Raw genomic sequence first — 115,343 nt, 5'->3', positions numbered from 1 at the left:
TCTGCCATTTTTTTTCTCATTTCTTCCTTTGTGGGGTGATTTTTTGTGCCGTAAACCCACATGAAAAATCTATCTAACTCATTAACCTCTTGCTCTGTAAAGCCATGTGATAATAACTCATAATACCTAGATAGCATCATTACAATCCATACTCTGGCAGTATTAACTATTATTAAGAGCTTCTTTTACTACCTATGCGCTGGTTGGATTCAATAGGAGTAATAGATCCATGGACATTATTCCATCGATCTTAATTGCTGCCAGAGTCCATCCTTTTGTTTTAGACAATATCGTCCTACATGATAGAAAAAGACTCAAAAGAAGCATGAACTTCTCTTAAGTCTTTTTTCTGATACTATTCTTTTAATTCCTTGCCCATTCCCTTTAGGAAGTGGACGCCAAAGCCGATTGCCCGGTTTATGTCTGGATCATTTAACGTTTTCATTAAATCCAAAACGCCGATTTTTTTATCGGCCTGAAGGAATTTGTTTCCTTCATCGATTCCTGCCAGTGCACTGTTAAGCAGTTTCGTGGATTGTGCGGCATCGGCATTCATCAAGGCTCCTGTTGCCCCCATAAGGGTATTGATCAGGTTTGTTACAGGTTGTCTAGTGACTTGGTGAAGTGCGATTTTGGCAATTTGTTCTTTTCCTTGAAGCATGGAGGTCGCAGCTTCGAATACTCCGGAGTCATTCAGTTCATTGACAATTTTAAACATATTGTTTAATGCATCTTCATTGTTGGTGATCAGCGTTTTCAGTTCTTCTAGTTTTTGAAGTTTTATTTCTTCCTCAGTAATGGGATTATGGATTTCCGTAATGGGAGCTGCCATGATCTTCACCCTCCTCGTTTATTTATCCGTTAAGTGAACATACCCTGGACGAGCCCACTTAAGTTCAACCTCGACACCGTTTTGAGGATGACGTTTTTTATTCCGTGGGTTGGTACCCGGTAATGGGATATCTCCGCTTGCACTTAATACTTCCATGCGGACCATCGTCTGTTTGTAAGCGGGCGTGCTTGTGCGTTGATCATAGATGGGACCAGTCAGGAAGTTAATGGCTGAGTCTTTATCAACTGAGTTCATCGGTAAAAATAGCTCATTATTTTTTACACGGTCTGTGATCAGGACTTTTAATTTAACGGCACCGAATGGCGACACTAAGCGAACGAGTCCGCCATCACTGACTTTACGTTCTTTAGCAAGTTCTGGTGAAACCTCAACGAAAATATCAGGTACTTTCGATTGGATGCCATTGGATTTGTTCGTCATATTTCCTTCATGGAAATGCTCGAGCATGCGTCCATTATTGATATGAAGGTCATATTCTTCTGGAAATTTATGCGGTTCCACCCAGTCAGCCAGTGCAAAGCGTGCTTTCTTATCAGGGAAATTGAAGCCATCCACATAAAGAAGCGGCGTGTTTGATCCATCATGGCTTCCCCATAGGAAGCTGTTCCATCCTTCCAGCACCTCGTAATTGGCTTGGCTGAATATTGGTGACAGGCTTGCCATTTCATCATAGATTTCACTGGGGTGGGTGTAGTCCCAATTCGCACCTAAGCGGTTGGCGATCTCTTGAGTGATCTCCCAGTCCGCTTTAGAATCTCCCAAAGTTGGAAGGGCTTTATATAAACGCTGTACACGGCGCTCCGTATTGGTGAACGTTCCGTCTTTTTCAAGAGATGGAGCTCCGGGTAATACCACGTCAGCATATTGGGCTGTCCTTGAAAGGAAAATATCCTGGACAACAAAGAAATCCAATCCGGATAACACTTTATCGACATGGTTTGCATCCGCATCAACGAGTGCCATATCTTCGCCTACAAGATACATGGCTTTCATGTCGCCTTTATCAATCGCTTCGAGCATTTCGATATTGTTCATGCCTGGTTTGCTGTCGATTTTAACCCCATAAGTTTTTTCGAATTTAGCGCGTGCCGCATCATCGGTAACATGCTGATATCCTGGAAGCCATGTTGGAAGGGTGCCCATATCGCAAGCGCCCTGTACATTGTTGTGGCCGCGAAGCGGATAAGCTCCCGCTCCTGGGCGACGGTAGTTACCTGTAGCTAAAAGCAGGTTGGAAATTGCAGCCGACGTATCGGAAGCACCAGTGTTTTGTGTTACGCCCATTCCCCAGAGAATGCATGTACCATCTGCATCGCGAATGCTTTCAGCTATTTGGGTCAATGTTTTTTTTGAAATACCTGTGTTCAGTTCTGCATATTCCAGGGTATATTTCTCAAGTACTTCTTTATAATCATCGAAGAAGTTAACATTTTCATTGATGAATTCTTGATCATGCCAGCCTTGATCGATCATATATTTTGTAACGGCCATCAGCCAAACTTGGTCTGTTCCTTGTTTTGGACTGATATGGATGTCAGAACGCTCGGCCATTTCATTTTTACGAATGTCCGCAACGATCAGTTTCTGTCCGTGAAGCTTTTGGGCCCGTTTAACGCGAGTCGCCAGAACCGGATGTCCTTCTGCGGGGTTAGCCCCAACGATGATGACGAGACCTGCGGCGGCGATATCTTTAATCGTACCAGCATCTCCACCCATGCCGACTGTACGGAACAATCCGTCTGTTGCCGGGGATTGGCAATAACGAGAGCAATTGTCGACGTTATTCGTTTCGAACATTTGCCGTGCGAGTTTTTGAATTACATAGTTTTCTTCATTCGTGATCTTGGATGAGGAAATGAAGCCTACTGAATTTCCGCCGTATTGCTGTTTGATCGAACCGAGTCTGGATGCAACCAAATCAAGTGCTTCATCCCAGCTTGATTCAACGAATCTTCCATTTTTACGAATCAGGGGCTTGGTCAAACGTTTTTCCGAGTTTACGAAGTCCCAACCGAATTTCCCTTTAACACAAGTGGAAATCGCATTAACGGGGCCTTCATGAGTAGGTTCGACTTTAAGGATTTTACGGCCTTTGGTCCAGACTTCGAATGTACATCCTACCCCACAGAACGTACAGACCGTTTTTGTCTTCTTCGTCCGTGTTTCACGCATAGCCGCTTCAATTTCCGAAATGGCAAAAATCCCGCTGTATCCAGGTTCCACTTCTTTAACAAGGTCAATCATTGGTTCAAGCATATCGTTTTTCAAACCTGACATGAAACCAGCCTCACCAAGCATCGATTTTTCCATTAAAGCATTACAAGGACAAATGGTTACACACTGTCCGCAGCCTACACAAGATGAGTTATTGATTTCCGTTCCTTCATCCCAGATTACCCGAGGGCGTTCTGCTTCCCAGTCGATGGACAGAGTCTCATTGACCTGAAGGTTTTGGCAGACTTCAACACACTGCCCGCATGCGATGCATTGATTGGCATCATAGCGGTAAAATGGATGGGACATATCGACGGCACCCAATTCCACTTTCGGTGTGTAAGGATATTTTTGGTGCTCAATTTCCATTAATTCTGCTGTGTTATGCAGTTTACAATTTCCGTTATTATTATCACATACAGTACAGTATAAAGAATGATTTTCCAGGATACGGTCCATGGCTTCGGTTTGGACTTCTTTTGCCTTGTTTGAGTCCAAGGCAATATCCATGCCGTTCATTGCCGTTGTCGAACATGATCGGACGAGTTTCCCGTTAACCTCGACGATGCATGTGTCGCATGTTTGGATCGGATCCACTTCAGGTACATAACAAATCTGTGGATGGGCTATCTCGTTTTGATTGATGACTTCCAGTATTGTCGCACCGTTTTTAGCGGTATAATCCATCCCATTGATTTTGATGGTGATGTTTGAATCGCTCATTATATATCCCCCTTTTATAGCCAAAAACACGCAAAAAACCACCATGATCACACCTCCGGCTCTGAACGGAAGTGTAGGTCATGGTGGAATAGTTTAATAGCAATGCTTGCCAATATACCAATCCATACCATAATGGATAATTTTAAAAAAGATGGGGACACAACAGTACACTATTATACTCCCAACTTTCCTCTTTGATATTATAACTTTAATTTTAAGGAGAAACAATCCTTGATGGAGGTTATCATTCCCAAATGCCTTTCGTTTTTCTTCGCGTTGTTTTATGATAAAACAATTGAGAACTTAATTTCCTTGAATTGGAGTGACGTAAGGGTGTCAAAAGTTATCCATGAATTTAATGATATGATTCGTAAGCTGCGCAAGGAACTCTTCGGTAAAGGACCAGACCGCATACACACGGTTTTCGTCGATAATATGGCCGTTACTACACTATATGGGAATTTGACTCCTACGGAAATGTTCATATCAAGATCAGAGGAAGGAAGGGACATGGTCCATTCAGCACGAACCAAAATGATACAGGATGTGTATTCAGAGAGTCCTCCTGATGGAATGGAAGAACTGGTTGGAGCAAAACTGGTCCATTTGTTTTCAGACATCAAAATCAAAGAGAACATAGCGATTTCCGTATTTGTATTTGATAAGAATATTGCTGACAAACTCAACGGGCATTGACCATGTTCCTTACATATTGGTCAATTGGCTCCTGGATATTAAAAGGAGTGGGAACATGAAAGCGATTGAAATGAAGAGGGGCATCATCCGGATAACCAAAGGTAACATGGAGCGAACGGAAGATACGGTCGTAACGGAGTTTCCCGTTACTGTGAAAATAAATGGCCAGGAATTTGTCACGATGGTTTGTACACCTGAATACATCGAAGATATGGTGATTGGTTATTTGGCTTCGGAAGGCATCATCAAAAAATATGAAGAGATAAAAGAAATCTGGGTCCAGGAAAAAGAAGGCTTTGTCCATGTGAAGACTGATAAAGTGAACCCTTACTACCAGGACTTTCAAAATAAGCGGTATATCACATCTTGCTGCGGGATGAGCAGACAGGGATTCGTCTTTGTGAATGATGCGTTGACTGCCAAGAAAATGGATCATGTTTCGGTAAAATTGACTCCTGATGACTGCTTCCGCTTGATGAAGGATTTACAAAATTCTGCTGTCACCTTCCAGAATACAGGCGGAGTTCACAATGCCGCATTATGTGATGTCGATGGCCTCGTATTAAGCAGGATGGACATTGGAAGGCATAACGCCTTGGACAAAATATACGGCCATTGCTTGAAAAATGGTATTTCGATAGAAGGGAAAGCCATCGTGTTCAGCGGCCGGATTTCATCGGAAATTCTTTTGAAAGTGGCGAAGATCGGCTGTGAACTGATACTCTCGAAATCCGCTCCAACCGAATTGGCTTTGGAGTTGGCTGAAGGATTGGGGATCACCACGGTCGGGTTCATTCGTAATGATTCACTGAATATCTATACCTGCCCTGAAAGAATTCAATTGAATGACTGATCATCCTTTGCTGAAAGATGCAGCTCCTAAGGCGGGTTGGGGAATGCGCTTTAAGGGAAAGTCCTTGCCGGCATGGCTTGGGCTTTTTTGTCTTTGTAAAAGGATATATCCATCAGGCCTTTTATGGCATGTAATACTGGAATACATAAAATAAAACAAAAGTGTTACAAAATATAAGTCTTAGGATATTTTATAACACTGTCTACAATATTTATTTTGTTAAGTATTAAGTAAGAGCATTACCTTACTATAAAATATTATGAAATATACCATGTATTAAATTCGAATAAATATCTAAATTGTAAAGTAGGAAATAAAAAAGCATTATATGTGTAGAAAGGGTAAGGAGGCTGAGTGGTATTTGGTTGAAATATATTACCATTAGGAATCCAAACTAGGTAGGTTGTAAAGGGTCCTGTAATAGATTGGCCTACAATAATAATTGACCATTTATCTGTATAATTATAAAGTACAAGAGGATTTGGTAAAGTACGGAAATCTTGATAATAACCAGGATTCCCTCCTTGGTTTTGGTACTCATTTACCACTCTTTGCATCTCACTTTTATTATTGTTTAAATAGTCAACATAATCGATTTGTTGTTGTGTTGGCTGAGGCAGTGGGTGCTGTCGAAATTCCGTAAATTCATTATCCATATTTAACTCCCCTTTGTTTTTATTCCATTTTTAATACGTATGATTTTGTTTGAAATTATTGCCTGTCCTCACAGTAAATCTAAAAATAATTTTCACATAGATTTTAACTTTGATAAATTTCTAGATTGAAATAACCAGCATCAGGTATTTGACCAAGTGTAGCTAAGTAATTTAGCTTTAAATTCATGTTATTTCATTTATTTGGCAAAGTTTGATGGTTATTTTAAAGAAATTTTATTTGTATCACGTAAATCTGGAACACATTGTGTTTAATAATTCTATCATTTGATTATTCTGAAGTATCACAAAAGTAAGTTGTTAATTAGAATTATATGGTATTATTTACATAGAATATAACTTAATTCATTTATACTACCATTTGTAATAATAAGGGTTTTAAAGCAGCCTGTAGGAGGATATAAATATGGAAAAAAGTCCAAGGAGAGAGCCATATCTTTATATTTTTGAAGAACATTTGGGTGATGGTGGCTTTGGTGATGTATATAAAGGCAATCACATATTTGATGAGAATGAATTAATAGCAATAAAAGTTCTGAAACCGGAGCAACTAAATCAAGAAGCTATTGATAGATTCAATAGAGAAATAAGAATACATTCCAAGTTAAAACATAAAAATATAGTTTCAATCATTGACTTTTCATTAGATGACAGTATCGTTGGGGATAAAGAAAAAGGAGTAGCGTACTATACAATGCCCCTAGGTAAATCTAATTTTAGAGCTTTTATGAATGAATACAGACAAAATAACGTTGGGAAAATGGATGATGAAACAGCGGTATTTTATTTTAACCAGATATTGGACGGAATAGAATATGCTCATGAGAGGGAAATAATTCATCGTGATTTAAAACCGGAAAATATTTTGGTATACAATGAAGATGGACATGATATTCTTAAAATTTCAGATTTTGGACTCGGTAAATTTTTAAATGGAAAAACCAATTTAACTAGGACTCAGGTTGGACTTGGCTCTGACGTTTATGCGGCACCAGAACAATATGCAGATTCACGAGAAGTGGATGAAAGGGCAGACATTTTCTCTCTAGGAAAGATTCTGTATGAATTAATTTCATATGATTTACCTGTTACAATTGATCTTGATAAAATAAACAATTCAAAACTAAAATTTATTGTAAGGAAAGCTACTTATAGCAATAAGGATAAAAGATTTAGATCCATTCAAGAAATGAAAGATCGAATTAATATGATAATGGGGTTAAACGACTCTTTAAAAACTTCTACAAGTCAATTTAGTATAATTTATGAAAAATATAATAACTCATTAGAGCATATATATTTAAAAGAGATAGCCGATTTATTGAATAAATATCATAATGATTATATTCTTTATACAGAAAATTTTATGAATATGGATGAGTATGACTTTGCAATGTTGCTTACTTTTTATGAAGAAGAATTTTTTGAAGTTGTTGAAAATTATTTGTCATTAATACAAGGAGATCACGAATTTAATTTTACAGACAAAATTGCAAATTTTGTTTTTTATGATTTAATAAAACAAATAGAGGGTAATTTGGATTTGTACGAAAAGGCTATTGAGAGTGTTTTAATATTAGCACATAGACATAACCGATTTTATATTGCAAGAATCTTTGGAGAAGAAATTTCTAAAGTAACAAATAATAATCATATAATGATTATTGGTGAAGTAATATCCAATAATACTCGTGCTAGTCGTTGGGCGAAACAATATTTTTCAGACCATCAGTTTTGTGACTTTATAAGGTTTAATTTAGAAGAAGTATGAAAGCTCAGTTTAGTTTAACTCATTTTTATATGGAAAACTATTTTAAGAAAATCATATTTTCAAACCGATAAATATTTTAAATGTGACTCATCATTTATTAGGTGGGTCTTTTTGATTTTTATGTAAATTTTTTCTTGGTTTTTATATACTTAACATAATCTATTAATAGATAAGGAGATTCAGTAAATGAGTAAAGAATTAATTGCAGCTTTAATTGGAGGTTCTTTTGCATTATTAGGCATAACTATCAATCAAGTATTAGAACATATAAGGTGGAAAGAAAATCTAAAAAGAAAAGGAGAAGATGCATACTTAGAAAAAAAATTGGAAAGCTTGCATGATACTATAGTAAAACTTGAAGAACTTACATTAAAATTAAGCGATTTAAGATTTTCAATTGAATTATATAATTCTTATGATGAAGAAGAATTATTAGAAAGTCTAGAATCATCAAGACAGTTTTTTAACCAAACAGTAAATATGGTAGCTCCTTACATACCCGCAAATAGATATAAATTAATAGGAGAAGTAAGAAGACACTTTAAAGCTATGAATAATCATTACATAGGACATAACGATATAGATACCATACTAGACAATTTAAAAGAATTATTAATTTTGACTGAAAAAGTAAACATAATATTAAAAGATGAGATTACAAAATATGAGCAACATTTTAAGCAAACCAATTGGAAATTTATTGTTGTATCATTTCTATTTCTAATTAATTTAATATATACATTCTTTTATTTATTTCGTTCTTAAAAAACTCACTATTTATTAGTGAGCTTTTTTTATACTTTTTTCAAGTTTGGTTTACGTTTTTAAATGAACTACCTACAATGTGAATGTATTTCAAAAAAACAAAAAAATAAATGGAGCGTGATTGAAGATGGCAAGAAAAACGAAAGCAATGTTGGAGCAAGAGGTATTAGTATTAGAAAGTAAAGTAAAAGAATTAGATGATGAAATTCGTAAGCTGAATATTGATAAAGATTATTGGTTTATTAAATCTGAAGGTTATCGTATTCAAACCCCTGGCCTCTTTGTTAGTACAGCTACAATTTTAAAATTTGAAGATATGGAGAGGAATATAACAAATATTATTGAAGGTGAAAAAAGATATGAAATGGAACAAAAATTAAATGACTATTATTATGGTATAAGTTACTTACATCACTCGGTTTAAATAGCGAGTCTAATCTCTAAATATATCGATCATTATATTTTTAATGTGGACTCACTAATAGTGGGTCTTTTATTTATTGTTCTTTTTTTAAAAAAGTATTACTTTTTTGGTTTACAAAATGAATACTAGTCGACATATATATTGAAGGTATTACTAGTTTTTTATAAACGGAGGATATAAAATGAATGATTTTCCAGTGTTCTCAATTGATGTTGCTAATTGGCTTATGGCAAAAGGATTTAAGATGAAAAGAGTAAAGCCGAACGCCAAAACACCGGGTTATCTAATGTTCTACTTTGAACATAATAAGTCTATTGAAACTGCGGTTTTGGCTTTAAAAAAAGAATCATATAAATAATAATATTTTACAAAGGGGATTTACAAATTATGTTACTTACAAAAAAACAATTAAAGGATATGGAGTTTAACAAGTTCTATGCAATTTATCGTGAGCCAGGTGCAGGTAAAACTTATACAGCAAGGAATTTAATCTTGCCATACTGCAAGGAACAAGGTTGGAAGGTTTTATTCTTAACACATAGAAATACTTTGAAGGCTCAGATAAAGTACGATTTAGAGGATTTTATAAAAGAAAATCCAGATACAATTACAGTAATGAACTATCAAGCGATTGAAAGTCTTGTTAGAAAACTAGATGTAGAAGCAGTAAAAAAATATCTTAACTATCAATTTATTATTTGTGATGAAGCTCATTACTTTGTTTCAGATGCTTGGAATAAACAAAGTCATTTGTCTATTTCATTTTTACGTTATAGCAGCGCTATAAAACTTTTTTTAACAGGTACTCCAAAACCATTAGAAAATCTGAATAAAATGTTAGATATTGGTATTTTTGATACACCAAACAGGGCCATTCATAACTTGGACGAGCTTTTATTCTTCAAGAACATTGAAACTTTTGACAAACATTTTGATTCTTTATTGAAAAGTAAAAATAATAAAGCATTATTTTTTTACGGGAATGGTAACCATGCTTGGAACGATGTTGAAAACAAATATAAAAATAGTGCTTTTATTTGCTCTGAAACTCATGAATTAGGGGAACACAGAAATAAGGAGGAATTAAATCATATAGTAGAAAATACGAAATTTAACTCTAAAGTTCTTTGTACCACTTCCACTCTTGAAGCAGGAATAAATATTGAGGATGATAATGTGAAGTTAGTTGCATCAATAAGACCGTACAGCGTTCATGGAATTGTCCAACAGTTCGCTCGTATTCGTAATAGTAAAATTATTGGAGCAGTTGTGGAGCCGCATTACCAAGCTATTACAAGTTGGAAAGCAGACGCAGAAAAAGAATTAGAGCTCATTAATCATATTAAAAATAGTTGTGGTGTTTCTGAATATATGAAAATAAACAGGTTGAATTTTAACTCAGAAAATTGCCCAGCTTGGATAACTGCGAAGATCGATTTTAATGAAGCTTTCGTAACTTTCTCTTTTGAAATTAATGAGCTTTATATTATGAAGTTAAAAGATACAATTTGGCAGTGTGAATTCATTATAGAACATGGTTATCTAAAACTATTAAGCCAGTATTACAAAGGTGTAAAAGTTGTTGATGTGGACAAGCAATTAACAAACACAAAATTAATAGAATATTTAGAATGTTTATCTGGTGTGAAAATGTTTGATGAGGAGCAAAAACATTTCATTGTTACTTTAATGGAAGACTATAAATTTAGGTCAAAAGATAAAAGAAAAAAGTTAGGTCTTAAACGTATTAATGATATTTTGAATGACAAAGACATCCGATTTAAAATTGAAAATCCACGGACTAGGATTAATGGAAAACAAACACGTTACTGGAGTGTGACAAAAAACAACACCGTTGTATATATACAACCATGTGCTAATTTGTCACAGAATGAAACGGCAATGGAAAATAGCAAAAAAGAAAATTTATTAGTTAAAGAGGAAACAAAAAATAAAATGCCATTTAAAGAATTAATTAAAGCTCATGAATTTATGAAAGTCCAAGAAGTTACAGAAAGTAATGAGGAAGAGGATGAAGAAGTGGAATTACAAATTGTTAAAGATCCATTTACTGGACGATTGGAAGTGTTCAATGAAAAAACACAACAGTGGGAAAAATATGTTGAAGCTGAATGGGCTAATGGTGTAAAGGTTGAACCCAAAATTTATATTGTTCCAAATTCACCACTATTAAAAAGAAGTAGTAAAAGCTCGGCGTTAGAAGCAATGTTGGGTTCAGTTATCTAAAATTATCTAAAAATAGTATTGTTATTTGGGTTTACAAATCGCCTTCTAGTACACATATATTTTGTAAAGGTATTACCTTTAAAAATATAAACTGGGGGTAAGAATATTATGAATGAAAAAGTTATAACTGAAAAACAAAAAGAGGTAGCTTTAAAAAAGCAAATAATTTTTGAACTTAAAAGTGCAGGTTATACTCATGAGCAAACTTGGGTTCAATTAAATGAAAAACTTAAGGTACTTGGTATTAAATCCGTTTCTGTATCTTATGTTTACAAATACTGGAATATGATGAAGAATCAAATTTAATCAGGCACTATCATAATCCGATAGTGCTATTTTATTTTCATGAAGCAAAGGAGAGAGTGTGTAGTGAAACATCTTTATTATAGAGAAGCATTAAGAAATTTAATTATGATTTTATCTTTATGTTTATGGTGGTATTAAATATTTTACACTTACCACTATCCACGAATGTTCAAGATTTGGAAAAGAAGAATTGAATTTAACTTTATGTAATTCTACGGTTCATTATAAATTCAGTGATAAAAATAAGTCATTGTCATCAATATACCAAGGAAGAGATGAATTTAAATGGGAGCAGACTAAATTGTGCTGCTCTTTTTGTTTTGGTTAAAGAAAAGGAAAAGGATAAGAAAATGGAGAAATTGAACTTTAAATACTTAAAAGGGACAGAAAATAGAATTGCAGAGATTGAAGATATTATTACTGATAAACATTTTACCGATAAATTTTACAGTGCAAATGAAATGAAGGCTAATAAGGATTCTAGAACCACTAAAGAGATTTATCAGTATTTAAAGCAATCAGCTACTTATATTCTTCAAGCCGAGAATATTACAACAAAGAAAACTGAGTATAATATTTTAGATGAAAAAAGATTAAAAGATGTTGAATTAAATGAACAAGCATTACCAAGCTATTCATATGATAATGAAGAAACAAGTGCAGAAGGCGAACTTACAAGTGCGCTGATAAATAATGAACGTCTTCTTAAATATGAAGATACAGTTTATCAGTTGCTAAAAGGCGATTATGAGTTAATAAATGAAGGAGCAGCAATAGAAGATATGTGGTTCTATCAAACGTTACCAAATGAGGGTGCTAGAAGGCCCGTAGAGGACTGTTTTAATTTAATTAAATATTATTTATCGGAAATGAAAAATACACGTTCTGTAAAAGGAATCAAGGTGACTAGACGCAAAATTAAGGAATTGTTGTTTGGTGATATTTCCTCAATTGTTCGTTCATATACAAAACTTGAGCCATTTCAAAAAAGAAGTGGTGTAAAGGCAAATAAAAACCAAGTATTAGAATTTTCGGAGGATATTGCAACAAATAAACACCATCAAATTTTTAAATTACTTGTTACTGATAAAGGCTCAATAACTAATCCAACTGAAATAATTATGATCGTTGACGTTGAACAAGCTATTGAAAAAGGTATAAAGAATGGAGATTTAAATAATGGTGATATCCAAATAATTGAGTTATTGAAGAACTATTATCATGGGGATCTGATTGCTTGTTTAAAGGCTGACAACAACTATAAAACCAATCGCAGACGCTTTGAAAAAATGGTAAATAAACTAGAAAAATTAATTTAAAACTGTCCACGATTAGGATATTATTCTCCAATATATTATGTAACGATATTACGGAAATAATATTATTACGTTTTCAATTAGTGCTTTTAATTCTTCATTAACGGTTAACTCCTTTTCCGTTACTACTTTGTGCTCCATTAAACTATTCAGAGTTTGATGGAGCATTATTTTTTTAGACTAAATTAATTACTTACATAAAATTAAACAACAGATAGAAGGTGGTGCAATAACATTGGTTATTGATGAGTTAATAGATGTAATAAATAAACGATTGAGTAACATAGATGAATTAATACTAATGAATGCTAATAACACATTAAAGTTAATTGATTTACAGAACCAATCACTCAATGAGTTGGAAGAACAGACAGAGGATGCACAAGTGTTGAAACAATTAGAGCAACAGATACAACAGTTAAAGAATAATAGAATAATGTTTGTGCTGATGAACAAGTATATAGTGAGCAACAAGTTAGATGATAGAGAAAAAAATATTTTATTAAATATATTGAAGAGATTTTAGCTAATATACGCCCGTCTATTCTTAGAAAAAAGGATGGAACGTTACAGTATAACTTATGCACCGTCGCTCTCTCTAGGCTTATCTTTTGGGCTAGTAGTTTTAGTATTTTGTAGAGGAGGTCTGAAAATTGTCAAGAAAACATATGCCCGTTCATTTAAGAAAAGGAAATAAAACAAGTTTAACACAAGAAGAAAAGCAAAAAGCTAAAGACCAAGAAATTGTGATGGCAAAATGTAAAGACGCTCTTGATAATCCATCAGTATTGTACAAAATGGATGCTAAGACAAAGCAATATTATTACTTCATTTTGCAATGGTTAAAAGATGCAGGTTTATATTCTATTCTATCAAGTATCGACACTATTTCTTTGTACCAAATGGCAAAGGCTCTATATATGACTGATGAATGTGATAAAGAAATTAAGAAATACGGAATGTTTATTGATACTGCTGTAGGTTCTGCAAAAAAACCAAATCCTGCATTAAATGAGCGAAGACAATCACTTAAAACATTTTATTCGATCGCTACTGAATTTGGATTGACTCCATCTAGTAGAGCAGCGCTAGCACAAAATGCTAGTGAATCAGTTTTTATTGAAGGCATTAATCTAAATGGATTAACAGACGGATTAGATAAACTTTTTGAATCGGCAAATGAGGAGGGACTAAATTGAGAACAATGCTTAACTTCAGTGAGAACGGCAAAGAATATGGGATTGATAACATGTTTGTTTGGATGATTTTCGGTGGTTTGGATAATTTAGTTCAAGGTGATAAACGATTCTTTGCTGATAAGGAAGAACTTCAAAACAATGTGAAGTACATTGGTGATTATCTCAACGAGTATGGCAAGGATGCCGTATTCCAAAATAGATGGACCAAACCTGATGCAAAAAAATACTTAGCAATATTATCTAAAATATCAAAGTAGGAGGTGTAAGGTTAAAAATGGGACTTTTTGAATTATTCAACAAGAAAAATGAAGTTGAAGAACGATCCATTTATAGAAGTAATGGACAGGGTTTAGCCATTATTTCATTGCTAGGCGGTTCAAATATAACAGAGGAACAAGCCATGAAAATTCCTTCGTTAGTTGCTTGTTTAAATTTGATTGAGGGAACAATTTCTCAACTTCCAATCTATTTGTATCAAGAAAATGGACAAGATGTTGTGAAGGTACCTGATAAAAGGACAAGGTTTTTAAATGGCGAAGCAAACTATTTCACTGATAGTCAAAACTTTAAAAGGCAAATTGTTAAGGACTACTTATTTTATGGTAAGTCCATTATTTATGTGGAGCGGAAAGGTAACAAAATTCTTTCACTCAACGCACTGAAAACTAAAGACATTCAATTCAAACAGTACACAACAAATGGAATTACTCTTTCAAATATCGAAGTAATTTACAACGGTTTTGCAGGAGACGTTCCAATTAACTACGAAGATATCATAATCATTGATTCAGGTAATGAAGGTATCTTGAAACATGGTGTAGATATTTTAGAATTAGCGCTTGAACAAAATGCTTATTCTAAGAATCTATTAAAGAATGGTGCTTTACCAATTGGTGTTATCCAATCTATGAATCGGCTATCAGAAGCTGCTATCAAAAGATTGCGTGAAGGATGGGAAAGTTTATATGGTGGTGCAAAGAATGCTGGAAAAACTGTCATTCTAGAAGAAGGTATAGAGTATAAACCAATTGCATTAAATCCAGAACAATTACAATTAGCAAACTCAAGAAAAGTTACTAATTCCGATATTTGTAAGCTGTTCGGTATTGACGAGTCATTAATTAATGCAGAGTTCAATAAGTACAGTGCAAACTCTCAACAAAATTTAGCTTACTTACAATACACTTTATCACCGATCATTACTTCAATTGAATCGGCCTTGGATAAATCATTGTTATTAGAAAATGAAAAGGATAATGGGTATTACTTCCGCTTCGATACTTCTGAAATCTTACGGTCCACTGAAAAGGAACGAGTTGAAACAGTAGGTCTTGCAGTTGAAAAAGGATTGTATAGCGTTAACGAAGGTCGAGCAATTCTTGATAAAAATAAGATTCAAAAAGATTATTTTATGTGGTCTCTAGGACACGTACTTTATGACGCTAAAAAAAATGAAATTATAGTGCCTAATATGCTAGGTAAGGTAGGTGATATGAATAATGAAAATGGAACTTAGGTTCAACAAAACTGATATTCAAACGAATGAAGATGGTTCAATGACTGTCAGAGGATATGTAAATAAAACTGAAACTAAGAGCAAAATGCTTGGTCGAAACCAAAAGTTTAAAGAAGTAATTAAACGTGGTGCATGGCAAAAAGCTATAGAAAATGCAAAAGAGATTCATTTTTTAGCAGAGCATGATAATTCAAAAATTCTTGCTTCTACAAGGAATGATTCACTGAAACTTTCTGAAGATGACCAAGGTTTACACATGACTGCAACAATCTCTCCAACATCTTATGGTAAAGACTATTATCAACTAATTAAAGATGGCATTCTACAAAACATGTCATTTGGATTTCGTTCAGTCAAGGATTCTTGGCGTAATATGGGAACGCACTTTGAACGTACTGTTAATGAACTTGATTTATTCGAGGTTTCAGTTGTTCGAGATCCAGCTTATTCAAGCTCTACAATATCTGCTCGAGGAATTGATTTAGTTGAAGATATTGAAATACCAAATATTCAAGAAGTAAAAGAGGTAAAAGATATGAATAAAAAGGCACTCATTGAAAAGAAAAATGATTTGCTTAGCGAGTTAGAAGGAATTGCTGAAACCATTGAAGTTGAAGCACGAGGTCTAACAAATGATGAAGAAACTCGGACTTCAAAATTAAAGTTTGATATTGAAATTCTAAATAAAAAAATTGATGGAAAAGAGGAAATAAATATGATTGAAGTATTAGGTGCAAGTGACACAACTGTAGAAAAACGTGGTTTTGAAGCATTTTTAAAATCACATTTTAATTCTGAAGAAGTTCGTGCAATTACAACAAGTGCAGTTCCAGGACAACTAGTAGTTCCAACAAGTATTGCTGATGAAATTGTAAAGAAGTTAGAAGAAGTTGCTCCATTGTTTAGCCTATCTAAAAAATTCCCATCAGTAAGCGGACGACTTGATGTGTTAAAAGAGACAGATATTGGTGGAGCTCAATGGCTAGATGAAATGGAGAACGCTACAGTTCAAGATTTCGCAATGGAAAAAGTAACATTAGAACAAAAGCGTCTAACTGCTGCTGTTGAACTATCACAGAATATGATTAACGATGCCGGATTTGATATTGTTGCTTATGTTGTAGATTTAGTTGCTCGACGTATTGCTAATGCACTTAACCGTGCAATTATAAATGGTAATGGTGTAAAACAACCACAAGGTTTCTTAACAGCAACATTACCATCTGACTCATATGTTACAACTGCTGCTGTTGGTGCGATTGGCACTGATGATATTTTAGGATTGTTTAACTCTATGAATCCACAGCTAATAGAAGGTGCAGCATTTATTATGAATCGTAGCACTTTTAGTACTGTATCTAAATTGAAAGATGGTAATAACAACTATTACTTGGTAGATATGAAGAATGGTAATGGATACAAGTACTACACTGTTCTTGGATTACCAGTACAAATTTCCGATGCTATGCCTGATATCGCAGGTGGAAATAAAGCAATTGCTCTAGTTAACTTGGGTCGAGCATATGGAACTCTTGTTAAGAAAGGCATTGAAGTAAAACATATTAGTGGAGATACTCAACAAGCACTTCGTGGTTCTCAATTGATCGTTGCTGATATGTATCTTGATGGTAATGTCATCAATGAACAAGCTATTCGACTATTAAAAATTAAATAAGCATAATAATAAATAAAAACTAGAATAAGCCATAAGCCATCATATTAAAATGATGGCTTATTCCATAACATTCTACATTTATTTAAGAATTAAAGTTTTATCCTTATTCGAATCAGGGGTTTGTTCAGTTTTCTTTAAATGGTAATAAACTGTTACTAAAGTTTCATTTCCGCAATATCTAAAATATCTCTTATATTTCTCATGAAAAGAATACCAAAAAATTATATTTATTATTATCAGGAATATAGGGATCTTCAATAAATTAGAATAATCATTTAATAAATCTTTTAGAAAGAAATCTAGAAAAAATAATACTACTATCAAAAATATTTGTAAAAAAGAGATAAAAGATAACGAGCGATAAAAAGTATATTTAGCTAAAAAAGTATCATTCAAACATTTTATATTTTCAGAATAAATTATTATTTTTGACAATTTTTCAAAGAATAACCAATCATCTTTAGGGAAATCAGTATTGTATCTTTTTTTAATAATCATTTTTGATTCATCTAATAAAACTTTATTAGCACCTCTATAATTATCAACGCCAAATTCAAATATTTCTTTAATAAATTTATTCCAAAAATTATTATCTTTTTCAGAATGAACTAAATCAGGTTCTTTTCTTTTTTGCTTCTTTTTCCACCATTCAGTAAATTTCCTGTTTAGAAATTTATCAAAAATTATTTCAAAAATTTCATAATATAATTTTGATAAAACCTTTATAACAATACCCACTAAATAAGCATTAAACAGAAAAAAAACAACGAAAAACAACATATTTTTAGTTAACTCTTTACTTGTTTTTATTAAAATATCAATAAAGAAGATTTCATTAAAATTCATATTAAGGTCTCCAGATATTAAAAATAAAGAAGTAAAAGTAATTCCTGAAAGAAATATAATTCCAGGTATTAGTATTCCGATGATATCAAAAAAATAAAGCTCAATTTTATCCCACATTTTCCCTCCCATGGCACTCCTCCTGTAAAAAAAATCTTTTTGTATGTCAAATCACCATTGATTGTAAAAAATAACAATAAAGTTAATTCTGATGTACCAGTCAGTTAGTCTTACTATTTTATTTGTTATCATAAAATTCCAATTTTATTTAGTGAATTTAAATAACTTACATTATGGGGAAGCAGAGTAATACCAGCATTTGAGTACCTAATTTTGATGTTATCACCATCCCAATCAAAAGGTATTTCCTTTAAGATGTCATGTTCGAGCTTTGTAACAGTAGCAGTCCATAAATACCGTATTAATAAGTCTTTAATAAATTCTATGCTTAGTGTTTTATTCATTGCTTTTTTCTCACAGATCTCGTGGATATATTTACCTTTAGGAATTATATGTTCGTATTCTAGTTCTAATCCTTTAAGTGGATTATTTCTTATTTTTTCTAAGGCGGAAGGGGTAATAAAGTCTGTAGAGTAGAGTTTGTTCTTTTTTGGTAGCTTTCTTGTGGCTAAAAAGATATGAGAGTTTGTTAAAAACTTCCTTTTACCTTCGCTGATTCCTTTCATATAAAGTTCGTCATCGAAGGGTAATTTCATTAAAAAGTCATAATAGCTTTTGGCCAATTCCTCCATAATTTTTTCCCTGTTTTGTTCCATTTTTAAAACCTCCTAATTATTCTTAAATACTCATGTATTCAATATTCCATAAAAAGTAAATTCATCCCTTTATAATTTCCTGCTTTTTTTAAATATTTTTCATCGGAGGTTACAGTTTGAAAACTTCTATATATAATATTTTAAAATCGCGCGATGAAAAAAAGTGAAATTGAGGTAAGGAATATGAAATCTTATTTTGGAATAATAAATGAAGATGTGAAATTACTTAGTCGTGAAGTTTTAGAAATTGGATTAGTACGAACCGAATTTAAATTTGGAAAGCTTACGGTAACAGGAACTAGTAATGTACCTACAGATAGTGCAATTTATAGATTAGCAGATGGAATGAATGCAATTGCGGAGAAGAATATTTCTTCTACATTAAATAATGAAGTATTACAATTTCAATAATAATAAATTTATAATAATATAATAATTCCATGTAAATATTTTCCATATTTTGTTATAATAAATATATATTACATGACAAATGGGGTTGGCACGTAATGGATATAAACATTAAAGAAGTAGCGATATATTTAAGAAAATCAAGAGACGAAACTGATGGTAAAGAGGATGTTCTTGCAAAACATGAATCATTGTTATTGGAGTACATATCCAAAAACAACCTAAAGTATAAAATATATAAAGAGATAGGAAGCTCTGAACACATTGATTCGAGGCCTGAAATGCTTCGATTATTAAAAGATGTGGAACAAGACCTTTATGATGCTGTTTTGGTTGTTGATTTGGATCGTTTGATACGTGGAGACCTCGAAGATATGGGGCGGTTAAGCAGGATTTTCCGAGAGTCAAATACAGTAGTAATTACACCAACCAACAAAGTATATAATTTCAATGATGATGACCAGTCTTTAATTAATAACTTTGAAATGGTCTTTGCAAACCATGAGTATAAGATGATAAAAAAGAGAATGCTTCGTGGTAAAAAGCAAGGAGCAAAAGCAGGTAAATGGACTAACGGATCTCCACCATATCCATACGTGTATAATCGTATAACAAGAGAACTTGATATTGACTCCAAAAAAGCAAAAGTCTATAACCTTATGAAAAAGATGTTTATTGAAGATATGAAGCCTGCACATGAAATTGCATGGGAATTAAATAAACTAGGTATTAAGACAAGTAAGAATGCTGATTGGCATGAAAATTCTATTCGTAGAGTATTAACCAGCGAAGTTCATTTAGGATTAATTATATATGGAAAAACAACAGGTAATAGTCGCAAGACCAAACCAAACGCTCGAGGGGTTCAAGTTAAAGAACGCACAGAGTGGATTGTTGCAAATGGTACTCATCAATCATTAAAAACCGAAGAAGAACATCAAAGAATCTTGACAATTATTGAATCGAGGAGAATTCTTCCAAAAGGTTCAAGGAAAAATATTCAAGTGTTATCGAAATTGCTTTATTGTGGTAAATGCAAAAGGACAAGGTCATTTATAAGTAAACCAAACGGAAAAACTTATGTTCAGACTTGTTTGACGACCGATCGTGTGGGGAACCGTTGTAAAAATAGAGGTATGACCGTTGAAATTATATATGCCCAATTAATGTTTGACCTTGAAGAGTATGAACAGCAATTACTAAATAGTGAATTCCAAAGTAAACAAAGTGATAATTCTACCTTTCAACTAGCACTAAAGAGTAAACAAGAAGAGTTAAACCAAATGGAAACAGGTTTGGAACGAGTAAAGGATTTATATATTGAGGGTTTACTTGATAAAAATCAATTAAAAGCAAAGACGGATAAACTACAATCTCGAATTCAAGATAAAATGGATGAAATACGTTCTATTGAACGATCAATTGCGTTGGCTGATAATGAACGAACTGACGAAGACCGTCTTCAGGCAATTAAACAATTTAAGGAAGCGTGGAACACAGATGATATTAGTAGGAAAGAATTGAACACGCTTGCTAAGGAAATTATTGACAGAATTGAATTAATTCGTGACGGAGATAGCGTACAAATTAATATTGAATTTCATTGACCCGCATTAGTTGTGTGGGTTTTTTTGTCTTCCTCAAATTAAAAATTAAGTAAAAATATGTAATGTTTTGTTTTATAATATAGATATATTTTAAAGAAAGAAGGTAGCAAATTGAGCGTAATATACTGTCCAACATTAATTGAAGAAGGAAATATGTCACTAGATAAATGGCTTGGTTTAATGAAAACTCCTAAAAGAGCAAAATTGTTTCCTAACAACTGCTTTCCATCTGAAGAATATTTGAATGAATACATAAATCGAATACAAGAATTTAGTGATGATGAATTTAAAGATTTATTAAGAATGTTAATTGTTGTCACACAAAGTTACGGTACAGATGAACTGAATAGGAAAATGATGATTGCTGATAAAGGCAACTTGAAAAAATACAGGAGTGAATATTATCGCCGACTTCTCAGGGCTCCATTTGCTTTTGAAGGTTTAACATGGGTTTTAGATCTTCTCGAGCACTCACCAGATAGGGCGTTAGATGTGTTGGATGCATATTATATAGCCAATTTTCTTTATTTACCGGACAACGCTATAACAGGGTTGCTTGATGCTCAAGTTTTAATTAGAGCGCGGTATTTTAAAAATGATTATAGTGTAGATACATTGTTGACACTAAAACCTCGTGAGTTTGAATGTTTAATAGCTAAACTATACAAAAAATTGGGCTATAATGTTACCCTAACTCCTCCTTCAATAGATGGCGGTAAAGATGTTATAGCAGTAAGCAATGTGATAAGTAAAAAGGAGACTTTATATATTGAGTGTAAGAGATATAAAGATAATGTTGAGGTAGATCATCCAAGGAATTTGTTAGGGACAATTACAAGTGCAAAAGTAACAAAGGGAGTATTAATTGGTGCAAAGGGGTTTACTCAAGGGTCAATTAAATTTGTTGATGAAAATTTAAGTCTTGAATTAATAGGTGGAAACGACTTATTAAAATTGCTTGATGAAACGTTAGGCAGAAACTGGTTTGATTTTATTCCAAAGTATATTAGTGAATTTGAGCTTTAATGGTACAACCACTTTTATTAAGGGTAATATAAAAATATTCTCCTTAATAAAAGTGGTTTATAACTATGAATCACCGTGAACTTGAACTGTAACTAAAGACAGACCTAATGAAAGTATAATTGTTTAGCATATGAAAAATTTCCATTCGTTCAACAAGATAAAACTAGAACTGAACTGTTCGCCTTGGAGTCCTTCCAAAAGCCAAAAGGAAGGGGGAAAGGTGGCTTTTTTGTACATAGGCTATTCTTAGGTGGAAGGTATCGTAAAATTACATGCCATTTGTGATACAGTTTGGATAAAGCATTCAAGGAAAAGCGTATCGGGGGAAGGGTTATGAACGAAAGGGATTGGCATATTTTAAAGATGTTGCATGAACACAAGAATATTACTAAAACGGCGCAAAGTTTATATATCTCGCAACCCTCTCTAACGAAACGAATTCAACAAATAGAGAAGGAATTCAATTTAAAGATTGTGGAGCGGGGAACAAGAGGAGTGCAGTTCACCCCTCAAGGGGAGTATCTGGCCATCTGTGCAGATGAGATGCTGATCAGGCTCCGTCAGATAAAAGAGACAGCGTTCAATATGGGTCAGGAGATCAGTGGGACATTACGGCTGGGTGTTTCCAACTATATTACGCTGCATAAATTGCCTGGCCTGTTAAAAATATTCCGTGAGCGATATCCTAAGGTGGATTTCCAGGTGACTACCGGATGGAGTAAAGAAGTACTGAACCTCATTTATAAGGAAGAAGTGCATGTGGGGATCGTTCGGGGGGACTATCAATGGTCCGGGTCAAGGCACCATCTTTTTGAGGAAACGATTTGTATTGCTTCTAAGGAGAAAATAGAGGTCCGGGACCTGCCTTCATTGCCGAGGATCGATTATGGGACCGATGCCCTTTTAAAAACAATGATTGATAATTGGTGGAGAGATAATTTTTCAGGACCTCCTTTGGTGGGGATGGAAGTGGACAAAGGGGATACATGCAAAGAAATGGTCAGGAATGGGTTGGGGTATGGGATTCTTCCTAGCGTTTTATTGGAGAAAGACCAAAATCTTCGTCAATGGGACCTTTTGGATAAGCAAGGTAATCCCCTTATTAGGAATACGTGGATGTTATATCATGAAAAGTCGCTGGAATTAAAACTGGTCAAAGAGTTTGTCCAATTTGTCAAAGGTGTCGATTTCATGAGGGATATTTAAATGAAGCGCAGAAACTTCTGTGCTTTTTCATCATTCCATTTTTGAATGGTTAACGATAATTTATTGGTATTTTAATTATGGTTTTCCCGGCATTATGATAGATGGGAGATATAAATCATCAGGAACTTGCCTATGGAATGGAGAGGAAGTCAAATGAGTGTCCTATTTCTAATCGTATTGAATGTCATTGTGCCGGTCTTTTTCCTTATAGGGGCGGGGTCAATCCTTCATCGTAAATTCAAACTGGATATGAATACGCTGTCTAAATTGAATCACTTCCTGCTCATGCCGGCCATTAGCTTTGTCAATATCTATCAAAGCAATATGGGCGGGGGGATGATCGTCCAGATATTCAGCTTCCTTGCTCTTCAAGCATTAAGCCTAATCATCGTGAGTACAGTGATTGCTAAACTTGCCCGGTTTGATCAAAGTCTTTCTGCCACGTTTAAAAATAGTGTGGTCCTGAATAACTCAGCCAATTTCGGTTTACCCGTCAGCCAGATGGTTTTTCATGGCAATCCTCTTGGCCTGTCGATCCAAGTCATCGTGATCATTTTTCAAAACCTGTTGACCTATACCTATGGATTGATGAATTCCGTTTCCGTCCATACAAAAAGTGCAAAGGGTGCCATTCGTGAGTTTTTGAAGAATCCAGTCATTTATGCTCTATTACTCGGTTTTCTTTTACAGGCCACTTCTTTCGATATTCCTCTGTTCTTATGGACCCCCATCGATAATATCGCGAGTGCTTTCATAGCGATTGCCCTGATTACATTGGGTGCTCAGAGTGCCTACTTGAAAATTACGCATTTCCCGCTTCCGCTTATCCTTAGCTTGATTGGACGATTAATACTCTCACCATCCATCGCATACCTTATCATTCTCATGCTGGGATTGGAAGGGACTGTCGCTCAGGGATTATTCATCGCAAGCTCATTTCCAACATCAAGAAACAGCGCATTATTCGCTTTGGAATATGATAACCATCCGGAATATGCGGCACAGGCGGTCTTGATGTCGACGTTATTCAGCAGTATAACGGTAACGATGGTCGTATATCTATCAAAAATACTATTTTAGCAGGGCTGCCCTCATGGGCAGTCTTTTCCCAATGTCTCCCCATAAAACTTTATGAACAATATGGAGATTATGGAATTTATGTATTTTAGGTGGATAATTAAAGATGTGGAAGATATTTTTGTAGAATTAAGAAAACGCTTTCAAAGGAGGATTCATATGTTTTCTCGTAAAAAGATTTCTGCAGTCATATTGGCAGGTTCGTTAGCTTTAAGTTTAGGTGCATGCAGCAGTGCGGATACATCGGGAGAAAAGAAAGAAAGTACAGGTTATCCGAAAAAGGCCATAACGATCGTTGCTCCGTCGGGTGCAGGCGGGGGATGGGATTTAACCGCCCGTTCATTTACAAAGGTCTTGGGTGAGACAAAACTGGTGGACCAGCCATTAACCGTCGAAAACAAACCCGGTGGCGGGGGTGCTGTCTTCATGGCGGATTATGCAACACAGCAAGCGGATAATAATGACATGCTGTTCGTGAATTCACCGCCTGTCATCATCAATAACCTTAAAAAAGAGGGTAACAGTCCTTATGGATATAAAAATACGACTCCTTTGGCGCAGCTGACAAAGGATTATGGAGCGATAGTGGTAAAGGCGGATTCTGAATTCAAGGATTTGAAATCAGTGCTGGAAGTGGTGAAGAAAGATCCGCGTAAGTTAACTTTTGCAGGAGGATCGGCTCCGGGATCCATGGATCATTTGATTTCCATTCTTCCAGCCTATGAATATGGTTTGAATCCAACAGAACTTAAGTACGTCTCGTACGACGGTGGCGGGGAAGCGATTACGGCATTGCTTGGTGGAAATGCGGATGTAATCGGAACGGATGCATCAAGTGTCAGGGAATTTTTAAAGGCAGGAAAGATTAGAGTGTTGGCCGTAACCTCGACTGAACGTTTGGGTGGAGATCTAAAAGACATACCGACTGCAAAGGAACAGGGTGTTGATGCGGAATTCACGATTTGGAGAGGCGTTTTTGGACCTCAGAATATGTCCGAGGAAGCGAAAACCTTTTGGGACGGATCCATTGCAAAGTTAGTAGAAACTTCTGAATGGAAAAAGGAAGTGGAAGTTCAAGGATGGGAACAAGAATATAAAAATAGTGAGGAATTCAGCAAGTTTTTAGAAGAACAGGAGAAACAGGTGCAGCAATTATTGGAAGCTTTAGGCATGGAAAAATAATGGAGAAGAAGGAGGTGCTTTCACCTTCTTCTTATTTTCTGAAATGGAGGGATAAGGATGGACGTGAAATTTGATCGCTTTGCATCTGTAGCCTTTCTGGCTGTCGGAGTGCTGTTTATGATTGGAAGCAGGAAACTGGCCAGTTCTTCTTATGGAAGTTCGGTAGGACCGGACATTTTCCCTTTTGTACTGGGACTCGTCCTTGCTGCTTTAAGCATTCGCCTGTTCTATGAGTCATATCGGGGCAAGAGGCAGGAATCGAGTAAGGAAAAGTTTGAATATAAGCCCTTTATCATCATTGTACTCTCCACATTGATTTATATTTTGACATTGGAAACGATAGGATATGTCATTACGACCTTCCTCTTTTTGTTTGTTTGCTTTCAAACGATGGAACGGAATAAGTGGGTGACATCGCTCATCATATCCGCAGGGTTTTCCGGAATCATCTATTTTTTATTCGTGAATGTTTTAAAGGGAACACTGCCGGGTTGGCCAATCTGGTTTTCATAAAAGGAAGGGGGATGGCAAGTGGGCACTTTTGATTATTTAATTCAAGGATTTGAAACGGCACTTACTTGGTATAATATACTTTTTGCATTTGTCGGAGTATTGATTGGAACGGCAGTCGGCGTCTTGCCGGGAATCGGGCCGATGAGCGGTGTGGCTCTTTTAATTCCGGTAACTGCTTCCATTACAGGTGGACTTCCACCAGAGCAAGCGGCGACAAGCGCCATCATTTTACTTGCTGGTGTTTATTATGGAGCGATGTATGGAGGGTCGACAACTTCGATCTTATTGAATACACCGGGCGAATCTTCTTCTGTCGTCACCACATTGGATGGCTACCAAATGGCGAAGAAGGGCAGAGCGGGGAGTGCTTTATCCATTTCGGCCATCGGTTCTTTCGTTGGAGGGATCGTCACCCTTATCGCCATGATTGCCTTAGCTCAGCCATTATCGACGATTGCCATCAAATTCGGTCCGGCTGAGTATTTTTCGCTCATGCTTCTAGGGCTGGCGGCTGTCAGTGGTCTCGCGGGAAAATCCGTAACCAAGGCACTGATCATGACAGTTTGTGGTTTGTTGATCGCGACGATCGGCATTGATAATGTATCAGGTATCGCCCGTTTTACATTCGATATACCATGGCTATATCAAGGGGTCGAATTCCTGACGATTGCAGTGGGACTATTCGCCCTTGGAGAAGTATTCAAGACAATCTTGGAAAAAGAAGAGGAAGATGGGGAAATCGCGAAGATCAATAATTTGATTCCTTCCAAAGAAGAATTCAAGGAATCTGCGGGTCCCATTGCCCGGGGATCGCTCTTGGGTTTCTTTGTAGGAATCCTGCCTGGTGCAGGGGCCACTCTTGCTTCTTTCTTCTCATACCTTATGGAAAAACGGATCTCAAAAAAACCTGGGAAATTTGGTACGGGGACGATCGCTGGAGTGGCTGGACCTGAAACGGCCAATAACGCGGCATCCGGGGGGGCGATGATCCCATTATTGACGCTGGGAATTCCAGGTTCCGGTACAACGGCCATTTTAATGGGGGCGCTCATGATGTACAATGTCCAGCCTGGTCCATTATTATTCGAGGATCATCCTCAGGTGGCCTGGGGTCTCATCGCCAGTATGTTCATTGGGAATTTGATGCTCCTCATCCTTAATCTCCCGCTCGTTAAGGTTTTTGCGAAAATCATTGAAACGCCAAAGAAATATTTGATTCCGATCATTATCGCGATTTCCATTTTTGGCGTTTATGCGGTACAAGTATCGACTTATGATTTATTGCTATTATTAGGATGCGGGGTCTTGGGATATTTCTTAAGTAAAAATGATTATCCAATCGCCCCATTGGTATTAGGGCTGGTTTTAGGACCGATGATAGAAAATAATATGCGCAGGGCATTGACGATATCCGATGGGGATTACAGCTTGTTTTTCACTCGGCCGCTTTCCCTGACCTTCCTGATTGTAACGGCATTATGGTTGCTCATTCCGGTTTTACTTAAGAAGAGAGGGAAGGATGTTGTCATCAATATTGAAGGTTAATGCATATTTTCTGAATGTTATGAAAAAAACCCCTTTTTTGAAGGGGGTTTTTTTTATATGATGTAGAAGAGGTGATTGAATGCGTTTACACACAAAGTTGATGCTGGGCATCTGTACGTTAATCATCTTAATGGGTGGAATCTTTGAAGTTCTTTTTATAAATATCTTAGAAAATAACCTGAAACAGGAAACAGGGGAAAAAGCATTGTCGGTTGCCCAGACCATTTCTTTGCTGCCTGAAATTAAACAAGCTTTTCGAAATGATAATCCTTCAGTAATCATTCAGCCCATTGCGGAAAAGATTCGCAGGCAGATCGATGCGGAATTTATAGTAATAGGAGATGAGAATGAAAAACGGCTGTCCCATCCAGATCCTAATTTGATCGGGAAGAAAATGGTAGGGGGAGATAATGGCGAGGTTTGGAATGGGAAATCCATCATCACGGAGTCAACTGGGACATTGGGTCCTTCCATAAGGGGGAAATCCCCGATAATGGCAAATGGAAAAGTCATTGGAGTAGTCTCTGTTGGCTACCTTCAGGATGATATTGAAAAAGAAGTGTCCAGAATACAAAGAAAGATAGTATGGACCATCTCTTTTATCTTAATCGGAGGTCTATTGATAGCCTTTTTCATTTCATTCAATATAAAAAAGGCGATATTGGGACTGGAGCCAAAAGAGATTGCCTGGATGTTTCAAGAGAAGCATGCCATTTTGGAATCGATTCATGAAGGTATCATTGCCATTGATGTTCATGGGAGAATCACCGTCGTCAATGAAACGGCGCATAAAATCCTACATATCCCTAAAGACATCATGCTTCGCGGGCAAAAAATTGAAGAAGTCATAACGCATACACATTTGCTTGATGTAGTCAGCACAGCACAGGCCGAGTATGATCAGGAATTCATGATTGACGGTGAAGTTTTTTTGGCTAGCCGGATTCCCATTTTGAATGGACAGGGTAAAGTCATCGGTGCGGTTGCAAGTTTGAGGAATAAATCTGAACTATCCAATCTCCTTCAAGAACTATCACATGTAAAGGCTTATGCAGAAGGGCTGAGGGCCCAGACACATGAATATTCCAATCGGCTTTATACTTTACTAGGTTTGATTCAACTGGGTTCCCATAAAGAAGCGATGGATTTCATATCGAAGGAAGTCGATGTTACCCAAGGCTTCATTCACTTTCTGATGAAGGAAGTTCCTGATCCGATTATTGCTGGGTTCATCCTAGGGAAGGTAAGTTTAGCCAGCGAGCTGAAAATTGATTTTACAATTGATAGAGAGAGCAGTTTTAAGGATATTCCGTCCGAAATAGATCGGGATTTATTAGTTACGATCATCGGCAACCTTATCAATAATGCCTTCGAAGCTGTACGGGAAAACGAAAGGGAGGAAAAAAGGGTTTCGTTATTCGTCACGGACTTGGGTAAAGAGCTGATCATCGAAGTTGAAGATAATGGAAGAGGAATGAATTCTGATGTTACCGAACGGATTTTCCAGAACGGTTTTACGACGAAAAATCATCAAACCAATTCAGGTATAGGGTTGAGCCTAGTTCAGGAAGCAATTGATGGATTAGGGGGATCTATTACTTTTTCGACGAAAGAAGGGGAATATACGATCTTTACCGTAGCCATACCAAAAAACAGAGGGGTGATTAAATGAAGGCACATCGCGATATAGAAGTTTTGATCGTAGAAGATGACTTACGGATTGCCGAGATACAAAAGCTATTCATCAAAAAAATCGAGGGGTTTCAAACGGTCGGGATCGCATCAAGTTATGTCGAGGCTAAAAGCTTCATTGAAATCATGCAGCCGGATCTATTACTGCTCGATATGTACTTTCCGGATATGAATGGGCTCGATATCTTGAAAGAGATCAAGCAGCAAAGCAAACAAATGGATGTCATTATGATAACGGCAGCTAAAGAAATCGAAAAAGTCCAGGAAGCCATCAAAATCGGCATATTTGATTATATTATCAAGCCTGTCGCATTTGAGCGTTTCAAGCAGTCCTTGTGCCGATATCAAGAGTATTATATAAAATTGTCTGAAATGGAAAAGGGCAATTTCCCCGTAACGCAGCAACAGGTTGATAAGCTTTTACGGAAGGAAATGAATGAAAAGGAAAGGGAAATGACTTCACTGCCAAAAGGGATCGATCGGATGACCTTGGAGAAGGTGATGGTTGTGTTGGGGAAAGCCTCCCCTGGGTTAACTGCCGAGATAGTGGCAAAGGAAATCGGGGTGAGTAGGACAACGGCAAGACGTTATCTTGAACACTTGATATCCGAGGATAAAATTGATGCCGATTTAACCTATGGCACGGTAGGCCGGCCTGAACGGGTTTACGCCATCAGGTTTTGAATGGGTTCGCCAGGTGGCGGATCTTTTTTTGTGTTTAATCGAATAAATATTTGGCTCGGTATTGGGATATTGGAATTTGAATAAACGTGGTTTGGTTGATGGGATTTTTGTTTCTTGAGGGGTAAAAATGATGAAAAAGGAAAAAATACGTGTGAAAAGTGATGAAGTAGACAAGTATATGACATTTGTCATGCCAGCAAATTGACGTTTATGACTATAGAAGATCGGTTATTAATCCTATACTTAAGGAACAAATGCTGCCAAGGCATAACTAAAGTTTGCGAAATATGCAAGCTAACCAATCAATTAAAACACTCCAAGTTCTATATAAAATATATGAGGAGGAAATCATGAGTAATCATAAACAATTGAGAAAAGATATTGCCCCTTTTGAAAAATCCAATACTAAATCAAGTGTGAAACAGCTTATAAATACATTTCCGCCATTTTTCCTGTTATGGTTTTTAGCTTATCAAAGCTTAACCATTTCATACTGGCTGACCCTTGCATTGGCCGTCCTGGCTTCAGGATTCGTAGTCAGGATTTTCATCATTTTCCATGATTGCTGTCATCAATCGTTTTTCAAAAGCAGGAAAGCGAATAGCATCCTGGGTACAATCAGTGGAATCGTTACATTATTTCCTTATGAGCAATGGAAGCATAGCCATTCCATACATCATGCCACAAGCAGTAATTTAAACAAACGCGGTACAGGAGATATTTGGATCATGACCGTTGATGAATATATAGCCGCTTCATTCTGGGGGCGTCTGGCTTACCGTTTATATAGAAATCCGATCGTCATGTTTGGATTAGGTCCATTTTATCTATTTCTTGTATCGAATCGTCTGAATAAAAAAGGCGCTAAAAAGAAGGAACGGATGAATACGTATTTGACAAATGCCGCAATCGTGGCAATTTATGGTCTTTTATGCTTGGCTATCGGATGGCAGGCATTCCTGATGATCCAGGTACCGATGCTTTTTGTAACGGGATCACTGGGCATCTGGTTGTTTTATGTACAGCATCAGTTCGAAGATTCTTATTTCGAAGAGGAATCGGAATGGGATTACGTGAAGGCTGCCATTGATGGAAGTTCTTATTATAAGCTTCCAAAGGTTTTGCAATGGGTAACCGGTAATATCGGTTTCCACCACGTGCATCATCTTAGTCCAAGGGTGCCGAACTATAATCTGGAAAAAGTCCATGATTCCACCCTGCCTTTGCAGCAGGCAACGACAATCACCCTTAGTTCAAGTTTAAGATCGCTTCGCTTCCGCCTTTATGATGGAGAAAACAAGACGTTTGTAAGTTTTAAAGAGATTAAGGAACGTCTAAATGAAACAAAATCAAAGGTGGAAATCAATAATAAACGTCCAAGTCTTCAAGAAAAATAAATAGTTCATCAAAAAACCATTCAATTTCCATTGGGTGGTTTTTTGATGAAACTCCTTAGTATATACTAGGGTAAAAAGAAATAGAGGCGGCGCCATGCAAAGTTGGTATCATATCTTTCCCAAGAACACAGGGCTGAGCCCTTATGTCTGGATCATTTTTTGTATCTTACCTTTTTATTTCATTTTCAAATCTTCTTCGATGTTGGAGATTGTCTTTGGAATCGTCATGATCATTTTGTTTTTCATATCATATGGTCTCTCATTCGTTTCGAAGGGATGGCCCGTATACGTATGGACGGCGATACAAATAGTCATATCCATATCCATGACCATATTTTTCAGCTACATTTACTTTTCGCTTTTCTTAGCATTCTTTATTGGGAATGTTCAAAATAAGGTCGGATTTTTCGTATTGTATTCGATTCAGCTATTAGCTACCATCGTGTCTGTCAATATTGGATTCATCATGAAGGATCCTACCTTCTTTTCGCAATTTCCCTTTATGCTCATTTGTGTAGTGGGCGTGATCCTTCTCCCATTCAACACATATAATCGGAATAAACGGGATAGGCTTGAAGAACAATTGGAAGATGCTAATAAAAGAATATCCGAGCTTGGCAAAATGGAAGAACGTCAGCGGATTGCCCGTGACTTACATGATACACTTGGACAAAAACTTTCTTTGATTGGCTTGAAAAGTGACCTTGCAGGGAAATTGATTGATTTAAATCCGGATTCGGCTAAGAAGGAAATCAAGGATATCCGTCAAACGGCGAGGACGGCACTCAAGGAAGTGCGGGAAATGGTGTCGGAAATGCGTGGGGCCAAATTAAGTGATGAAATCATCCGGGTCAAGCAAATATTGAAAGCGGCAGAGATAGATTTCAATTTGGAAGGCACTGCGGAATTGCAAGATACCCCATTGCTTGTTGAAACGGTTTTAAGCATGTGCTTGAAAGAAGCTGTGACCAATATCGTCAAACATAGCCGGGCCGACTCCTGTAATATTGTCATCGAGGAATTACAGACTGGAGTGACGATCAAAGTCCAGGATAATGGAGTGGGGCTTTCACATAAATCAGAGTTTTATAAAGGCAATGGACTTCAAGGTATGAAAGAAAGGCTTGAATTCGTTAATGGCAGCCTGGATATTAAATCAACTGAGGGAACTACACTTTATATAAGGGTTCCGAATGCTATAAAAAATAATGGATAGGTGGGGGATTAACATTGATTCGAATCGTAATCGCTGAAGATCAGCGGATGCTGCTTGGTGCGCTAGGTTCTATCCTTGATTTGGAAGAGGATATGGAAGTTGTCGGAAAAGCGAGCAATGGGGAAGAAGCAATGAATCTTGTCAATCGTTTAAAGCCGGATATCTGCATTACGGATATTGAAATGCCAGTCAAAACCGGGCTCGATGTAGCGGAAGAGATCAAGGATCAGGGCCACCAATGCAAAGTCATCATTTTAACCACTTTTGCACGCCCTGGGTATTTTGAAAGAGCTAGAAAGGCCGAGGTAGGTGGATATCTGCTGAAGGATAGTCCAAGTGAGGAACTCGCAAACTCGATTCGTGTCATCATGGATGGTCGGCGAATTTATGCTCCTGAGCTGGTGGATATGGCTTTTGAAGAAGAAAACCCTTTGACTGAACGAGAGAGCCAAGTGCTTGAATTGATTGCAGATGGCAAGACAACAAAGGAAATCGCCAGCCAGCTTTATCTGACCAATGGAACGGTTCGTAATTATATTTCGGTCATTCTTGATAAATTGGAGGTAAGCAATCGCGTTGAAGCTATTGTAAGATTCAAGGAAAAGGGCTGGTCGAAAGATTAATCCAAGGTGATCCCGTTTGGCGCGAATGGTGTATCGACTTCGCAAATCAAAAAAACACAGTGTTGGGATCAGGATATGGTATATTAATTTTTATTACATATAGGAAGGAGATGACCATTATGCAAAAAGCTACATTTGCTGGAGGCTGTTTTTGGTGCATGGTGACACCATTTGAAGAACAACCAGGGATTGGGGGAATCGTATCCGGTTATACAGGAGGACAGGTCGAAAACCCGACTTACGAGGAAGTGAAGACGGGCACTACGGGACATTATGAAGTCGTTGAAATCACTTTCGACCCTCTGTTATTTCCTTATGAAAGACTGCTGGAACTATATTGGCAGCAAATCGATCCAACCGACGATGGTGGTCAATTCCATGACAGGGGAAGCCAGTATCGAACAGCCATCTTCTATCATGATGAAGTTCAAGAGAAACTGGCTCTTGAGGCAAAAGAAAAGGTAGCAGCCAGCGGGAAGTTCCAGAAACCCATCGTAACGGAAATCCTTCCGGCCCAAACTTTTTATCCTGCCGAAGAATACCATCAAGGCTACCATAAAAAAAACAAAGAAGATTATAAAGCGGACCGTGCGAAATCAGGACGCGATGAATTCATTGATCAACATTGGATTGCTGAATAATCATTATTAAACGATCCAGTTGTTTTCAGAAATCCGCTTCCTTTCCGCCGTTTTTCTGCCAAGCCACATCAAAGCAAGCGTCTGTGGGGTATCGGCTAGCCAGTTATTCGGCAGGAGTGTCGCAAATTTCTTCAAACTAGTGAGAGGTTCATCCCATATAAAGCAAAACATTGACTATGGAAATATTCCATAGTCTTTTTATTATGGTTAACCATTGATATATAGGCATTTATTATTTAGCTATACGGAAATTCTTACGATTATGACGAACCTATCGGACTTTACTTTTCACATCCGCTTCTTTTTGGTCTTTTATAGGCCTTGATTCCCTTAGTCCGGATATTTTAAATAAAGTCGTTTTTTCATGGGGTTTTTTTGCGGACGGCTCAATTTCTCATGATATTTTCATTTTTCTTCAGTACACTAAGGGGTAGGTGGTGGTAAACATGAATAAAAGGATTTTAATAATAGAAGATGAAGAAAAAATCGCGAGGGTCCTCCAGCTGGAACTTAATCATGAGGGTTATCTAACCGAATCGGCTTTTACCGGAAAGACAGGTCTGGAAAGGGCAGAAGCCGAAGAGTGGGATTTAATCTTATTGGATGTGATGCTGCCCGAGTTGAATGGCATAGAAGTACTTAGGCGTTACCGGAAAAAGAATGGTTCAACCCCAGTCATCCTTCTAACTGCAAGGGATGCTGTGCCAGACAAGGTGAATGGGCTGGACCATGGTGCGAATGATTATGTAACGAAACCGTTTGAAATCGAAGAGCTGCTGGCACGGATCCGTGCTTGTTTTCGTACGAGTGTAGGGGAAAGCCAATCAGAAGGGGAAGCGGATGAACTAAAGGTCCATGATCTTCAATTGAACCTTGGTACAAGGGACATTCACAGGCAAGGCAAAATGATTGAGCTGACTTCCCGCGAGTTCGATTTGCTGGTTTATCTTTTGCAAAATAAGAATCAAGTGCTTTCAAGGGATCAAATCCTGACACATGTTTGGGGATATGACTTTGCAGGGGATACGAATGTGGTTGATGTGTATATCCGTTATTTACGTAAAAAAATAGATTACCCCTTTGATTTGCAGCTCATACATACTTACCGCGGGGTAGGTTACAGCTTGAAGGAGCCTGTATGAAGATTCGGACGAAAATCCAATCGTATTCCAGCCTTTTTTTAAGCGTCATGCTTATATTGTTGAGTATCATCGTTTTACTCGCCTTTCTTTGGATATCGGTTGAAAGGGAACGGGACCTGCTTGAAGATCAAGCTTCATTAATTGCAGAAAATATCCTGTCGAAAGATTTGATTTCAGGTGATTCCGATTTAATGGAGCCGTATACCCCAGACGATGGAATGGTGCGGATATTTGGCACTGATGGGAGATTGGTAAAATCGTTTACTGATGAAGAGGACCTTCAGGGGATGGCGGTTAAAGCCATTACCGAGAAAGGATTCGATTTCACCAAAGCTGACGGGGATTATGTATTGACCTACCGTTACCCTTATCCCGAAGAAGGGAAGAAGTTAGGGATGATCGAGGTCACACAGCCGCAGGATACCCTCCTTGATAATTTATCGACTCTTGCCCTCGTTTTAGGCGGGGCGTCCCTTTTTGTCATTCTTTTATCCATTCTTGCCGGTAAGTGGCTAGCCAATCTAATACTCAAACCCATATCGATCATGAGCGGAACAATGAAGGATATTGAGACAAGTGGAGAATTCAAACGGATACCACTATCAGACCAATCAAAGGACGAGCTTCAGGTTATGGGGGTGTCATTCAACAGGATGATAGATAGGCTGGAGCGGAATTATAACCAACAGCAGCAATTCCTTTCAGATGCTTCACATGAATTGAAAACACCGATTACGGTCATTGAAAGCTACTCTTCTCTATTGAAACGCTGGGGAATGAAGGACGAGGCGATTCAGGAAGAGGCGGTGGAGGCAATCCATCATGAAGCCATCCGGATGAAACAGCTGACGGAACATCTGCTCCAGTCGGCTTCCCAAACGGAACCCTCAGTGGATATGGAAGGAAAGATCGAACTTATTTCGTTTTGTGAACAGATTGCCCAAACATTTAGAAGGACAGGGAATCGAGAAATAAAGATACAATCCGAGTTTAAGGAAATATATGCAACGACCTTTTCCAGCAAGCTTGAACAGGTGCTTGTCATCCTATTGGACAATGCCATGAAATACAGTGAATCGGGTATACAGATCATCATAACACGGGAGGCTAATGAAATTTTCATTGGTGTGAAAGATCAAGGCGCAGGGATATCATCAGAACATCTCCCGCATGTATTTGAACGTTTTTACCGCGTGGATTCATCGAGGGCACGGAAAACGGGAGGCAATGGACTCGGGCTTTCCATCGCCCGGACTCTTGTTGAGTCATTAGGCGGTAAATTGGAAATCCAAAGCGAAGTGGGAGAGGGGACTTTGGTTACTATCACTCTTTCTCATCAAATTCTAATCTAGCGTTCATGTTCCTTTCATGAAGGATGGTTATTCTTAAGGTAACAAATTAAAGGAGGAATTCATTCATGAAAAAGCAGTGGAGTACGATAAAAGAAGGTATCATCCAAAGGAAAAAGGTAATCATGACGGTTTCCGTAGCCTCAGTATTGCTTTTTGGCGGTGCTGCTGGAACGGCGGTATATGCGGTCAATAAGGGTGCACTATCCGAGGACGAGGCTGTAAAAATGATTTCAGAAAAACTAGGCGGGGAAGTTACTCAATTTGAAAAGGATTGGGACCAGCCGATGACCTATGAGATGACCGTTAAAACGAAAGAAGGTTATCAAGACGTAGACGTAGATGCTGAAAAAGGAGAGATTCTTTCTCAGGAGATGGAAAACGATGACGATGAGGATATGAGCACACAACAAGCGGTGGAAACTGCAAAAATCAGCATGGATCAAGCTGAAAAGATTGCCTTGAAAGAGGTGGATGGTCAAGTGACTGATGCAGAGCTGGATTCGGAGAATGGCATCCTAGTGTACGAGTTGGAGATAAGCCAAGGACAAAAGGAATATGATGTAGTGGTAGATGCCACCACGGGAAAAGTATTGAAAAACCAGTTGGATGATTAATCAATATCTTGAACTGAAAGGTATGAAAGGATTTGCCAAGTGGCAGATCCTTTTTTTTATTGCCAAGACAGTTAGGGAGTGAAGCTTCCTCATCCTTAATAATCATGCATAAACTATTTGAAATTCCGCCCATTAAAAAGGAATTAAAAAGAGGAATCGCGAATAGGGGGAATTAGGAATCTTTTTCAATGGAGGAATGGCAATGGATAGTTTAGAAATGGCACTGTCATTAAGAGGCAAGAAAGAATTTGAAAAATCCAATCAATTATTGATGGATCTGGCAAAGCAAAATCCCGGGGATGCAGTCATACAGTATCAGTGTGCCTGGAGTTTGGATATTCTTGGACTAGAGGTAAAGGCGGTGTCCCATTATGAAGCTGCCCTCAAATTAGGTTTGCCGGAGGAGGACGCAAAAGGGGCATATCTGGGGCTGGGGAGCACTTACCGTACCATTGGGGAATATGAAAAATCAAGACGGACATTTGAATCCGGACTGGCTAAGTTTCCGGAGGATAAGGCTTTATTGGTATTCAGGGCCATGGCATTTTATAATTTGGGCCAACATGATCTTGCAATGGAGTCCTTATTGAAAATAATTGCTGAAACCTCCAACGATCGAGAAATACAATCTTATGCGAAGGCCATAGAATTCTATAGTGATAAACTGGATACAGTATTTACGTAATAGTGATCATTCATCCCCAAACTATCCACAAAGGGTGCATAAAAAAGTCATTTTTACATATCCGAAATGAATTAATCAACAAGATTCTATAAAAATAAGGACAATTTTTATCGATGACTTGCTTTTAGTCATTTTATCGGATAAAAGAATGTGGATAACCTTGGATTGTGGATAACTTTTCGTTGTTATTCACCTCTTTTCCACAGGTAATCCACATATTCACCTTTATATGATAAAAAAACACTAAAATGGCGATTAAGCATTCAGGAATTTTTTATTGTAATGACTTAAGGCCAAAAGGGGATAAAGATAGCGATAGCTATGATAATGGATATACAAAAAATCTGCCATTCCCTGGCCTGCAGGATAATCATTTGTCCAGTTTTCTTGTTGACCTGCGCGGATGAGGAAGGCAATGCCCTTTTCAATTTCGGCTGTCGGCTTTTCGGTTGCCGATATCAACGCATCCACAGCCCAAGCTGTATGTGTCAAGGTACTTTCTCCAAGGGGGATATACCGCTGCTTGATATCACTGTAACAAGATTCACCCCAGCCACCATCTTTATTTTGAATTTTCTTCAACCAGGTTAGGGCTTTTTGGATGGATGGGTGTTCAGTGGATTGTCCTGCGGCCTTCATGCCAGTCAGTGCAGACCATGTGCCATATAGATAGCAGATGCCCCAGCGCCCATACCAGGATCCATCACGTTTCTGGTCCTCCAATAGCCAATCCACCGCTCTTTTACTGACTTCTTCCTGCTTCTTCATATTTGTATAGTTCCCTAGGAATTCCAGCGTTCTCCCTGTTAAATCCGCGGTAGAAGGGTCGGTCAGGAGATATTTGGAACCCTCTATAGGAAGAAGGTGCAGCCATTTATGGTCGTTATTCCGTTCGAATGCAGGAAATCCACCATCATCATTTTGCATGGATATCGTGAAGGAGACACCGCGCTGCCAGCTGTCCCGATTATCGGGTTTTGCTTGAAGTTGCTTAGCCAGCGCCCGCAGTGAGGCAGTCGTATCATCCACATCAGGATTCATGGTATTCAAATCCGAGAACCCCCAGCCGCCTGGAATCGCGTTAGGATTATGGATCAGCCAATCTCCATACATATAATGCTGGCGGGACAGTAAGTACTGATTAGCGGCCTTGACAGTTAGGTCTTTGGAAGATATGCCCGCTTCTTGAAGGGCGTAACTTATTAAGGAGGTATTCCAAACATGGGGCGTTGTGAACTGGATATGTGTGTGGCCTTCAACGGAGCAAGCCATCCCCTTCAGACCGGCAACGGCCTTTTGAATCACCGGATCCTTTTTCGAATAACCAATTGAAAGGAGCGCAAAGATCATAAAAAAGGTAGAACCGAAATAATTGTACAGTGTCCCGTCCGGTTCCAGCCTGTCTAGCATAAACCTTTTCGTTGAATCCAAGGCTAAGGAATGCAAATAATCCGGATACCCAATTAACGTTTTGACACCTGTTTGAAGTTTGGAGAAGAAGGAACGATATTCTTCGGTACGATACTCCTCCCACACATGTTCTTCGGAACGATCCTCCCTTGTGTGATATAAATCTTTTAGACTGGGAGTTTCCGGGGTCTTGATCTGAAATCTTTTATGGCCAAGTAAAAGCAATGGAATCATGTTGACCCGCCCATATACCGAAAGATCATATATGCTGACGAAAAAGGTCGGAGGCAGTAAGACGACTTCGAGAGGAATGGGGAATAGGCGTGGCCATTGATATTGTCCTGTGACTGTAAGCATCATTTTCGTTAACATTTTGGCCTGTTTGATTCCACCCTTGGAAAGAATGAATTGTTTGGCTTTCCTCATTTGGGGATCGTGCTTATTTCGGAGTCCACTAAAAAGAAGACCATAGTAAGCCTCGATCGTAACCGTAACATTGCCGTCCTTCTCGTCGTGGAATAGTTTCCATGACCCGTTTTCCGTTTGCTTGCTTTCGATTCTATTTACTAAAGCCTCTATAAGAGGAGCATCTTCCATATCTAAAATTTTCAATAATATAATCATATAGGCATCTGCCGTTATCCCAGTGTCAAAGGGATAATTCCACGAACCATCAGCGGATTGGTCTTGTTTCAAGCGATGAACAAGGCGATTGATTTCCAATTGTACATGTTGGTTCAATGACGTTCCTCCTTTAAAAACACATTTTCCGTTTATATGTATATTCAAAACTTGTGGCTGCATTCAAGAAATCATTTCAGGTGCCTCGTCCCAGCATGAATAAAGGAGGATGGAAACTAAAAACGCTTTGGCGATGAAAGCTGCCAAAGCGTCATTTAGATAAAATGCATTATTTAGTGGGTAAGCGTGTTGGTTGCATATAACGGTAAATCGGGAGTTCTTTCCCTTTGTCTGCAGGAATGAAATTGAATGTCACATAGCTATCCATGCCTTCAGGTTCGAGGGCAAGGGAGATGAAGTTGGCATCAGGCTGGGCCATGTCGAATACATAGCTTCCTTTGGGGAAATCCTGTTTTTTGCTAGTTACAGTTGTCGTGACTTCCCTTGTGGAATGTCCGCTTTCCAGTTCATCTGAAACTTTTAAATCTTTGACCCGATAGCTTTCGACAGCTACTTTCATAGGTTTTTTTAATTTTTTCACTTCTACTCCCAATACCTGAAGTTTCTTGGCGATGTCTTTATATTCTGGTGGAAGGATATAAGCTGTCGGACGATTTCTAACCAGGGTAGGGTAGGCGTCAGTAGAATCCAGCCAATCGATGGAGGCATTGACCATTTTAGCTTTCGCTAAATCGACTACTGTCAATTTTTGATTCTTAACCAATTTATTTTCGCTGGTGATGACAATTTTATCGTTATCATTTGCTTTTCGCCCTTTTTGCACGACTTCAGTTTCTGCCTGTTTAACGGCCTTTTTAACTTTACTGGCCTGTTCGGCTGCCGTTTGGATGAATGCTGCCTGTGCTGTAGCTTGTGCAAAAACACGTCGTTTAAAATCTGTACGGCCGATATTGATTCCCCTTGTTTCAATTAAATAGGTCATTGTATTTTTTAAACCGAGGGCGTTTCGGCCGATCCGGGCTTCTGTGCTTCCTTCTGTGGCGGTAAGGACTCCATCATCAGATGTAGCCAGTGTATAGTAATCGTGATAGGAAAGCTTTTCTTTTTCCAATGTTTTAAAAACGTTAGGTAAAAGCAGTTCATCGGAAGCTTTTCGAAGCTGTTCGGGAATATTTAAATTCTTGGCCGAGGAGATAAGTAAATCATAGGAAGCGATTGATCCATTTGTTCCCACCTTTTTAAGGGGGGCGGGATTCACTGTATATTCATGTACATCAAGAATGACCTCAGGTTCATACTCATCGATTGTCTGATGAATCGTCTGGACTTCAGGATACTCCACTTTTAAATAGTCCCTATTCGCATCCATGTCATTGGAGGTATATCGTTTGAAATAATAAGAACCATCAGGATTCACGCGTGGAACGATGGCAACATTCACTTTATCGAGGACATCACCAAGCTTGCCCTCAGCCAGCCATTGTGCAAGGACTAATGCTGATTCACCTGAAGCTGGTTCATTGCCATGGATCTGACCTTGAATCCAAATCAATGGTTTATGGGAATCCTTATTCAGTTTTTTTGAATCCTTGCTGAAAAGAAGCATCGGGATGTCGCGTCCTTCTGTGGATTTACCTATCGTCTTGACTTGGATGTTCTTGTTTCTATGGGAGAGGGACTTGATATGACCAATCATTTCTTCTTGGCTCGTAAAGGCGATCTTGTCATTTTTAAAGGCTGGTGTGTTGAAAGAAACATTAGGTTCAGGGAAAAGGTGGGAGAGGTTATCAGGTTGAATATAGCTTGGACCATTTCCGTAATAAGGGGTGAATTCTTCTGCCCCGGCGATGTGGCTCTGGCCAGGGAATCCAGTGACAAGACCTAGTGTGACGACTGATACGATGGCAGGAATGATTTTTTTCACGGACGTCCTCCTATCTATCTTTTTCCATAAATTATCATATATTAAGCTATTTTTACAGTATAATGGTAGGAAATAGTGAAAAACAGGAAGGATCTACTAGATTATTGAAAAAATCACATGGCTTCTGCCCAGTAATTCACACTAAGAATTAACATGATTGTAGTGTTGAAATCGCTAAAAAAACCCCTCTCTGCAAAAAAGAGCGGGGATATATAGTAGAACGCTTATGTATCCAATTTCAAGAAACCTTATCCGGGCTTATTTATTAAAGGGAAGTTGGAGCAAAAAATGATGAAGTTTGTGATTCCTTTTAATAGATGTTCATCACCTGTATTCTGTATAATTACAGGTGGATAGTTGAAATGATACGGATCAAACAAATTTGCCTGGCCCGTATCATTTCAATTCATCATTCAACTGATTTAAAAGTTCCTGTGAATCCTTGCCACTCATGATCTGGCCGTTCACTTTCGCATAGGGGGTTTTCTGACAAAGTTTACATTCACTTAAACATTCATATTCCTTATATTGAACCCTTGGATTCGCTAAGAACTTACCATAATCAGCAACTGTTTGTTCATTAAGGAAGCGGTCAAGATTATTTTGGCAAAATTCAATCTGGATTTTCGCTTTTTTTGAGAACACTTTGGATAGCAAGTTTTTCATCATATCGCTACTTTCATTAGAAGAGTAAATATTTGTTATTTTGATTTTATCATTTCCTGGAGCGAAATGCATGATTGGTTCATCCAAATTCATTACAATATGACTATCCGAAGTTTATCAAAGTAATTCCCTTGTATATATTGACACATGTCAAAGAAATGGTAGAATAAGAAAGACTGATAATGATAATGAATCTCATTATCACGAATGGAAGAAGCTTGTAACTATTGTATCTCCATGAATCCCATTTCAATAGGAGATATACAATAGTCTTTATTCATATATTTTTAATTAAAAATATTATCGCTGTATTTAATGAGATAGGAAGAGTAGGAAATGTAGATGAAGATAAGATATTTAGTCATGGCGTTAATTGTATTATCATTTACGTCATTATTCATTGGTGTAAAAGATATTACCCCCCTGGATTTATTGGATCTAAGTGATGATAAAGTGCAAATCATGCTGCAAAGCCGTTTCCCCAGAATGATGGCCATAGTCATTGCCGGTGTTGTGATGAGTATAAGCGGTCTGATCATGCAGCAATTGAGCCGAAACAAATTTGTATCCCCGACGACTGCCGGTACCATGGATTCTGCAAGGCTTGGACTTCTTCTTGCCATCATCATTTTCCCTTCGGCAGCACTTATAGAGAAAATGGCATTCGCTTTCATATTCGCTTTGGCAGGTACGTTCTTGTTCATGAAAATTCTTGATCAAGTGAAATATAAGGATACGATATTCATTCCACTGGTCGGTTTGATGTTTGGTAATATCGTCGGATCCATCTCGACTTTCTTTGCTTATAAATATGATTTGATTCAAAGCCTTAACACATGGATGAATGGGGATTTCTCGATGATCATGTCGGGAAGGTACGAACTTATATATGTAAGTATCCCTCTAGTCATTCTCGCATACTTCTTTGCCAATAAATTCACTGTGGCAGGGATGGGTGAGGAGTTTGCTATCAATCTAGGACTCAATTATAAACTTATAGTCAATTTTGGGTTGATCATCGTGGCATTATCCTCCACTGTCGTCCTGTTAACGGTGGGAACGATTCCTTTCATAGGATTGATCGTACCAAATATTGTATCCCTTTACCTTGGTGATAATTTGAAAAAGAGTCTTTCTCATACAGCATTGCTAGGGGCAGTATTCCTATTGATCTGCGATATTCTGGGCAGGATCATCATATATCCATTTGAAATCCCGATCGGACTCGTGGTTGGTGTGATAGGAAGCGCCGTATTCATCTATCTGATTATGAGGAGAAAGGCATATGAATAATAAAAGTAGGATCATAATATTAGCTGTTCTAGCGGCAGCTTTAACGGCAGGTTACATATTTTGGGACCTTGGCCCGAATTGGGATTATGCACTGCCGAGAAGGGTTATAAAAATCATCGCCATCATCGTGGTAGGTTGTGCGATAGCCTTTTCAACAGTTATTTTCCAGACGGTTACGAATAATAAAATCCTGACACCAAGCATTTTGGGGTTGGACTCCATGTATATGCTGATTCAAACGGGAGTGATTTTCCTCTTCGGTTCAACGCATATCATGATTATGAATAAAAATCTCAATTTCCTGGTTACCCTTACGGCCATGCTTATTTTTTCCAGCCTGCTGTTCAAGTTCATGTTCAAGAAAAACCGAAATATTTACTTCCTATTGCTGATTGGGATCATCTTCGGGACCTTATTCGGCAGCATGTCTTCATTCATGCAGGTATTGATTGACCCGAATGAATTTCAAATCATTCAAAATAAAATGTTTGCCAGCTTCAATAATGTAAACACCGACCTGTTAACATTGGCGATTATCCTCATGATAGCGGCAATCATATATTTCATGAGATTTTTGAAGTATTTGGATGTCATGTCCCTAGGGAGGGACCAAGCCATTAACCTGGGTGTGGATTATGATTTTGTCACAAAGCGGGTTTTAATCGTCGTCACGATTTTAATCTCCATTTCAACTGCCCTGATTGGTCCAATCACGTTCCTTGGATTACTTGTTGCAAATGTGGCTTATCAATTCATTAAGTCCTATCAGCATAAACATATCATCCCTGGTGCAATGCTGATCAGTGTAATTGCCTTGGTCGGCGGCCAATTCATTGTAGAGAGGATCTTTACGTTCTCAACCACTTTGAGTGTCATTATCAACTTTGTTGGCGGGGTCTATTTCATCTATCTTCTATTAAAGGAGAATAAATCATGGTAGAAGTGAAAAATTTATTCAAAAAATATAATAGTAAAACGGTTGTCGAGGATGTTTCCATTGAAATAACGAAAGGGAAAATCACATCCTTCATCGGTCCTAATGGTGCGGGGAAAAGTACAGTCCTTTCGATGATCAGCCGGCTCATTACCCGGGATTCGGGAGAAGTCCTGATCGAGGGTAAGGATATGGGGAAATTCAATAGCAATGAACTAGCGAAAAAGATTGCCATCTTAAAGCAGGCCAACCACATCAATATCCGTTTAACGATTCGTGAACTCGTCGCCTTTGGCCGCTTTCCTTATTCACAAGGTAAACTGACTAAAGAGGATTGGGAATATGTCGATGAGGCGATTGAATATATGGAACTTGGCGAAATGCAGGATAAATTTCTTGACCAGCTTAGCGGCGGGCAACAGCAGCGGGCATTCATTGCCATGGTTATCGCTCAGAACACGGAGTATGTCCTTCTTGATGAGCCCCTGAACAATCTTGATATGAAGCATTCCGTCCAAATCATGAAGGTATTGAGGAGATTGGCCGATGAATTAGGTAAAACGGTCATCATCGTCATTCATGACATTAATTTCGCTTCCTGTTATTCCGACTATATTGTCGCATTGAAGGATGGCAAGGTCGTTCATAATGGACCTACCGAACAAGTCATCAATTCCAATGTATTAAAGGAAATCTATGATATGGATATTGAAATCCAAAATATCAATGACAATAAGATCTGTGTGTACTTCACTTAAGTCAATGCCATTTGGTTTTAAATTACTTCAGTATTCGTAGCCGATCCAGAATCACTTCGTACGCTCATTAGGCTGTTAAAAGTTGGCGGGCGCCCAAGACTTTAGCCGCCTCCTGTTTATATGGCAGGGAAAAGTGATCAGGTGAATTCTGTGAAGGTGAGGATTCAATATGTAATTTTAAATAAAAAAATACTTTTCGAGGTGACCATAATGATAAAGAAATTATCTTTACTGCTATTAGTTGCAATGCTGGCTGTAGTGGCTGCAGCTTGTGGAGCAGATAAGGAAAAAGAAGAATCCAGTGCGGAAAAAGAAAGTGCAAAAAGCGAAGAATTTACGGTTAAGCACCAGCTAGGCGAAACGAAAGTGAAAACAAACCCTGAAAAAGTTGTTGTATTCGATATGGGTGCTCTTGATACACTTGATAAATTAGGTGTGGAAGTAGCAGCTGTTCCTCATGATGGCCTTCCAAAATACCTTTCTAAATATGAAGGTACAACTGAAAATGCTGGCGGATTAAAAGAACCTGACTTCGAAAAAATCAATGAGATGGCTCCTGACTTGATCCTTATTTCTGGCCGTCAATCTGAAGCATATAAAGAATTAAGCAAAATTGCCCCTACTGTTTTTGTAGGTGTAGATACTGCAAAGTATATGGAATCATTTAAAGAAAACGTAACACTTTTGGGTAAAATCTTCGATAAAAAAGACAAAGCTGCTAAGGAATTGGCAAGTGTTGAAGAAAACATCAATGCTTTGAAAGAAAAAGCTCCAACGGATAAAACTGGTTTAATCGTTCTTGCTAGCGGTGGAAAAGTAAGTGCTTACGGACCGGATTCAAGATTTGGAATTATCCATGATGTATTCGGAGTACCTGCTGTAGATGATAAATTGGAAGTATCGACACATGGTCAAAGTATTTCTTTCGAATACATTGCTGAAAAGAATCCTGACTACCTATTCGTTGTAGACAGAGATGCGGTTGCCGGTGATGGAGCTAGAGCAAAAGAAACTGTTGAAAATGACATTGTGAAAAATACAAAGGCTTTTAAAGAAGGCAACATCATTTATCTTGACCCTAACTACTGGTACTTATCAGGCGGCGGTTTAGAATCTGTTGATGCAATGGTTAAAGAAGTTTCAAAAGGCCTTAAGTAGTATAAAGGAAATCCTGCCCTCGATTGGGGGCAGGATTTTTTTATTTTCTAATAATAAAGCTGACTGAAAAATATATACTAACAAGAGGGGAACCAGGGAAATCTCGTAACAACTGCTTATAAGCTCCTCACAACCAAATAAGGTGAATAAATAGGATAAGGGCCCTTACACGCCAGTTTCAGCTGTCAGGGATTTATATGGGCAGTTATAGAAAGAAAATAACTTTTCAGTCAATCAAATAACAATGAGAAAATTAAGTTTCTTCCTATTATAATGTCATTTGCCTGGATACTTGATGCACTTTCAGGTTCCGGTGTGGTTTTTAAATTGTAATTTAAGTTAATTTTGGTAAATTGGACCTTTCATGGGGTGAAAAAACAATCTAATAATTAACATTCATTTAAACCAGGAAATGATCGAATTCATCATACAATACTTCAGGGAATTTGGCGTCATTTACTATCAAGAAAAATAATTTAATAAAAGTTGATCAAACGAAGTCAAGAAGGGAATGATGTCGATTTACGCGAAATGCGTTTATTAAACAGGCTTCAAAACCATTTGTTATTTTATGGAATTTTGGAATGGTATGACGCAGGAGATAGACGGGTGAAACTTATGCTGGCTTTGGTTCTGAAAGGGATACGAAAAGTGCGGTGGAGCCATACATCAAGGTAATCGTCAATCAATTTTCAACTGTCGAATTATCGGGAAAGATATCCTGGAAATATCAATAGTTATAAATGTTTGAAGATTTATATCTTTACATATTTTGTAATGTGCTGGTGTTTTTATTAAGAGTCGTTTATAATGGTAAAAGCCTGAAGGACGTGAAATTTATATAGTGACTGTCATCCGCAGTCACCCCAAAAAGTTACGGTGATATTTATTGGATTAAGACATGGAGTTCCTATATATTTGTTATAGGTGTTCTGAACATTCGAGAAGGGCAAAACTCTGTAATTTTTTAAAAGGCTTGTTCATAAGCTAAGGAAGTGTTCTGGATATAAGGATTATGGATGTGACAAAAGGTGGTTTTCACAATCTTGACTATCCGAGTGAAAGAATGCTATCATAAGGTTTCCGATTTTCCGTCTTTTGTAAGTATGTAAAAATTTATATAAATAAACCACTAGATTAATAGAGGTGAAAGCATGAATAAATTTCTTAAAAAAAGCCAGCATTTATTTGCAGATAACATACTAGGCTTTTTCTTTATTGCGGTAGTCTTGTTTTGGATAAAAACTTATATTGGATATCGAATTGAATTTAACTTAGGTCTTGAAAATGGCCTGCAACAGTTCTTACTGTTCATAAACCCGATTAGTTCAGCCATTTTATTCTTTGGCCTTGCACTATTGGCTAGAGGCAAAAAATCGTTCAAATGGATCATCAGGTTGAACCTATTGATGTCCTTATGGTTATTCTTCAATATTGTATACTACCGTTCATTTACCGATTTCATTACATTACCAACCTTGACGCAAGTGCAAAATGCCGGGGATTTAGGACCGAGTATTTTAGAATTATTTAAAACCCATGATGTATTTTATTTCCTTGATACGGTTCTTTTGATCGTATTGTACAGATTCAAAGACTTTAAAGTGGAAGACTTCAAAGTCAAACGCCGTACAGTTGGAATGGTTTACCTAGCGGGTCTTGCAATTTTCGCTATCAATTTAGGACTTGCTGAAAAGGATCGCCCGCAATTATTATCAAGAACATTTGACCGGAACTATATCGTCAAATATTTGGGCATGTTCAACTATACGGTATATGATGCCGTTCAGAATACAAAAACATATGCTCAGCGTGCGACTGCAAATAGCACGGATATCGCAGAAGTGGTCAACTATACGAAGGCAACAAGCGCTGAACCGAACCCTAAGTATTTTGGGGCAGCTAAAGGTAAGAATGTCATATACTTGCATTTGGAATCCATGCAGAATTTCCTGATCGATTATGAGTTGAATGGAGAAGAAGTTACTCCATTTTTAAACTCACTTGCAGCAGATAAGTCAGATTTCATGCACTTTGATAATTTCTTCCATCAAGTAGGCCAAGGTAAAACGGCGGATGCTGAATTCATGCTCGAAAATTCCCTGTTCGGTTTACCACAGGGTGCAGCATTCACAAACCGATCCCAAAATACCTATCAAGCAGCACCAGCGATTTTAGGACAACAAGGATACACATCTGCTGTGTTCCATGGTAACTACAAATCTTTCTGGAACCGGGATAATATGTATAAGTCTCTTGGTTTTAATCAGTTCTTCGATGCAAACCATTATAATATGGAAAATAAAGAGGAAGTTCTAAGTTATGGATTAATGGATAAGCCTTTCTTTAAAGAATCGATTCCTATGTTAGAAACGCTTAAACAGCCTTTCTATACAAAATTCATAACGGTATCTCATCATTTCCCATATGCCATGGACCAGGAAAAAGCAACAATCGGTAAGCATACGACAGGCGATGCTTCCGTTGATAGTTACTTCCAAACTGCACGCTATGCCGATGAGGCGCTTAAAGAGTTTTTCGATTATCTGAAGGAATCCGGTCTTTATGATAACTCGGTAATCGTTATGTATGGTGATCACTATGGTATTTCCGAAAACCATAAAGAAGCCATGTCAAAAGTGCTTGGCAAGGATGTTGACGCATTTGAGAATGCCCAATTGCAACGTGTACCATTATTGATTCATGTTCCAGGTGTCGAAGGCGGGGAAATGCACCAATACGGAGGACAAATTGACCTTCTCCCGACTTTATTGCATCTGTTAGGAATTGAATCTAAAGATTATGTACAATTCGGTTCGGATTTATTATCAAAAGATCATAATGAAGTGGTACCTTTCAGGAATGGTGATTTTGTAACACCGGATGTCACTTCCATTAAAGGGAAATACTACGATACGGATACAGGGGAAATGGTCGAGGAAAATGATGACATCCTCAATTACAAGACGAGAGTTGAAACGATGCTCAATTTATCCGACCAAGTCGTGAACGGTGACTTACTCCGTTTCTATACTCCAAATGGCTTTAAACCGATTGACCCTGCTAATTATGATTACACATATGAAGAAGAAGGCTCAAAGGAAGACGGGACCGATAAAGATAAATAAGCTTAATGAAAAGAACAGGCAGGAAGCCATTGCTTCCTGCCTGTTTTTTATATGCAAAAGGAATATTATGCTTTGTTGGTCATCATGGCGATATACTTTCTTATTTCATCAGGCTTGCCTGCATATTTTTCTGCACGCCGTTCATCCTTTAAGATTTTATCTTTTGCTTTGTTCAGGATTTCTTCACCCATGGCTTGTGGCACGACCACGACTCCATCTATGTCCCCTATGATAATGTCCTCTGGAAATACGGTGACACCTCCACAGGAAATGGGGATATTGGTTTGTCCTACACCAGCCTTGCCGCTTGAGGCAACCGTCGTCCCTTTACTGAATACAGGGAAATTCAGATCTTTAACCGCTTTAAGATCACGAATGACACCATCAACTACGAGGGCGCCAATTTCCATTGTCTGCATCATGCCGACAACAAAGTCTCCTGCAATAGCCCGGTATGTATCGCCTTTGCTGTCAACGACTATTATATCCCCAGGACTTGCTTCACCGATTGCTTTTAAAACCGCTGAATTATCACCGACGGGCATCTGTACGGTTAAAGCACGTCCGGCAAAATGATATTCTTCTTTTAAGGGTTTAATCGCTGATTCCAGATTGTTCAATCCTTCCATTGCATCTGAAATGGCCGTTGTAGGCAAATTCATGAACTGTTGAATGAGAGTATCCATGATATGATTCCTCCTTGAGTGTTAATGAATATAGCCTAATTATACACAAATTTTGTAATTTTCTAATAGTTTCGCGTTTGATAAAATGGTAAATCTGGTGTAATCATTAAATGAAGGGGGAGGGAAGTTCTGCTTATAGAAGGAGTTCAAGACAAATCCATGTTTAATCAATCGTTTGATTAAACTTTATAGACAGGAATGTATAAGGAAATCCCCTTCGGCAGCAAGTGTAATATCCATGGATGGACGTGGTCACTTAACCTGTTTTATTAAAGGGGATTATACTTCCGATATTAAAAATGTGCCTATGGGTTTCAATCGTGGTGAAGGTTTTGAATAAGGAGGTCATATCGAAATATCGTATTTTCATATTTTTGCGTTTTGCCTTCTTGTCCCGTATGTACTTTTTAATGTTTACTTCATTCGCCTATTGTCACCAAGAGGGAAATGTCAGTATGTCCCCTCGTTTTCTTGTTTCGAATGCAGGGGTATTGAAGCGGTCCTTAGTGGAACCAGTATGCGGGAGGTCGCTAAAGAGGTTTTCAACAATCTTCAAAGCAGGAGCAAAATCAAGACGGACGTAGCCAATGTAAGCCAAATGGGGCTTAAAACTTCTGGATGAATGATTAAAAAAATGATTCCTGCGATTGTGGCAGCCTGCTGTATGGTCATATTTCTAATGAAGTGTACACCAGCTTTAAAACAGGCTTTAAGTAGAGGCATGTGATTCATTTTCATTCCTCCTTTTTCTTTCAATAATATGACCAGGCATAAAAGAAAATACATGGGGATTCGTTTTTTGCTCAAGTATTATGGGTATAGTAAAGGTAAAATAAAAGGAGGAATCATAGGTGGTTATTGTATATATTAGTCTTGCCCTCTTTATCGGATCGATTATCTATTTAGCCTTTTTCGCTTTCAAAACATTTAAGGATTCCAAACCGACAATTGAAAATGTGAATAAAACTGTTACACGCATTCAGGCAAAAACGGAGCAGATTAAATCTGAGACGGACCAACTCGCCATGACACAGCAAGGAATCACTGATGATGTTCAATATAAAAAAGAGGCCGTACAATATACGGTTGATGCTGCTAAACAAACACCGGAGCCCTTCAAAAATATTTGGTTTTCAATAAAAGGTGACAAGTGGAAGCTTAGAAACAGAGCATAAGCGTTTCGATTTGGAGTATATGATATAGTCTTGAAATAATAAGTTTCTAGGTTTCCTCGGTTGAATTTTACCGGTAGGGTCCAAGAGAAAGCGGAGGATTCTGCGTAAACGGAGGGAAAAAAGACCGGGAGGTTATGATACATGACCTTTCGGGCTTTTTCTGTAATTGGAGGGAAAAAGGGCTTTGGTTCAAATCGTGATTGAATGATTATTTGAAGTGCAATGGCCAACGAATAAAAAAATGAAAAGGGTTTTACGAAAATTATTACCTCTTTCATAACGGAAACGAGCAATCACTTAAGTGTCAGTTATTCTTTATAACCTTATTCATTTATACATAAGTAGTGATGATGGACTTCGAAAGATCATTTTCCCCGCACATTTGACCACTTCAAAAAGTTAAACAGTTGGTTTATAATCTACTTCTACTTTATCTTTTTCTTGGTAAGGAGAAAGCATAAAGGCAGCTTTAAAGTCTGTATTCCCTTTATTTATTAAATAATGAACTTTTTTTGGTTCAACATGGATAAAATCTCCCTTTTTACATGTGGAAACTTCATTATCAATATGTATTTCTAATTCTCCTTCGAGGATAAAGAAGTTTTCTTCCATGATATTATGATAATGGGCAGGGAAATCTTGTCCAGGCTTTAAAACAACAATTCCAAAATTCATTCTTGGTCCTTTTAAAAGATATTTTGGACCGCTATCTCCAAATCTATATTCTCTTTCATTCTCGTTAACAATTGACATTGTAATCACTCCATATCATTTATTTTGGCTCTTTTCGTAGAGTTTGTTGTTTTTGCAAGTAACAAATTCGAGCTGATGTTGATTGTAACGGATATGCGAGACTCCTGCGGAAGAAGCGTGTTGAGGGAGAACCCCGCAAGTGCAAAGCACTGAGGAGGCTCCTGAGACCGCCCGCGGAAAGCGAGTACCTTAAAACGGAAATCAACCCTTGATCATCGTGTAAATATCATTTAAAAGCAACAAAGTATGCGAAACAGCCTTTATTTTAATCCAGGTGCTATCCACATATGTTCTGTTAAATCGTTGTCTGCTAATTCTAGTAGTTTTTTGTAAATATCTTTCCACTTTTTATATAAATCTTCATATACTACGTTATTCTCGTGATTTGGATAATACGTTTTTTCGAATTTAATTACTTTTGAAATCGCATCATCGAAATCGTTATAAACTTTTGCACCTACTCCGGCACAAATAGCAGCACCAAGAGCAGTTGATTCTCTAACTACGGGGACTCTTAATGGTTTGTTAAGTACATCGGAAACAATTTGACACCATAAATCGCTTTTTGATGCACCACCAGCAAAAATAATGGACTCAGGTGATGTATTTGTTATTTCATTAACCAATTCAATATTTCCTTTTGTTACAAAGGCGGCATTTTCCATAATAGATCTGTAAAAGCTTGCCTTATTAAATTTCTCTGAGTCCAGTTTGTAATTGATAAAGCTTGGGGCTGCATGTTTCCAAGACTTATAGTTCATTATATTGGAAAATGTACATAGCATACCGTAGCTGCCAGCTGGTATGTTACGTGCTCGTTTTTCCATTTGTGAATAAATACTTTCTCCTGTTTCATTTTGAAGATACCTTTCAAGCTCACAGAAACCATCTCTAAACCATCTCATTACTAAACCGGGGAAGAATGCAATTGCTTCATACTGCCAAGTATTGGGTACAGCATGGCAATTAATTCTTACTCTACATTCGTCATCGGTTTCAACATTATTCGTGGTATATTCGTATTGCCAAAAACTCCCCCCAAAAACGGCTGCATCTCCTTCGTTGACAACTCCAACACCAATGCATCCTAACTGGGCATCTCCACCACCCGCTACAACTAAAGTTTCTGGACTTAAACCTGTAAGCGTTGCCATTTTTTTGGTGACATTGCCAATAACTGTTCCACTTTCATGAACAATTGGAAAAATGTCCTCCCTAAGATTTACTTTGTTAGCTAATTCAGAGTCCCAAACTCTTTCTTTAATATCAAATAGCCCGGTTGTACAGCCGTTTGAAGGTTCTACTGAAATGACATCTGATAAACGATAGGTAATCCAGTCATTGAGCATGGTGACATACTTCATTTTTTTATAAGTCTCTGGCAGATTATTTTTTATCCAAAGGATCCTTGGAATAGCTCCTAAGGAAAATGTTTGACCTGATACCTTATAAAGATCAGATTCTATTGAATCGCTTATGCTATAAAGATTATAAACTTCATCATTTGACCGCGAATCTACGTTTGCACAAGCCCATAATTCTTTTCCTTCTTCGTCATATAAGACAATCGCTTCTCTCATACTTGTGGTTGATATAGAGATAATATCTTTTGGAGCTACTTTGCTTTTTGTAATGGTTTCCTTTATTTGTTCAGTAATGATTTTGATATTTTGATTAATATCAAAATCCATTGATCCTGGATATCTCTTATCCTCTTTATGCGTCCATTCAGATTGAGTGACACACAATTCCTGGCCTAATGTATTAAATAAGATTACTCTAACACTGCCGGTTCCAGCATCTATAGCCATTAGGTATTTTTCCATAATTACCTTCCTTTCAATGATTTACTGAATCATTTAAGTTCTCCTTAAACCAAACTTTGAGCTACCAATTCATCAGTAATTAGTACATCTATGTATCCCCCCTTAAGCGCACCTATTATTGCATCCTTTTTATCAAGGCCTCCTGCAACTGCTACAACATGATTAAGTGATTTTAATACATCAATTTCAGTACTAATCAGCTTTTTATGAAAATCTAAATCTAGAACATGACCATTTATGTCGTAAAACTGGCTTAGTAAATCGCCAACAGCGCCCTTTGTTTTTAAAATTTCAAAATCATTCGCATTTAGGTATCCTTCTTTAACTAAAGTCGCACGATCATTAAGAGCACCAATTCCTATTACAGTAATATTAGAATAAGGAATCATTTCTAATATTTTTTTTACCGGTTTTTCCTCTAGCAAATGATCTGCAATATCTTTTGAAGATACGAGTAGGGGAGTAGGAACAATGTAGTGATTATAATTTGGATTCGTATAGTAATCGGATCTTGTATCTATTGCTGTGGGCATGTAGAACTTTACGCCGCCAGACAAAGATACAAAAGTAATTTTATATTTAGTAGATATTTGTAAGTGTCCCAGGGTTTTCGATACTGCTTCTCCGTAACCTATACTTATCATTGTGTCGCTTGTAATTCGATCTTCAATGTATTGAGCAGCAGCGATTGTAAGGCTGTCAACTGTATTGTCATGGGTGGTTGGGACAATATAAATATCCTTCAAATTGTATTTTTCTTTAATCTTATTTTGGATCGTCAGATTATCCAATTTTTCTAAGTTAATTTTGAATTGTATAACATTGTTTGTTTTGGCTTTTTCGAGGTATTTAATCACCCTCATTCTAGATAGGTTTAGAGATTTAGAGATTTCATTTTGAGTCAATCCTTCAATATAATACTGCCAAGCAATTTTTACGATTAAGTCATTCTCATATGTCATTTTTCATCACTCTTTTATCATTATTTGGATTTAAACAAAATATTCATCTATAAATATTTGTTTTGAAAAATTAAAAATAATAACAAGATAAATATAAAATGTTAACGATTTTGTCATAGCGGGAGAATAAGAATAAACGTATATTTTAAGCCGTTTTTATGTATATTCAGTTTTGAAATTTATTATCACTAAATAAATTAATCGCATTTTTTGAATAATCAAAATAATTAAAATGTGAATAAAGTGATGCTTACTTAATAAAATGTATTGAATTATAACTGAAGTATCCTTAAGAAAACGGTTACAAATCAGAGTTGTTTAAACTACATACATAGACATATTTTGAGAAAGTATGGAGGGTCTTTTATGGAAGTATTAAGACAGCTAGTGAAATTTGAAAATATCCAGAAGTCATTTAATCAAAATAAAGTGTTAAAGGGTGTTTCTCTAGAAATCAGCGAGTCAGAAGTGATTTCGATTATAGGTGGTAATGGAGCTGGAAAGAGTACATTGATGAAGATCCTTACGGGAGTTTATAAAGCGGATGAAGGAAGTATAGAAATTAATGGGGAAAAGGTCGTTCATTTTAATCCTTCGATCGCCCATAGTAAAGGAATTTATTTGGTTCCACAAGAACCGTTGCTATTTCCAAATATGACTGTCGAGCAAAATCTAACGATTGGATTTAGTAAGAATAAAGTTGAAGTAAGAGAGCGAGCAAGAAGGTTAATTGAACAATTAGGTTGGAATCTAGATTTAAATAGATTTGCCATTTCCTTATCAATAGCAGAGCAGCAACAAGTGGAGATTATTAAGGGACTCCTAAGAGATGCGAAGGTTCTCATATTGGATGAACCAACTTCTTCATTAACGTTTGCTGAAACGGAGTCTTTGTTTAAGTTAATCGAACAATTAAAATCCTCTGGTATAGGAATATTTTATATAACTCATAGATTAGATGAAGTTTTTCAAATTTCAACACATGCTGTTATATTGCGAGATGGAAAAGTAACTCTTAAAGGAAAGATAAATGATTTTACAAAGGAAATGTTAATCAAGGGATTATTACCTTTGGATAGCGAACGGAGTGGAAACGAAACATTTAAAAAGGAATTTTTGGATCGTAAAGAAGAACCCGTTCTTAAGGTACAAAAATTAGGTGGAGACGGCTTCAAAGATATTAGCTTTGATGTATATAAGGGAGAAGTAGTTGGTTTAGCTGGTCTTGTTGGAGCTGGAAGAACAGAGATTGCAGAGGCCATTTATGGAATGAATAAAGTCCAAAGCGGAAAAATCTACTTGAATGGAAAAGATATCACAGATTTCTCTGCTAGTGAAACAATTGAAAGCGGTTTAGCTTATATACCTGAAGACAGATTTTTGAACGGGATTTTTTCTATAAGTTCTATAAGTAGTAATGTTACAGCACAAGTAATAAAAAAACGCCGATTTTTCATTGATAAAAAATTTGAAAAAGATATCACGGATGAGTATGTTAACAAATTGAGTATTAAAATCAGCAGCCAGGATGATGAGGTTAAATCCTTATCTGGAGGAAATCAGCAAAAGGTTGTTATAGCAAGAATTTTATCAACAAATCCACAAATCATCATCATGGATGAACCAACAAGAGGAATTGACGCAGCTGCCAGAAGTGATATTTATTCCATCATTACTCAATTAAAAGAACAGGGATACTCCATATTACTCATTTCATCAGATTTGGAGGAAATTGAAAGAATTAGTGACCGAATATATGCCATTTATCGGGGAACCTGTAATGTTTGTTTAGGATTTGATGAGATAAATGCAACTAATGTGATGAGCGCGGCTTTTGGCACTTATAAAGGAAGTGAAAGACATGTCTAAAGTCAAAAGTATGACAAAGCATCGAGAATTTAGAAAGCTAGTATTCTTAGTTTTGCTGTTTGCGATTGTAGGTTTAGTTAACTCTGATTTTATTTCTTCAGGAAACATACACAATGCGGCAAAGAATAGTTTGCTTTATATCGTGCTTGCAGTAGGGATGACATTTGTTTTATTGACTGGCGATATCGATATCTCTATCGGTGCAGTATTAGGTCTAAGTGCTTCAGTTAGTGGAGTTATTCTTAGAGATGGCGGGAGTATTTTCCTGGCTGTAATAATAGCGATCACAATAGGTGCTGTTATTGGATTAATCAATGGATTAGGAGTGACTAAATTAAAAATCTCTTCATTTATTATGACCCTTGGTATGCTTGAAATTGTCAGGGTAACCCAAGTGATTTTTACAAATGGAAAGTGGGTTGAGAATCTTCCAGACAGCTTCAAACACATATCACAGATGAATGTGTTCGGAATAAATATATTAACGATCATTATCATTTTAGCAGTTATTCTCGTTCACTTTTACTTATCTAATAGTAAAAAAGGAAGGTACTTCGCTGCGATTGGTGATAATGAGGATGGTGCCGTATTAATTGGAATACCTGTTAACCGATACAAAGTTATTGCTTTTGTCATTTCCGGTGTTTCAGCTTCCATTGCTGGGCTAATATTTGCCAGCCAAATTGGCTTTATTTCAACGACTGCTGGATTGGGGATCGAAATGATTGTAATCGCTGCAGCAGTTCTTGGGGGAGTATCCTTAAGCGGAGGTATTGGGTCCGTTATAGGGGCATCAATTGGAGCGATTATCATGAGTTCCATCAACTCTGCTTTAGTATTCTTGAAGGTCCCTGCATTCTGGAATTCCGCTATTTCAGGTTCTTTATTAATTATCATTGTTGTTGCTGATGTCCTAATTGCACGCCGAGCTAACAATAGAACAAGAAAGGTTAGATTAAATGCAAGGATTCTAAACTACAAGGAGGAGGTGTGAGATTAGGATGTTAAAAAAAATACCCAAATGGAACTTAGTCTTATTAACTACTTTACTTGCAGAAATCATGATCTTTGGTCTGATTAACCCGAGATTTTGGAATATAAAAATTCTATTATATAGCTTTAACGATTTTGTAGGGATCGCAATCATTGCCTTCTTCGTTACTTTTGTCATCATTACTGGAGGTATCGATATATCTGGTGGATCCATTATCGGATTAACATCTGTGGTAACGGGTCTTCTGTCTCAAGTTTACGGAATGAATATGTGGGGTGCAGCTCTTCTTGCAGTATTAGCTGGTGGATTATGTGGTTTACTGAATGGCGTTCTAATTGCTTATGCAAGGGTTCAAGCGATGGTCATAACGCTTGGCGGGATGCTTTTATATAGCGGTATTGCTTTAGTTTTGGTTGGAATGTCTGGAGCAAGTACTTATGAAGGGATTTCCGGATTTTCACAAGGGTTTATCAACCTAGCAAATGGGGAATTATGGGGCGTCCCACATTCAGTTATCATTTTTGTTGTCATGCTGCTAATTGCTTACGTGCTACTTCATTGGACGCGATATGGAAGATACATTTATTTAACTGGAATTAACCAAAATTCTGCAGAGTACTCTGGAATCAATACGAGGAAAATAATTACTAGTACATATGTATTATCAGGGCTAAGTGCAGGAATAGCAGGGATTATTTTAACTTCATATTTGGGTAGTTCTAGAGCAGATTTTGGCGCTGAATATTTAATGCCAATCTTAACTGCTGTTGTATTAGGAGGAACATTAATAACAGGTGGTAAAGGGGGTGTTGTCGGGACTGCTCTTGCAAGTATAATTATTGGTTTCTTAAAACTAGGATTGCAAATGGGAGGGGTCCAAACACAATATATAGGACTAGCAACAGGGATGCTCTTGATTATTTCAGTAGCATTTATGGGAGGTCAAAAATTTAAGTTGAATGTTAGAAGGTTACTAAATTTAGAAAGATAGAGAGGTAATCTGAATGCGTAAATCAAAATTTTTCAAAGTATGCACTGGTCTGGCAATTTCAACAATGTTATTAGCAGCCTGTAATAGCGAGGATGCTGGAAGCAGTACTGATGGAGAAAAGGGAGAAAAAGATGCGAGTGATATTGAAGTAGTCTTTATCCCAAAAATGACAGGGAATGCTTTCTTTGAATCTGGGAATGACGGTGCACAGGAAATGGCTGAAAAAATTGGTTTTAATGTTAAGTATGATGGTGCCCCTGAAGGAACAGTTGCAAATCAAGTGCAAATTATTAATAGTGCTGTTAATAGTGGTGCTGATGCAATAGCTATTTCGTCTGTTTCTTCAGATGGATTAAATCAAGCATTACAAAAAGCATTAGATGCTGGAATTAAAGTTGTCACGTGGGATTCAGATGTTGATCCAAAATATAGATCAGCCTATATAAATCAAGGAACACCTGACATTTTGGGTGCTATGCTTGTTGACATGGCTGCAGAACAACTTGAAAATCCTGATGAGCCACAACAAGTTGCTTGGTTCTACTCAAGTCCAACTGTTCCAGACCAAAATTCATGGGTTGATTATGCTGAAAAGTATATTGCTGAAAAATATCCAAATTGGGAAATTGTAACAAAACAATTCGGAGAAGGAAACGAACAGTTATCTCTACAAAAGGGAGAAAGTATCTTAGATACCTATCCTGATATTGATGTAATCATCTGTCCTGATTCAACTGCTCTTCCTGCTATGGCGCAAGCAGCACAAAATAAAGGTTTAAACAAGGAAGATGTGGTTATTACTGGATTTGCTTCTCCTAATTCAATGAGACAATATATTGAAAATGAAACAATTGAAAATCATGGTTTATGGGATGTTAAAGATCAAGGTGCACTTGCCGTTTACATTGCGTATCATTTAGCACAAGGAAATGAATTAAAAGTTGGAGGTACTATTGATGCCCCTGAGCTTGGAAAAGTAAAAGTAGAGCCTAACACAGTTCAAGGCTATGATTACGAAGCAGAAGACTCTGGTATCATCATATTGCCTGAAAGAATAGTATTCACAAAAGAAAATACAAACGACTACGATTTTTAATAATTATTATTAGAATATAGTAAAGAAAGGAAGATCAGAATGGCGGATAATATAGGAAACAAAGCGGCGAAAGACTTTTCAGAGAAGATAGCATTTGCCAATAATGGTAATTTTCATGTAAAGGGTGCTGCTAATTATGATTGGGGAATGAAGGATAGATTATCAAGAATTTTCAACCCAGTAACTGGGAAAACAGTAATGCTGGCATTTGATCATGGTTACTTCATGGGACCAGCATCTGGGCTAGAAAGATTAGATATTCTAATTCCTAAGTTAGCCAATTATGCTGATTGTCTGATGGGAACTAGAGGTGCAATTAGAAGTAGTGTACCACCGACATTTAATAAGTCAATTGCATTAAGAGCATCATCAGGTTCGAGCATTTTGCAAGATGATTTAAGTCACGAATCGATGGTTGTAGATATAGATGATGCAATTAAGATGAATGCAAGCGCAATAGCTATTCAAACTTTTATTGGTGCTGATGGACAAAAAGAAACAATTGAAGAATTAAATAAAGCGATTAACCTAGGTTCAAAATATTCTATTCCTACAATGGGTGTTGTAGCTGTAGGAAAGGAAATGGAACGGACTCCTCAATTTTTCTTGTTGGCTACAAGAATGCTAGCTGAATTTGGAGTTCAAATTGTTAAAACATATTATTGTGATGATTTTGAAAAAGTAGCCGCAGCTTGTCCAGTACCACTAGTAGTTGCTGGTGGTAAAAAAATTCATGAGAAAGATGCACTAGCTTTAGCATATAACTCCATTCAAGGTGGCGCTGCAGGAGTTGATATGGGAAGAAATATTTTCCAATCTGCGTATCCAGAAGAAATGATTCAAGCTGTTGCTAAAGTCGTGCATGAAGGATACTCAGATAATGAGGCTTATGAATTTTTCCTACATCTAACGAATGTTTAGCGCGGAAGTTTATTTATAAAAAGAGAGTTCAGTCTAAAGGTTCATATTAAGCTTCTACTATATATATAGGGTAGAGGCTTTCTTTTCTGAAAATTTTATCTCTTGGAGGTTATGAAAATGGCAAAAGTAGCTTTTCTACTAGCATCAGATTTCGAGGATTCCGAAATGAAAAACCCTTATGAAGAAATTAAGAAAGCGGGTCATGAAACTGTAATTATCGGTAATGCAAGAGGTGTTGTATGCAAAGGGAAGAAAAATACAGTCTCTTATCAAACTGAATTAGCAGCTGGTGAAGCTGACGCAAATGACTTTGATGCTGTTATAATACCTGGTGGCAGTGCACCAGAAGAATTAAGAGTTAATCAGGATACAGTTGATTTCGTTAAGGGTCTGCATAACAAATCGAAAGTGATAGCTGGAATCTGTCACGGCCCACAAGTCATGATAAGTGCGGATATCCTTAACGGTAAAGAAATTACCTGTTATAAAGGTATTCGTGATGACGTAATAAATAGTGGAGCAAAATACCTTGATGAAGAAGTTGTCGTAAGTCAACACATAATTACTTCAAGGACTCCGAATGATGAGCCAGCTTTTATTAGAGAAATTTTAGCTAAGCTGAATTAAGAATGAATAGAAACAAGGTATAGTAGTAGAATGTGGTTTTTTTGGTAGTTATTAAATTAATATTAAGTCTGGTTATTAGTTGTTCTGTATGTTATGTCAAATAAAAATACATTGATGCTGAAGTTTATTCATATGAACCTCTAAAAGCAAACATTCACTTAATTGAGGTGAAAAAATGGAATTAGTTACAGTGAAAGAAATGCTAATCAAGGCTTTAAAGGAAGGTTATGCAGTAGGACATTTCGACATACATAACCTTGAATGGGCGCAAGCTGTTTTAGGAGGTGCTGAAGAAGAAAAATCACCCGTCATTCTGGGGGTAACGGAAGGAGCAGTTCGTTATTTAGGTGGTTGTTCCGTAGCTGTAGCAATGGTAAAAGCACTTATGAATGAAATGAATATAACTGTTCCAGTAGCACTCCACTTGGACCACGGTTCTAGTGTAGAAAATTGTAAAGCTGCCATTGATGCTGGGTTTACTTCGGTTATGATAGACGCATCCCGTTTACCATTTGCAGAAAATGTGAAGTTAACCGAGCAGGTAGTTGAATACGCTCATGAACGTGGAGTATCGGTTGAAGCTGAGGTAGGAAGTATAGGTGGGAAAGAAGATGATGTAGTCTCAGAAGGTTCTATCTATGCAGATCCAAAGGATTGTGAGATGTTAGTTAAACTCACTGGTATTGACCTTTAAGCTCCAGCACTTGGATCTGTTCATGGCCCTTACAAAGGAGAACCAAAACTAGGTTTTGAAGAAATGAAAGAGATTAGTCAAACAATTGGTATACCCTTAGTTTTACACGGTGCTTCAGGCCTTCCTACTGAACAAATAAAAAAATCAATTTCGTTAGGAACTGCAAAAATTAATGTGAATGCAGATAATCATCTTGCGTTTACAAAAACTGTTAGAGACATATTAAATCAAGATTCTGAAGTATACGATGCTAGCAAATATGTAAGTCTTGGTCGTGAAGCGGTGAAAGAAACTGTTATTGGCAAAATACGCTTATTTGGTTCTTCAGGTAAAGCTTTTTAAAGAGAGTGCCACTGTCACCACCCGAATAATCTTGTTTCACAATAATGTTTCATAGAGCTTTGTTTAGGGAAAAGAAACAGCCTTGGCCATTAGCCTAGCGATGCGTTTGGTATTCGTCGGTTTTATTTTGGTTGGAACTATCGGCTTGAAGGTCACTTCTTCTGAATAATTTATCGTCTCCTCGCAAATATTAATATTAAATTATTTTAGAGGAGTGAAGAAAATGAATTATAAAGCGATGGTATCAAGTGCGATGATGGCTTTAGTGATTACAGGTTGTTCACCTAATGATAAAGAAGATGCCAGTGAAAATCTTGGCCTGAATCGTACCAATCAGGATAATTTGGATAATCCGATGAATGTAAGCGATACAAGGCAAAATACAAATAATAATAATAATAATGAAAATGATAATGGTGTAAACGATATGAGGGTTTCCGAAGATATCGCAAATCGTGTCGAAGCTTTGAAGGAAGTGAAGAACGCCAGTGTCATCGTGACTGAAAATAATGCATATGTAGGGGCAGTATTAAAAGACGGCGGGGATAAGGATATCCCGAATGACCTTAAAGAAAGGGTTGCTGATGCAGTAAGGGGAGCCGATCCGTCGGTGGACCAAGTTTATGTGTCGGCGAACCCTGACTTTGTTCAAAGAATAGAAGAGTATGCGAATGATGTCGAGAATGGAAAACCCGTTGCGGGATTCGCTGACGAGTTCCGTGAAATGGTAACACGCATTTTTCCAACCCAAAGGTAAGTGGTAATAGTTAATTGAATGAAAACTCTAAGACTTATCCGTTGATTTCGTGCTTTCTGAAGGCGTGGAATTTGGATAGGTCTTTTCCTGTTTTAAGAAAAAAATCACCTTTGAATGTGTTTTAAGGATATCGGTGAATTATGACTAACTTTATAGAGGGTGGTTACACTAAAAAAACTAAGTACAAGTAATAGGGGGGTGGAATAGTGAGGTTTTTTAAGGACAGGAAGGATAAGGATGCAGCAACCTTTCAGGTTTCTTCCAAGGATTTTCAGGAACTTCTTAAAAAGTTTGAAGCATCTAATGATTTTCTTACCTTCCAATACCCGAATGAAGACGACTTTACCATCTCCTATTTCAATTCACTGGTTAGTGAACAACAGCTCCATGAACATGTACTGACTGCCATTTCGAATCAACCTAAGAAGGATCTTAAGCAATTAAAAGGCGAAATTCCGATGGAAGATATGAAATTGACGGCTGATATAAATGACATTCAAAGGTTGGTTTTGGCCGGATCGGTCATGATTCAATACAAGAAAGATGATGAAATGTGTTTGTTGGTTCCATGTGTTCATAGTGTGAAAAGGCAAATTTCCACACCCGAGTCGGAGTATACGGTCGTTGGGTCCAAGGAGGCTTTTGTTGAATCGATTGATTCGAATTTTAATCTGATTCGTAACCGTTTGCCCACTCCTGAATTGCAGTCCAAGGAATTTCGGGTCGGGAGCATCTCGCAAACAAGGTTAGCCGTTCTCTACATAGATGGGATAGTAAATCAACAGATCATTAATACAGTCATGCAGAGAATAGAAGATATAGAATATGATACGATCGTCGATATTTCGTTTGTAAGCCAGATGATCACGGATAATCGGAATTCGATGTTTCCGCAACTGATTGATACGGAGCGGCCCGATCATCTGGCCAGTGTATTATCGGAAGGGAAAATAGGGATCATGCTGGATGGATCTCCTCATGTATTAGTTGGTCCCAATACCATCATTTCGTTCTTTTCGTCATTTGAAGATTATTTTCAAATTTGGAATCTCGGTACTTCATTCCGTTTGATTCGGCTTTTCGCAGTGCTGTTTTCCGTTTTGTCATCACCTCTGTATGTTGCCGTTTTAACGTATCATTATCAGGTGATTCCAACGGATTTGCTGCCCATCTTAATATCATCCAGGGGCGTGATCCCTTTTCCGCCGATTTTGGAAGCGATCGTGCTGGAAGGGACGATCGAATTGCTCAGGGAAGCAGCGGTCAGGCTGCCAGCTAAGGTTGGCTCCACCATCGGTATTGTTGGCGGAATAGTCATCGGTACAGCTGCTGTGGAAGCGGGATTTGTCAGTAATGTCTTGTTGATGCTTGTCGCTTTGGCTGCCTTGGCTTCATTTACGGTGCCGATTTACCAAATCAGTAATACGATTCGCCTTATCCGCTTTCCTTTTCTAATTGCAGCCCAGTTATACGGACTGTTTGGAATAGCTTTATGCAGTGCATTCATTTTAAGTCATTTATTGAAATTGACTTCGCTTGGCAGTCCATATTTAGATCCTCTTTACCCGTTAAGGATTCATGACTTTAAAGATAGTCTGATTCGCCTCCCTTTTTCAAAGCAGAAAAAACGCCCGCAATTTCTGCGGACGGAAAACCCACTAAGGATGAGGAAGAAGGCGGAAACTCAAAAATCCCAAAGTGATATTGATGAATAAGGTGTAGAAAGCGGTGAGAAGGTATGGAAGTCAAACCAAATGAAACTAAACAAATATCCCCATTCTTTGTTTTTTTCCTTATGCCCGGCATGCAGATTGGCGTAGGGGTATTGGGGTTTGAACGGGTCATAGCGAAAGAGGCTGGCCAAGACGCATGGATATCAATCATAATTTCAGGGTTAATCATAAATGTTCTGCTTTGGATGTGTTTCAAGCTTTTAGGCAGGGGCCCCAAAACACTCGATTTGGTTGCCATCCATAAAGATTTGTTTGGTAAATGGGTAGGAAATGCTTTCAATATTTTATTCATCCTCTACTTCATAATGATCTCCATCATACTTATCAGGACTTATTTAGAGGTCATTCAGGTTTGGATGTTCCCTGGTGTTAATGTCCTGATGCTATTAACCTTCATTCTTATTCTCCTGTATAGTTTTGTGACAGGAGGGTTCAGGGTCATAACTGGTTTTTGTATAATCGGGCTTATTATTGGATCACCATTATTCCTTTTGAATTATTTTCCATTTAAGCACGCCCACTTTGAAAATTTGGGTCCTTTTCTTGATCATTCCTTTTTGGAAATCATGAAGGCCTGTAAGAAAATGACCCTGAATTACCTTGGTTTTGAATTACTCCTGATTTATTACCCATTCATTAAAAAGCGTGAACACTCTCAAAAGTGGGCACACTTAGGGGTGTTGTTTACTATGTCTATATATTTAATGTTTATTATTGTTTCATTAGCCTACTATCATCAAGATCAGCTGAAAGATGTAATATGGGCAACTTTGACGTTATGGAAAATTGTAGACCTTCCATTCATTGAAAGGTTCGAATACATAGGGATTTCCGTTTGGCTGTTCATGGTGCTGCCGAATGTTTGTTTAGGGGTTTGGGCAGCAAGCAGAACAGCGAAAAGAGCATTTGGATTCAGACAGAAAAAGATGTTGGTTTTCATCCTGCTTATCATTTTAGCTTCCTGCCTTTTTTTGGATAACCGCTATAAAATCGATAGGTTTAACACGATCAGTTCACAAATAGGCTTTTATATCATTTATTTGTATCTTCCTCTCTTATTCATATGGCAGTCGATCGTCTATAAAGTTAGGGGGGATAAATCATGAAAATCAAACTCCTCATGATTACATTAGCTTGTTTCTTGATGACGGCGTGCGGTGTGGAAAAGCAAATATTAGAAGATATTTTAATTGCTGAAGTCGTAGGTTATGATGATGCCGGAGACAATAAAATCAAAGGTACGGTCGTTGTCAGCGTTCCTCAGCCTGGTGAGGAAGCGGATCTAGGTAATGAAGTATATGAATCGATTTCCCATGATATAAAGGCAGCCCGCCAGCAAGAAAATGCAAAGACACCATTCCCGATTGTCGGCGGGAGGCTGACAGTCATTCTCTATGGTGAAGAATTGGCGGGTGAGGGGTTGAATGATTACGTCGATACATATCGGCGTGACCCGATGGTGGGACGGGATTTGTATTTAGCGATCGTTCATGGTAAAGCTGAGGATGTAGTTAAAATGGAGCCGAAGTTGATTAAAACTCCAGGGGTTCAAGTAAAAGAACTGATCGAACAGAATATCCGAACTAATTTGCCTGATGTAGATTTGCACAGGTATTTATATGCAGTTCATGGTAAAGGGATCGATCCGGTCCTGCCCTTATTGGAAACTGAAGAAGACCAAATACAGGTAAAAGGGATCGCCCTGTTTAAAAGTGATAGGTATATTGGTAAATATATCCCTTATGAGGATGGGTTTTTATTCAAAGTCCTTAGTGAAAACTTTAAGCTGGGGAATTATGAAATTAAATGGAAGGAAAATGACTATACAGATATCAATAACGTGGAGTCACGTGTCCATTATGATTTCTCGAATGTAAATCAAGACCCCAAAGTCAGGATTGAAGTGAAACTAAAAGCAAGTTTGCTAGAGGTCCAAGGTTATGACTTGGGCAAAGGGGTCGACCTGAATAAAATAGAGGCCAGGGCTGAACATGTCATTGGTAATAAATTAAATGAGATGGTAACCATGTTTCAGGAAAACAATATAGATCCGATTGCACTCGGTGATCACGCTAAAAGTAAAACAAGAAATTTCGACCAAAAACATTGGGAGGAGGCATATCCCCATATTCCCATCGAGGTGGATTTGGACATTGAAATGATTCAAACCGGAATTGCGGAATAAAAGAAGAATATTCTGAAGTTTCTCCCTTTATAATAGGGTATTGGTGTAATGATTATGTCAATGCGTTTAAAGAGGGGAGGAAAGGCATGGACAAAGCATGGTGGAAAGAGGCAGTTGTGTATCAAGTGTATCCAAGGAGTTTTATGGATAGTGATGGAGATGGGATAGGGGATTTAAACGGGATCTTGATGAAACTCGATTATTTACAAGAGCTGGGTGTGAACGTGATATGGCTATCCCCCATTTATCAATCTCCCAATGATGACAATGGGTACGATATCAGTGATTATCGATCAATCATGACTGAATTCGGGACAATGGCTGATTTTGATAGGTTGCTGAAGGCGGTGCATGAACGTGGGATGAAGATCATGATGGATCTGGTGGTCAACCATTCTTCAGATGAACATTCGTGGTTCATTGAATCCCGATCCTCAAAAGATAATCCAAAGCGTGATTATTATATTTGGAAACCTGGAAGGAATGGGGAAGAGCCAAATAATTGGGAGTCCATTTTTAAAGGTTCGGCATGGGAATATGATGAAGGAACGGATGAATATTATTTACATTTATTCAGCAAGAAACAACCTGATTTAAACTGGGAGAACCCTAAGCTCCGTGAAGAAATCTACAGCATGATGACTTGGTGGCTGGATAAGGGTGTCGATGGATTTCGGATGGATGTCATCAACTTCCTTTCAAAAGATCAGAGCTATTCAGATGGATCCGTTCATCATGAGAAGCAGTATGGTGATGGAAGCCCCTTTTTCCTGAATGGACCGCGCATACATGAGTTTTTACAGGAAATCAATCAACGGGCACTTTCTCGATATGACGTGATTACCGTTGGGGAGATGCCAGGCGTCACACCGGAGGAAGCACAATTGTTCACAGGTAAAGATCGTGGTGAGCTACATATGGTCTTTCAATTCGAACATATGGATTTGGGGTGTGGACCAGAAGGGAAATGGAGTAACGATAAGTGGAAGCTAAGCGATTTAAAGCGAATTCTTTCCAAGTGGCAGACTGGTTTGGAGGGGGATGGCTGGAACAGTTTATACTGGAACAATCATGATCAGCCCCGGGTTGTCTCAAGGTTTGGAAATGATGGAAAGTATCGTGTTGAAAGCGCAAAGATGCTTGCCGCTTGTCTTCATATGCTTCAGGGGACACCTTATATATATCAAGGGGAAGAGTTGGGCATGACCAATGTTGCATTTGAAAGTATCGATGAATACCGGGATATTGAAACGTTGAATTCATATGACGAACTCGTCAATTCGCGTGGCTGGTCAAAAGAGCGGATGATGTCAGCCATTCACGGCCGCAGCAGGGATAATGCGAGGACACCGATTCAGTGGAATGACTCCCGGAACGCAGGATTCACAAATGGGAGTCCATGGATTAAGGTTAATCCCAATTTTCCCGAGATCAATGCGGAAAAAGCCTACAATGATCCGAATTCCATTTTTCATTTTTATAAAAGGCTTATCCAAATACGCAAGAATCATGAAATCGTCGTTTATGGCCGTTTTGAACTGCTCTGTCCAGATGATGAACGAATATTTGCCTATACGAGAACGTTTGAAGAAGAAAAGCTGTTAGTGCTATGCAACTTTAAAGAGGAGCCGGCCTCCTATTCTTTGCCTGAAGAGCTGCATGCATATTCTGCTACAAGGCTGATCGGTAATTATGATCAGGAAGAAGAAGGAATCTCCACCAAACCTCTGCGTCCATATGAATGTCGTGTTTATCATTTGAAATGAAAAAAGGACCTGTTCTTCCCCGTTTAGAGAAGAGCAGGTCCTTTTACGTATTATTTGGATTTAAGGTCACATTCCTCAAGGGGAATTATTTTCGTTTTATGCTTAATTTTATAGCCGAACCATAGGACGAAAAATAGAATCAAGCCAATGTAGGAAACGAACATTGAATTCCAATCGATCCCATTGCTGCTGAAGGCTTGATAGCCTTGTCCAATGATAATGATGATACAAAGGACAAGTGCGAATATAGGTCCGAATGGGAAGCCTTTGGCCCGGTATGGTAAAGCATTCATATCAAGGCCTTGAGCCACGTAGGCTTTGCGGAACCGATAATGGGCAATCGCAATCCCGACCCAGGTGACGAATCCGGCCATGCCTGAAGCATTCAATAACCAGATATAAACAACACCATCTCCGAAAAATGAAGCTAAGAATGCAACGCAGCCAACTAAAGAAGTCACGATAAGTGCATTCACTGGTACTCCTCTTTTATCTAACTTGCCAAGGAATTTCGGTGCTTTCCCATCACGTGCCAAGTCCCATAGCATACGGGTTGAAGCGTACATGCCAGAGTTACCGGCAGAGAGTACGGATGATAAAATGATCGCGTTCATGATGGATGCAGCAAATGCAAGGCCCGCACGTTCAAATACAAGCGTGAATGGACTTACGGCAACATCTTCACTCAATAAACGTGAATCCGTAAACGGTATGATCATTCCAATTACAAAAATTGCAAGGATATAGAATAAGATGATGCGCCAGAAAACGGATCTGATCGCTTTAGGGATATTTTTTTCCGGATCCTCACTTTCACCAGCCGTCACTCCAAGCAATTCCGTTCCTTGGAAAGAAAAGCCAGCTGCCATGAATACGCCTAGAATCGTGAAGAACCCCCCGTTAAAGGGACCTTCGCCCATTGTGAAATTGGAAAAACCAATTGGGTCTTTCCCACCCATGATTCCGAGGATGATCAAAACACCAGTGATCAAGAATATGACGACCGTCACGACTTTGATCATGGCAAACCAGAATTCTGTTTCCCCAAAACCTTTAACGGACATGTAATTGATAAGAAACATTGTGATTAACGCAATGGCACTCCAGATAAAGGAAGGACTATCCGGGAACCAGAACTTCATAATTAAGACAACGGCTGCTAATTCAGCGGCAATGGTGATTGCCCAGTTATACCAGTAGTTCCATCCAATTGCAAAACCGAAAGACGGATCGACGAATTTGGATGCATAGACACGGAACGAACCGGCCACTGGCATGAACGCTGCCATTTCTGCAAGACTTGTCATTAAGTAATAAACCATGATGCCGATAATCGCGTATGCCACCAAGGCACCGCCGGGTCCGGCTGAATGAATGGCACCGCCACTTGCTAAAAATAAACCTGTTCCAATCGTTCCACCTAATGAAATCATCATCAAGTGCCGCGCTTTCAGGCTCCTTTTCAATTCAGTAGGGCTTGATGCTTGTTGTGAATTTGCCAATTGATGTTACACTCCTTTTTATTGGAAGGGAACGAAATATAAAAAAACAGCAGTCGAAAAAGATCGACGGCTGTTTATAATAAACCCGTTTATCCTTCCGAAGATAGCTCCCCACGCTTTTAGAAAAAACGTGACAGTGATGTTCCTGTTCGGAAACACCGCCAGCCAAGGTATACATGGAATATACCCAAACTTCGGCAACTTATCCTTTCAAACGGAGTCTTTAATTTTCCAGAATCTCGTCCGTTTTACTTTTATAAGCTGCAGCCTCTAACTCATCGGTAAATGAGGAAGTATTCAATTTTCTTAAATCGTTGCGCCATCTTGTAATTGACGACGGACGATTATACTCATGAAATTCATGCAATAGCTAATAGATTGCTAGTAATTGAGTAAACTTTACTATATCAAAATTATAAAATAATCTCATGGATATCGCAATGATTATTTTATGTGGTTATTTTTTCCTAGTTCAAGAAAGTCTGGAAGATTTGATGATACAAAAGTAAAGCTATTCTTAGCGTTATTAAACGCTCCTTCTTTTTATAAGGGCGTATTCCAGTTTTACATGTTTGACCACTTCGGGATTCTCGAATAGATCCACTGCCATTTTCCCAATCCATTCCAGCGGTAAGGAAATGGTCGTGATTTCGAGCATTTCACTCAGGCTATCATTATTGAAGCCGAGAATGGCCACATCTTCAGGTACCCTCAAGCCAGATTTCTTAGCTGTTAGAATGAAGCCTGCCGCCGTGTCATCATTAGTGATGATGATGGCCTCAGGTTTATTCATCATCGAATTCCAATCCTGAAACAATTGTTCACCGTCTTTGATGTGATAACTGCCTTCAAACAGCCAATCTTTATTGTTTATAAGTTGATGTTTACTCATGATATCGTTAAAAGCCTTTGTACGGAGAGAACTGTTTCTGCTCTTTTTACGGCCAAGACTGTATCCGATTTTCTGATAACCTTTAGCAATCACGTATTCAAGGGCACAGGAGAAAGCTGCATAATGATCAACGCTGATGGATGAGAATTCAGCCTGGGCTGTATCTTCACATAAGATAATCGGTCCATATTTTTGATACTCCAAGAGGATTTTCATTTCCGAAATTCTTGAACAAACGATAATGCCATCGAGTTGCTTCATTTGCAGCATATTCAAAGCCTGGATTTCTTTCTCTCTTTCGTAATGGGTCTGAAAGATGACTAGATGACAGCCGATTGCATTCGCCTGTTTAGAAATTCCGTTAACGATTGCCCCGTAATATGGGTGATTGGTGAAGGGGATGATGATGCCGATAAGATTTGTTTTGCCTTTAGAAAGATGGATGGCGTTGATGTTTCTTGAATAATTCAAACGGTCAATGGCTTGTAAAACGCTCGCTCTTTTTTCAGGGCTTACATAAGGATGGTCATTCAATACACGGGACACTGTTGAGACAGATACACCAGCACTTTGAGCAATTTCTTTAATATTTGTCATGGGATCACCGTATTTTCTTTTTTTATATTGTACAGTATGAAACCCATTTCATAGCAAGAGAACACAGTGGGGCTGCTGAAGATTTCTTCAAATAAGGTCTTGTTCTGGTATGGGTTTCATCCTTTAAGATTGGTTTAAGTCTTAGCGGAGGAGGAGATCATGATGGTCCAAACTTTAATTACCCTGTTTGTACTTTGCGGAATCGAATTGGGATTGGCGTACCTGGCAATTTCATTGAAGTCGGAAAAATGAGTGGCAGCGCACATGGAATGACGGGATGCCCGTCGGGAATTACGCGATTTACTCTGTATTCCACGGCATTAGGCGTGAAATTCGCCATTTTCCTAGTGAATAATAAGGAATTACTCGTGAATTCCGCATTTACTCGTGAATTTTGGCACTTTACTCGTGAAATCCGCGCTTTTACTCGTGAATTTTGACACTTTACTCGTGAAACCCATGCATTTACTCGTGAATTTCACGTTTTCCCGCCATAAACAATCGAAATACCCCTCTAGTTTATTTTCACCATTAAAACTCCACAATATAAATATAACTTCATCGTTTACGTTTCATGGTTATGGAAGGGAGAACTCTTCTTCATAGAAATGACTGACTGTCCGGAAGGTCCACGTGATTTTCCGGACAGTTTTTTGCTGTTTGTAAAATCATTCGGTGAACTCAGATCCCGAAGTTATTTTGGGGATTTTTAATAAATGATTAATCTGCTTTATGAAAAAATTGTTGCACTTTTTTCGTATACTTGTGTATAGTATAAAATAAGTTGTGTAGAGGAAACTTTTTAGCGTTTGCGACAATGTAAAAAAAATTTACGCTTGATTTTGCGCATGGCAAACATTTTTAGAAAGATGAAAAAGGGAGGGAATATGGATGGGTTTTCTAAAATCTATTGGGGGCGTGCTTGCTGCATTGCTGATTTTAACGGGGTGCGGCAATGACGCGGCCGAAAGGGATAAAGGCAATAGCAAGTTGAATGTCGTTGCAACAACGGGAATGATTGGGGACTTGGTTGAGAATATCGGCGGTAAACATGTAGAGGTCACAAGTTTAATGGGACCGGGAGTCGACCCCCATCTATATAAAGCGACACAGGGTGATGTGAAGACACTGGATTCGGCTGATATGATTTTTTATAACGGTGTGCATCTTGAGGGGAAAATGACGGATATATTTGAAATGATGAGCAAGGATAAACCGACGATTGCCGTAACGGAGGATTTCAAGGAGGACCAACTTCGAAAAGTTAGTGCGACGGAACATGATCCCCACGTATGGTTTGATGTAAAGCTTTGGATAGTAGCGGCGGAAGCAGTTAAGAAAGAGTTGATTGCTACTGATCCGGACCATGAATCAAGTTATCGTGAAAATTATGAAGAGTACGTACTGCAGTTGGAGGAACTTGATAAATATGTTCAAGAAGAAATAAATGAAATACCAGAAGATCAACGGGTGCTCGTTACAGCACATGATGCTTTTGGATACTTCGGCCAGTCATATGGTCTGGACGTAAGAGGGCTTCAAGGGATCAATACATTATCGGAATATGGATCAAAAGATGTGACTGATATGCGGAATTATCTTGTAGAGAACAAAATAAAAGCGATTTTCATTGAGTCTAGCGTGCCAAGGAAGGCTATCGAGGCTGTGATTCAAGGTGCCGGGAAGCAGGGCCACAAAGTGGAAATTGGCGGTGAATTATTCTCGGATGCAATGGGTGAAAGAGGGACGGAAGAAGGAACGTATATCGGAATGGTCCGTCATAATACCGACACCATCGTCCGTGCTTTGAAATAAGGGGGAGAAAAAATGTATCAATCAGCTTTGAAGGTCGAGAATTTAACGATTGCTTATCATAAGAAACCGGTTGTTGAAGATGTCTCATTTGAGGTGCCTGAAGGGAATTTAATTGGTATCATTGGCCCCAATGGAGCAGGGAAATCCACCTTGATAAAGGGGATACTCGAATTGATTCCAAAAATTTCGGGAGAAATCACAATAAAGGGATCTACTTATAAATCGATGAGGAAGAGTATCGGCTATGTACCGCAGCGGGAGTCAGTGGATTGGGATTTTCCGACCAACGCACTCGATGTCGTGATGATGGGCAGATATGGTCATCTCGGATGGCTGAAGCGACCAGGGAAGGCCGAAAAGCAGAAGGGGATGGAGTGCCTTGATAAGGTGGGGATGGCTGAATACGCTAACCGCCAAATCAGCCAGCTATCAGGCGGGCAGCAGCAAAGAATATTCCTGGCCCGTGCATTGGCACAGGAAGCGGATATTTATTTTATGGATGAACCGTTCGTAGGGGTGGATGCCGCAACAGAGAAAGCAATCATACAATTGCTGATGGAATTGAAGGAAAAAGGCAAAACCGTTCTGGTTGTGCACCATGATCTTTCCACCGTGAAGGAATATTTCGACTGGACGATGTTATTGAATAAAAAGGTGATGAAAATAGGACCGACAGAAGAAGTGTTCATTCCCGAATACTTGCAGGCAACATATGGAGGCCGCTTAGCGATACTATCAGACACAAAGTCCGGCCTGTTATTAAAATGAGGTGTACACGATGAATATACTGGATGTTATTACTGATCCAAATACAAGGTGGATTTTGCTTGGCACGATGTTCCTAGGATTAAGCAGTGGGGTCATCGGCAGTTTTGCCTACCTCAGAAAGCAGTCTTTGCTTGGCGACACACTAGCACATGCAGCGTTACCAGGTATCTGTGTCGCCTTTATGTTAACTGGAGTGAAATCCACTTCCTATTTTCTTATAGGAGCTGCCCTGGCTGGCTTAGTGGCTGTTTTCTTGATCAGTGTGCTAACGCGATACAGTAAGATCAAGCAGGATGCGGCCTTGGGAATCGTCTTATCTTCCTTCTTTGGCTTCGGAATTGTCATGCTTACACAGATTCAGCAGAGCGAGTATGGAAACCAGAGTGGATTGGATACCTTTTTATTCGGGCAGACGGCTTCAATGGTCATGTCCGATGTATATATGATGATGACGGTTTCCTTTATACTCATTTTCACTTGTACCGTGTTTTTTAAAGAATTCAAATTACTATCCTTTGACCCTGGGTTTGCTAAGGGGATGGGATTGCCGGTTGTTTTTCTGGATTATTTCATCATGATGCTGATCGTGGCAGCTGTAGTGATCGGTATCCAAGCTGTAGGCGTCGTATTGATGGCATCTTTACTAATCACGCCAGCCGTTTCTGCGAGGTATTGGACGGAGCGGCTGCATATCATGGTCATCCTGTCCGGTGTATTCGGAATGTTGAGCGGTGTGTCTGGAACGTTGATCAGTACATCAGTGAATGATTTGCCAACAGGACCTTTAATTGTCTTATCCGCGACGGTATGGTTTTTCTTTTCCATGCTTTTTGCACCTAAACGCGGAGTGCTTTCATCTGTATGGAGAAGGGTATCGACAAAAAAGAAATATTCTCTCGAACAGGATAGAAGGAAAAGGAGCCACTCATCATGAATGATTTTTGGATTATTTTAGTCGGAGCATTGGTGGCGAGTTCTTGCAGTGTGTTAGGATGCTTTTTGATAGTCAGGAAAATGACGTTGATAGGGGATGCCATCAGTCATTCCGTTTTGCCGGGAATCGTATTGGCATTTTTAATAACCGGGACTCGTGACTCGGTTCCAATGCTGATCGGGGCAGCTGCTCTAGGTTTACTTACAGTATTCTTAATCCAGCTGTTCCAATCGTCGGGCGTTCAATCTGACGCAGCGATCGGGATTGTATTCACTTCCCTTTTTGCAATGGGGATCGTACTCGTGAGCTTGTATACGCAACAAATAGATTTTGACCTGGAACATGTCCTTTATGGCGAAATAGCCTATACCCCCTGGAACACGATGACCATCGCGGGAATCGAGGCTGGACCAAAAGCTGTTTGGATCGTCGGCGGTTGCTTCATCCTGAACCTCATCCTGATTTTCCTTTTCTTCAAACAGTTTAAACTCGTATCCTTTGATCCATCACTTGCGGCTGCAATGGGAATTCCTGTACTGTTCTTTCATTACTTATTGATGAGCCTCATTTCACTGACAACTGTAGCTTCTTTTGATAGTGTAGGTTCCATTTTAGTAGTTGGAATGCTCATCATACCTGCGGCAACGGCTTATCTGCTGTCAGACCGTTTAAGCCGTATGATATTGGTCAGTATCGGGGTCGGGGTGCTAAGTTCCATCATCGGTTACTATTCAGCTACCATTATGGATGCTTCGATATCCGGTTGCATGGTGGGATCGGCCGCCATATTATTCGGATTGGCCTTTCTCTTTTCCCCAAGCCATGGATTGGTCAGCAGATTGCTGAAACGGAGAAAATCAAAGGAATCACATGTATAACTCCCCCTGCCTACAGGCTTCATGGAAATAACTCCGTGAAGCCTGTAAACTATTCTTCTATATAGTTGTGATTTTATTTGTTTAAAGTATAATGAATAAGTGTATTTATAGTTGTATCGCAGGAGCCTTTTTAAGGGAGAGTTAAGCATGGAAGAACAAAATAAATTTTCATCACGAATAGATTTTTCTTTGGTCACAATATTGCTGTTATTATGCGTTGGAAGTTGCTTAGCAATCTATAGTGCCCAAACGACTGGACAGTACGCTGAAAACTTCTTAATTAAACAAATTTTTTGGTATATAGTGGGGATCGGAATCGTATTAGGGTTCATCACCCTGGATTCGGATCAGCTGAAAAAAATCTCTTGGTATGCCTATGGCTTCGGATTATTTTTGCTTTTTTTGCTGATCATTATGCCAGATTCCATCGTTCCTGTCCGGAATGGTGCGAAAAGTTGGTTCATCATTCCGGGAATCGGTTCGATTCAGCCATCGGAATTCATGAAGGTTTTCCTGATCCTGGCTTTAGCGAATGTCATCTCGAACCATCATCTCAAAAACACGTTGAAAACAATTCAAACCGATATTTGGCTACTTATTAAAATCGGTCTTGTGACTGGTGCCCCCTTATTGTTAATCATGCAACAGCCGGATTTGGGTACCTCGCTTGTCATCATGTCAATCATGCTCGGAATGATTTTCATATCAGGGGTATCATGGAAGATCCTGCTGCCGATCGTTTCGGGAGGTATTGTCGTCGCTTCAGTGGTCCTATACTTCGTCCTTTGGAAGCCGGAAATCCTGGAAAAATACCTAGGGGTAAAATCATATCAATTCGGCCGTATCTATTCTTGGCTGGATCCATATAATTATGCCAGCTCCGAAGGATATCACTTAACCAAATCATTACTGGCTATCGGCTCCGGCCAGACCACAGGCAAGGGAATCGGTTCGAGGGAAGTGTATTTGCCTGAGAGTCATTCGGATTTCATTTTCAGTATCATCGGTGAAGAATTCGGCTTCATCGGATCAAGTATCATTATTTCCTTGTTTTTCCTATTGATTTACCATATAACAAAAACGGGAATGGACACGAAAAATAACTTCTATACATATATCTGTGTTGGCGTTATAAGCATGTTGACGTTTCATGTTTTTCAGAATATCGGCATGACTGTAGGCCTTTTACCGATTACGGGGATTCCGCTTCCATTTGTCAGTTATGGAGGAAGCTCGCTAATGGGGAACATGATGGCCATGGGCTTAATATTCAGCATTCGGTATCACTATAAGAAGTATATGTTTTCAACGGATATCTAAATGGAAAGCCGGCCCACCATGGGCCGGCTTTATTTGTAGCAAAAAAACAAAAGGAGCAGAATCCGCCCCCTGAATGTTTACTTATTGAAGGTTCGATCCAGAAGGAAATTGATTTTTATATCCGGAAAATTGTTGGTACGATTGGCCTAAGCTGGTAGCTTGCGCCTTTTCTAAACTATACCAGCCTTTTTCAAACATAAGGTTATAGAGCTCACGCTGCATCTCCTGATTTTCTTTTGATACGGAGAAAATGTCTTGGAATAATGCTTGGTTACTCATTTCATGCAAGGCAACGGAAAAGGAGTTACAAAAGTACTTTTCAGTTGTAAGCATATCATTTATAAAATCCCTGTCATTCATTTGCGGTGTCTTGGCTACAGGAGATTCTGGATTTTGGACTTTGTTTTCATTGGGCATCAAGAACCCTCCTTTACTGGTATTGTTGTTGACCCTGAATTTGGTCCGGATTCAAATGTTTCAAAATGGTATCGTAATGGCGTTGATGCATGAGACCGCACCGATTTAATGCATCAATGATTTGCGGGTCCTTGCATTGTGTGGCAAAAAAATGTGCTTTTTTAATCGCATTCAGATTCCATGCAAGCATATCGGTTAAGTATAAGCTATCTTTCACCGAAACCATTTCCGGCGGCTGCTTCATAAAGCCGGTGGACTGCTGTTGGCTGTTAAACGAATTTTGCTGTTCCATCATTCTACCTCCTTAAGTGTTCTTTAAACGAGCTTAATTTTCCCTTAATGAAATTTATTTATTCTTGATTCTAAATATCTGAAAAATGAATTAAATGGTAAAATAATCTTGTGCATCTATTTTCCAAAATGATTTGGAGGGGAATGCAGATGGAAGGAATATTGAAAAATCTATTTCTTTTTTTATCAAAGAACAAAAGCATGACAAAGGCAGCGAAAAAATACGGGCTGCGGTTTGGTGCATCTCGTTTCGTGGCAGGAGAATCATTGAATATGGCATCTGGTGTGATTGCAGATCTAAATCGGAAAGGGCTTGCTGTTACCCTTGATTATTTAGGTGAATTCATTGAAGATGAACATGAAGCAGGGAAGATGGCAGATGAGTGTATCGAAGCGATTCGCATGATTGGCAGGAATCAACTGGATTCACAGTTATCCCTGAAGTTGACCTCGATGGGCTTGGATGTGTCCGAACGAGTCGTAATGAATAACATGCGGAGGATTTTGGATGAAGCTAAAGCCCATCAGGTTTTCGTGACGCTTGATATGGAGGATTTTCCGCGCTGTCAGCCAACTTTGGATGTATTCAAAAACCTAAAGTCTGAATATAATGAATTGGGGACCGTAATCCAAGCTTATCTGTTTCGGACTGAGAAGGATATTGAGGAGCTGGATGCATACCATCCGAATCTAAGACTTGTTAAAGGAGCATATAAAGAACCAAGGGAAGTGGCTTTTCCCGAGAAAAAAGATGTGGATGAGAATTTCAAGAAAATTATCAAGCAGCATATGCTGAATGGCAATTATACAGCCGTTGCCACACATGATGATAAAATCATCGATTTTACGAGGGACTTGGTCAAAGATCAGGGAATTCCCCGGGATCGATTTGAATTTCAAATGTTATATGGCATACGCAATGAAAAGCAGCTTGAGCTTGCTGAAGAAGGATATAAGGTAAGGGTGTATGTTCCTTATGGTACGGATTGGTATGGATATTTCATGCGCCGCCTTGCGGAGAGACCGGCCAATATTGCTTTCGTTTTAAAAGGCCTATTCAAGAAATAGGAAGCGAGAGCCGCCCCGGATAAGGGACGGCTGCTCAAATTAAGAAGGATTTATTTTTTAAACTGATTGTTCTGGCTGTTCACTTTATTGATTCCATGTTGACGTTCAGCGCCAGGGCCGGCATTGCCTTTAACGCTTGCTGCACTTACGGCTGCTTTAGAAGGATTATCTTTACGCTTCATTTTATAAGTCACCTCCTGCACGGTTATTTTTTACTGAACGGAGGAGAAATAACCAAAGGAATTTGGAGAAAAAAATATTTTTTTTCCTGTTTAATCATTGCGGAATTTCCAAATATATTCTATATTAGTAATAAGAAAAAATATTCAAAAAATTTTTGAGTTAAAAATGAATGAGCATTCATTCAATACATTGCGTAAGGGGGATATGAACTTGGTTCGACAAATACGAAAGGCTGCTGTTCTAGGGTCAGGAGTTATGGGATCAGGGATTGCTGCACACCTTGCTAACATCGGCATTCCGACTTTATTATTGGATATTGTACCTCGTGAGCTCACTGAGGATGAAAAGAAAAAGGGTCTTACATTAGATAATAAACAAGTGCGTAACCGCATTAGCCAAACTGCGATTACTAAACTTTTAAAACAGAAACCAGCTCCGCTTTCGGCTAAGGGAAATATTGCGTTGATCGAGGCGGGAAACCTGGAAGATGATATAAGCCGTTTAAAGGATGTCGATTGGGTCATCGAAGTGGTCGTTGAGAAACTTGAGGTTAAGCAAAGTGTTTTTGCCCAGGTTGATCAGCATCGTAAACCAGGAAGCATCATTTCATCGAATACATCCGGAATTTCAATCGAAGCGATGGCAGAAGGCCGTTCGGAGGATTTTCAAAAGCACTTCCTGGGAACCCACTTCTTCAATCCGCCGCGTTATCTTAAATTGTTGGAAATCATCCCTACTGAAGCAACTTCACCAGAAGTGCTCGAATACATGAAACGATTTGGCGAAGATGTACTGGGGAAAGGTGTCGTCCAAGCCAAGGACACGCCAAACTTCATCGCAAACCGCATTGGCACTTATGGTTTATTGGTCACTCTCCGGGAAATGCAAAAAGGCGGATATAGTGTCGGTGAAGTCGATTCGGTTACAGGACCGTTGATCGGAAGGGCAACCAGCGCGACTTTCCGGACACTTGATGTAGTTGGATTGGATACCTTTGCACATGTTGCCAAAAACGTATATGACCAGGTGGATGGAGAAGAAAAAGAAGTTTTCAAAATACCTGATTTCATGAATGAAATGCTTAAGAATGGGTGGCTTGGAAGCAAGTCAGGACAAGGGTTTTTCTTGAAAAAGGACAAAGTAATCCTTGAATTGAATCCCGAAACGCTTGAATATGATGCACGAAAAAAATTAAAAGCGCCGTCCATTGAAATGGCTAAACAGGCCAAGGGCTTGCCAAATAAAATGAAAGCGCTTGTTTATAGCGAAGACCGTGCTGGCCAATTGCTTTGGAATGTGCTGAATCCGGCGCTTGTGTATTCTGCCCAACTGCTTGGGGACATTGCGGATGACATCGTGGCAATCGACCAAGCGATGAAATGGGGATTCGGATGGTCCACTGGTCCATTTGAAACCTGGGATGCGATAGGTGTAGAGAAATCGGTAGCCCGTCTGGAAGCGGAAGGCATCACCGTTCCGCAATGGGTAAAGGATATGCTCGCCAAGGGAATCACTTCTTTCTATAAAGAAGAAAATGGCATAGTCCACTATTACGATAATGGTGAATATAAAGAAATTGTCGAAAATCCTAAGGTGATCAATCTTAAAGCAATCAAGAAGCAAAAAGGCGTAATCAAGAAAAACAGTGGTGCAAGCTTGATAGATATCGGCGATGGAGTGGCCCTTCTTGAATTCACTTCGCCGAATAATGCAATCGGTCTGGATATCATGCAAATGATCAATGCGGCGGTCGACGAAGCGGAAGCGAATTTTAAAGGCCTTGTTATTGGAAACCAAGGCAAGAATTTCTGTGTAGGCGCCAATATTGCAATGATGTTGATGGAAGCGCAAGATGACAATATTTTTGAACTCGATATGGTCATCAGCCAATTCCAAAAGGCGATGCTGAAAATTAAGTACAGTGCAGTTCCTGTAGTGGTTGCCCCGTTTAATATGACACTTGGCGGGGGTGCTGAAGTATCCCTTCCGGCTGCGCACATCCAGGCAACGACTGAAACATATATGGGACTGGTGGAAGCTGGTGTAGGTTTGATCCCTGGCGGCGGCGGGACTAAAGAACTTTATGTGAAGACATTGAGGAATATGCCGAAGGGTGTCGACTTTGATTTACAGAAAGTGGCCAACCAAGTATTTGAAACGGTCGCCATGGCAAAGGTTTCGACCTCTGCTGAGGAAGCACGAGGGAATAATTTCCTTAATTCATATGATGGAATAAGTGTGAATGCGGATCATCAACTATATGATGCGAAGCAGGCTGTCATTTCCATGTATGAACAAGGTTATACCGCTCCTGCCCGCACAAAGATTCCTGTCGTTGGTGAAACGGGATATGCCGCACTTCTCTTAGGGGCGGAATCCATGCGCCTTTCTGGATTCTTATCCGATCATGACCTTGTCATAGCCAAAGAGCTTGCATACGTCCTGTCAGGGGGGAAACTCCCGTTTGGCACGGAAGTAGATGAACAGTATATCTTGAACCTGGAAAAACAAGCGTTCCTAAAACTGATTTCGATGCCGAAATCTCAAGCAAGGATGCAGCACATGCTCGTTAAAGGGAAACCACTCCGTAATTGATGTTTAGATGAAGATATGGCCAAACCGATAAGGAAGATTAATAGATCGATAGCTTAAAAATGAGTAAGGGGGATCCTCATGAAAGAAGCGGTAATAGTAGCTGGAGCAAGGACTCCGGTAGGAAGAGCGAAAAAAGGTTCTCTAGCTAATGTACGTCCTGATGATTTAGGGGCACTTGTTGTAAAGGAAACGTTAAAGCGTGCAGGGAATTATGAAGGAACCATCGATGACCTGATTATCGGTTGTGCAATGCCTGAGGCGGAGCAAGGATTGAACATGGCGCGTAACATTGGAGCGTTGGCAGGGTTGCCTTATACAGTACCAGCCATAACCATAAATCGTTATTGTTCAAGCGGGTTGCAAAGTATCGCTTATGGAGCGGAAAGAATCATGCTCGGCCAAAGTGATACAGTCATTGCAGGAGGAGCGGAATCCATGAGCCTTTTACCAATGATGGGTCATGTAACGCGTCCGAACGCGAAACTTGCGGAAACAGCCCCGGAATATTATATGGGTATGGGTCACACTGCTGAAGCCGTTGCAAAAAAATACGGGATTTCCCGTGATGATCAAGATGCATTTTCTGTACGAAGTCATCAAAAGGCGGCTAAGGCCATTGCAGAAGGAAAGTTTTCGGATGAAATCGTATCGGTTGACGTGACCCTTCGCTCAGTGGGTCCAGATCTTAAATTAAAGGAAAAATCATTCACATTCTCACAGGATGAGGGCGTTCGTCCAGGTACGACTGTTGAAGTGCTGAAAAAACTAAGACCTGCATTCGCTGTTACAGGATCCGTAACAGCAGGGAATTCATCACAAACGAGTGATGGAGCAGCCGCAGTCATGGTCATGGATGGGGAAAAGGCCTCGTCATTGGGGATGAAAGCGATTGGTAAGTTCCGCTCCTTTGCTGTAGCGGGGGTACCGCCTGAAATTATGGGGATCGGACCGATTGCAGCCATTCCTAAAGCTTTGAAACTAGCAGGCCTTGAGTTATCCGATATTGGTTTATTTGAATTGAATGAAGCCTTCGCTTCCCAATCCATTCAAATCATTCGTGAGCTGGGGCTGAATGAAGAGATTGTCAATGTAAATGGCGGAGCCATTGCCTTAGGCCATCCACTGGGATGTTCAGGAGCAAAATTGACATTAAGCCTGCTTCATGAAATGAAGCGCAGAAACCAACAATTCGGAGTTGTGACAATGTGTATCGGCGGCGGAATGGGCGCTGCTGGAGTATTTGAATTATTAGCGTAATTCCATCCCTTCCGGAAGCTGGCAACATGCTTCCGGTAGGTTTACTTTCATTAATCACTTAGGAGGAAAAAACATGTCCAATCAAACAACAGATAACCTCATTAAAGGCGGAGCCTTTTTAGTAGAAGATATTACGTATGATCAAGTGTTTACACCGGAAGATTATTCCGAAGAGCATAAAATGATTGCCAAAACTTCAGAGGATTTCGTGGTGAATGAAATTCTGCCGCAGGTTGAACATTTAGAAAACCATGAATTCGACCGTTCTGTAAAATTACTGAAGCATGCAGGTGAAATCGGTTTACTTGGTGCAGACGTTCCTGAGGAATACAGCGGATTGGGTCTTGATAAAATCAGTTCGGCATTAATTACAGAAAAAATGGCACTTGCAGGCGGCTTCGGAATTACGCATGGTGCACACGTAGGTATCGGATCTTTGCCGATCGTATTATTCGGGAATGAAGAACAAAAGAAAAAATATCTCCCTTTACTGGCAACGGGTGAGAAAATTGCTGCGTATGCCTTAACGGAACCCAGCTCAGGTTCAGATGCTTTGGGGGCAAAAACGACGGCGAAATTGAATGCTGAAGGAACACACTATATTTTAAATGGTGAAAAACAATGGATTACAAATGCAGGTTTTGCAGATGTCTTCTGTGTATACGCCAAAATCGACGGCGAACAATTCTCTGCTTTCATTGTAGAGCGTGATTATGAAGGTGTATCGACTGGTGCTGAAGAGAAGAAAATGGGCATCAAAAGCTCATCTACACGTACATTAATCCTCGAAGATGTTCATGTACCTGTCGAAAACCTTTTGGGTGTAGCCGGAAAAGGGCATGTCATTGCTTTCAATATCCTGAATATTGGCCGTTATAAATTAGGCGTGGGTGCTGTCGGCGGATCTAAACGTGCCCTTGAGATTACAGCTGCTTATACGAATCAACGCCAACAGTTCAAAACGAAAATTTCCGATTTTAACTTGACGAAAGAAAAACTTGCCACAATGGCGTCTAAAATTTATGCAGCAGAAAGCTCTGTATACCGTACTGTTGGCCTTTATGATCAAAGGCAAAGCAAATTGACGGATGAGCAAGTAAAAGATGGTAAATCAATGGCAGCTGCAATCGCTGAATATGCAATTGAGTGTTCATTGAATAAATTCTTCGCTTCCGAAGTATTGGATTATGTTACGGACGAAGGCGTACAGCTTCATGGCGGTTATGGTTTCATGCAGGAGTATGAAATTGAAAAAGCATATCGTGATTCCCGTATTAACCGGATTTTTGAAGGTACAAATGAAATCAACCGATTGCTTGTACCGGGAACTTTCCTGAAGAAAGCACTTAAAGGGGAATTGCCGCTTCTTCAAAAGGCTCAAGGCCTGCAAGAGGAATTAATGATGATGATGCCGGAAGAGCCTGGCGATGAGCCATTGGCACAAGAAAAAATGCTTGTTAGAAACGCTAAGAAAATCGGTATTTTGGCAGCTGGCCTTGCTGCACAGAAATACGGCAATAAGCTTGATCAAGAACAAGAAATCCTCTCCAATATTGCTGATATAGCATCCCTTGCATATGCAGCTGAATCCGTGGTATTACGTACGGAAAAAGCAATTGCGGCTACAGGGCTGGAGAAGAACAAACAAAAAGTGCTTTACACGGAAATTTTCGTTCAGGAAGCTTTCAATGAAATAGAACAGCATGCAAAGGAAACGTTAATTGCGGTGGAAACAGGCGATACCCTTCGCATCATGCTTTCTTCACTTCGCAAGCTGACAAGACACAATCCAATCAATGTCATTGCGAAAAAACGTGAAGCTTCCGTTAAGGTAATCGAAACGGAAAAATATGCACTTTAAGCAATGAATCAGAATCTGTAAAGGGAATGCCCGTAAAGGCATTCCCTTTATTTCCTTTGATGAAATAGCAATGGAAATTCAAAAGACATTTCGTTGTATTGCGTGGTGAAAACGGGTATTCTATTGATAGGTGGTGAAATGATGGGCTTAACATTATATTGGTACCCAAAATGCGGCACATGCCGTAATGCGAAGAAGTGGCTGGATAATCATGAACTGCAATATGAAGCGATTCATATAGCGGAAAATCCGCCTTCGCGAACTGAAATAGAACAACTATATAAAATCAGCAATTTGGAATTGAAGAAGTTTTTCAATACTAGCGGTCAAAAATATCGGGAGCTAGGCTTAAAGGATAGGCTGAAAGAAGCTTCTGAAGCAGAGATGCTTGATATATTGTCCACAGATGGCATGCTTCTGAAAAGGCCGATTGTTACGGATGGTACCAAAGTGACGGTAGGTTTCAAAGAAGAGCAATTCGAACAGGTTTGGAACTGAAATTTTACAAAATATTTGGTTAATTCCTTACTTAAACAATAAATCTACCTTATAATGGAATAGATAAAATAAGATGTACATATGGAGGGTTTATAATGACAACAACACCAAAAGAACTTCGTTACACTAAAGAACATGAATGGGTCAAAACCGAAGATGGAACAGTGCGCATTGGAATTACAGCTTTTGCCCAGTCCGAGCTTGGGGACATCGTCTTCGTTGAGCTTCCAGAAATCGGGGATGAACTGAAAGCGAACGAACCATTTGGAAGTGTTGAATCCGTTAAGACCGTTTCTGAGCTGTATGCTCCTATCAGTGGCAAGGTTGTGGAAGTAAACGAAGACTTAAGTGACAACCCTGAATATGTAAATGAATCTCCTTTTGAAAAAGCATGGATGATCGTGCTGGAACCATCAAATAGCAGTGATATTGAAAACCTGATGAGCGCTGAAGAATATGAGAGTTTGATTAACGGTTAAAAACGAAGGAGAGGGGGGACTGAAAAGGCCTGCTCTCTTTTTCATTTTGTACAATCGCAGTTGCGCACATAATTCGTGAGATGGAGTGATGACATGGAATGGGGCGAATTCGATAAAGTGATCATTGTAGAAGGCAGTTCCGATAGAAGAAAAGTTGCCTCCGTTTTAAATGAAGATGTGGAAATTAGATGTACGAATGGGACCATATCATTAACTAAGCTTGATGAATTGGTGGATGAATTGATGGACCGTGATGTTTATCTCCTTTTTGACGCAGATGAATCAGGAGAAAAGCTCCGGAAGCAATTCCGAAGGGAAATGCCGGAAGCGAACCACCTGTATATTAATAAAATGTACAAAGAAGTGGAGAGCTCACCTGAACATCATATCGCAACTGTGCTTTTATCTGCCAATATGAATGTTAAAATGAAATTTTTAAGTCAAAGGGTGAACGACTAATTGATTCAGGAATGGAAAGAAGAAGAGTGTAAGCTTGCCGTTGAACAAGGGGAAACATTTTGCTTATATTTATATACGCCATTATGCGGCACCTGTCAGGTGGCTTCCAAGATGCTGACGATATCCATGGAACTTTTCCCGGAACTGAAGGCAGGTAAAATGAATATGAATTATGTTCAAGCTATTGCCGAATCATATGAAATTGAAAGTGTCCCGTGTTTATTGTTTTTCAAAAAAGGGCAGCTGCACAGAAAAATATATGCCTTTCAATCCGTTCCTTATTTATATGGATTGCTTAAGGAAATCAGCTGAAAAACCAATCAGAAACGGATTGGTTTTTTTAGTTGTGGACAAGTGGCGGTCAAATTGGAATTGAACAAAGAATATTCTAACAATTCATTGACTGATTCATTCTAAAATGTTATATTTTGTATTAAGAAAGCATCCTGAATTTAATAGTTCTTATCAAGAGTGGCGGAGGGACTGGCCCGACGAAGCCCGGCAACCGGTATAAATTTATATACGGTGCTAATTCCAGCAGAGTGTTAGCTCTGAAAAGATGAGGTGCGTTTTTAAAACCTCTTCTTGTGGAAGTGGTTTTTTTGTTTTGAAAGGCCCGGTTTCAATATAATTCCTACTAAATCCATAGAGAAAGAGGAGAAATAGTATATGTCAGAGAAAAAGTTGCGTTTCGAAACATTGAGTGTTCATGGCGGTCTGCAAGCTGATGAAACAGGTGCACGTGCAGTCCCTATCTACCAAAGCAATGCATACTTGTTCAAAGACACTGACCATGCAGCGAATTTATTTGGCTTAAAGGAGAATGGCTATATATATACACGACTACATAATCCCACGGTCAGCGTTTTTGAGGAAAGAATGGCCTTATTGGAAGGCGGTATCGGCGGATTGGCAACAGCAAGCGGAATGGCTGCCATCTCACTGTCAATCCTGAATATTGCCGGTGCAGGGGATGAGATCGTTTCAGCCTCCACTTTATATGGCGGTACGTATAATCTTTTTGAAAACACTCTTCCGAAATATGGGATTAAAGTGAAGTTCGTTTCTCCTGATGACCCTGAAAATTTCAAAAGGGCGATAACGCCAAGAACTAAAGCCATATTTGCCGAAACAATCGGAAATCCAAGTTTGAGGGTCCTTGATATCGAAGCGGTAGCTGACATTGCCCACAATGCCGGGATACCTTTAATCATTGATAATACCTTCGCTACACCGTATCTATGCAGACCAATTGATTTTGGAGCGGATATTGTCATCCATTCCGCTACAAAATGGCTTCTGGGAAATGGAACCACTTTAGGCGGTGTCATCGTGGATGGAGGGAAGTTCGATTGGAACTCGCCAAACTACCCTGGCTTTACGGAGCCTGATCCAAGTTACGACGGTCTGGTATACGCCGAGGCAGTTGGACCAGCCGCTTTTATAACGAAAGCCCGAGTGCAGTTACTTCGTGATTTAGGCCCTGCGCTAAGTGCCCAAAGCGCATTCCAGTTTACGCTTGGACTTGAAACGCTGCATGTAAGGATGAAAGAGCATCTTTCGAACACGAAGTCTGTACTTCAATATTTGAAAAATCACCTGGCCGTGACTTGGGTTTCGCATCCTTCTAATGAGGATCATCCCGATAAAGCCCTTGCGGATAAATATTTGCCCAAGGGAGCAGGATCCGTTGTGACTTTTGGAATTAAGGGAGACCGCGAAGCCGGGGCGAAACTTATCAATTCGGTGGAATTATGGTCCCATGTAGCGAATGTAGGGGATGCGAAGAGTTTGATCATCCACCCTGCCAGTACGACCCATCAGCAATTGAATGATGCAGGTCTGGCGAAAGCGGGTGTGCGTGCTGATCAAGTCCGTTTATCCATTGGGATTGAAAATGTAGAGGATTTAATAGAAGATTTGGAGCAGGCAATTGAAAAAGCGACGAATATCGTCTCCTTGACTTCTAAAACGGTTTAAGCAAAAAGTCCTGGGCATTCTTAAACTAGAAATATTATACATTGCGCTCCTTTTTTATCTATGATAAAATTTCAACATACTAAAGAACTTAATGATGTACAAATATTCTATATATTAGCTCTTATCAAGAGAGGTGGAGGGATGTGCCCGATGAAACCCGGCAACCGACAAGGAGATTTCCTTGGAAAGGTGCCAATTCACACAAAGTTTAATCACTTTGGAAGATGAGAGGAAGGCCTGTTTCTTCACCTGCCTTTCTGCTCATGCAGAAAGGTTTTTTCTATTTCAGTAGGAAAAACCTTTGCATGAACTGCAAAATTGGTAGGGGAAACAGATAATAATGTAGAGAAATTAACTAAGTTCATAGGTTTTATTGGATAAAAGAGGTGAGGATTAATGATTACATTGACAAAAGTCAGTAAGCTGTTCCGAACAGGAAAAGGAAGCAGTGAGACGATCAAGGCTGTAAATAATGTGAATGTTGAAATAAATAAAGGCGAGATTTTCGGTATTATTGGTTATAGTGGAGCGGGGAAAAGTACTTTGATCAGGATGCTCAATGGATTGGAAACACCGACAGAAGGATCCGTTGTGGTGGCTGAGAAGGAAATTTCAAAAATTAAAGGTGCTCAGCTTCGTAAGGCCCGTCAAGAAATCAGCATGATTTTCCAACATTTCAATCTATTATGGTCCAGGACCGTTCAGGAAAATATATCCTTCCCGTTGGAAATTGCAGGAGTTTCAAAATTTGAACGCACCAAACGTGTGAACGAATTGATCAAGTTAGTCGGACTGGAAGGCAGAGAAAAGGCCTATCCTTCGCAATTAAGCGGAGGGCAAAAGCAACGGGTGGGAATAGCCAGGGCTCTAGCGAATGATCCTAAAGTGCTGCTGTGTGATGAAGCGACTTCTGCCTTGGATCCACAGACTACCGACTCTATACTCGAATTGCTTGTTGACATCAATCAGCGTCTTGGGTTGACGATTGTCTTGATAACACATGAAATGCATGTAATACGTAAAATCTGTCATCGTGTGGCTGTGATGGAAAGCGGGCAAGTTGTTGAACAGGGACCTGTCCTGGATGTTTTCAAGAATCCTAAAGAACAAATGACGAAGCGTTTCGTGCAACAGGTGACGGAACCAGAAGAAACGAAAGAAACGATGGACCATCTGCTCGAACGCTTTCCTGCAGGCAAAGTGATTCAATTGACTTTTGTAGGTGATCATGCAGAAAGCCCGTTGATCACTAAGCTCGTACGTAACTTCGAGTTGGATGTCAATATCGTTCAAGGTAAAATATCGCAAACCAGAAGCGGTTCATATGGAACGTTGTTTATCCATCTTGATGGCAAAGAGGATGAAATGCTCCGCGCAATCGAATTCATTAAAGCACAGCAGGTAGGCGTGGAGGTGATTACTCATGCTTGAAGAATTATTGCCGAATGTTGATTGGGAAGACATTATTGAAGCAACGAAAGAAACGCTTTATATGACAAGTATCTCTGTAGTGGCAACCTTTTTTATAGGCATATTATTAGGATTAATCCTGTTCTTGACAGGGAAGGGGAATATGTGGGAAAACCGGGCAATCAACGCGGTCATCAGTGCTGTGGTTAATATATTCCGATCCATTCCATTTCTTATTTTGATCGTGCTGCTCATTCCTTTCACTAAAGCGCTTGTCGGTTCCATGATTGGAGAGAACGCTGCACTGCCGGCACTTATTATCGGTGCGGCACCATTTTATGCACGTATGGTTGAAATCGGCCTCCGTGAAATCGATAAAGGTGTAATTGAAGCCGCTAAATCGATGGGGGCAAAAACGAGCACGATCATTTGGAAGGTCCTTCTTCCGGAGTCGATGCCTGCCCTTATTTCCGGGATTACGGTAACATCGATTGCATTGGTTGGATATACCGCAATGGCCGGGGTCATTGGCGCAGGCGGACTTGGTAATCTTGCCTATCTGGAGGGCTATCAAAGAAATCAAAATGACGTTACGCTTGTAGCGACTATCGTTATTCTAATTATCGTCTTCATAATTCAAATTATTGGAGATGTGATTACATCTAAATTGGATAAAAGATAAAGGGAGATGAAAAGGATGAAAAAGTTTTTAGGATTTGCATTGATTTTAGTGTTATCCATCGCTTTAGCTGCTTGTGGAAGTGAAAAGGATAAAGGCGGCAGTGAAACGGAAAAAGAATCGAAGAAATTAGTTGTAGGGGCATCCAATGTTCCGCATGCTGAAATCCTTGAGGAAGCTAAGCCGCTTCTTGAAGAAAAAGGAATCGAATTGGAAATCGAAACATTCCAGGACTATGTGTTACCAAATAAGGCTTTAAACGATAAGGAATTGGATGCTAACTATTTTCAGCACATTCCTTATTTAGAATCACAAATTAAAGAAAACGGATATGATTTCGTTAATGCAGGCGGAATCCATATCGAGCCAATAGCTCTATACTCACAAAAATATAAAACCATCGAAAAACTTCCTGATGGGGCAACGATCATTTTAAGCAGCTCTGTCGCTGATCATGGGCGTGCTTTATCCCTTTTGGAAAAGAATGGCCTGATCACTTTGAAAGAGGGAATCGATAAAACGACAGCTACAACTAAAGACATCGTTGAAAATAAGAAAAACCTTAAATTCGATTCTGATTATGAAGCGGCTCTGCTTCCTAAAATTTATGAGAGCGGCGAAGGCGATGCTGTTTTGATCAACTCCAACTATGCGATCGATGCAGGTTTGAATCCGATTGAAGATTCAATCGCCATTGAAGATTCTGAATCACCATACGTGAATGTCATCGCTGTAAACAAAGGTGACGAAAACAAAGAAGCAATCAAAGCGCTTGTAGAAGTATTGCATTCTAAAGAAATTCAAGATTTCATCCTTAAAGAATACAAAGGTGCAGTTGTACCGGCGGATAAATAATTCAACAATGACGACCTGATGTAATTCAGGTCGTTTTTTCATGTTTATATATGATAGTAAAAGGGTAGAGAATGATTGAAGGTAATAAAATGATACACAAATTTGAAAGGATGGTTCACTATCAATACTCTGGATTTAAATGTAACAAGCGAAATGGAAAAGGCGATGCAGTCTTCACATGGGATTGGCTACAGTGAGTACAGTAGAAACTTAGACCTCCGTATCGAGGTTGAGAAAGAACGAGATAGGGAACATGAAAAGTGCAACAAAATGGTCCTGGACCTGCAACGCAAAATTCACGGCTAAGTATATAAAAGAGTTCTTTAAAAGATCGGTCTGTAGAGGTAAAATGGTAAGTGGTCCAGAAAATAAGGGTTTCCTTATTGGATGAACTTACATAATGCCTTACAGCCCGATTTTTTTATTTTCAAAGCGGAACGTTCATACCATCCGATAAACTCTTTCGGACATATATTAATAAGAACGAAGGTTTGCCGAATAATAAGATAATTTTAACAAAAGCTAAAATAAGGCTTAATATGCTGTAAATAGGCTATATCTGTTAGTATGGTAAGAATAGGACAGGTTTTTAACATGTAAGAAGTGGAAACACCTTTCTATATTAGTTGATTCCAAATTGGATTTGTTATAAAATTGGAATGAGAATAAAATGAGAATGGTTTTACGTAAATTTATAGTCGAGAAAGTAATCTTTACTTTCTGGTAATAAAATAGGAATTAGTTCACGGAGGTATTATTATGTCAGCTTCTACATTAACGGTTAAAGATCTTCACGTATCAATTGAAGGCAAAGAGATTTTAAAAGGGGTAAACCTTGAAGTTAAAGGTGGGGAAATCCATGCGATCATGGGACCAAATGGAACTGGTAAATCCACTTTATCATCAGCGATCATGGGTCACCCTAAATATGAAGTAACAAGCGGAAGCATCACATTCGATGGTGAAGACGTATTGGAAATGGAAGTCGACGAGCGCGCTCGTGCAGGCCTATTCCTAGCTATGCAATATCCAAGTGAAATCAGTGGTGTTACAAACGCTGACTTCCTACGTTCTTCCATTAATGCACGCCGTGAAGAAGGCGATGAAATTTCATTGATGAAGTTCATCCGTCAAATGGATCAAAAAATGGAATTCCTTGAAATGGATGAAGATATGGCGCAACGCTATCTGAATGAAGGTTTCTCCGGCGGAGAGAAAAAACGTAACGAGATCCTTCAATTAATGATGATCCAACCTAAAATTGCAATTTTGGATGAGATTGATTCAGGTCTTGATATCGATGCACTTAAAGTCGTTTCAAAAGGAATCAACGAAATGCGCGGAGAAGACTTTGGATGCTTGATCATCACTCACTACCAACGTCTATTAAATTACATCACTCCTGATTATGTACATGTAATGATGCAAGGACGTGTCGTTAAATCAGGCGGTCCTGAACTTGCTGCCCGCTTGGAAGCGGAAGGTTATGATTGGATCAAACAAGAATTGGGCATTGAAGACGAAACTGTTGGCGAAGAAGCGTAAGTAGGAGGATTTGCAATGACTACAGAAACGAAATTACCGTTTGAACAAGAGGATATAAGCTCCTATTCAACTAAAAATAATGAGCCAGCTTGGCTTTCCGAGCTTCGGATTCAAGCGTTTTCTGAATTTGAAAAGCTCCCGATGCCAAAGCCGGATAAAACGAAAATCGACAAATGGAATTTTACTTCCTTCAAAACCCACGCGGTTGAAAGTGAAGCTTTTGCCTCTTTAGAGGAGCTTCCGGAAGAAATCAAATCCATCATTGAAGAAAATGGGAACTTATACATTCAACGCAACAATACGCCGGCATATATCAATCTGTCAGCTAATGTTAAAGAACAAGGCGTCATCTTTACGGATATTTTCACAGCAGCCCGTGACCATTCTGAGCTCGTGCAAAAATATTTCATGAAAGACGGCGTTAAAATAGATGAACATCGTTTAACAGCGTTGCATGCTGCATTAGTCAATGGGGGAGCATTCCTGTATGTTCCGAAAAATGTAGAAATCAAAGAACCGCTTCAATCGGTATTCCTGTTGGATAATCCAGATACTACACTTTTCAACCATGTATTGATCGTAGCGGAAGATAACAGCTCGGTAACGTATGTGGAGAACTATTTCTCAAACGTTGAATCTAGCGAAGGTATCGCCAATATCGTAACCGAAGTAATTGCGAATGCAAACGCAAAAGTGGAATACGGAGCGGTCGACACCCTTTCAAAAGGATTTACGACATATGTTAACCGCCGTGGAGTGGCAGGCCGTGACGCACATATCGAATGGGCGCTAGGTCTTATGAATGACGGTAATACGATTTCGGATAACACAACATATTTAATGGGCGATGGCTCACATGGGGATACTAAATCCGTTGTAGTTGGCCGCGGGGAGCAAAAGCAAAACTTCACGACTGCCATCATTCATTATGGTAAGCGTTCTGAGGGGTATATCCTTAAGCATGGTGTTGTGAAGGAAAGTGCATCCACGATTTTCAATGGAATTGGAAAAATAGAGTATGGTGCGACAAAATCCAATGCCGAACAAGAATCACGCGTACTGATGTTAAGTGAAAAAGCACGCGGAGATGCCAATCCAATCCTTTTAATTGATGAAGATGATGTAACGGCTGGTCATGCCGCTTCTGTCGGACGTGTTGACCCGCTTCAACTTTATTATTTAATGAGCCGTGGTATAACAAAGCAAGAAGCGGAAAGACTTGTCATTCACGGATTCTTGGCCCCTGTTGTTAACCAACTTCCTATTGAGGGAGTAAAAAAACAATTAGTAGCGGTCATTGAAAGGAAAGTACAGTAATGAACCCATACGAAATTCGTAAGCTTTTTCCAATATTAGATCAAGAAGTCAATGGTCAGCCATTAGTTTATTTAGATAGTGCTGCAACCTCTCAAAAACCGGCTGCAGTGATTGAAGCGATTGAGCAATATTACCGCGGATACAACTCGAATGTTCACCGCGGGGTGCATACACTAGGAACAAAAGCTACGGATGCGTATGAAGGTGCACGTGAAAAGGTGCGTAAATTCATTAATGCTTCTTCTACTGAAGAGATCATCTTTACCAGAGGTACGACTACTTCTTTGAATACAGTAGCAAAAAGTTACGGTGGAGCAAATGTTAAAGAGGGTGACGAAATCGTCATCTCTTACATGGAGCATCATAGTAATATCATTCCGTGGCAACAGCTTGCCAAAGAAAAAGGCGCGGTACTGAAGTACATTCCACTTCAAGAGGATGGAACGATTTCCCTTGATGATGTGAGGGCTACAATTACGGATGCAACGAAAATCGTTTCCATCATGCAGGTTTCGAATGTACTTGGTGTTATCAATCCTGTGAAGGAAATCGCGAAAATTGCCCATGATCACGATGCTGTAATGGTAGTCGACGGGGCACAAAGTACACCTCATTTAAAAGTGGATGTCCGCGATTTGGATTGTGACTTCTTTGCCTTCTCAGGTCATAAAATGGTCGGTCCGACTGGTATCGGCGTATTATATGGTAAAAAAGAATTACTGGAAAAAATGGAGCCGATTGAATTTGGCGGGGAAATGATTGATTTTGTAGGTTTGTATGAGTCTACATGGAAAGAACTCCCGTGGAAATTCGAAGGCGGAACCCCTATCATTGCTGGTGCGATCGGCATGGGGGCTGCGATCGATTTCTTGGAAGAAATCGGCTTGGATAATATTGAGCGGCATGAACATAAACTCGCTGCTTATGCAATGGAAAAAATGTCTGCAGTTGAAGGACTTACCATATACGGTCCAAAAGATGCAGAAAAACGTGCGGGCGTAGTAACCTTTAATATTAATGACGTACATCCACATGATGTCGCTACCGTACTTGATGCAGATGGAATTGCTGTCCGTGCCGGTCATCACTGCGCACAGCCATTAATGAAATGGCTTGACGTGTCATCGACAGCAAGAGCAAGTTTCTATCTCTATAACACGGAAGAAGATATTGATAAGCTTGTGTCCGGGCTTGTTAAAACGAAGGAGTATTTCAGCAATGTCTTTTGATAACTTAGATACACTTTACCGTCAGGTCATTATGGATCATTATAAGAAACCACGTAATAAGGGTATGCTTGAGGATGGCAGCATGACAATTGATATGAACAATCCAACTTGCGGCGATCGGATTCGTTTAACGATGAAGATTGAAGATGGAAAAGTCAGCGATGTTAAATTCGATGGTGACGGTTGTTCGATATCCATGAGTTCAGCTTCCATGATGACTCAAGCCATAAAGGGCAAAGACGTAGATACTGCTTTAGCGATGTCCGAGACTTTTTCCTTAATGATTCAAGGAAAAGAATACGATGATGAGATGGACCTTGGGGATATTGAAGCCCTTCAAGGTGTTTCTAAATTCCCTGCCCGAATCAAGTGTGCGACGCTGGCTTGGAAGGCCATGGAAAAGGGATTGAAGGAATAATTAAATTAAAATGAGCTGTTGTAATTCAGCCATTTGAAATGGAGGAATACGAGCTATGGCAAAGAAAATGCCTGATATAGGCGATTATAAATATGGCTTTGCGGATAAAGATGTTTCCATCTTCCGTTCAAAGCGTGGTCTGACAAAAGAAATCGTGGAAGAAATTTCTCGAATGAAGGATGAACCGCAATGGATGCTTGATTTCCGTTTGAAATCATTGGAGCATTTCTACAACATGCCAATGCCTCAATGGGGCGGCGACATGCAAAGCTTGAACTTTGATGAAATCACATACTATGTTAAACCATCAGAGAAATCAGAGAAATCCTGGGATGAAGTTCCTGATGAAATCAAACAGACTTTTGATAAATTGGGAATTCCTGAAGCTGAACAAAAATACCTTGCAGGCGTATCTGCTCAATATGAATCAGAAGTGGTTTACCATAGCATGAAAGTGGAATTGGAAGATATGGGTATCGTGTTTAAAGATACGGACTCAGCACTTCGTGAAAATGAAGATATCTTCCGTGAGCATTTTGGAAAAACGATTCCGCCGACTGACAATAAATTCTCGGCATTGAATTCAGCAGTTTGGTCAGGTGGATCTTTCATCTATGTACCAAAAGGCGTTAAAGTGGATACTCCGCTTCAAGCTTATTTCCGAATCAACTCTGAAAACATGGGTCAATTCGAACGTACGCTTATTATTGTTGATGAAGGCGCATCCGTTCACTATGTAGAAGGTTGTACAGCACCTGTTTATACAACTAACTCCCTTCATAGTGCGGTTGTTGAAATCATCATTAAAAAAGATGCTTACTGCCGTTATACGACGATCCAAAACTGGGCAAACAACGTGTTTAACCTGGTTACGAAACGTGCGGTTTGTGAAGCAAACGCAACAATGGAATGGATTGATGGTAACATCGGTTCTAAATTGACAATGAAATATCCTGCTGTCATCTTAAAAGGTGAAGGCGCTCGCGGTATGACATTATCCATTGCCATTGCCGGTAAAGGCCAACACCAAGATGCTGGAGCTAAAATGATTCACCTAGCGCCAAATACATCTTCAACCATTGTATCAAAATCAATTTCTAAACAAGGCGGTAAAGTAACATACCGCGGTATCGTTCACTTCGGACGTAAAGCCGATGGGGCTCGTTCCAACATTGAATGTGATACATTAATCATGGATAATCAGTCTACATCTGATACAATCCCTTACAACGAAATCTTGAATGACAACATTTCCCTTGAACACGAAGCGAAGGTTTCCAAAGTATCTGAGGAACAATTGTTCTACTTGATGAGCCGCGGAATTTCTGAGCAAGAAGCAACGGAAATGATCGTAATGGGCTTCATCGAACCATTTACAAAAGAACTTCCAATGGAATATGCGGTTGAAATGAACCGTCTGATCAAGTTCGAAATGGAAGGCTCCATCGGTTAATATCCGACTGGCCTGCCTGTAAGGCGATTTAGAATAACCATTCATACAAAAGCCTGCCGGGTTTGCCTGGCAGGCTTTTGTATTTGGAAAGTGATATATGACACTCTTATACCAAAGATTAAATATGGCTCAATAAGGGTAAAAAATAATAAAGGAAGAAGTCAGGAAATGGGGACTGTCCCGAGAGGAGTGATGGTGCAGATGATTTATGTTGGTGTGACAGGTTGGGGGGATCATGATAGTTTGTATCATGGCGGTGTGTCCCAACGTGATAAACTCAAAGAGTATGGGGCTCATTTTCCCATTGTGGAGGTGGATGCCTCATTTTATGCAGTCCAGCCAAAGAGGAACAGTGAAAAGTGGGTATCAGAGACGCCGGCATTATTCAAGTTTGTCGTCAAAGCCTATCAAGGGATGACAGGACATCAGCGTGGGGAGATCCCATTTGAAAGTAAGAAGGAAATGTTCAAGGCATTTCGCGACTCTCTGGAAGCTTATCAGAAGTCAGGGAAGCTCGCGATGGTCTTATTTCAGTTTCCGCCATGGTTTGATTGTAAGCGTGAAAACGTGAATTACCTGCGATGGTGCAAAGCTGAAATGGGCGATATTCCAGCTGCCATAGAATTTCGGAATCAAAGCTGGTACAGACCAAGCGTAGTCCAGCAAACTTTGGACTTTATCCAAGAGGAAGGCTGGATCCATAGTGTATGCGATGAGCCGCAGGCTGGAGAGGGATCCATTCCTGTCGTTCTGCATGCCACCGATAAAGATAAAACCCTGATACGCTTTCATGGCCGTAACCTGCATGGTTGGCAGAGACCTTCTTCGGGTGATGATTGGCGTGAGGTTAGGTACTTATACCGATATAATCATCAGGAATTGACTGAATGGGTGAAGAAAATAAGGATATTGGAAAAGGAATCCAAGGAGATATATGTCCTGTTCAATAATAACTCAGGCGGAGATGCCGCCGATAATGCCAAACAAATGATTGAGTTGCTTGGTATTGAATATGAAGGACTGGCTCCAAGGCAGCTTGGTTTGTTTTAAAAGGCATTATATAATCAATAAAGAGAAGATGTGACAAGCTAGTAGAGGTGCTATCCTCACAAACAGGAAAAGGCGGATTTCTTCATGGTATGGTTAGTTTTAGTGGGTATCGGATTATTAGCGGGATCAATCGGCTCTCTTGTCGGTCTGGGCGGAGGCATCATCATTGTGCCTTCTCTTTTATATTTAGGTACTTCGACAAATATAATCGATGAGCTGACACCTCAAGTGGCCGTAGGTGTTTCAACCGTTATCATGATTTTCACGGGGTTATCTTCTACTTTATCTTATTTAAAACATAAAGTGGTGGATTATAAGGCCGGCTTAATCTTCTTTATAGGCAGTGCACCAGGTGGCATAATAGGGGCATATGTTAATAAAAACCTTAATGTCGAAGCTTTTTCATTGTACTTTGGGATTTTCATGGTTTTCATGGCTATCGTGTTATTAGTGAAGGACCGGTTGAAGCCAATGGTTTTCAAGCCTGGAAAAGGGAAAATGGTCAAAACGTATAAAACTGAAAATGGACATTCATTTTCTTATGGTTACCACCCCCTTATAGCTGTATTGATTACTTTTTTCGTGGGATTCAGCTCCGGGTTATTTGGGATTGGCGGCGGAGCCTTAATGGTTCCCGTAATGATGCTTCTTTTCTTCTTCCCTCCGCATATGGCTGTAGCGACTTCGATGTTCATGGTATTTCTGTCTTCCATCACTAATTCGATTACGCATATTTCCCTTGGAAATGTAAATTGGCCATATGTTTTTGCCCTGATTCCAGGTGCATGGTTCGGTGCTAAGTTGGGGGCATTCATCAATACGCGCCTAAAAAGCGCGTCGCTGGAAAATATGTTAAAAATAGTGCTGATAATCATTGGTTTACGTCTTATATACCAAGGTATTACAGGATAAACGAGGAGGAAAAATGATGTCAGAAATCATTCATTTATATCACACCAATGATCTCCATAGTCATTTTGAGAATTGGCCTCGTATTGATAAGTTTCTTAAAGATAGAAGACAACTTCATCAAGAAACGGGAGAAGAAGCGATCATACTTGATATAGGTGATCATGTGGACCGCTGGCATCCATATACAGAAGGTACGTTGGGTAAAGGGAATATTGAACTGCTGAATGAAGCGGGCTACCAATATGTGACCATCGGCAATAATGAAGGGATCACTTTACCTCATGATGCGTTAGACTCCTTATATGATCAAGCAAGGTTCAAAGTCTTGGCAGCCAATATTTATTACGGAAATACTGAAAGACCGGAATGGGCGCTGCCATATTGGATACATACAACGGAAAAAGGCACCAAGATCGCCATGATAGGTTTGACAGCCTTTTTTCAAAAGTTTTATTCTGCGTTGGGCTGGGAGATAACAGAACCATTCGCGGAGTTAAAGGTACAGCTTGAAAGGGTCAAAACAGAGGCGGATGTCATCATCATCCTTTCTCACCTGGGCATCCATGATGATGAGAGGATGGCAGTGGACTTTCCGGAGATTGACGTCATACTTGGCGCGCATACCCACCATATCCTTCACCAAGGGAAAGTGATCAATGATACACTCCTTTGCGGTGCAGGAAAATATGGTTTTTTTGTTGGACAGGTGGAAATGACCGTCAATCAGGAAAAGAGAATTAGCCAGAAGAGTGCCATTCTATATGATACCAATGACTTTTCGGAATTAGAGGATGAACGGGCATGGATTGAAGCGATGTACCAGGCCGGAGGGGAAATGCTAAAACAGGTCGCAGTGGACTTGCCGGAAGCCTTGGACAATGATTGGTTCAAGGTAAGTGCTTTGACAAAAATCCTTGGAGAGGCCTTAAGGGAATGGAGTCAGGCGGATTGCACCTTTTTGAATGCTGGTCTTCTGCTCGAGGGATTGCCGAAGGGACCAGTCACAAAAGGGGATATTCACAGAATCTGCCCACACCCCATCAATCCTTGCGTCGTTGAAGTAAATGGGAATGAGTTAAAAGAAATCTTAATGCAATCGAGAAATGAGGAGTGGCCTCATATCCAAGTGAAAGGTTTCGGTTTCCGCGGAAAAATCATGGGAGTCATGCAATATGATCAAATTGAATTTAACGAAATGGAGAATGGAATCGTAAATGGGATTCTGATAAAAGGGGAGAAACTGCAGGCAGATAAGTCTTATAAATTGGCAATACCTGATATGTTCACGTTTGGGCACTTTTTTCCAAGTATCCAGCGCTCCAATCGTAAGAAATACCTATTACCGGAATTCTTGCGGGATATCCTTTTATGGAAGTTGAAAAAAATGTATACGGATGCCTAACGCTAAATCACGGTTTCGCCCTTTTTTTCATAAAGTATGGGGAAGAAAGGGGCGAAACCAATTGATTAGCATGATACCTATAATACTTAATAATCATACATTCCTAGCCATTTCAGTCCGACTTCCCAAAACGAATTTACTTGCTGTCGCGTCCGAAAAAGGGTATATAATGTGCGGTGCGTTAGATGTAGGACTGTTGAATGATAAATTGAGAGATCGTAAAATCCTTGCAGGAAGGGCCACAGGAGTTAAATCGATTGAAGAGCTTTTGGAAGCGCCGCTTGAATCAGTTACCTGGGAGGCCGTGGAAAAGGGCATTCATCCAGGAATGATTGGTAAAGAAGCATTAATCAAGATGATTTGAAAAGGTGGGCTTTCTTTTACCCAGAAGGGGGCCTTGTTTTTTACCAAAGATTTATTCAATAATGGATTCATTTATCAAATTATTTTCCGATAACCCTTATAAAGGAAAAAAATGGTTTTATTTACAAATATTGAATGTGGAAATGGAGTACAAGAATGAGGCTAGCTATCACAAAGACCCTAAGCCCTGGAGCCAGGCTCGGAAAAAATATCTATAATGAGCGGGGCCATATCCTATTATGTGAAGATCTTATATTAACTCAGAAAATGATCAATCGACTGGTGTCCTTTAATATTCCCTTTGTTTACATCCAAGATTACAGGACGGATGACATTATTCCAATGCCTCCAGTATCCGGGAAACTAAGGAGAGAAGCCATTAATACGATTGAAACCACATTCCTAGACATGAAAAACAAAATCAACCTTGATGGATCGTTCACGATAGAGCAGGCTAACGTCAAGTCATGGACGAGCTGAATAGGAATAAAGAGTTAATGACTTTATTGGCCGAAGTTTATACAAACGACGACTACATCTTTACTCACTCCTTCAATGTGACCTTATTATACCCTGGCGATCGGGATGGAATTGAACATTAATGAAAAGAATCTCGAAATTCTTGGGCTGGGCGCGATTTTACATGATGTCGGCAAAATGCTCGTACCTTTGGAAATCCTTCGTAAACCCGGTCAGCTCAGAATTGAATGATGGGAGAAAAGGGGTGATATCAGCTCAAAATGAGGGGATAGGGGACTGCCCAATGATCAGGATACTTCAAGAAAATGGGGAACAGATAAAAGTATGAAGTGGACTTGAATAAAAACCTGCATTTGCTGATCATGAAATGTCTCAATATACAAGAACCAGCCTAACCACAAGGATAAGCTGGTTTTATTATTCCTTGTTTTCCTTCATGATGGCAGGTGCCAACGAACCGTTTCCGTTACTATAATAACTTGGTACATCACCTTCAATTAGCAGACTGCCGACTGTCACTTCCTGACTTACCTTGGTCTCCTTGGTGAAAGAGGGGATGACGATTTGAATATTGACATCAAAATCCACAATCAATTCATAATACACATTATTGATGCCTGCGTTTGTCAGTTTTGTCCTCAAATCCGATTCAACATTGCCGATGACTGACATTTTCACGGGGATTTCAGGTCCGTAGTTGGAAAGGAGGTTATTCCCGGTCACGACACCCAAAGGTATATAATAGACCACACTTTTATATTGTTCATCATTTATTTTGGCTGAACCCGTTTTAAAAGGATTTCCCTTTTTGATGCCAAGCTTCTTTTGAATATCCTTCGTAATGCTAGCGCGCAATTCGCTGTATATGACCGGATTGAAGCTATAGGATGAACTGGAGTCCTTACCACCCTCGTTGTTGGTGATGATTTTGTTCATATCCACCTTGGCTATATTCTCATCAACCGATTCATGAATCGTTTCCGTTGCAATCCGTTTGATTTCATATTCGGCTACACTCATGATCACGGGTTCGATTGATTTATCAACGTACCAAAGAGTCATGATGCTGGTTATGATAAAAAGGATAAAGGAATAGAGAAATACTTTTCGGGTGGGAAGAGGCCCCTTCTTTCGGAATTTCTTTGTTCGAAATCTTTTTCGGAACACGCTTTAGCCCCCTTTACTAATACCTATGCATCAAGTTCAGGGGTTTATGTTCGAATCAAAAAAAAGCAGCGTAAAATTCATCGCCGCTTACTTTTTCTTTTTAGCTAAATCCTTCCTTTCCCACATTTTCAAATAGGGGTAAGGGTCAAAGCTCCATTCCGTGATTCCGTTGTCTTTGTACATTCCGTAATGAAGATGCGGAGGGAATTTCCCTGAAGTTCCCGGAGGGCCGTAACCTGTACTGCCAACACCTCCGATGACTTGCCCGGGCTCGACGATCTGTCCGACTTTCAATCCTTTGGCAAAACCGCTTAAATGAGCAAAGTAATGATACGTATTATTTAAATCCCGTATCCCGATCCGCCAACCGCCAAATTTATTCCAGCCTTTCATTTCGATGATGCCATAGCTCGTTGATCGAACGGGAAGGCTATAATCCGCAAATATATCAGTACCCTCATGGATTCTCCTTCCGCCCCATCCACGAGCGCTTCCCCATGTATTCAAATACGTATAATGAGTCCGTACTGGAACGGGGAAGGCCTTTTCCTGTAAATCCAGCCGGCCATATTTCTTATAAATCTCGGCATTGCCGATAATGATGCTGACGGCTTTATCTCGTTTATAATAATCCCACAAGCCGATCCGGATATTATCTTCATCTGCACCATAAGTATGGAGATGCTTCGAAAAAGCATATAAGCGATCGGTATCATTAGTAATATCAGCTTTGCCATCACCATTCCCATCCTGGCCAAGCCCATCAAAAAATGTGATCGTGAGCGGGTTCACGTCGTTCAAGTCAGGATTGAGGGCACCGCTCCACTTTGAAGGCTCGATGTTGATGCCTATTAAACCCTTTGCCGGCTCTAAATCCCGTCGGGCAGCCCTTAGGCTGTGCTCATATTGATCAGCCCCAGCAAGGTAATACCATGGGATTTGGAGGGTAGCCTCCATATTTTTGTATAGCTCCATTCTCCCGGCATAAGCTTCAGGGGTATCGGCAGCTTTAGCCACTTGGCTTGGTGCATTCAAAATAAACAAACAAGTTAGGGTAAGAAGGAATAATTTTTTCAACGGGGCAGGCTCCTTTCATGTCACTCTCCGTATTTATAAAGACATCAGTCCATCCATCTTTTATAGTTTTGCTGATTTAGCTATAAACATGAAAAATAAATAATGGGAAACCAACTATAACTTGTATAAATGCTTTTTTATTGTTAAAGTAGGGTGTGTTAATTTCTATAGAATGGAGTGGCATTTTCATGTCTTCTACAAATAAAGAAATTCTTCGTAAACCAGATTGGTTAAAAATAAAGCTTAATACTAATGAAAATTACCTCGGTTTAAAAAATATGATGCGCGAAAAAAATCTTCATACTGTCTGTGAAGAGGCGAAATGTCCAAATATTCACGAATGCTGGGCAGTGAGAAGAACGGCTACATTCATGATATTAGGTGAAATCTGTACAAGGGCTTGCCGTTTTTGTGCTGTTACAACCGGACGACCTAATGAATTGGACTGGGCTGAACCGGAGCGTGTTGCCGATTCCGTCGTATTGATGAATTTAAAGCATGTCGTCATTACAGCTGTTGCCCGTGATGATTTAAAAGATGGAGGCGCTGAAGTTTTCGCTGAAACGGTCCGTGCCATCCGACGCAAGAATCCATTTACATCGATTGAAGTATTACCGTCGGATATGGGCGGGGTACATGAAAATATTAAGACTTTGATGGATGCTAAACCAGACATTCTGAACCATAATATAGAGACAGTCAGAAGTTTATCCGACCGTGTACGGGCTCAAGCCAAATACGAACGTTCATTGGAGCTTTTAAGAAGAGCCAAGGAACTGTATCCGGAGATTCCGACAAAGTCGAGTTTAATGGTTGGCCTTGGTGAAACGCGGGAGGAAATCCTTGAAACGATGGATGACCTAAGGGCCAATAATGTGGATATCATGACTATCGGCCAGTATTTGCAGCCGACTAAAAAGCATTTGAAGGTGCTGAAATACTATACGCCTGAGGAGTTTGCCGAATTGAAAGAACGTGCATTGGAAAAAGGCTTCAGCCATTGTGAATCCGGCCCGCTAGTCCGTTCTTCCTACCATGCGGACGAACAGGTTAATGCTGCGGCAAAACATAAGCAAACCAAAGGTGAAGAACTATTGAAATAGAGTGAAATAAAGGACCGAAAAAATTCGGTCCTTTCATTTTTAATTAACGGTTATCCATTTTTTGATGGATGTTATCGTGATGATCCCTTTTATCGTTAATCATTTCCCCATTTTCATTTTCCCCGTCACTCATTTTGTATCCTTGAGGCGATTTCAGCATTCTTTTGATGGTTTGTTCAATCGTATAGTCGATCCCTTTGCTGCCGGATTTCAATGTAGAGAAATTCTCGACATCTTGGGCAAGGTTTTGATAATCATCACTAACATAGACATGATAGTAGCGAGGCACGATGGACATGGCAGTACGTTTAACTTGGTCTGCGGTTTCAGTCCGATCCTTGGTATTGGTATCATATACGACAAGAACTTCCTCGTCGGTCACCAGAGTAGCCGCATCATTGACATTAGGAATCTGAACACTCAGTTTTGAAATGACATCAGACAGTTGTTCCCGGTCAATGGAAGCATCCTTGTTGGAAATATTACGGCCGTCAATGGTTGCACTATTTGTGCGGGTAAAACCGAAATCATCACTTTTGTTGTCATTATTACGATAATCCTCATCATAATATTGAGTTGGGTTGTTTACGTTTGTTGGGTTGCCGGCATTGTTTTTTGCACCGAGCCCCTGATCCTCTTTTTTATCAGCACATCCAGTTAATGCAATAATCGAACTTAAACCTATCGTTATTAGCGTTTTTTTCATCAATAACACCCCCATAACTTTAGGATGAACATATTTCTCTATTTTTCGCTTAGTAATTGATGGGGAATCAGTTATAATTTAAAGAAGGAATGTATTTATGAGAGGTGAAAACAATGATTAACATCAATAACATGACCTATGAAATAATCGAGGATGAACGGGATGGCTATAACGAAGAAGCGTTTAAAGCCAGATACAGTGAGATTTTAACGAAGTATGATTATATAGTGGGGGATTGGGGTTACGGCCAATTGAGGCTGCGTGGATTTTTTGATGACTCTAATCAGAAAGCGACCTTCGATACAAAAATAAGCACGCTTAGTGAATATTTATATGAATACTGCAATTTTGGCTGTCCATATTTCGTCGTGAAGAAAATAAAGAAATAAAAAAGGCCAGGATTTACTCTGGCCTTTCCATGTTAAGAGTTTCCATATCCTTTATAAGGAGACTGTTCATCTTTTTCTGGATCATCATGTGTCGGATGAGCACCAGGATATTGTCGAGGTAAGTCTTCGTGCAAGGATTTATTTTCATAATTAAAGGCACTTTGATAGCGTTGCCCTTCCTGCCACGGGGTGTTTTTATTCTGAACTGGTGCATCTTTTGCTATGGATGATCCAAAAGGTCCTTCGGGAAATTCTTCAGGAATTAAATAATCCCGCTGTTTTTCGACATTGGAGAAATCGTGGTATATTTCCTCTTCTTTGCCCAAGGTAATCCCCCCTCATGTAATCGTACATTCAGTAGGTTATCCCGTTTAAGAAAAAAACGTCGGCTTTCAGACGATTTCCATTAAAAAGTGACTTAGTTCTGCGGCTTCCGCTTCTGACAACTGAAAGGCATGCTCAAGATAGCCTTCCTCTTCTAAATCATCAGGTCCAATAATCGCGAAACGGTTACTCTGCATATTTAAGACAAGTTTCTTCCCATAAAAACGATCGGTTGTCGTAATGGCCAGATCGAATCTTGATTCCTCTCCCATGAAACTTATGAACCGGGTTTTTGAATCAACCACGTCATTGTATAAATAAAAACGATCTTCCATAGTATCATTCCCTTCTTATCTTCACATTTGTAGTTCCATCATAACAAAGTGACTTCAATAGGGGAACAGACATTTTTCGGGGCTCCCGGCAGGAGGAACTTCGTCGCGCCTCATGGTTCCACAGGAAAGTCCGGCAATCATGCATTCAGAGTTTTCATTGATTAAAGGAAAATTGTCAAGAATACAAATGGGACCGTAAATTTAGGTTTTTTTATGGCAATGCTTGCGTTTTTGCTGCTGTTTAATATAGGGATTGTTTCAAATGGCTGAAGGAATTGAGAGTAAGGGAGAAGCTATGGTATCATCAAGGAATAAGGTTGGTCCGGCACAGGGTTTTACCTATGCCGCTCATTCAACCAATGATTCCCTATATCATCTTAGATCAGAAAGGATCTGGAAAAAAATGTACTTTGTAGACCGCCAAAAGATTGAACAAATATTAGGTTTTCTTGAAAAGCAGCTTGGACTTTTTGAAGGGCATGATAATTGGGATGGAGACCTTTCGGAACTTATCGCTGAAAGGCTTATACATACTTCCATCGATTCCGTGTTGGATGTGGGAAATGCGGTAATTGATGGTTTTATTATGCGTGATCCGGGAAGTTATGAAGATATTATCGATATCCTTCAAGATGAAAAAGTCATTTCAGAAGAAAAAGCGATACAATTCAAAAAGGTTTTGCCGCTAAGGAAAATGCTGGTCCAGGACTTCATTGAAGTCGATCACAACGAACTGCATGCCGTATTCTCGGAAAATATCGAGGCATTCAAGCAATTCCCCGATTTGGTGAGGAACTATTTAACTAATGAATTGGGACCCGTATCAGCTTTTAAAAACTAGTAGCGTTAGGAAGGCGAATTCAAATGAAGTCGTATAAAGGATATTTAATAGACTTAGATGGCACCATGTATCGCGGAACTGAACAAATTGCGGAAGCGGCAGGGTTTATTAATGACCTAAGAAAAAGGGAGATCCCTTATTTATTCGTCACCAACAACTCATCCCGGACTCCGGCCCAGGTAGCGGATAAATTGAGAAGCATCGGCATATCAACGGAAGATGATCAAGTTTTCACGACAAGCATGGCCACTGCCAATTACATAGCTGAACAAAAGCAAGATGCATCGGTCTATGTGGTGGGGGAAGAAGGCATCATCGAGGCTCTTAAGGAAAAAGGAATGAAGCTTGTGGATGAACATCCAGACTTTCTGGTAATGGGCATCGATCGCGGCGTCAATTATGAAAAGTTGTCAAAAGCCTGTCTTGCTGTCAGGAATGGCGCTGTTTTCATTTCGACCAATGGTGATATTGCCATTCCTACTGAACAAGGCCTTTTGCCGGGGAATGGTGCATTAACCTCCGTTGTTTCCGTTTCGACTCAAGTACAGCCGATTTTCATCGGAAAACCTGAATCCGTCATAGTGGAGCAAGCTCTAAGAGTATTAGGGGTACCTAAAGAAGAGACAATCATGGTTGGCGATAACTATGATACGGATATCCTAGCCGGCATTAATGCAGGGATAGATACAATGCTTGTACATACTGGCGTAACGACCAAAGAACGCTTGAAGCAATATAAGGAGCAGCCAACGTATGTGGTGGATACGCTCGACCTATGGCACTTCGAATGAAAAAACCAGGCCTGCGAAAGCAGTCCTGGTTTTTTTATGTCGTTTAATATCATAAGCTCACTATTCTGCATTTTCGGTTCTATGGGCAAGCCGGCTTGAAGCGGCAGCAGCAATTGCCCCAACGATATCGTCTAAAAAGGTGTTCACCTTACCTGTGCTTTTATCGTTTAGATATTTTAAGATACCTGGCTTTTGTTTATCGATGAAACCATAATTGGTAAAGCCGATGGATCCATATACATTCACAATTGAAAAAGCCAATATTTCATCGACCCCATATAGTCCTTCATCTATTTCAATGATGCTCTGTAGCGGCTCCTCGAGCAGTTTTTTCTCAGCTAGAATATCCAACTGAATGCCGGTAAGGATGGCATTTTGGACCTCGCGTTTTGAAAGGACCCGTTCGACATTGTGAAGGCAATCGGACATTTGGAGATTTTCATGGTAGCCAGATTGTAAATACATGACAAGCTCAGCGATATCCTCCAATTTCACTCCTCGTTCAATTAGCCACCTACGAGCCGTTTTTTCAGACATTGATTGTTCAATATTAGCCATGTCATCACCCATTTCTCTATATTTTAAAGGGATAGTTCTATTGCCGGTAGTTTGATTTGATTAAAGTCAAAACCCATGAAAGGGATTTCGATTCGATTTTATAATAAGGTTTCGATAATCATTCAGAAAACGGGTTATTCCACATATATATATAAGTATATGAAGTCCAATATTTCTATTATATCCATTTGATGAAGGGGGCCATTCCATGATAGAAGAAATCATTTTTAATAATTATGGTATACAGGTAGGTCATGAAGAAGCCAATAGCAGATTTCCAAGCTTCCGTTCAGGGAATATGGTTTACAGCATCGTTCCCATTGAAAATATGGAGCAGGAGGAATTAGTGGAACGGCATACAATGTCTCAACACATGATTTCACAAGGAGATCGTCACGTATCGGCTTTTGTTCTTGCCAATCATGGAAGTTATGTTTCGGAAGCGGATGAACAATTATTCATCCTTCTTGCCAATCAGGCATTGGAAGGTCCGAAAAATTTCAACCCAGGAAGACGTCTGGCAAGATTCCATCAGCGTGGGAGAAACATTAATGAAACGATTCGAACATGCTCAAGAATCGGTAAATGGAAAGAACTCTGGGAACAAAGGATCGATCAGTTAGAAAAGATTTGGCGGGATAAGCTCAATGCCCATCCTGATAACCAGTTTGAAAAATTATTTATAGAAACCTTTCCCTATTATATGGTCTTGGGTGAAAATGCGATTCAATATTTAGTCGACACAGAAATTGATGATACCCCGCAAATTGTCGATAGTGGAACGGTATGTTATGAACGTTTTTTACATGATACGTGGAAAAGCAATAAATGGATGAAAAATCCGTTTGATTGGGTATTCGACCACGGAACAAGGGATGTCGCGGAATGGGTGAGGGAACACTATTTTCAAAATGTGCATACCCATCAACGTGGCATTGGCCATTTCTTTCACGAATATCAATCCATAGAACCGTTCTCCAGCTTTTCAGCCCGGTTATTATATTCAAGGATGCTATTTCCCATTCACTACTTTGAAACAGTGGAAGAGTATTTTTCAAAAACGACGGAATCAAGGGCGAATGAACTGGAGGATAAAATATCTGCGATCACGAAATCCTCCCAACAATATGAGTCCTTCCTCAAACATTTTTATGAATTGGCGGAGGTTCCGGCCAAGCAATATGATTTGCCTAAAATTGACTGGATTTAGATAAAAACGGGAAAGAAATATGATTCATCCTTACTTACTATGTTATGATGATAAAAAGATTTTTTCGAATAGTTAGATATTTGGTTATTACTACGGAAGGATGGGTCCATGAAAAGATTGATGATGGCCACCCTTTTAGCCCTTTTAATCATCCAACCGACAGATCTTACGAAAGCTGAAACGAAAACAAGCTGCGAAGCAACTCAATTCAAGATTGTCATGAAGACTACTACGGATGTGAAGGAAAAGGCGTCGGCTGCGAGTAAAACATTAAAAACTTATAAAAAAAATAAAGAACTATCGGCAAGTGGGAGAACTGGAAACTGGTATAAGGTCTGTCATTCAAAAAAGACTGCATATATCAAGATGGTAGATGCAAAAGAGGTTTTCAGTTCAGGTGAAAAAGTCCTTCTGAAAAAATTCGATATGAGGAAAGGTGTTAATCAAGTTGTATCGGTGACAGGGAAATCCATGAGTGATACGAAGGTCGCGATCCAAACTTACGAGAAGAAACAAGGTGAATGGCGACGCGCATTAAAGAAGATGGAGGGCGTCATTGGGAAGAACGGCTTCACGAAGAGTAAAAAAGAGGGGGATGGAAAATCACCGGTTGGAATTTATTCATTTGGTACGGCCTTTGGAAGCAAAAAGAAGCCACCCGGAGTGAAAATGAATTATAGGAAAACTACCAAATATGACTACTGGATTGATGATCGGACATCCAAGGATTATAACAAGTGGATAACCTATAAAGGAAATCCTTCAAGTAAATGGAAGTCTTTCGAAAGGATGAATCATGAACTCTATAGGTATGGGGCGGTCATCAATTATAATACGAATCCCATCATAAAAGGAAAGGGAAGTGCAATCTTCCTTCATATATGGAGAGGGGAAACAAAGCCGACGGCAGGATGTACAGCCACTGCCGAAAAGAATGTCCTCAGCTTACTGAAATGGATGGATCCCGTGCAAAAGCCACATGTAGTAATGGGAACGAATGATTCATTAAAGAGTGTTGAGTAATAATCTTCAAAATGGTTTTCCCATAAAAATTTAGCTTTAGCCGTTCTTACTCGTTCAAGGGATGGGCAAAAAAAGTTCGTTCATCCATCTTTTCTAACTATTGATAATTATATGAATTAAACTTATAATGTCTACTATACAAATACAAATGTTTTCTACAGGTAAACAGTTTTTAAGGGGGAACCAAATATGAAAGCCATCTCGATCGGTTTATTGGGGTTAGGTACAGTTGGATCAGGAGTCGTACAAATCATTGAAAGTCATCAGGACAAGCTCATGCATCAAGTGGGCTGTTCCATATCCATTAAGAAGATACTAGTCAAGGACACGACTAAGGAGCGGCTTGTCGAGGTTGATAAAGATATGTTAACTGACAAACCTGAGGATATCCTTTCGAATCCCGAGATTGATGTTGTAATTGAAGTTATGGGTGGAATTGAAGAAACACGCGGTTATCTGATAGAAGCAATAAAAAATAAAAAGCATATCGTTACGGCCAATAAAGACCTAATGGCTCTATATGGACCGGAACTGTTGGAATTGGCCACCGAGAATCAATGTGATTTGTTCTATGAAGCAAGTGTTGCAGGGGGAATCCCGATTCTAAGAGGTCTTGTCGATGGATTATCTTCTGACCGTATCACGAAAATGATGGGAATCGTCAATGGGACGACAAACTTCATTTTAACGAAAATGAGCAAGGAAGGCAGAGCTTATGATGACGTATTGAAGGAAGCCCAGGAGCTGGGATTTGCTGAAGCGGATCCGACAGCAGATGTAGGGGGATTGGATGCAGCCCGCAAAATGGCGATACTATCCACACTCGGGTTCTCAATGAACATTGGCTTGAATGATGTGGAGGTACAGGGAATAACGGATATATCCGAAGAGGATTTGAGATATAGTAAAAAGCTAGGATATACGATGAAATTGATTGGCGTCGCTTCCAGGGCAGGCGATAGGGTCGAAGTAAGTGTCCAGCCTGCACTTCTTCCGGAAGCACATCCGTTAGCTTCGGTAAATAATGAGTATAATGCGGTATACGTTTATGGGGAAGCTGTAGGGGAAACGATGTTTTACGGACCGGGAGCCGGAAGTCTTCCGACTGCGACAGCAGTCGTTTCGGATATGGTGACGGTCATCAAGAATATGAGGCTGGGCGTAAATGGCCGCAGTGCCGTTTCACCGCAGTACCCGAAACAATTAAAGGATGCCACTGAGATTTTCGCTAAGTTCTTCATTCGATTGCATGTTCAGGATGAAGTTGGCGTTTTAGCCAGAATCACGAATTTATTTGCCGAGCATGGGGTAGGATTCGATAAAATCCTTCAATTGCCGCTGGATGAAAAGGAATCTTCCGAAATCGTATTAGTTACGCATACAGCCACTTTGGCAGCATTTGAGCAAATTATACAGAAATTAAATGATTACAATATGGTAAGAGAAGTGAAAAGCACATATAGAGTTGAAGGAGAGGACATCAAATGAGCTGGCAAGGACTTATAAGCACATATAAAGATTTTTTACCTGTCAATGAAAATACACCTGCACTATCCCTGTTGGAAGGGAATACACCTTTAATCAGACTGAATCGATTATCCGAAGAGTGGGGAATCGACTTACATGTAAAATATGAAGGAGCTAATCCAACTGGGTCGTTTAAAGATCGCGGAATGGTAATGGCTGTCGCAAAAGCGATCGAAGCGGGTAGCGACACGATCATCTGTGCTTCTACTGGGAACACATCGGCAGCCGCAGCGGCTTATGCCGCCCGTGCCAACCTGCGCTGTATCGTTGTCATTCCAGAAGGTAAAATAGCCATGGGTAAGCTTGCACAAGCCGTTATGTACGGAGCAGAAATAATCTCTATCGAAGGGAACTTCGACCAGGCTTTAAAAATCGTCCGTTCACTTAGTGAGAGCTCACCGATCACCCTTGTGAATTCTGTCAACCCATACCGGATCGAAGGGCAGAAGACGGCGGCTTTCGAAATTTGTGATGCTCTAGGCTCTGCACCGGATATTTTGGCGCTTCCAGTCGGGAATGCAGGTAATATCACTGCTTACTGGAAAGGGTTTAAAGAATATAATGACTCGAAACAAACGGGCCTACCTGAAATGAGAGGGTTCGAAGCGGAGGGTGCGGCCGCAATTGTCAGGGATACCATCATTGAAAATCCCGAAACCATTGCAACAGCCATCCGGATTGGGAATCCTGCCAGTTGGAACTTTGCTGTCGAAGCGGCAAAAGAATCCCAAGGTAAAATTGATGAGGTGACAGACGAAGAAATTCTGGAAGCCTATCATTTCCTCGCTAAAAAAGAAGGGGTATTTGCAGAGCCAGCCTCATGTGCTTCCATTGCAGGCATCTATAAACAATTAAAAAGCGGTGAAATCAAAAAAGGAAGCAAGATTGTTGCGGTGCTGACTGGAAATGGATTGAAAGATCCGAATGTGGCAGTCGATACTAGCACGATTCAACCGACATTGTTGCCAATGGACGAAGAGGTCATATTAGAACATCTGCAGGGTGTGAAACAGGCATGAGTGCAGATTCCGAGATGTTCTTGATCCGTGTACCGGCGAGTACGGCCAACTTAGGACCAGGATTCGATTCCATCGGCTTGGCGCTAGGACTTTACTTGGAAATACACGGATCTTCATCAGATCATTGGGAAGTCGTTCCACTATCAGAGGAAATGTCTGTTTTTCCAAGAGATGATCGTAATTTTATCGTTAAAGTTGCCAAGGAAACGGCGGCTTATTATGGAAAGGAACTATCCCCATGCCGGCTTTTCGTCTCTAGTGAAATTCCACTGGCACGGGGTCTTGGAAGCAGTGCCTCCGCCATTGTAGCTGGGATTGAATTAGCGAACATCGTTGGTGAACTCCATTTATCCGTTGATGAAAAGAATAGGCATGCTTCCCTCTTTGAAGGGCATCCGGATAATGCAGGGGCATCTGTTTATGGTGGATTGGTAGTGGGCCTGCATACAGAGGAGAGAACGGATGTCGTGTCGTTTCCGATCGAGGGAGTTAAGGTGATTGCTGTCATTCCCAATTTTGAATTGCTTACTGAGGATTCAAGAAATGTTCTTCCTAATTCACTTTCCTATAAAGATGCGATAAGCGGAAGTGCAGCCGCAAATGTTTTGCTTGCAGGAGTCTTATCGAAAGATTGGAAGCTTGTTGGTGAAATGATGCAAAGCGATCGATTCCATCAACCTTTTAGAGCGGGGTTAGTCCTTCATTTAGCACTTATAGAAGAGGTCGTCCTTCAAAAAGGTGGATTTGGTGCAGCCCTAAGCGGAGCAGGCCCCACTGTTTTATGCTTGGCATCCGCAGAAAAATGCGAAAGTGTGCTCACTGGATTGAAGGAAAAATTTCCGGAATATCTTGTGAAAGAATTGAAAATAGATAATGTTGGCAGTTATACGGCAATCCTTTCAGAACAGGAAAAAAAGGAATTGAAATTTTTGAAATCGTGAGCCGCATTTCATTTACTGTCCATATAAAAAAGCTGACTCGCGTCAAGCCGTATCAATTCATTTGATAGGGCAAAAGCCGAGTCAGCTTTATTTTTTATTACAGTCCAGGAAAAGTTCCGGCCTGCATGAAAAAAGGTTGAACGTGTATAGATGAAGTGATCCTTCATCCATACGCTGCATGTTATTTAAAGGGCTATTAGAAAACTTGTTCTACTTCCACTACACCAGGAACTTCTTCAAGAAGGGCACGCTCAATCCCAGCTTTTAGCGTAATGGTCGAACTAGGACAGCTTCCGCAGGCTCCTAGTAATCGTAATTTTACAATTCCATCTTCTACGTCAACTAGTTCACAGTCACCGCCATCACGAAGAAGAAACGGACGAAGTTTATCTAGGACTTCTTGAACTTGAACTTCCATTGTTTGTTCAGACATTGCAATCGACTCCTTTCCTATTCATATTATAAAGCGAAGGTAGTAAAAAATCCAACTGTAACTTTGCGGAAATATAATCTATATTATTCTGGTATGATGGAAACAGGTGAGAAGTTTTTAAACATTATTTAAAATGAAGCAGATATACTAAAATGAAGGAGGAAGAGTATGGTAATGAAAGAAATTGAGATAGAAGTGTATGGAGCGGAGCAAATTTGTGCGAGTTGTGTGAATCTCCCAT

At 39.3% G+C, this 115,343-nt stretch carries 116 protein-coding genes, 1 pseudogene and 3 riboswitches (2 of these 120 cut by a window edge); of the genes and pseudogenes, 90 read left to right on the top strand and 27 right to left on the bottom strand.

The window, feature by feature from the left end; translation table 11 throughout:
- The 3 genes from QUF78_RS25815 to fdhF all read right to left on the bottom strand — a co-directional run.
- On the bottom strand, window positions 1–137 hold the beginning of the coding sequence (locus tag QUF78_RS25815; RefSeq protein ID WP_289326935.1) for a hypothetical protein. Its footprint begins 142 nt before the window's first position; only the first 137 of its 279 coding nucleotides appear in the window; the start codon lies at window positions 135–137; its stop codon lies beyond the left edge, outside the window.
- A gap of 218 nt (window positions 138–355) precedes the next feature.
- On the bottom strand, window positions 356–832 hold the full coding sequence (locus tag QUF78_RS25810; protein WP_289326934.1) for a helical membrane plugin domain-containing protein: 477 nt from the start codon (window positions 830–832) through the stop codon (window positions 356–358).
- An 18-nt stretch (window positions 833–850) separates the two neighbouring features.
- Complete coding sequence (gene fdhF, locus QUF78_RS25805) at window positions 851–3,790, bottom strand: formate dehydrogenase subunit alpha (RefSeq protein ID WP_289326933.1); 2,940 nt, start codon at window positions 3,788–3,790, stop codon at window positions 851–853.
- 333 nt (window positions 3,791–4,123) lie between these two features.
- Here fdhF and QUF78_RS25800 point away from each other — a divergent pair, with 333 nt between their 5' ends.
- Window positions 4,124–4,486, top strand: coding sequence for a Na-translocating system protein MpsC family protein (locus tag QUF78_RS25800; protein ID WP_289326932.1), 363 nt, complete (start codon window positions 4,124–4,126; stop codon window positions 4,484–4,486).
- A 55-nt stretch (window positions 4,487–4,541) separates the two neighbouring features.
- The gene (fdhD, locus tag QUF78_RS25795) at window positions 4,542–5,339 is read left to right on the top strand and encodes a formate dehydrogenase accessory sulfurtransferase FdhD (protein ID WP_289326931.1); all 798 of its coding nucleotides are present in this window, start codon (window positions 4,542–4,544) and stop codon (window positions 5,337–5,339) included.
- A 257-nt stretch (window positions 5,340–5,596) separates the two neighbouring features.
- Here fdhD and QUF78_RS25790 read toward each other — a convergent pair whose 3' ends face one another.
- Window positions 5,597–5,995, bottom strand: a complete 399-nt coding sequence (locus QUF78_RS25790) for a hypothetical protein (RefSeq protein ID WP_289326930.1) — start codon at window positions 5,993–5,995, stop codon at window positions 5,597–5,599.
- A gap of 424 nt (window positions 5,996–6,419) precedes the next feature.
- Between QUF78_RS25790 and QUF78_RS25785 the strand changes: the two genes are divergently transcribed.
- The 12 genes from QUF78_RS25785 (at window position 6,420) to QUF78_RS25730 (ending at window position 17,232) form a co-directional block, all read left to right on the top strand.
- Window positions 6,420–7,784: a serine/threonine-protein kinase gene (locus QUF78_RS25785; RefSeq protein WP_289326929.1), complete on the top strand. Its 1,365-nt coding sequence runs from the start codon at window positions 6,420–6,422 to the stop codon at window positions 7,782–7,784.
- 186 nt (window positions 7,785–7,970) lie between these two features.
- Complete coding sequence (locus QUF78_RS25780) at window positions 7,971–8,549, top strand: hypothetical protein (RefSeq protein ID WP_289326928.1); 579 nt, start codon at window positions 7,971–7,973, stop codon at window positions 8,547–8,549.
- Window positions 8,550–8,676: 127 nt separating this feature from the next.
- On the top strand, window positions 8,677–8,973 hold the full coding sequence (locus tag QUF78_RS25775; RefSeq protein WP_289326927.1) for a hypothetical protein: 297 nt from the start codon (window positions 8,677–8,679) through the stop codon (window positions 8,971–8,973).
- Between the two features lie 181 nt (window positions 8,974–9,154).
- Window positions 9,155–9,331 (top strand): DUF5659 domain-containing protein, encoded by a 177-nt coding sequence (locus tag QUF78_RS25770; RefSeq protein WP_289326926.1) that lies wholly within the window; start codon window positions 9,155–9,157, stop codon window positions 9,329–9,331.
- A 29-nt stretch (window positions 9,332–9,360) separates the two neighbouring features.
- Window positions 9,361–11,220 carry a DEAD/DEAH box helicase family protein gene (locus QUF78_RS25765; protein ID WP_289326925.1) on the top strand — a complete coding sequence of 620 codons (1,860 nt, stop codon included), beginning with the start codon at window positions 9,361–9,363 and terminating at the stop codon, window positions 11,218–11,220.
- A gap of 108 nt (window positions 11,221–11,328) precedes the next feature.
- A complete protein-coding gene (locus QUF78_RS25760) occupies window positions 11,329–11,526 on the top strand; it encodes a peptide ABC transporter substrate-binding protein (protein WP_289326924.1) in 198 nt (65 codons plus the stop codon).
- A 275-nt stretch (window positions 11,527–11,801) separates the two neighbouring features.
- The gene (locus QUF78_RS25755; RefSeq protein WP_289326923.1) at window positions 11,802–12,845 is read left to right on the top strand and encodes a short-chain dehydrogenase; all 1,044 of its coding nucleotides are present in this window, start codon (window positions 11,802–11,804) and stop codon (window positions 12,843–12,845) included.
- 232 nt (window positions 12,846–13,077) lie between these two features.
- A complete protein-coding gene (locus QUF78_RS25750) occupies window positions 13,078–13,368 on the top strand; it encodes a peptidase M23 (RefSeq protein ID WP_289326922.1) in 291 nt (96 codons plus the stop codon).
- A 127-nt stretch (window positions 13,369–13,495) separates the two neighbouring features.
- The gene (locus QUF78_RS25745) at window positions 13,496–14,041 is read left to right on the top strand and encodes a P27 family phage terminase small subunit (protein ID WP_289326921.1); all 546 of its coding nucleotides are present in this window, start codon (window positions 13,496–13,498) and stop codon (window positions 14,039–14,041) included.
- Complete coding sequence (locus tag QUF78_RS25740; protein ID WP_289326920.1) at window positions 14,038–14,298, top strand: hypothetical protein; 261 nt, start codon at window positions 14,038–14,040, stop codon at window positions 14,296–14,298. The genes QUF78_RS25745 and QUF78_RS25740 overlap by 4 nt, the downstream gene beginning before the upstream one ends.
- 17 nt (window positions 14,299–14,315) lie before the next feature.
- Complete coding sequence (locus QUF78_RS25735) at window positions 14,316–15,557, top strand: phage portal protein (protein WP_289326919.1); 1,242 nt, start codon at window positions 14,316–14,318, stop codon at window positions 15,555–15,557.
- Window positions 15,541–17,232, top strand: coding sequence for a phage major capsid protein (locus QUF78_RS25730; protein ID WP_289326918.1), 1,692 nt, complete (start codon window positions 15,541–15,543; stop codon window positions 17,230–17,232). Before QUF78_RS25735 ends, QUF78_RS25730 begins: the two co-directional genes overlap by 17 nt.
- Before the next feature lie 78 nt (window positions 17,233–17,310).
- On the opposite strand, the gene QUF78_RS25725 is transcribed toward QUF78_RS25730, so the two are convergent.
- Both QUF78_RS25725 and QUF78_RS25720 read right to left on the bottom strand, forming a co-directional pair.
- Entirely contained in the window at window positions 17,311–18,207 is an 897-nt protein-coding gene (locus QUF78_RS25725) for a hypothetical protein (protein WP_289326917.1), read from the bottom strand.
- 116 nt (window positions 18,208–18,323) lie between these two features.
- Complete coding sequence (locus QUF78_RS25720; protein WP_289326916.1) at window positions 18,324–18,851, bottom strand: hypothetical protein; 528 nt, start codon at window positions 18,849–18,851, stop codon at window positions 18,324–18,326.
- Window positions 18,852–19,004: 153 nt separating this feature from the next.
- Here QUF78_RS25720 and QUF78_RS25715 point away from each other — a divergent pair, with 153 nt between their 5' ends.
- The 14 genes from QUF78_RS25715 to msrA all read left to right on the top strand — a co-directional run bounded on the left by QUF78_RS25715 (window position 19,005) and on the right by msrA (window position 33,668).
- Window positions 19,005–19,262 (top strand): acyl-CoA thioester hydrolase, encoded by a 258-nt coding sequence (locus QUF78_RS25715; protein WP_289326915.1) that lies wholly within the window; start codon window positions 19,005–19,007, stop codon window positions 19,260–19,262.
- A gap of 95 nt (window positions 19,263–19,357) precedes the next feature.
- Window positions 19,358–20,866 (top strand): recombinase family protein, encoded by a 1,509-nt coding sequence (locus tag QUF78_RS25710; RefSeq protein ID WP_289326914.1) that lies wholly within the window; start codon window positions 19,358–19,360, stop codon window positions 20,864–20,866.
- A 111-nt stretch (window positions 20,867–20,977) separates the two neighbouring features.
- On the top strand, window positions 20,978–21,892 hold the full coding sequence (locus QUF78_RS25705) for a restriction endonuclease (protein ID WP_289326913.1): 915 nt from the start codon (window positions 20,978–20,980) through the stop codon (window positions 21,890–21,892).
- A gap of 333 nt (window positions 21,893–22,225) precedes the next feature.
- The gene (locus QUF78_RS25700; RefSeq protein ID WP_289326912.1) at window positions 22,226–23,098 is read left to right on the top strand and encodes a LysR family transcriptional regulator; all 873 of its coding nucleotides are present in this window, start codon (window positions 22,226–22,228) and stop codon (window positions 23,096–23,098) included.
- Window positions 23,099–23,251: 153 nt separating this feature from the next.
- Window positions 23,252–24,178 carry an AEC family transporter gene (locus tag QUF78_RS25695; RefSeq protein ID WP_289326911.1) on the top strand — a complete coding sequence of 309 codons (927 nt, stop codon included), beginning with the start codon at window positions 23,252–23,254 and terminating at the stop codon, window positions 24,176–24,178.
- Window positions 24,179–24,334: 156 nt separating this feature from the next.
- Entirely contained in the window at window positions 24,335–25,357 is a 1,023-nt protein-coding gene (locus QUF78_RS25690; protein WP_289326910.1) for a Bug family tripartite tricarboxylate transporter substrate binding protein, read from the top strand.
- 57 nt (window positions 25,358–25,414) lie between these two features.
- Window positions 25,415–25,870, top strand: a complete 456-nt coding sequence (locus QUF78_RS25685; RefSeq protein WP_289314445.1) for a tripartite tricarboxylate transporter TctB family protein — start codon at window positions 25,415–25,417, stop codon at window positions 25,868–25,870.
- A gap of 18 nt (window positions 25,871–25,888) precedes the next feature.
- Entirely contained in the window at window positions 25,889–27,415 is a 1,527-nt protein-coding gene (locus QUF78_RS25680) for a tripartite tricarboxylate transporter permease (protein ID WP_289314446.1), read from the top strand.
- 79 nt (window positions 27,416–27,494) lie between these two features.
- On the top strand, window positions 27,495–29,087 hold the full coding sequence (locus QUF78_RS25675) for an ATP-binding protein (RefSeq protein WP_289326909.1): 1,593 nt from the start codon (window positions 27,495–27,497) through the stop codon (window positions 29,085–29,087).
- Complete coding sequence (locus QUF78_RS25670; RefSeq protein ID WP_289326908.1) at window positions 29,084–29,791, top strand: response regulator; 708 nt, start codon at window positions 29,084–29,086, stop codon at window positions 29,789–29,791. The genes QUF78_RS25675 and QUF78_RS25670 overlap by 4 nt, the downstream gene beginning before the upstream one ends.
- 350 nt (window positions 29,792–30,141) lie before the next feature.
- Window positions 30,142–31,188: a Delta(5) desaturase DesA gene (gene desA, locus QUF78_RS25665; RefSeq protein ID WP_289326907.1), complete on the top strand. Its 1,047-nt coding sequence runs from the start codon at window positions 30,142–30,144 to the stop codon at window positions 31,186–31,188.
- Between the two features lie 94 nt (window positions 31,189–31,282).
- On the top strand, window positions 31,283–32,404 hold the full coding sequence (locus tag QUF78_RS25660) for a sensor histidine kinase (RefSeq protein ID WP_289326906.1): 1,122 nt from the start codon (window positions 31,283–31,285) through the stop codon (window positions 32,402–32,404).
- 14 nt (window positions 32,405–32,418) lie between these two features.
- Window positions 32,419–33,027 carry a response regulator transcription factor gene (locus QUF78_RS25655; protein WP_289314451.1) on the top strand — a complete coding sequence of 203 codons (609 nt, stop codon included), beginning with the start codon at window positions 32,419–32,421 and terminating at the stop codon, window positions 33,025–33,027.
- Between the two features lie 119 nt (window positions 33,028–33,146).
- On the top strand, window positions 33,147–33,668 hold the full coding sequence (gene msrA / locus QUF78_RS25650) for a peptide-methionine (S)-S-oxide reductase MsrA (RefSeq protein ID WP_289326905.1): 522 nt from the start codon (window positions 33,147–33,149) through the stop codon (window positions 33,666–33,668).
- Window positions 33,669–33,674: 6 nt separating this feature from the next.
- Here msrA and QUF78_RS25645 read toward each other — a convergent pair whose 3' ends face one another.
- Window positions 33,675–33,803: a hypothetical protein gene (locus QUF78_RS25645; RefSeq protein ID WP_289326904.1), complete on the bottom strand. Its 129-nt coding sequence runs from the start codon at window positions 33,801–33,803 to the stop codon at window positions 33,675–33,677.
- 311 nt (window positions 33,804–34,114) lie between these two features.
- On the opposite strand from QUF78_RS25645, the gene QUF78_RS25640 reads away from it, so the two are divergent.
- The 4 genes from QUF78_RS25640 (at window position 34,115) to QUF78_RS25625 (ending at window position 37,461) form a co-directional block, all read left to right on the top strand.
- Window positions 34,115–34,810, top strand: coding sequence for a response regulator transcription factor (locus QUF78_RS25640; protein WP_289326903.1), 696 nt, complete (start codon window positions 34,115–34,117; stop codon window positions 34,808–34,810).
- Complete coding sequence (locus tag QUF78_RS25635; protein WP_289326902.1) at window positions 34,807–36,162, top strand: sensor histidine kinase; 1,356 nt, start codon at window positions 34,807–34,809, stop codon at window positions 36,160–36,162. The genes QUF78_RS25640 and QUF78_RS25635 overlap by 4 nt, the downstream gene beginning before the upstream one ends.
- Before the next feature lie 65 nt (window positions 36,163–36,227).
- Window positions 36,228–36,776, top strand: coding sequence for a PepSY domain-containing protein (locus QUF78_RS25630; RefSeq protein ID WP_289326901.1), 549 nt, complete (start codon window positions 36,228–36,230; stop codon window positions 36,774–36,776).
- 202 nt (window positions 36,777–36,978) lie between these two features.
- Window positions 36,979–37,461 (top strand): tetratricopeptide repeat protein, encoded by a 483-nt coding sequence (locus tag QUF78_RS25625; protein WP_370016762.1) that lies wholly within the window; start codon window positions 36,979–36,981, stop codon window positions 37,459–37,461.
- A gap of 255 nt (window positions 37,462–37,716) precedes the next feature.
- Here QUF78_RS25625 and shc read toward each other — a convergent pair whose 3' ends face one another.
- From shc to QUF78_RS25610, 3 genes are all read right to left on the bottom strand, one after another.
- Window positions 37,717–39,612 (bottom strand): squalene--hopene cyclase, encoded by a 1,896-nt coding sequence (shc, locus tag QUF78_RS25620; protein ID WP_289326899.1) that lies wholly within the window; start codon window positions 39,610–39,612, stop codon window positions 37,717–37,719.
- Window positions 39,613–39,781: 169 nt separating this feature from the next.
- Window positions 39,782–41,437, bottom strand: coding sequence for a M14 family metallopeptidase (locus tag QUF78_RS25615; protein ID WP_289326898.1), 1,656 nt, complete (start codon window positions 41,435–41,437; stop codon window positions 39,782–39,784).
- Between the two features lie 396 nt (window positions 41,438–41,833).
- A complete protein-coding gene (locus tag QUF78_RS25610; RefSeq protein ID WP_289314459.1) occupies window positions 41,834–42,196 on the bottom strand; it encodes a DUF1450 domain-containing protein in 363 nt (120 codons plus the stop codon).
- 249 nt (window positions 42,197–42,445) lie between these two features.
- Between QUF78_RS25610 and QUF78_RS25605 the strand changes: the two genes are divergently transcribed.
- The 5 genes from QUF78_RS25605 (at window position 42,446) to ltaS (ending at window position 49,374) form a co-directional block, all read left to right on the top strand.
- The gene (locus QUF78_RS25605) at window positions 42,446–43,396 is read left to right on the top strand and encodes an ABC transporter permease (RefSeq protein ID WP_289314460.1); all 951 of its coding nucleotides are present in this window, start codon (window positions 42,446–42,448) and stop codon (window positions 43,394–43,396) included.
- Entirely contained in the window at window positions 43,389–44,336 is a 948-nt protein-coding gene (locus tag QUF78_RS25600) for an iron chelate uptake ABC transporter family permease subunit (RefSeq protein WP_289326897.1), read from the top strand. Before QUF78_RS25605 ends, QUF78_RS25600 begins: the two co-directional genes overlap by 8 nt.
- Window positions 44,330–45,088 (top strand): iron ABC transporter ATP-binding protein, encoded by a 759-nt coding sequence (locus QUF78_RS25595; protein ID WP_289326896.1) that lies wholly within the window; start codon window positions 44,330–44,332, stop codon window positions 45,086–45,088. Before QUF78_RS25600 ends, QUF78_RS25595 begins: the two co-directional genes overlap by 7 nt.
- Window positions 45,089–45,301: 213 nt before the next feature.
- Window positions 45,302–46,246, top strand: a complete 945-nt coding sequence (locus QUF78_RS25590) for a siderophore ABC transporter substrate-binding protein (RefSeq protein ID WP_289327405.1) — start codon at window positions 45,302–45,304, stop codon at window positions 46,244–46,246.
- Between the two features lie 1,154 nt (window positions 46,247–47,400).
- On the top strand, window positions 47,401–49,374 hold the full coding sequence (gene ltaS, locus QUF78_RS25585) for a lipoteichoic acid synthase (protein ID WP_289326895.1): 1,974 nt from the start codon (window positions 47,401–47,403) through the stop codon (window positions 49,372–49,374).
- Between the two features lie 65 nt (window positions 49,375–49,439).
- Here the strand turns inward: ltaS and QUF78_RS25580 are convergent, their stop codons facing one another.
- A complete protein-coding gene (locus tag QUF78_RS25580; protein ID WP_289326894.1) occupies window positions 49,440–50,060 on the bottom strand; it encodes an RraA family protein in 621 nt (206 codons plus the stop codon).
- A 552-nt stretch (window positions 50,061–50,612) separates the two neighbouring features.
- A complete protein-coding gene (locus QUF78_RS25575; RefSeq protein WP_289326893.1) occupies window positions 50,613–50,792 on the bottom strand; it encodes a hypothetical protein in 180 nt (59 codons plus the stop codon).
- A 119-nt stretch (window positions 50,793–50,911) separates the two neighbouring features.
- Between QUF78_RS25575 and QUF78_RS25570 the strand changes: the two genes are divergently transcribed.
- Window positions 50,912–51,235 (top strand): DUF948 domain-containing protein, encoded by a 324-nt coding sequence (locus tag QUF78_RS25570; RefSeq protein ID WP_289326892.1) that lies wholly within the window; start codon window positions 50,912–50,914, stop codon window positions 51,233–51,235.
- 399 nt (window positions 51,236–51,634) lie between these two features.
- Here the strand turns inward: QUF78_RS25570 and QUF78_RS25565 are convergent, their stop codons facing one another.
- The 3 genes from QUF78_RS25565 to QUF78_RS25555 all read right to left on the bottom strand — a co-directional run bounded on the left by QUF78_RS25565 (window position 51,635) and on the right by QUF78_RS25555 (window position 54,776).
- Entirely contained in the window at window positions 51,635–51,988 is a 354-nt protein-coding gene (locus QUF78_RS25565; protein WP_289326891.1) for a cupin domain-containing protein, read from the bottom strand.
- 260 nt (window positions 51,989–52,248) lie between these two features.
- The gene (gene lsrK / locus QUF78_RS25560; RefSeq protein WP_289326890.1) at window positions 52,249–53,814 is read right to left on the bottom strand and encodes an autoinducer-2 kinase; all 1,566 of its coding nucleotides are present in this window, start codon (window positions 53,812–53,814) and stop codon (window positions 52,249–52,251) included.
- Window positions 53,815–53,858: 44 nt separating this feature from the next.
- Window positions 53,859–54,776, bottom strand: coding sequence for a sugar-binding transcriptional regulator (locus tag QUF78_RS25555; RefSeq protein WP_289326889.1), 918 nt, complete (start codon window positions 54,774–54,776; stop codon window positions 53,859–53,861).
- 366 nt (window positions 54,777–55,142) lie between these two features.
- On the opposite strand from QUF78_RS25555, the gene QUF78_RS25550 reads away from it, so the two are divergent.
- The 12 genes and pseudogenes from QUF78_RS25550 (at window position 55,143) to QUF78_RS25495 (ending at window position 68,751) form a co-directional block, all read left to right on the top strand.
- Window positions 55,143–56,645 (top strand): sugar ABC transporter ATP-binding protein, encoded by a 1,503-nt coding sequence (locus QUF78_RS25550; protein ID WP_289326888.1) that lies wholly within the window; start codon window positions 55,143–55,145, stop codon window positions 56,643–56,645.
- The gene (locus QUF78_RS25545) at window positions 56,638–57,639 is read left to right on the top strand and encodes an ABC transporter permease (protein WP_289326887.1); all 1,002 of its coding nucleotides are present in this window, start codon (window positions 56,638–56,640) and stop codon (window positions 57,637–57,639) included. The genes QUF78_RS25550 and QUF78_RS25545 overlap by 8 nt, the downstream gene beginning before the upstream one ends.
- 7 nt (window positions 57,640–57,646) lie before the next feature.
- On the top strand, window positions 57,647–58,630 hold the full coding sequence (locus QUF78_RS25540) for an ABC transporter permease (RefSeq protein ID WP_289326886.1): 984 nt from the start codon (window positions 57,647–57,649) through the stop codon (window positions 58,628–58,630).
- A 13-nt stretch (window positions 58,631–58,643) separates the two neighbouring features.
- Entirely contained in the window at window positions 58,644–59,726 is a 1,083-nt protein-coding gene (lsrB, locus tag QUF78_RS25535) for an autoinducer 2 ABC transporter substrate-binding protein LsrB (RefSeq protein ID WP_289326885.1), read from the top strand.
- A gap of 39 nt (window positions 59,727–59,765) precedes the next feature.
- Window positions 59,766–60,647 (top strand): 3-hydroxy-5-phosphonooxypentane-2,4-dione thiolase, encoded by an 882-nt coding sequence (lsrF, locus tag QUF78_RS25530; protein WP_289326884.1) that lies wholly within the window; start codon window positions 59,766–59,768, stop codon window positions 60,645–60,647.
- Between the two features lie 117 nt (window positions 60,648–60,764).
- On the top strand, window positions 60,765–61,274 hold the full coding sequence (locus QUF78_RS25525; protein ID WP_289326883.1) for a type 1 glutamine amidotransferase domain-containing protein: 510 nt from the start codon (window positions 60,765–60,767) through the stop codon (window positions 61,272–61,274).
- Window positions 61,275–61,449: 175 nt separating this feature from the next.
- Window positions 61,450–62,310, top strand: a pseudogene (gene fba / locus QUF78_RS25520) (class II fructose-1,6-bisphosphate aldolase).
- A 223-nt stretch (window positions 62,311–62,533) separates the two neighbouring features.
- Window positions 62,534–63,067 carry a YhcN/YlaJ family sporulation lipoprotein gene (locus QUF78_RS25515; RefSeq protein WP_289326882.1) on the top strand — a complete coding sequence of 178 codons (534 nt, stop codon included), beginning with the start codon at window positions 62,534–62,536 and terminating at the stop codon, window positions 63,065–63,067.
- Window positions 63,068–63,273: 206 nt separating this feature from the next.
- Window positions 63,274–64,782 carry a spore germination protein gene (locus QUF78_RS25510; protein ID WP_289326881.1) on the top strand — a complete coding sequence of 503 codons (1,509 nt, stop codon included), beginning with the start codon at window positions 63,274–63,276 and terminating at the stop codon, window positions 64,780–64,782.
- 23 nt (window positions 64,783–64,805) lie between these two features.
- The gene (locus QUF78_RS25505) at window positions 64,806–65,906 is read left to right on the top strand and encodes a GerAB/ArcD/ProY family transporter (RefSeq protein WP_289326880.1); all 1,101 of its coding nucleotides are present in this window, start codon (window positions 64,806–64,808) and stop codon (window positions 65,904–65,906) included.
- Complete coding sequence (locus QUF78_RS25500; RefSeq protein ID WP_289326879.1) at window positions 65,903–66,985, top strand: Ger(x)C family spore germination protein; 1,083 nt, start codon at window positions 65,903–65,905, stop codon at window positions 66,983–66,985. The genes QUF78_RS25505 and QUF78_RS25500 overlap by 4 nt, the downstream gene beginning before the upstream one ends.
- 86 nt (window positions 66,986–67,071) lie before the next feature.
- Window positions 67,072–68,751, top strand: coding sequence for a glycoside hydrolase family 13 protein (locus tag QUF78_RS25495; RefSeq protein ID WP_289326878.1), 1,680 nt, complete (start codon window positions 67,072–67,074; stop codon window positions 68,749–68,751).
- Window positions 68,752–68,801: 50 nt separating this feature from the next.
- On the opposite strand, the gene QUF78_RS25490 is transcribed toward QUF78_RS25495, so the two are convergent.
- Both QUF78_RS25490 and QUF78_RS25485 read right to left on the bottom strand, forming a co-directional pair.
- The gene (locus QUF78_RS25490) at window positions 68,802–70,253 is read right to left on the bottom strand and encodes an amino acid permease (RefSeq protein ID WP_289326877.1); all 1,452 of its coding nucleotides are present in this window, start codon (window positions 70,251–70,253) and stop codon (window positions 68,802–68,804) included.
- A 96-nt stretch (window positions 70,254–70,349) separates the two neighbouring features.
- A riboswitch (Lysine riboswitch) is annotated at window positions 70,350–70,534 on the bottom strand.
- A gap of 245 nt (window positions 70,535–70,779) precedes the next feature.
- On the bottom strand, window positions 70,780–71,742 hold the full coding sequence (locus tag QUF78_RS25485; protein ID WP_289326876.1) for a LacI family DNA-binding transcriptional regulator: 963 nt from the start codon (window positions 71,740–71,742) through the stop codon (window positions 70,780–70,782).
- Between the two features lie 194 nt (window positions 71,743–71,936).
- On the opposite strand from QUF78_RS25485, the gene QUF78_RS25480 reads away from it, so the two are divergent.
- The 6 genes from QUF78_RS25480 to QUF78_RS25455 all read left to right on the top strand — a co-directional run bounded on the left by QUF78_RS25480 (window position 71,937) and on the right by QUF78_RS25455 (window position 77,457).
- Window positions 71,937–72,182, top strand: a complete 246-nt coding sequence (locus QUF78_RS25480) for a hypothetical protein (protein ID WP_289326875.1) — start codon at window positions 71,937–71,939, stop codon at window positions 72,180–72,182.
- 451 nt (window positions 72,183–72,633) lie between these two features.
- Window positions 72,634–73,557, top strand: coding sequence for a metal ABC transporter solute-binding protein, Zn/Mn family (locus tag QUF78_RS25475; RefSeq protein ID WP_289326874.1), 924 nt, complete (start codon window positions 72,634–72,636; stop codon window positions 73,555–73,557).
- Window positions 73,558–73,569: 12 nt separating this feature from the next.
- Window positions 73,570–74,325 (top strand): metal ABC transporter ATP-binding protein, encoded by a 756-nt coding sequence (locus QUF78_RS25470; RefSeq protein WP_289326873.1) that lies wholly within the window; start codon window positions 73,570–73,572, stop codon window positions 74,323–74,325.
- A 10-nt stretch (window positions 74,326–74,335) separates the two neighbouring features.
- Window positions 74,336–75,259 carry a metal ABC transporter permease gene (locus tag QUF78_RS25465; RefSeq protein ID WP_289326872.1) on the top strand — a complete coding sequence of 308 codons (924 nt, stop codon included), beginning with the start codon at window positions 74,336–74,338 and terminating at the stop codon, window positions 75,257–75,259.
- Window positions 75,256–76,137: a metal ABC transporter permease gene (locus tag QUF78_RS25460; RefSeq protein ID WP_289326871.1), complete on the top strand. Its 882-nt coding sequence runs from the start codon at window positions 75,256–75,258 to the stop codon at window positions 76,135–76,137. Before QUF78_RS25465 ends, QUF78_RS25460 begins: the two co-directional genes overlap by 4 nt.
- A 147-nt stretch (window positions 76,138–76,284) precedes the next feature.
- The gene (locus QUF78_RS25455; RefSeq protein ID WP_289326870.1) at window positions 76,285–77,457 is read left to right on the top strand and encodes an FtsW/RodA/SpoVE family cell cycle protein; all 1,173 of its coding nucleotides are present in this window, start codon (window positions 76,285–76,287) and stop codon (window positions 77,455–77,457) included.
- 81 nt (window positions 77,458–77,538) lie between these two features.
- Here the strand turns inward: QUF78_RS25455 and QUF78_RS25450 are convergent, their stop codons facing one another.
- Together QUF78_RS25450 and QUF78_RS25445 are read right to left on the bottom strand one after the other, a co-directional pair.
- Window positions 77,539–77,874: a spore coat protein gene (locus QUF78_RS25450; RefSeq protein WP_289326869.1), complete on the bottom strand. Its 336-nt coding sequence runs from the start codon at window positions 77,872–77,874 to the stop codon at window positions 77,539–77,541.
- 13 nt (window positions 77,875–77,887) lie between these two features.
- Complete coding sequence (locus QUF78_RS25445) at window positions 77,888–78,166, bottom strand: hypothetical protein (RefSeq protein ID WP_289326868.1); 279 nt, start codon at window positions 78,164–78,166, stop codon at window positions 77,888–77,890.
- Between the two features lie 149 nt (window positions 78,167–78,315).
- On the opposite strand from QUF78_RS25445, the gene QUF78_RS25440 reads away from it, so the two are divergent.
- The gene (locus QUF78_RS25440) at window positions 78,316–79,233 is read left to right on the top strand and encodes a proline dehydrogenase family protein (RefSeq protein WP_289326867.1); all 918 of its coding nucleotides are present in this window, start codon (window positions 78,316–78,318) and stop codon (window positions 79,231–79,233) included.
- A gap of 50 nt (window positions 79,234–79,283) precedes the next feature.
- On the opposite strand, the gene QUF78_RS25435 is transcribed toward QUF78_RS25440, so the two are convergent.
- The gene (locus QUF78_RS25435) at window positions 79,284–79,415 is read right to left on the bottom strand and encodes a YuzL family protein (protein WP_289314483.1); all 132 of its coding nucleotides are present in this window, start codon (window positions 79,413–79,415) and stop codon (window positions 79,284–79,286) included.
- 211 nt (window positions 79,416–79,626) lie between these two features.
- Between QUF78_RS25435 and QUF78_RS25430 the strand changes: the two genes are divergently transcribed.
- The 23 genes from QUF78_RS25430 to QUF78_RS25320 all read left to right on the top strand — a co-directional run bounded on the left by QUF78_RS25430 (window position 79,627) and on the right by QUF78_RS25320 (window position 101,889).
- Window positions 79,627–82,011 (top strand): 3-hydroxyacyl-CoA dehydrogenase/enoyl-CoA hydratase family protein, encoded by a 2,385-nt coding sequence (locus tag QUF78_RS25430; protein WP_289326866.1) that lies wholly within the window; start codon window positions 79,627–79,629, stop codon window positions 82,009–82,011.
- Between the two features lie 78 nt (window positions 82,012–82,089).
- Window positions 82,090–83,268, top strand: a complete 1,179-nt coding sequence (locus tag QUF78_RS25425; RefSeq protein WP_289326865.1) for an acetyl-CoA C-acetyltransferase — start codon at window positions 82,090–82,092, stop codon at window positions 83,266–83,268.
- Window positions 83,269–83,341: 73 nt separating this feature from the next.
- The gene (locus tag QUF78_RS25420; protein WP_289326864.1) at window positions 83,342–85,129 is read left to right on the top strand and encodes an acyl-CoA dehydrogenase family protein; all 1,788 of its coding nucleotides are present in this window, start codon (window positions 83,342–83,344) and stop codon (window positions 85,127–85,129) included.
- Window positions 85,130–85,270: 141 nt separating this feature from the next.
- Entirely contained in the window at window positions 85,271–85,627 is a 357-nt protein-coding gene (locus tag QUF78_RS25415; protein ID WP_289314487.1) for an arsenate reductase family protein, read from the top strand.
- A 95-nt stretch (window positions 85,628–85,722) separates the two neighbouring features.
- On the top strand, window positions 85,723–86,106 hold the full coding sequence (gcvH, locus tag QUF78_RS25410) for a glycine cleavage system protein GcvH (protein WP_125162586.1): 384 nt from the start codon (window positions 85,723–85,725) through the stop codon (window positions 86,104–86,106).
- Window positions 86,107–86,199: 93 nt separating this feature from the next.
- Window positions 86,200–86,565, top strand: a complete 366-nt coding sequence (locus tag QUF78_RS25405) for a toprim domain-containing protein (protein WP_048688210.1) — start codon at window positions 86,200–86,202, stop codon at window positions 86,563–86,565.
- Complete coding sequence (locus QUF78_RS25400; protein WP_353957928.1) at window positions 86,566–86,877, top strand: thioredoxin family protein; 312 nt, start codon at window positions 86,566–86,568, stop codon at window positions 86,875–86,877.
- A gap of 147 nt (window positions 86,878–87,024) precedes the next feature.
- Window positions 87,025–87,131: riboswitch (SAM riboswitch) on the top strand.
- Between the two features lie 103 nt (window positions 87,132–87,234).
- Window positions 87,235–88,545, top strand: coding sequence for an O-acetylhomoserine aminocarboxypropyltransferase/cysteine synthase family protein (locus tag QUF78_RS25395; protein ID WP_289326863.1), 1,311 nt, complete (start codon window positions 87,235–87,237; stop codon window positions 88,543–88,545).
- A gap of 118 nt (window positions 88,546–88,663) precedes the next feature.
- Window positions 88,664–88,776: riboswitch (SAM riboswitch) on the top strand.
- Between the two features lie 165 nt (window positions 88,777–88,941).
- Window positions 88,942–89,976 carry a methionine ABC transporter ATP-binding protein gene (locus QUF78_RS25390; protein ID WP_289314490.1) on the top strand — a complete coding sequence of 345 codons (1,035 nt, stop codon included), beginning with the start codon at window positions 88,942–88,944 and terminating at the stop codon, window positions 89,974–89,976.
- On the top strand, window positions 89,969–90,637 hold the full coding sequence (locus tag QUF78_RS25385) for a methionine ABC transporter permease (protein WP_289314491.1): 669 nt from the start codon (window positions 89,969–89,971) through the stop codon (window positions 90,635–90,637). Before QUF78_RS25390 ends, QUF78_RS25385 begins: the two co-directional genes overlap by 8 nt.
- Before the next feature lie 15 nt (window positions 90,638–90,652).
- Window positions 90,653–91,489 carry a MetQ/NlpA family ABC transporter substrate-binding protein gene (locus tag QUF78_RS25380; protein ID WP_289326862.1) on the top strand — a complete coding sequence of 279 codons (837 nt, stop codon included), beginning with the start codon at window positions 90,653–90,655 and terminating at the stop codon, window positions 91,487–91,489.
- Window positions 91,490–91,591: 102 nt separating this feature from the next.
- Complete coding sequence (locus QUF78_RS25375; RefSeq protein ID WP_081092419.1) at window positions 91,592–91,795, top strand: YuzK family famiily protein; 204 nt, start codon at window positions 91,592–91,594, stop codon at window positions 91,793–91,795.
- 453 nt (window positions 91,796–92,248) lie between these two features.
- The gene (gene sufC / locus QUF78_RS25370) at window positions 92,249–93,034 is read left to right on the top strand and encodes a Fe-S cluster assembly ATPase SufC (RefSeq protein WP_289314493.1); all 786 of its coding nucleotides are present in this window, start codon (window positions 92,249–92,251) and stop codon (window positions 93,032–93,034) included.
- 15 nt (window positions 93,035–93,049) lie between these two features.
- Window positions 93,050–94,351, top strand: a complete 1,302-nt coding sequence (gene sufD / locus QUF78_RS25365; RefSeq protein WP_289326861.1) for a Fe-S cluster assembly protein SufD — start codon at window positions 93,050–93,052, stop codon at window positions 94,349–94,351.
- Window positions 94,351–95,580, top strand: a complete 1,230-nt coding sequence (locus tag QUF78_RS25360) for a cysteine desulfurase (protein ID WP_289326860.1) — start codon at window positions 94,351–94,353, stop codon at window positions 95,578–95,580. Before sufD ends, QUF78_RS25360 begins: the two co-directional genes overlap by 1 nt.
- Complete coding sequence (sufU, locus tag QUF78_RS25355) at window positions 95,570–95,998, top strand: Fe-S cluster assembly sulfur transfer protein SufU (RefSeq protein WP_034310148.1); 429 nt, start codon at window positions 95,570–95,572, stop codon at window positions 95,996–95,998. Before QUF78_RS25360 ends, sufU begins: the two co-directional genes overlap by 11 nt.
- 55 nt (window positions 95,999–96,053) lie before the next feature.
- Window positions 96,054–97,451, top strand: a complete 1,398-nt coding sequence (sufB, locus tag QUF78_RS25350; RefSeq protein WP_289326859.1) for a Fe-S cluster assembly protein SufB — start codon at window positions 96,054–96,056, stop codon at window positions 97,449–97,451.
- A gap of 201 nt (window positions 97,452–97,652) precedes the next feature.
- A complete protein-coding gene (locus QUF78_RS25345; protein WP_289326858.1) occupies window positions 97,653–98,501 on the top strand; it encodes a DUF72 domain-containing protein in 849 nt (282 codons plus the stop codon).
- An 84-nt stretch (window positions 98,502–98,585) separates the two neighbouring features.
- Complete coding sequence (locus tag QUF78_RS25340; RefSeq protein ID WP_289326857.1) at window positions 98,586–99,413, top strand: sulfite exporter TauE/SafE family protein; 828 nt, start codon at window positions 98,586–98,588, stop codon at window positions 99,411–99,413.
- A 16-nt stretch (window positions 99,414–99,429) separates the two neighbouring features.
- Window positions 99,430–100,815 carry a bifunctional metallophosphatase/5'-nucleotidase gene (locus tag QUF78_RS25335; protein WP_289326856.1) on the top strand — a complete coding sequence of 462 codons (1,386 nt, stop codon included), beginning with the start codon at window positions 99,430–99,432 and terminating at the stop codon, window positions 100,813–100,815.
- Window positions 100,816–100,885: 70 nt separating this feature from the next.
- Window positions 100,886–101,179, top strand: a complete 294-nt coding sequence (locus QUF78_RS25330; protein ID WP_370016733.1) for a YunC family protein — start codon at window positions 100,886–100,888, stop codon at window positions 101,177–101,179.
- A gap of 155 nt (window positions 101,180–101,334) precedes the next feature.
- Complete coding sequence (locus tag QUF78_RS25325) at window positions 101,335–101,658, top strand: hypothetical protein (RefSeq protein ID WP_289326854.1); 324 nt, start codon at window positions 101,335–101,337, stop codon at window positions 101,656–101,658.
- Between the two features lie 105 nt (window positions 101,659–101,763).
- The gene (locus tag QUF78_RS25320) at window positions 101,764–101,889 is read left to right on the top strand and encodes an HD domain-containing protein (RefSeq protein WP_289326853.1); all 126 of its coding nucleotides are present in this window, start codon (window positions 101,764–101,766) and stop codon (window positions 101,887–101,889) included.
- A 186-nt stretch (window positions 101,890–102,075) separates the two neighbouring features.
- Here QUF78_RS25320 and yunB read toward each other — a convergent pair whose 3' ends face one another.
- Complete coding sequence (gene yunB, locus QUF78_RS25315) at window positions 102,076–102,825, bottom strand: sporulation protein YunB (RefSeq protein ID WP_289326852.1); 750 nt, start codon at window positions 102,823–102,825, stop codon at window positions 102,076–102,078.
- An 87-nt stretch (window positions 102,826–102,912) separates the two neighbouring features.
- Window positions 102,913–103,902, bottom strand: a complete 990-nt coding sequence (locus tag QUF78_RS25310) for a M23 family metallopeptidase (protein WP_370016730.1) — start codon at window positions 103,900–103,902, stop codon at window positions 102,913–102,915.
- A 188-nt stretch (window positions 103,903–104,090) separates the two neighbouring features.
- Between QUF78_RS25310 and lipA the strand changes: the two genes are divergently transcribed.
- Window positions 104,091–105,005, top strand: a complete 915-nt coding sequence (gene lipA / locus QUF78_RS25305) for a lipoyl synthase (RefSeq protein WP_125162574.1) — start codon at window positions 104,091–104,093, stop codon at window positions 105,003–105,005.
- 43 nt (window positions 105,006–105,048) lie between these two features.
- On the opposite strand, the gene QUF78_RS25300 is transcribed toward lipA, so the two are convergent.
- Window positions 105,049–105,711, bottom strand: a complete 663-nt coding sequence (locus QUF78_RS25300) for a YhcN/YlaJ family sporulation lipoprotein (protein WP_289326851.1) — start codon at window positions 105,709–105,711, stop codon at window positions 105,049–105,051.
- 113 nt (window positions 105,712–105,824) lie between these two features.
- Between QUF78_RS25300 and QUF78_RS25295 the strand changes: the two genes are divergently transcribed.
- Window positions 105,825–106,100: a YutD family protein gene (locus tag QUF78_RS25295; protein ID WP_289326850.1), complete on the top strand. Its 276-nt coding sequence runs from the start codon at window positions 105,825–105,827 to the stop codon at window positions 106,098–106,100.
- 32 nt (window positions 106,101–106,132) lie between these two features.
- Here the strand turns inward: QUF78_RS25295 and QUF78_RS25290 are convergent, their stop codons facing one another.
- Window positions 106,133–106,426, bottom strand: coding sequence for a cytosolic protein (locus QUF78_RS25290; RefSeq protein WP_289314503.1), 294 nt, complete (start codon window positions 106,424–106,426; stop codon window positions 106,133–106,135).
- Between the two features lie 66 nt (window positions 106,427–106,492).
- Window positions 106,493–106,759, bottom strand: a complete 267-nt coding sequence (locus QUF78_RS25285; RefSeq protein ID WP_289326849.1) for a DUF3055 domain-containing protein — start codon at window positions 106,757–106,759, stop codon at window positions 106,493–106,495.
- 262 nt (window positions 106,760–107,021) lie between these two features.
- Here QUF78_RS25285 and QUF78_RS25280 point away from each other — a divergent pair, with 262 nt between their 5' ends.
- Both QUF78_RS25280 and QUF78_RS25275 read left to right on the top strand, forming a co-directional pair.
- Window positions 107,022–107,600, top strand: a complete 579-nt coding sequence (locus QUF78_RS25280) for a DUF86 domain-containing protein (RefSeq protein WP_353957927.1) — start codon at window positions 107,022–107,024, stop codon at window positions 107,598–107,600.
- A gap of 23 nt (window positions 107,601–107,623) precedes the next feature.
- On the top strand, window positions 107,624–108,391 hold the full coding sequence (locus QUF78_RS25275) for a TIGR01457 family HAD-type hydrolase (protein WP_289314504.1): 768 nt from the start codon (window positions 107,624–107,626) through the stop codon (window positions 108,389–108,391).
- A 60-nt stretch (window positions 108,392–108,451) separates the two neighbouring features.
- Here QUF78_RS25275 and QUF78_RS25270 read toward each other — a convergent pair whose 3' ends face one another.
- Window positions 108,452–108,949, bottom strand: coding sequence for a phosphatidylglycerophosphatase A family protein (locus QUF78_RS25270; RefSeq protein ID WP_289326848.1), 498 nt, complete (start codon window positions 108,947–108,949; stop codon window positions 108,452–108,454).
- A gap of 208 nt (window positions 108,950–109,157) precedes the next feature.
- Between QUF78_RS25270 and yutH the strand changes: the two genes are divergently transcribed.
- The 5 genes from yutH to thrB all read left to right on the top strand — a co-directional run bounded on the left by yutH (window position 109,158) and on the right by thrB (window position 114,669).
- Entirely contained in the window at window positions 109,158–110,159 is a 1,002-nt protein-coding gene (gene yutH / locus QUF78_RS25265) for a spore coat putative kinase YutH (protein ID WP_289314505.1), read from the top strand.
- A 108-nt stretch (window positions 110,160–110,267) separates the two neighbouring features.
- Entirely contained in the window at window positions 110,268–111,182 is a 915-nt protein-coding gene (locus QUF78_RS25260; protein ID WP_289326847.1) for a L,D-transpeptidase family protein, read from the top strand.
- Window positions 111,183–111,371: 189 nt separating this feature from the next.
- Window positions 111,372–112,670, top strand: coding sequence for a homoserine dehydrogenase (locus QUF78_RS25255; protein WP_289314507.1), 1,299 nt, complete (start codon window positions 111,372–111,374; stop codon window positions 112,668–112,670).
- Window positions 112,667–113,728 carry a threonine synthase gene (gene thrC, locus QUF78_RS25250; RefSeq protein WP_289326846.1) on the top strand — a complete coding sequence of 354 codons (1,062 nt, stop codon included), beginning with the start codon at window positions 112,667–112,669 and terminating at the stop codon, window positions 113,726–113,728. Before QUF78_RS25255 ends, thrC begins: the two co-directional genes overlap by 4 nt.
- Window positions 113,725–114,669 (top strand): homoserine kinase, encoded by a 945-nt coding sequence (gene thrB / locus QUF78_RS25245; protein ID WP_289326845.1) that lies wholly within the window; start codon window positions 113,725–113,727, stop codon window positions 114,667–114,669. Before thrC ends, thrB begins: the two co-directional genes overlap by 4 nt.
- A 196-nt stretch (window positions 114,670–114,865) precedes the next feature.
- Here thrB and QUF78_RS25240 read toward each other — a convergent pair whose 3' ends face one another.
- Window positions 114,866–115,102, bottom strand: coding sequence for a NifU family protein (locus QUF78_RS25240; protein ID WP_034310199.1), 237 nt, complete (start codon window positions 115,100–115,102; stop codon window positions 114,866–114,868).
- Between the two features lie 168 nt (window positions 115,103–115,270).
- On the opposite strand from QUF78_RS25240, the gene QUF78_RS25235 reads away from it, so the two are divergent.
- A protein-coding gene (locus QUF78_RS25235; RefSeq protein WP_289326844.1) for a YuzD family protein crosses the window boundary here: on the top strand, window positions 115,271–115,343 show its 5' portion. It continues 257 nt past the right edge of the window; 73 of the gene's 330 nt are visible here — the first part of the coding sequence; its start codon is at window positions 115,271–115,273; its stop codon lies beyond the right edge, outside the window.

Source organism: Peribacillus sp. ACCC06369 (assembly GCF_030348945.1).
Classification (GTDB): domain Bacteria; phylum Bacillota; class Bacilli; order Bacillales; family DSM-1321; genus Peribacillus.
This window is presented reverse-complemented; position numbering and strand designations above follow the sequence as displayed.

Coding starts and splice junctions, on each gene's coding strand:
- QUF78_RS25395 (WP_289326863.1), top strand. CDS start 87,235: ATGTCAGAGAAAAAGTTGCGTTTCGAAACATTGAGTGTTCATGGCGGT.
- QUF78_RS25505 (WP_289326880.1), top strand. CDS start 64,806: ATGGAAGTCAAACCAAATGAAACTAAACAAATATCCCCATTCTTTGTT.
- QUF78_RS25420 (WP_289326864.1), top strand. CDS start 83,342: ATGTCCAATCAAACAACAGATAACCTCATTAAAGGCGGAGCCTTTTTA.
- QUF78_RS25730 (WP_289326918.1), top strand. CDS start 15,541: ATGAAAATGGAACTTAGGTTCAACAAAACTGATATTCAAACGAATGAA.
- QUF78_RS25360 (WP_289326860.1), top strand. CDS start 94,351: ATGAACCCATACGAAATTCGTAAGCTTTTTCCAATATTAGATCAAGAA.
- QUF78_RS25330 (WP_370016733.1), top strand. CDS start 100,886: ATGATACCTATAATACTTAATAATCATACATTCCTAGCCATTTCAGTC.
- QUF78_RS25380 (WP_289326862.1), top strand. CDS start 90,653: ATGAAAAAGTTTTTAGGATTTGCATTGATTTTAGTGTTATCCATCGCT.
- QUF78_RS25500 (WP_289326879.1), top strand. CDS start 65,903: ATGAAAATCAAACTCCTCATGATTACATTAGCTTGTTTCTTGATGACG.
- QUF78_RS25525 (WP_289326883.1), top strand. CDS start 60,765: ATGGCAAAAGTAGCTTTTCTACTAGCATCAGATTTCGAGGATTCCGAA.
- QUF78_RS25575 (WP_289326893.1), bottom strand. CDS start 50,792: ATGAATCACATGCCTCTACTTAAAGCCTGTTTTAAAGCTGGTGTACAC.
- gcvH (WP_125162586.1), top strand. CDS start 85,723: ATGACAACAACACCAAAAGAACTTCGTTACACTAAAGAACATGAATGG.
- QUF78_RS25240 (WP_034310199.1), bottom strand. CDS start 115,102: ATGTCTGAACAAACAATGGAAGTTCAAGTTCAAGAAGTCCTAGATAAA.
- QUF78_RS25580 (WP_289326894.1), bottom strand. CDS start 50,060: ATGGATACTCTCATTCAACAGTTCATGAATTTGCCTACAACGGCCATT.
- QUF78_RS25335 (WP_289326856.1), top strand. CDS start 99,430: ATGTCAGAAATCATTCATTTATATCACACCAATGATCTCCATAGTCAT.
- lsrK (WP_289326890.1), bottom strand. CDS start 53,814: ATGGAAAAATACCTAATGGCTATAGATGCTGGAACCGGCAGTGTTAGA.
- QUF78_RS25685 (WP_289314445.1), top strand. CDS start 25,415: ATGGACGTGAAATTTGATCGCTTTGCATCTGTAGCCTTTCTGGCTGTC.
- msrA (WP_289326905.1), top strand. CDS start 33,147: ATGCAAAAAGCTACATTTGCTGGAGGCTGTTTTTGGTGCATGGTGACA.
- desA (WP_289326907.1), top strand. CDS start 30,142: ATGAGTAATCATAAACAATTGAGAAAAGATATTGCCCCTTTTGAAAAA.
- thrC (WP_289326846.1), top strand. CDS start 112,667: ATGAGCTGGCAAGGACTTATAAGCACATATAAAGATTTTTTACCTGTC.
- QUF78_RS25595 (WP_289326896.1), top strand. CDS start 44,330: ATGGTAGAAGTGAAAAATTTATTCAAAAAATATAATAGTAAAACGGTT.
- QUF78_RS25675 (WP_289326909.1), top strand. CDS start 27,495: ATGCGTTTACACACAAAGTTGATGCTGGGCATCTGTACGTTAATCATC.
- QUF78_RS25600 (WP_289326897.1), top strand. CDS start 43,389: ATGAATAATAAAAGTAGGATCATAATATTAGCTGTTCTAGCGGCAGCT.
- QUF78_RS25625 (WP_370016762.1), top strand. CDS start 36,979: ATGGATAGTTTAGAAATGGCACTGTCATTAAGAGGCAAGAAAGAATTT.
- QUF78_RS25485 (WP_289326876.1), bottom strand. CDS start 71,742: ATGACAAATATTAAAGAAATTGCTCAAAGTGCTGGTGTATCTGTCTCA.
- QUF78_RS25275 (WP_289314504.1), top strand. CDS start 107,624: ATGAAGTCGTATAAAGGATATTTAATAGACTTAGATGGCACCATGTAT.
- QUF78_RS25515 (WP_289326882.1), top strand. CDS start 62,534: ATGAATTATAAAGCGATGGTATCAAGTGCGATGATGGCTTTAGTGATT.
- QUF78_RS25690 (WP_289326910.1), top strand. CDS start 24,335: ATGTTTTCTCGTAAAAAGATTTCTGCAGTCATATTGGCAGGTTCGTTA.
- QUF78_RS25345 (WP_289326858.1), top strand. CDS start 97,653: ATGATTTATGTTGGTGTGACAGGTTGGGGGGATCATGATAGTTTGTAT.
- fdhD (WP_289326931.1), top strand. CDS start 4,542: ATGAAAGCGATTGAAATGAAGAGGGGCATCATCCGGATAACCAAAGGT.
- QUF78_RS25440 (WP_289326867.1), top strand. CDS start 78,316: ATGGAAGGAATATTGAAAAATCTATTTCTTTTTTTATCAAAGAACAAA.
- QUF78_RS25715 (WP_289326915.1), top strand. CDS start 19,005: ATGAAAAAAAGTGAAATTGAGGTAAGGAATATGAAATCTTATTTTGGA.
- QUF78_RS25565 (WP_289326891.1), bottom strand. CDS start 51,988: ATGTCAATTGTTAACGAGAATGAAAGAGAATATAGATTTGGAGATAGC.
- QUF78_RS25710 (WP_289326914.1), top strand. CDS start 19,358: ATGGATATAAACATTAAAGAAGTAGCGATATATTTAAGAAAATCAAGA.
- QUF78_RS25385 (WP_289314491.1), top strand. CDS start 89,969: ATGCTTGAAGAATTATTGCCGAATGTTGATTGGGAAGACATTATTGAA.
- sufD (WP_289326861.1), top strand. CDS start 93,050: ATGACTACAGAAACGAAATTACCGTTTGAACAAGAGGATATAAGCTCC.
- lsrB (WP_289326885.1), top strand. CDS start 58,644: ATGCGTAAATCAAAATTTTTCAAAGTATGCACTGGTCTGGCAATTTCA.
- QUF78_RS25470 (WP_289326873.1), top strand. CDS start 73,570: ATGTATCAATCAGCTTTGAAGGTCGAGAATTTAACGATTGCTTATCAT.
- lipA (WP_125162574.1), top strand. CDS start 104,091: ATGTCTTCTACAAATAAAGAAATTCTTCGTAAACCAGATTGGTTAAAA.
- QUF78_RS25445 (WP_289326868.1), bottom strand. CDS start 78,166: ATGGAACAGCAAAATTCGTTTAACAGCCAACAGCAGTCCACCGGCTTT.
- QUF78_RS25465 (WP_289326872.1), top strand. CDS start 74,336: ATGAATATACTGGATGTTATTACTGATCCAAATACAAGGTGGATTTTG.
- QUF78_RS25640 (WP_289326903.1), top strand. CDS start 34,115: ATGAATAAAAGGATTTTAATAATAGAAGATGAAGAAAAAATCGCGAGG.
- QUF78_RS25760 (WP_289326924.1), top strand. CDS start 11,329: ATGAATGAAAAAGTTATAACTGAAAAACAAAAAGAGGTAGCTTTAAAA.
- sufB (WP_289326859.1), top strand. CDS start 96,054: ATGGCAAAGAAAATGCCTGATATAGGCGATTATAAATATGGCTTTGCG.
- QUF78_RS25810 (WP_289326934.1), bottom strand. CDS start 832: ATGGCAGCTCCCATTACGGAAATCCATAATCCCATTACTGAGGAAGAA.
- QUF78_RS25280 (WP_353957927.1), top strand. CDS start 107,022: ATGGCTGAAGGAATTGAGAGTAAGGGAGAAGCTATGGTATCATCAAGG.
- QUF78_RS25425 (WP_289326865.1), top strand. CDS start 82,090: ATGAAAGAAGCGGTAATAGTAGCTGGAGCAAGGACTCCGGTAGGAAGA.
- QUF78_RS25270 (WP_289326848.1), bottom strand. CDS start 108,949: ATGGCTAATATTGAACAATCAATGTCTGAAAAAACGGCTCGTAGGTGG.
- QUF78_RS25555 (WP_289326889.1), bottom strand. CDS start 54,776: ATGACATATGAGAATGACTTAATCGTAAAAATTGCTTGGCAGTATTAT.
- lsrF (WP_289326884.1), top strand. CDS start 59,766: ATGGCGGATAATATAGGAAACAAAGCGGCGAAAGACTTTTCAGAGAAG.
- QUF78_RS25260 (WP_289326847.1), top strand. CDS start 110,268: ATGAAAAGATTGATGATGGCCACCCTTTTAGCCCTTTTAATCATCCAA.
- QUF78_RS25455 (WP_289326870.1), top strand. CDS start 76,285: ATGGAAGAACAAAATAAATTTTCATCACGAATAGATTTTTCTTTGGTC.
- QUF78_RS25605 (WP_289314460.1), top strand. CDS start 42,446: ATGAAGATAAGATATTTAGTCATGGCGTTAATTGTATTATCATTTACG.
- QUF78_RS25660 (WP_289326906.1), top strand. CDS start 31,283: ATGCAAAGTTGGTATCATATCTTTCCCAAGAACACAGGGCTGAGCCCT.
- QUF78_RS25775 (WP_289326927.1), top strand. CDS start 8,677: ATGGCAAGAAAAACGAAAGCAATGTTGGAGCAAGAGGTATTAGTATTA.
- QUF78_RS25755 (WP_289326923.1), top strand. CDS start 11,802: ATGAATTTAAATGGGAGCAGACTAAATTGTGCTGCTCTTTTTGTTTTG.
- QUF78_RS25545 (WP_289326887.1), top strand. CDS start 56,638: ATGTCTAAAGTCAAAAGTATGACAAAGCATCGAGAATTTAGAAAGCTA.
- QUF78_RS25610 (WP_289314459.1), bottom strand. CDS start 42,196: ATGAATTTGGATGAACCAATCATGCATTTCGCTCCAGGAAATGATAAA.
- QUF78_RS25390 (WP_289314490.1), top strand. CDS start 88,942: ATGATTACATTGACAAAAGTCAGTAAGCTGTTCCGAACAGGAAAAGGA.
- QUF78_RS25735 (WP_289326919.1), top strand. CDS start 14,316: ATGGGACTTTTTGAATTATTCAACAAGAAAAATGAAGTTGAAGAACGA.
- QUF78_RS25550 (WP_289326888.1), top strand. CDS start 55,143: ATGGAAGTATTAAGACAGCTAGTGAAATTTGAAAATATCCAGAAGTCA.
- QUF78_RS25405 (WP_048688210.1), top strand. CDS start 86,200: ATGGAATGGGGCGAATTCGATAAAGTGATCATTGTAGAAGGCAGTTCC.
- yutH (WP_289314505.1), top strand. CDS start 109,158: ATGATAGAAGAAATCATTTTTAATAATTATGGTATACAGGTAGGTCAT.
- ltaS (WP_289326895.1), top strand. CDS start 47,401: ATGAATAAATTTCTTAAAAAAAGCCAGCATTTATTTGCAGATAACATA.
- QUF78_RS25295 (WP_289326850.1), top strand. CDS start 105,825: ATGATTAACATCAATAACATGACCTATGAAATAATCGAGGATGAACGG.
- QUF78_RS25540 (WP_289326886.1), top strand. CDS start 57,647: ATGTTAAAAAAAATACCCAAATGGAACTTAGTCTTATTAACTACTTTA.
- QUF78_RS25450 (WP_289326869.1), bottom strand. CDS start 77,874: ATGCCCAATGAAAACAAAGTCCAAAATCCAGAATCTCCTGTAGCCAAG.
- sufC (WP_289314493.1), top strand. CDS start 92,249: ATGTCAGCTTCTACATTAACGGTTAAAGATCTTCACGTATCAATTGAA.
- QUF78_RS25785 (WP_289326929.1), top strand. CDS start 6,420: ATGGAAAAAAGTCCAAGGAGAGAGCCATATCTTTATATTTTTGAAGAA.
- QUF78_RS25695 (WP_289326911.1), top strand. CDS start 23,252: ATGAGTGTCCTATTTCTAATCGTATTGAATGTCATTGTGCCGGTCTTT.
- QUF78_RS25780 (WP_289326928.1), top strand. CDS start 7,971: ATGAGTAAAGAATTAATTGCAGCTTTAATTGGAGGTTCTTTTGCATTA.
- QUF78_RS25285 (WP_289326849.1), bottom strand. CDS start 106,759: ATGGAAGATCGTTTTTATTTATACAATGACGTGGTTGATTCAAAAACC.
- QUF78_RS25495 (WP_289326878.1), top strand. CDS start 67,072: ATGGACAAAGCATGGTGGAAAGAGGCAGTTGTGTATCAAGTGTATCCA.
- QUF78_RS25700 (WP_289326912.1), top strand. CDS start 22,226: ATGAACGAAAGGGATTGGCATATTTTAAAGATGTTGCATGAACACAAG.
- fdhF (WP_289326933.1), bottom strand. CDS start 3,790: ATGAGCGATTCAAACATCACCATCAAAATCAATGGGATGGATTATACC.
- QUF78_RS25320 (WP_289326853.1), top strand. CDS start 101,764: ATGGAATTGAACATTAATGAAAAGAATCTCGAAATTCTTGGGCTGGGC.
- QUF78_RS25635 (WP_289326902.1), top strand. CDS start 34,807: ATGAAGATTCGGACGAAAATCCAATCGTATTCCAGCCTTTTTTTAAGC.
- sufU (WP_034310148.1), top strand. CDS start 95,570: ATGTCTTTTGATAACTTAGATACACTTTACCGTCAGGTCATTATGGAT.
- QUF78_RS25300 (WP_289326851.1), bottom strand. CDS start 105,711: ATGAAAAAAACGCTAATAACGATAGGTTTAAGTTCGATTATTGCATTA.
- QUF78_RS25460 (WP_289326871.1), top strand. CDS start 75,256: ATGAATGATTTTTGGATTATTTTAGTCGGAGCATTGGTGGCGAGTTCT.
- QUF78_RS25765 (WP_289326925.1), top strand. CDS start 9,361: ATGTTACTTACAAAAAAACAATTAAAGGATATGGAGTTTAACAAGTTC.
- QUF78_RS25340 (WP_289326857.1), top strand. CDS start 98,586: ATGGTATGGTTAGTTTTAGTGGGTATCGGATTATTAGCGGGATCAATC.
- thrB (WP_289326845.1), top strand. CDS start 113,725: ATGAGTGCAGATTCCGAGATGTTCTTGATCCGTGTACCGGCGAGTACG.
- QUF78_RS25720 (WP_289326916.1), bottom strand. CDS start 18,851: ATGGAACAAAACAGGGAAAAAATTATGGAGGAATTGGCCAAAAGCTAT.
- QUF78_RS25670 (WP_289326908.1), top strand. CDS start 29,084: ATGAAGGCACATCGCGATATAGAAGTTTTGATCGTAGAAGATGACTTA.
- QUF78_RS25325 (WP_289326854.1), top strand. CDS start 101,335: ATGAGGCTAGCTATCACAAAGACCCTAAGCCCTGGAGCCAGGCTCGGA.
- QUF78_RS25255 (WP_289314507.1), top strand. CDS start 111,372: ATGAAAGCCATCTCGATCGGTTTATTGGGGTTAGGTACAGTTGGATCA.
- QUF78_RS25435 (WP_289314483.1), bottom strand. CDS start 79,415: ATGAAGCGTAAAGATAATCCTTCTAAAGCAGCCGTAAGTGCAGCAAGC.
- QUF78_RS25630 (WP_289326901.1), top strand. CDS start 36,228: ATGAAAAAGCAGTGGAGTACGATAAAAGAAGGTATCATCCAAAGGAAA.
- QUF78_RS25415 (WP_289314487.1), top strand. CDS start 85,271: ATGGGCTTAACATTATATTGGTACCCAAAATGCGGCACATGCCGTAAT.
- QUF78_RS25770 (WP_289326926.1), top strand. CDS start 9,155: ATGAATGATTTTCCAGTGTTCTCAATTGATGTTGCTAATTGGCTTATG.
- QUF78_RS25725 (WP_289326917.1), bottom strand. CDS start 18,207: ATGGGAGGGAAAATGTGGGATAAAATTGAGCTTTATTTTTTTGATATC.
- QUF78_RS25475 (WP_289326874.1), top strand. CDS start 72,634: ATGGGTTTTCTAAAATCTATTGGGGGCGTGCTTGCTGCATTGCTGATT.
- QUF78_RS25790 (WP_289326930.1), bottom strand. CDS start 5,995: ATGGATAATGAATTTACGGAATTTCGACAGCACCCACTGCCTCAGCCA.